At 45.3% G+C, this 115,343-nt stretch carries 89 protein-coding genes, 2 tRNA genes and 1 pseudogene (2 of these 92 only partly in view); 43 read left to right on the forward strand and 49 right to left on the reverse strand.

Going from position 1 to position 115,343, the window contains the following annotated elements; genetic code table 11:
• The 3 genes from ITJ87_RS18905 to ITJ87_RS13815 all read left to right on the forward strand — a co-directional run.
• On the forward strand, positions 1 to 40 hold the final stretch of the coding sequence (locus ITJ87_RS18905; RefSeq protein ID WP_255425192.1) for a hypothetical protein. It extends 83 nt beyond the left edge of the window; 40 of the gene's 123 nt are visible here — the last part of the coding sequence; the start codon falls outside the window, past its left edge; its stop codon occupies positions 38 to 40.
• A 345-nt stretch (positions 41 to 385) separates the two neighbouring features.
• The gene (locus ITJ87_RS13810) at positions 386 to 742 is read left to right on the forward strand and encodes a helix-turn-helix domain-containing protein (protein ID WP_230391780.1); all 357 of its coding nucleotides are present in this window, start codon (positions 386 to 388) and stop codon (positions 740 to 742) included.
• Entirely contained in the window at positions 742 to 1,041 is a 300-nt protein-coding gene (locus tag ITJ87_RS13815; protein WP_117599702.1) for a hypothetical protein, read from the forward strand. Before ITJ87_RS13810 ends, ITJ87_RS13815 begins: the two co-directional genes overlap by 1 nt.
• A gap of 156 nt (positions 1,042 to 1,197) precedes the next feature.
• On the opposite strand, the gene ITJ87_RS13820 is transcribed toward ITJ87_RS13815, so the two are convergent.
• Both ITJ87_RS13820 and ITJ87_RS13825 read right to left on the reverse strand, forming a co-directional pair.
• Positions 1,198 to 2,163 (reverse strand): PAS domain-containing sensor histidine kinase, encoded by a 966-nt coding sequence (locus ITJ87_RS13820; protein WP_117964577.1) that lies wholly within the window; start codon positions 2,161 to 2,163, stop codon positions 1,198 to 1,200.
• Complete coding sequence (locus ITJ87_RS13825; RefSeq protein WP_117964576.1) at positions 2,160 to 3,533, reverse strand: sigma-54 dependent transcriptional regulator; 1,374 nt, start codon at positions 3,531 to 3,533, stop codon at positions 2,160 to 2,162. The genes ITJ87_RS13820 and ITJ87_RS13825 overlap by 4 nt, the downstream gene beginning before the upstream one ends.
• 218 nt (positions 3,534 to 3,751) lie before the next feature.
• Here ITJ87_RS13825 and ITJ87_RS13830 point away from each other — a divergent pair, with 218 nt between their 5' ends.
• The 6 genes from ITJ87_RS13830 (at position 3,752) to ITJ87_RS13855 (ending at position 12,660) form a co-directional block, all read left to right on the forward strand.
• Complete coding sequence (locus ITJ87_RS13830; protein ID WP_009038402.1) at positions 3,752 to 5,239, forward strand: TolC family protein; 1,488 nt, start codon at positions 3,752 to 3,754, stop codon at positions 5,237 to 5,239.
• Between the two features lie 169 nt (positions 5,240 to 5,408).
• Positions 5,409 to 6,659, forward strand: a complete 1,251-nt coding sequence (locus ITJ87_RS13835) for an efflux RND transporter periplasmic adaptor subunit (protein ID WP_117964575.1) — start codon at positions 5,409 to 5,411, stop codon at positions 6,657 to 6,659.
• Between the two features lie 11 nt (positions 6,660 to 6,670).
• Entirely contained in the window at positions 6,671 to 7,036 is a 366-nt protein-coding gene (locus tag ITJ87_RS13840; RefSeq protein ID WP_117599707.1) for an ABC transporter permease, read from the forward strand.
• A 19-nt stretch (positions 7,037 to 7,055) separates the two neighbouring features.
• The gene (locus ITJ87_RS13845) at positions 7,056 to 9,455 is read left to right on the forward strand and encodes an ABC transporter permease (RefSeq protein WP_117964574.1); all 2,400 of its coding nucleotides are present in this window, start codon (positions 7,056 to 7,058) and stop codon (positions 9,453 to 9,455) included.
• A 37-nt stretch (positions 9,456 to 9,492) separates the two neighbouring features.
• Entirely contained in the window at positions 9,493 to 10,167 is a 675-nt protein-coding gene (locus ITJ87_RS13850; RefSeq protein WP_117974604.1) for an ABC transporter ATP-binding protein, read from the forward strand.
• Positions 10,168 to 10,347: 180 nt separating this feature from the next.
• The gene (locus tag ITJ87_RS13855; RefSeq protein WP_229135043.1) at positions 10,348 to 12,660 is read left to right on the forward strand and encodes an ABC transporter permease; all 2,313 of its coding nucleotides are present in this window, start codon (positions 10,348 to 10,350) and stop codon (positions 12,658 to 12,660) included.
• Here ITJ87_RS13855 and ITJ87_RS13860 read toward each other — a convergent pair.
• From ITJ87_RS13860 to ITJ87_RS13870, 3 genes are all read right to left on the reverse strand, one after another.
• Entirely contained in the window at positions 12,631 to 13,317 is a 687-nt protein-coding gene (locus ITJ87_RS13860) for a hypothetical protein (protein WP_117599711.1), read from the reverse strand. The two genes, ITJ87_RS13855 and ITJ87_RS13860, sit on opposite strands and share 30 nt — an antisense overlap.
• Before the next feature lie 345 nt (positions 13,318 to 13,662).
• A complete protein-coding gene (locus ITJ87_RS13865) occupies positions 13,663 to 14,469 on the reverse strand; it encodes a M48 family metallopeptidase (protein ID WP_022402411.1) in 807 nt (268 codons plus the stop codon).
• 99 nt (positions 14,470 to 14,568) lie between these two features.
• Positions 14,569 to 15,756 carry an aminotransferase class I/II-fold pyridoxal phosphate-dependent enzyme gene (locus tag ITJ87_RS13870; protein WP_022402410.1) on the reverse strand — a complete coding sequence of 396 codons (1,188 nt, stop codon included), beginning with the start codon at positions 15,754 to 15,756 and terminating at the stop codon, positions 14,569 to 14,571.
• A 207-nt stretch (positions 15,757 to 15,963) separates the two neighbouring features.
• On the opposite strand from ITJ87_RS13870, the gene ITJ87_RS13875 reads away from it, so the two are divergent.
• From ITJ87_RS13875 to ITJ87_RS13885, 3 genes are all read left to right on the forward strand, one after another.
• Positions 15,964 to 17,007, forward strand: coding sequence for a diacylglycerol kinase family protein (locus tag ITJ87_RS13875; protein ID WP_005827827.1), 1,044 nt, complete (start codon positions 15,964 to 15,966; stop codon positions 17,005 to 17,007).
• Between the two features lie 132 nt (positions 17,008 to 17,139).
• Positions 17,140 to 18,897 (forward strand): aspartate--tRNA ligase, encoded by a 1,758-nt coding sequence (gene aspS / locus ITJ87_RS13880; protein ID WP_117964571.1) that lies wholly within the window; start codon positions 17,140 to 17,142, stop codon positions 18,895 to 18,897.
• Between the two features lie 21 nt (positions 18,898 to 18,918).
• Entirely contained in the window at positions 18,919 to 19,299 is a 381-nt protein-coding gene (locus ITJ87_RS13885; protein ID WP_005827823.1) for a GtrA family protein, read from the forward strand.
• A gap of 26 nt (positions 19,300 to 19,325) precedes the next feature.
• On the opposite strand, the gene ITJ87_RS13890 is transcribed toward ITJ87_RS13885, so the two are convergent.
• The 3 genes from ITJ87_RS13890 to ITJ87_RS13900 form a co-directional block, all read right to left on the reverse strand.
• Positions 19,326 to 20,213 (reverse strand): carbon-nitrogen hydrolase, encoded by an 888-nt coding sequence (locus tag ITJ87_RS13890; RefSeq protein WP_005827821.1) that lies wholly within the window; start codon positions 20,211 to 20,213, stop codon positions 19,326 to 19,328.
• Positions 20,214 to 20,253: 40 nt separating this feature from the next.
• Positions 20,254 to 21,369 (reverse strand): agmatine deiminase family protein, encoded by a 1,116-nt coding sequence (locus ITJ87_RS13895; RefSeq protein WP_005837171.1) that lies wholly within the window; start codon positions 21,367 to 21,369, stop codon positions 20,254 to 20,256.
• Between the two features lie 138 nt (positions 21,370 to 21,507).
• The gene (locus tag ITJ87_RS13900) at positions 21,508 to 22,044 is read right to left on the reverse strand and encodes a ferredoxin domain-containing protein (RefSeq protein WP_005827817.1); all 537 of its coding nucleotides are present in this window, start codon (positions 22,042 to 22,044) and stop codon (positions 21,508 to 21,510) included.
• A gap of 92 nt (positions 22,045 to 22,136) precedes the next feature.
• On the opposite strand from ITJ87_RS13900, the gene ITJ87_RS13905 reads away from it, so the two are divergent.
• From ITJ87_RS13905 to ITJ87_RS13950, 10 genes and pseudogenes are all read left to right on the forward strand, one after another.
• Entirely contained in the window at positions 22,137 to 22,760 is a 624-nt protein-coding gene (locus ITJ87_RS13905; protein WP_117964570.1) for an ATP-binding cassette domain-containing protein, read from the forward strand.
• 11 nt (positions 22,761 to 22,771) lie between these two features.
• Positions 22,772 to 23,581, forward strand: coding sequence for an ABC transporter permease (locus ITJ87_RS13910; RefSeq protein WP_117599751.1), 810 nt, complete (start codon positions 22,772 to 22,774; stop codon positions 23,579 to 23,581).
• Positions 23,582 to 23,704: 123 nt separating this feature from the next.
• Positions 23,705 to 24,799 carry a Nif3-like dinuclear metal center hexameric protein gene (locus ITJ87_RS13915; protein WP_117964569.1) on the forward strand — a complete coding sequence of 365 codons (1,095 nt, stop codon included), beginning with the start codon at positions 23,705 to 23,707 and terminating at the stop codon, positions 24,797 to 24,799.
• Positions 24,800 to 24,804: 5 nt separating this feature from the next.
• Complete coding sequence (locus ITJ87_RS13920) at positions 24,805 to 25,644, forward strand: zinc ribbon domain-containing protein (RefSeq protein WP_025836049.1); 840 nt, start codon at positions 24,805 to 24,807, stop codon at positions 25,642 to 25,644.
• Positions 25,645 to 25,789: 145 nt separating this feature from the next.
• Positions 25,790 to 26,944, forward strand: a complete 1,155-nt coding sequence (locus ITJ87_RS13925; RefSeq protein ID WP_117964568.1) for a PCMD domain-containing protein — start codon at positions 25,790 to 25,792, stop codon at positions 26,942 to 26,944.
• Positions 26,945 to 26,969: 25 nt separating this feature from the next.
• A complete protein-coding gene (locus ITJ87_RS13930; RefSeq protein WP_117964620.1) occupies positions 26,970 to 27,752 on the forward strand; it encodes a porin family protein in 783 nt (260 codons plus the stop codon).
• 94 nt (positions 27,753 to 27,846) lie between these two features.
• Entirely contained in the window at positions 27,847 to 29,280 is a 1,434-nt protein-coding gene (locus ITJ87_RS13935) for an efflux transporter outer membrane subunit (RefSeq protein WP_117964567.1), read from the forward strand.
• 25 nt (positions 29,281 to 29,305) lie between these two features.
• Positions 29,306 to 30,409, forward strand: coding sequence for an efflux RND transporter periplasmic adaptor subunit (locus tag ITJ87_RS13940; protein WP_117964566.1), 1,104 nt, complete (start codon positions 29,306 to 29,308; stop codon positions 30,407 to 30,409).
• 25 nt (positions 30,410 to 30,434) lie between these two features.
• The gene (locus tag ITJ87_RS13945) at positions 30,435 to 33,548 is read left to right on the forward strand and encodes an efflux RND transporter permease subunit (protein WP_117974606.1); all 3,114 of its coding nucleotides are present in this window, start codon (positions 30,435 to 30,437) and stop codon (positions 33,546 to 33,548) included.
• Positions 33,549 to 33,685: 137 nt separating this feature from the next.
• Positions 33,686 to 34,572 (forward strand): annotated as a pseudogene (locus ITJ87_RS13950) (CblA family class A beta-lactamase).
• A 30-nt stretch (positions 34,573 to 34,602) separates the two neighbouring features.
• On the opposite strand, the gene ITJ87_RS13955 reads toward ITJ87_RS13950, so the two are convergent.
• Positions 34,603 to 35,052, reverse strand: coding sequence for a type I restriction enzyme HsdR N-terminal domain-containing protein (locus ITJ87_RS13955; RefSeq protein WP_117601662.1), 450 nt, complete (start codon positions 35,050 to 35,052; stop codon positions 34,603 to 34,605).
• A gap of 64 nt (positions 35,053 to 35,116) precedes the next feature.
• Between ITJ87_RS13955 and ITJ87_RS13960 the strand changes: the two genes are divergently transcribed.
• The 5 genes from ITJ87_RS13960 (at position 35,117) to ITJ87_RS13980 (ending at position 40,117) form a co-directional block, all read left to right on the forward strand.
• Positions 35,117 to 35,893, forward strand: coding sequence for an AMP nucleosidase (locus tag ITJ87_RS13960; RefSeq protein WP_117601663.1), 777 nt, complete (start codon positions 35,117 to 35,119; stop codon positions 35,891 to 35,893).
• Between the two features lie 39 nt (positions 35,894 to 35,932).
• Entirely contained in the window at positions 35,933 to 36,952 is a 1,020-nt protein-coding gene (gene holA / locus ITJ87_RS13965) for a DNA polymerase III subunit delta (protein ID WP_117601664.1), read from the forward strand.
• 910 nt (positions 36,953 to 37,862) lie between these two features.
• Positions 37,863 to 38,324 (forward strand): helix-turn-helix domain-containing protein, encoded by a 462-nt coding sequence (locus ITJ87_RS13970; RefSeq protein ID WP_117601665.1) that lies wholly within the window; start codon positions 37,863 to 37,865, stop codon positions 38,322 to 38,324.
• A gap of 117 nt (positions 38,325 to 38,441) precedes the next feature.
• The gene (locus tag ITJ87_RS13975) at positions 38,442 to 39,218 is read left to right on the forward strand and encodes a dihydroorotate dehydrogenase electron transfer subunit (protein WP_117601666.1); all 777 of its coding nucleotides are present in this window, start codon (positions 38,442 to 38,444) and stop codon (positions 39,216 to 39,218) included.
• Entirely contained in the window at positions 39,206 to 40,117 is a 912-nt protein-coding gene (locus tag ITJ87_RS13980) for a dihydroorotate dehydrogenase (RefSeq protein ID WP_117601667.1), read from the forward strand. Before ITJ87_RS13975 ends, ITJ87_RS13980 begins: the two co-directional genes overlap by 13 nt.
• A gap of 93 nt (positions 40,118 to 40,210) precedes the next feature.
• Here ITJ87_RS13980 and trmD read toward each other — a convergent pair whose 3' ends face one another.
• Entirely contained in the window at positions 40,211 to 40,888 is a 678-nt protein-coding gene (trmD, locus tag ITJ87_RS13985) for a tRNA (guanosine(37)-N1)-methyltransferase TrmD (protein WP_005837186.1), read from the reverse strand.
• Between the two features lie 89 nt (positions 40,889 to 40,977).
• Here trmD and ligA point away from each other — a divergent pair, with 89 nt between their 5' ends.
• Together ligA and dapA are read left to right on the forward strand one after the other, a co-directional pair.
• Positions 40,978 to 42,975: an NAD-dependent DNA ligase LigA gene (ligA, locus tag ITJ87_RS13990; RefSeq protein ID WP_117964563.1), complete on the forward strand. Its 1,998-nt coding sequence runs from the start codon at positions 40,978 to 40,980 to the stop codon at positions 42,973 to 42,975.
• A 103-nt stretch (positions 42,976 to 43,078) separates the two neighbouring features.
• Positions 43,079 to 43,972, forward strand: a complete 894-nt coding sequence (dapA, locus tag ITJ87_RS13995) for a 4-hydroxy-tetrahydrodipicolinate synthase (RefSeq protein WP_087332404.1) — start codon at positions 43,079 to 43,081, stop codon at positions 43,970 to 43,972.
• Positions 43,973 to 44,466: 494 nt separating this feature from the next.
• Here the strand turns inward: dapA and ITJ87_RS14000 are convergent.
• From ITJ87_RS14000 to ITJ87_RS14020, 5 genes are all read right to left on the reverse strand, one after another.
• Positions 44,467 to 44,540, reverse strand: a tRNA-Arg gene (locus tag ITJ87_RS14000).
• Positions 44,541 to 44,564: 24 nt separating this feature from the next.
• Positions 44,565 to 44,638: transfer RNA gene (locus tag ITJ87_RS14005), tRNA-Arg, on the reverse strand.
• A 75-nt stretch (positions 44,639 to 44,713) separates the two neighbouring features.
• Positions 44,714 to 47,011, reverse strand: coding sequence for a patatin-like phospholipase family protein (locus ITJ87_RS14010; RefSeq protein ID WP_117964619.1), 2,298 nt, complete (start codon positions 47,009 to 47,011; stop codon positions 44,714 to 44,716).
• Between the two features lie 180 nt (positions 47,012 to 47,191).
• Positions 47,192 to 49,240 carry a molecular chaperone HtpG gene (gene htpG, locus ITJ87_RS14015; protein WP_117964562.1) on the reverse strand — a complete coding sequence of 683 codons (2,049 nt, stop codon included), beginning with the start codon at positions 49,238 to 49,240 and terminating at the stop codon, positions 47,192 to 47,194.
• Between the two features lie 111 nt (positions 49,241 to 49,351).
• Positions 49,352 to 51,880, reverse strand: a complete 2,529-nt coding sequence (locus tag ITJ87_RS14020; protein WP_117964561.1) for an ATP-dependent Clp protease ATP-binding subunit — start codon at positions 51,878 to 51,880, stop codon at positions 49,352 to 49,354.
• A gap of 302 nt (positions 51,881 to 52,182) precedes the next feature.
• On the opposite strand from ITJ87_RS14020, the gene gyrA reads away from it, so the two are divergent.
• Both gyrA and ITJ87_RS14030 read left to right on the forward strand, forming a co-directional pair.
• Entirely contained in the window at positions 52,183 to 54,711 is a 2,529-nt protein-coding gene (gene gyrA / locus ITJ87_RS14025; protein WP_117964560.1) for a DNA gyrase subunit A, read from the forward strand.
• 30 nt (positions 54,712 to 54,741) lie between these two features.
• Positions 54,742 to 55,983, forward strand: coding sequence for a M48 family metallopeptidase (locus ITJ87_RS14030; protein ID WP_117964559.1), 1,242 nt, complete (start codon positions 54,742 to 54,744; stop codon positions 55,981 to 55,983).
• A 186-nt stretch (positions 55,984 to 56,169) separates the two neighbouring features.
• Here ITJ87_RS14030 and ITJ87_RS14035 read toward each other — a convergent pair whose 3' ends face one another.
• From ITJ87_RS14035 to tsaD, 19 genes are all read right to left on the reverse strand, one after another.
• On the reverse strand, positions 56,170 to 57,303 hold the full coding sequence (locus tag ITJ87_RS14035; protein WP_117601673.1) for a universal stress protein: 1,134 nt from the start codon (positions 57,301 to 57,303) through the stop codon (positions 56,170 to 56,172).
• 79 nt (positions 57,304 to 57,382) lie between these two features.
• Complete coding sequence (locus tag ITJ87_RS14040) at positions 57,383 to 57,658, reverse strand: DNA-binding protein (protein WP_085929906.1); 276 nt, start codon at positions 57,656 to 57,658, stop codon at positions 57,383 to 57,385.
• Between the two features lie 250 nt (positions 57,659 to 57,908).
• Positions 57,909 to 58,754 (reverse strand): tetratricopeptide repeat protein, encoded by an 846-nt coding sequence (locus ITJ87_RS14045; protein ID WP_087333149.1) that lies wholly within the window; start codon positions 58,752 to 58,754, stop codon positions 57,909 to 57,911.
• Between the two features lie 10 nt (positions 58,755 to 58,764).
• Positions 58,765 to 60,609, reverse strand: coding sequence for a BatD family protein (locus tag ITJ87_RS14050; protein WP_117964558.1), 1,845 nt, complete (start codon positions 60,607 to 60,609; stop codon positions 58,765 to 58,767).
• A gap of 21 nt (positions 60,610 to 60,630) precedes the next feature.
• Positions 60,631 to 61,344, reverse strand: coding sequence for a tetratricopeptide repeat protein (locus tag ITJ87_RS14055; RefSeq protein WP_117600864.1), 714 nt, complete (start codon positions 61,342 to 61,344; stop codon positions 60,631 to 60,633).
• Positions 61,341 to 62,369 carry a VWA domain-containing protein gene (locus ITJ87_RS14060; RefSeq protein WP_117600865.1) on the reverse strand — a complete coding sequence of 343 codons (1,029 nt, stop codon included), beginning with the start codon at positions 62,367 to 62,369 and terminating at the stop codon, positions 61,341 to 61,343. The genes ITJ87_RS14055 and ITJ87_RS14060 overlap by 4 nt, the downstream gene beginning before the upstream one ends.
• Positions 62,370 to 62,448: 79 nt before the next feature.
• Entirely contained in the window at positions 62,449 to 63,432 is a 984-nt protein-coding gene (locus tag ITJ87_RS14065; RefSeq protein WP_005827750.1) for a VWA domain-containing protein, read from the reverse strand.
• A gap of 95 nt (positions 63,433 to 63,527) precedes the next feature.
• On the reverse strand, positions 63,528 to 64,607 hold the full coding sequence (locus tag ITJ87_RS14070; protein ID WP_117600866.1) for a hypothetical protein: 1,080 nt from the start codon (positions 64,605 to 64,607) through the stop codon (positions 63,528 to 63,530).
• A 7-nt stretch (positions 64,608 to 64,614) separates the two neighbouring features.
• Positions 64,615 to 65,484: a DUF58 domain-containing protein gene (locus ITJ87_RS14075; protein WP_005827747.1), complete on the reverse strand. Its 870-nt coding sequence runs from the start codon at positions 65,482 to 65,484 to the stop codon at positions 64,615 to 64,617.
• A gap of 167 nt (positions 65,485 to 65,651) precedes the next feature.
• Entirely contained in the window at positions 65,652 to 66,647 is a 996-nt protein-coding gene (locus tag ITJ87_RS14080) for a MoxR family ATPase (RefSeq protein WP_057256497.1), read from the reverse strand.
• Between the two features lie 194 nt (positions 66,648 to 66,841).
• Entirely contained in the window at positions 66,842 to 68,023 is a 1,182-nt protein-coding gene (locus tag ITJ87_RS14085; RefSeq protein ID WP_117600867.1) for an HU family DNA-binding protein, read from the reverse strand.
• A gap of 27 nt (positions 68,024 to 68,050) precedes the next feature.
• Positions 68,051 to 68,323: an HU family DNA-binding protein gene (locus ITJ87_RS14090; RefSeq protein WP_117600868.1), complete on the reverse strand. Its 273-nt coding sequence runs from the start codon at positions 68,321 to 68,323 to the stop codon at positions 68,051 to 68,053.
• 78 nt (positions 68,324 to 68,401) lie between these two features.
• A complete protein-coding gene (rimO, locus tag ITJ87_RS14095; protein ID WP_117964557.1) occupies positions 68,402 to 69,700 on the reverse strand; it encodes a 30S ribosomal protein S12 methylthiotransferase RimO in 1,299 nt (432 codons plus the stop codon).
• Positions 69,697 to 70,656 (reverse strand): signal recognition particle-docking protein FtsY, encoded by a 960-nt coding sequence (gene ftsY / locus ITJ87_RS14100; protein WP_005827738.1) that lies wholly within the window; start codon positions 70,654 to 70,656, stop codon positions 69,697 to 69,699. The genes rimO and ftsY overlap by 4 nt, the downstream gene beginning before the upstream one ends.
• A 167-nt stretch (positions 70,657 to 70,823) precedes the next feature.
• Positions 70,824 to 70,982, reverse strand: coding sequence for a DUF4295 domain-containing protein (locus tag ITJ87_RS14105; RefSeq protein WP_005827735.1), 159 nt, complete (start codon positions 70,980 to 70,982; stop codon positions 70,824 to 70,826).
• Positions 70,983 to 70,996: 14 nt separating this feature from the next.
• Positions 70,997 to 71,185 carry a 50S ribosomal protein L33 gene (gene rpmG / locus ITJ87_RS14110; RefSeq protein WP_002560155.1) on the reverse strand — a complete coding sequence of 63 codons (189 nt, stop codon included), beginning with the start codon at positions 71,183 to 71,185 and terminating at the stop codon, positions 70,997 to 70,999.
• A gap of 20 nt (positions 71,186 to 71,205) precedes the next feature.
• Complete coding sequence (gene rpmB, locus ITJ87_RS14115; RefSeq protein ID WP_004291052.1) at positions 71,206 to 71,466, reverse strand: 50S ribosomal protein L28; 261 nt, start codon at positions 71,464 to 71,466, stop codon at positions 71,206 to 71,208.
• A 121-nt stretch (positions 71,467 to 71,587) separates the two neighbouring features.
• Positions 71,588 to 72,055 carry a CinA family protein gene (locus ITJ87_RS14120; protein WP_117964556.1) on the reverse strand — a complete coding sequence of 156 codons (468 nt, stop codon included), beginning with the start codon at positions 72,053 to 72,055 and terminating at the stop codon, positions 71,588 to 71,590.
• A gap of 15 nt (positions 72,056 to 72,070) precedes the next feature.
• Positions 72,071 to 73,093 (reverse strand): tRNA (adenosine(37)-N6)-threonylcarbamoyltransferase complex transferase subunit TsaD, encoded by a 1,023-nt coding sequence (gene tsaD / locus ITJ87_RS14125; RefSeq protein ID WP_117964555.1) that lies wholly within the window; start codon positions 73,091 to 73,093, stop codon positions 72,071 to 72,073.
• Between the two features lie 204 nt (positions 73,094 to 73,297).
• On the opposite strand from tsaD, the gene ITJ87_RS14130 reads away from it, so the two are divergent.
• A complete protein-coding gene (locus ITJ87_RS14130) occupies positions 73,298 to 77,770 on the forward strand; it encodes a translocation/assembly module TamB domain-containing protein (protein ID WP_117964618.1) in 4,473 nt (1,490 codons plus the stop codon).
• 157 nt (positions 77,771 to 77,927) lie between these two features.
• On the opposite strand, the gene dnaB is transcribed toward ITJ87_RS14130, so the two are convergent.
• Positions 77,928 to 79,499, reverse strand: a complete 1,572-nt coding sequence (gene dnaB / locus ITJ87_RS14135) for a replicative DNA helicase (RefSeq protein ID WP_008664493.1) — start codon at positions 79,497 to 79,499, stop codon at positions 77,928 to 77,930.
• Positions 79,500 to 79,795: 296 nt separating this feature from the next.
• Here dnaB and ispE point away from each other — a divergent pair, with 296 nt between their 5' ends.
• On the forward strand, positions 79,796 to 80,629 hold the full coding sequence (gene ispE, locus ITJ87_RS14140) for a 4-(cytidine 5'-diphospho)-2-C-methyl-D-erythritol kinase (RefSeq protein WP_117964554.1): 834 nt from the start codon (positions 79,796 to 79,798) through the stop codon (positions 80,627 to 80,629).
• An 83-nt stretch (positions 80,630 to 80,712) separates the two neighbouring features.
• Entirely contained in the window at positions 80,713 to 81,207 is a 495-nt protein-coding gene (locus ITJ87_RS14145; protein WP_117964553.1) for a PepSY-like domain-containing protein, read from the forward strand.
• Positions 81,208 to 81,276: 69 nt separating this feature from the next.
• Here the strand turns inward: ITJ87_RS14145 and purT are convergent, their stop codons facing one another.
• Complete coding sequence (gene purT, locus ITJ87_RS14150; RefSeq protein WP_117964552.1) at positions 81,277 to 82,443, reverse strand: formate-dependent phosphoribosylglycinamide formyltransferase; 1,167 nt, start codon at positions 82,441 to 82,443, stop codon at positions 81,277 to 81,279.
• A 139-nt stretch (positions 82,444 to 82,582) separates the two neighbouring features.
• Entirely contained in the window at positions 82,583 to 84,100 is a 1,518-nt protein-coding gene (locus tag ITJ87_RS14155; protein ID WP_117964551.1) for a DUF4301 family protein, read from the reverse strand.
• A gap of 105 nt (positions 84,101 to 84,205) precedes the next feature.
• On the opposite strand from ITJ87_RS14155, the gene ITJ87_RS14160 reads away from it, so the two are divergent.
• Both ITJ87_RS14160 and ITJ87_RS14165 read left to right on the forward strand, forming a co-directional pair.
• On the forward strand, positions 84,206 to 86,425 hold the full coding sequence (locus ITJ87_RS14160; protein WP_117964550.1) for a bifunctional (p)ppGpp synthetase/guanosine-3',5'-bis(diphosphate) 3'-pyrophosphohydrolase: 2,220 nt from the start codon (positions 84,206 to 84,208) through the stop codon (positions 86,423 to 86,425).
• Positions 86,426 to 86,441: 16 nt separating this feature from the next.
• Positions 86,442 to 86,813: a diacylglycerol kinase family protein gene (locus tag ITJ87_RS14165; protein ID WP_117600877.1), complete on the forward strand. Its 372-nt coding sequence runs from the start codon at positions 86,442 to 86,444 to the stop codon at positions 86,811 to 86,813.
• On the opposite strand, the gene ITJ87_RS14170 is transcribed toward ITJ87_RS14165, so the two are convergent.
• The 3 genes from ITJ87_RS14170 to ITJ87_RS14180 form a co-directional block, all read right to left on the reverse strand.
• A complete protein-coding gene (locus ITJ87_RS14170; protein WP_117964549.1) occupies positions 86,789 to 87,766 on the reverse strand; it encodes an MFS transporter in 978 nt (325 codons plus the stop codon). The genes ITJ87_RS14165 and ITJ87_RS14170 overlap by 25 nt on opposite strands.
• Positions 87,747 to 88,568: a 3-methyl-2-oxobutanoate hydroxymethyltransferase gene (panB, locus tag ITJ87_RS14175; protein WP_025832138.1), complete on the reverse strand. Its 822-nt coding sequence runs from the start codon at positions 88,566 to 88,568 to the stop codon at positions 87,747 to 87,749. Before panB ends, ITJ87_RS14170 begins: the two co-directional genes overlap by 20 nt.
• 69 nt (positions 88,569 to 88,637) lie before the next feature.
• The gene (locus ITJ87_RS14180; RefSeq protein WP_117964548.1) at positions 88,638 to 89,285 is read right to left on the reverse strand and encodes an HAD family phosphatase; all 648 of its coding nucleotides are present in this window, start codon (positions 89,283 to 89,285) and stop codon (positions 88,638 to 88,640) included.
• Positions 89,286 to 89,403: 118 nt separating this feature from the next.
• Here ITJ87_RS14180 and ITJ87_RS14185 point away from each other — a divergent pair, with 118 nt between their 5' ends.
• Positions 89,404 to 90,759: an MATE family efflux transporter gene (locus tag ITJ87_RS14185; protein ID WP_117600880.1), complete on the forward strand. Its 1,356-nt coding sequence runs from the start codon at positions 89,404 to 89,406 to the stop codon at positions 90,757 to 90,759.
• Between the two features lie 86 nt (positions 90,760 to 90,845).
• Here the strand turns inward: ITJ87_RS14185 and ITJ87_RS14190 are convergent, their stop codons facing one another.
• From ITJ87_RS14190 to ITJ87_RS14205, 4 genes are read right to left on the reverse strand one after another with little or no spacing between them, the layout of a single operon-like run.
• Complete coding sequence (locus tag ITJ87_RS14190) at positions 90,846 to 93,149, reverse strand: ABC transporter permease (protein ID WP_117964617.1); 2,304 nt, start codon at positions 93,147 to 93,149, stop codon at positions 90,846 to 90,848.
• A gap of 22 nt (positions 93,150 to 93,171) precedes the next feature.
• The gene (locus ITJ87_RS14195) at positions 93,172 to 95,475 is read right to left on the reverse strand and encodes an ABC transporter permease (RefSeq protein WP_117964547.1); all 2,304 of its coding nucleotides are present in this window, start codon (positions 95,473 to 95,475) and stop codon (positions 93,172 to 93,174) included.
• A gap of 21 nt (positions 95,476 to 95,496) precedes the next feature.
• Positions 95,497 to 96,180 (reverse strand): ABC transporter ATP-binding protein, encoded by a 684-nt coding sequence (locus tag ITJ87_RS14200; protein WP_005827694.1) that lies wholly within the window; start codon positions 96,178 to 96,180, stop codon positions 95,497 to 95,499.
• A gap of 24 nt (positions 96,181 to 96,204) precedes the next feature.
• Positions 96,205 to 98,520 (reverse strand): FtsX-like permease family protein, encoded by a 2,316-nt coding sequence (locus tag ITJ87_RS14205; protein ID WP_117974612.1) that lies wholly within the window; start codon positions 98,518 to 98,520, stop codon positions 96,205 to 96,207.
• 284 nt (positions 98,521 to 98,804) lie between these two features.
• Between ITJ87_RS14205 and ITJ87_RS14210 the strand changes: the two genes are divergently transcribed.
• The 6 genes from ITJ87_RS14210 to ITJ87_RS14235 all read left to right on the forward strand — a co-directional run bounded on the left by ITJ87_RS14210 (position 98,805) and on the right by ITJ87_RS14235 (position 106,608).
• Positions 98,805 to 99,611 carry a metallophosphoesterase gene (locus tag ITJ87_RS14210; RefSeq protein ID WP_117964616.1) on the forward strand — a complete coding sequence of 269 codons (807 nt, stop codon included), beginning with the start codon at positions 98,805 to 98,807 and terminating at the stop codon, positions 99,609 to 99,611.
• Positions 99,586 to 100,323 (forward strand): hypothetical protein, encoded by a 738-nt coding sequence (locus tag ITJ87_RS14215; protein ID WP_117964545.1) that lies wholly within the window; start codon positions 99,586 to 99,588, stop codon positions 100,321 to 100,323. The genes ITJ87_RS14210 and ITJ87_RS14215 overlap by 26 nt, the downstream gene beginning before the upstream one ends.
• Before the next feature lie 288 nt (positions 100,324 to 100,611).
• Positions 100,612 to 101,982, forward strand: coding sequence for a sigma-54 dependent transcriptional regulator (locus ITJ87_RS14220; protein ID WP_117964544.1), 1,371 nt, complete (start codon positions 100,612 to 100,614; stop codon positions 101,980 to 101,982).
• Positions 101,972 to 103,279, forward strand: coding sequence for a PAS domain-containing sensor histidine kinase (locus ITJ87_RS14225; RefSeq protein ID WP_117964543.1), 1,308 nt, complete (start codon positions 101,972 to 101,974; stop codon positions 103,277 to 103,279). The genes ITJ87_RS14220 and ITJ87_RS14225 overlap by 11 nt, the downstream gene beginning before the upstream one ends.
• A 94-nt stretch (positions 103,280 to 103,373) precedes the next feature.
• Entirely contained in the window at positions 103,374 to 104,825 is a 1,452-nt protein-coding gene (locus tag ITJ87_RS14230) for a potassium/proton antiporter (protein ID WP_117964542.1), read from the forward strand.
• A 115-nt stretch (positions 104,826 to 104,940) separates the two neighbouring features.
• Positions 104,941 to 106,608 carry a long-chain fatty acid--CoA ligase gene (locus ITJ87_RS14235; RefSeq protein ID WP_117964541.1) on the forward strand — a complete coding sequence of 556 codons (1,668 nt, stop codon included), beginning with the start codon at positions 104,941 to 104,943 and terminating at the stop codon, positions 106,606 to 106,608.
• A 343-nt stretch (positions 106,609 to 106,951) separates the two neighbouring features.
• Here the strand turns inward: ITJ87_RS14235 and ITJ87_RS14240 are convergent, their stop codons facing one another.
• The 5 genes in view from ITJ87_RS14240 to ITJ87_RS14260 are tightly spaced (at most 34 nt apart) and all read right to left on the reverse strand, a layout consistent with a single transcriptional unit that may run on beyond the window.
• Complete coding sequence (locus tag ITJ87_RS14240) at positions 106,952 to 109,105, reverse strand: glycoside hydrolase family 97 protein (protein WP_117964540.1); 2,154 nt, start codon at positions 109,103 to 109,105, stop codon at positions 106,952 to 106,954.
• Between the two features lie 21 nt (positions 109,106 to 109,126).
• Positions 109,127 to 111,625 carry a glycoside hydrolase family 31 protein gene (locus ITJ87_RS14245; RefSeq protein WP_117964539.1) on the reverse strand — a complete coding sequence of 833 codons (2,499 nt, stop codon included), beginning with the start codon at positions 111,623 to 111,625 and terminating at the stop codon, positions 109,127 to 109,129.
• A gap of 34 nt (positions 111,626 to 111,659) precedes the next feature.
• A complete protein-coding gene (locus ITJ87_RS14250; protein WP_117964538.1) occupies positions 111,660 to 113,465 on the reverse strand; it encodes a glycoside hydrolase family 66 protein in 1,806 nt (601 codons plus the stop codon).
• Positions 113,466 to 113,478: 13 nt separating this feature from the next.
• A complete protein-coding gene (locus ITJ87_RS14255) occupies positions 113,479 to 114,975 on the reverse strand; it encodes a SusF/SusE family outer membrane protein (RefSeq protein WP_117964537.1) in 1,497 nt (498 codons plus the stop codon).
• Between the two features lie 19 nt (positions 114,976 to 114,994).
• On the reverse strand, positions 114,995 to 115,343 hold the 3' end of the coding sequence (locus tag ITJ87_RS14260; RefSeq protein ID WP_158562823.1) for a RagB/SusD family nutrient uptake outer membrane protein. Its footprint extends 1,142 nt past the window's final position; only the last 349 of its 1,491 coding nucleotides appear in the window; the start codon falls outside the window, past its right edge; the stop codon is at positions 114,995 to 114,997.

A 115,343-nucleotide genomic window follows, 5' to 3' on the forward strand; every position in this document is an offset into this window, starting at 1 on the left:
CATCTTCTCATGTGCAGAAATCATTTGCTTGGATTTTTAATTTTGTTGAATTATGAAAATGTTCTCATATAGTTCTCTTTCCAAAGGTTTGAAGGAGTCTTTTCTTAATTTGTCATAGAATGTAATCAATGACATACCGCTTCTTTTTAGGAACTCGTTACGGAGCTTCAGTCTTGTGGCTTTTTCCATTTGGTCGTAATGGTTCTTAGGTACCATTTTTGATGTTTTTTCGTTCATAATCTTAAATATTACAATTCTTATTCTGAAATTTATAATGCAAATATAGAAATGAATTTTCAATATATGAAATTTATAATTGAATATTTTGAAATTTTGTTTCAAAATAAGTTATAACATATTGATAATCAATAGATATATTTGAGATATGAAAAAGAAAAGTGAATTTCCAATACACCCAGTCATAGATAAGATACGTAAAATCATATCAGATAGAGGTTTAACACAAGGTGCTGCTGCTGAATATGCAGGTACGTCTGCTTCTCAATTCAGTAAAATATTAAGCGGTGAGGTGCAGTTGAGTTTATGGCAACTTTCAAAATTTGCAAGTGCCTTGAATATGGATATAGTAGATGTTTTCACTTATCCACAGAAGTACACCTCTGACGGAAAGACATCCGAAGATGTAGAAGCTATTCTTCAGATAAAATTAAAAAAAGATCGGAAAGACCAAGTGCTTAAATTGGTTTTTGGTGATAACAACTTAGAAATACTAAATAAGTAATGAGAACAATAGAAATATTTTCTGTTTACAAAATTGATAGTTTCATAAAGAAATGGCGTAAGGCATTCCCAACTTTATCTATTCAGAAGGTGGATGAACCAACCTCTAATTGTTATGTACTATTTAAATATGATACTAATAAAACTATGAGATTTCCTTTTGAAGCTATACATGGAGCACATAAAGGGTTCATAGAAGGTTGGATAAAGGAATGCAATCCCCAGAAAATACTTCAGCCAGAAGAGCTTGAACATGAATTGCGAAAAATAGAAAAAGAAAATAATGATGATATACACTAATAGACAATAATAGAAGAATATACAGTTATACAGTTTTATACGCAACGGATTGTCAGCATCTTATTGTCAGTAGTGAAATTCCCGCTACCCCGACAGAAATTAAATAAGCTACTGATTTTTTCAGTAGCTTATTTTTGTATATACCCTCTTTTCCATTTATCCAAATAGCAACGTAAAGCAACTCCCTTTTCCCACAGCAGACTGCACCGTAATATTGCCGCCATGCCGATTCATCACTTGTTTACATAAACTGAGCCCGATGCCTGAGCCGGAAGGCTTGGTGGTGAAGAACGGTACAAAAATCTTATCCTGCACTTCCGGTAAGATACCTTCGCCATTGTCGCTGACAGTAATAAGGCATTGCCACGAGAGGGCGGGTAGCATCTTCACTTCTATCAGGGGATGTTCCTTCCTGCTACATGCTTCTTTGGCGTTTTTAATCAGATTAATCAGTACTTGTTCTATCTGTGTCCGGTCTATTTGGAGTATGCGGTCGGTCTCCGGAAGCTCTATCCGGATATACTCTTCCGAAAACAGCTTCTGCAAATCCTGCAGCAATTCGTGGACAGCAACCGGACGACGAACGGGGGCGGGAAGTCTTGTCAGCTTCCGGTAATTCTCCACAAACTCCAGCAAACCCTTGCTACGACGGTGGATAGTCTGCATTCCCTGCCGCATGACGGGGTAGTTCTTTTCCGACACTTCCCGTTCGCTCAAGGTCTCGGAGAGGGAGATGATAGGAGTAATCGAATTCATTATTTCGTGCGTCAGCACACGTATCAGCTTTTGCCACGCTTCCATCTCATTGCGTTCCAGCACGCGGGTACGGAAATTCCTCATCGCTTCTGAAAGCTCATCCACCATATCCTCCATAGACCGGTTCTTGTAGGGAGAACGGAACGACAGCATCATGTCGTCATAGCGCAGGCTCTCTGCCAGATGGCGCATCATACGCACTTGCATCATCTGCAGGCGGTACAGATGAACGGCAATCGCCAGCAATATCAAAAAAGCCATCAGCGTACTGAACCACAGTCCGGCATCCACCAGCAGATAAACGCCGACCGAAAGGAAGGCTATGCCGATGATGTGCAGTGCCACAATCAATGAATATCGTTTCATAAGCCCAGTTTTTCAAGTTTCCGGTACAAGGCGAAGCGGGTAATGCCCAAGTATTCGGCGGCACGGGTCACATTTCCTTCACTGAGCCGCATGGCACGTTCCACAGCCTGCCGTTCCAATTGCTCCAAGTTGAGGACTTCTTCTTCCTTCTTCTGACGGGAAACAGAAGCTTGGAACATGAAGTTTTCCGGACGAAGCAAAGAGCCGCCTCCCAGTATCACGGCACGTTCCATGGTATGCTGCAACTCACGTACATTACCCGGCCAGGCATATTTCAGCAACTTGTTTTTCGCCTCGCGGGTCAGCCCGCGCATCTCTTTCTGATATTTGCGGGCATACCGTTGCAGGAAATACTCTGCCAGCAAGAGGATGTCGTTTCCGCGTTCCCGCAGAGGGGGGATATGGAGTTCGATGGTGTTGATGCGATACAGCAGGTCTTGGCGGAAGTCTCCTTCGTCCACCAGTCGACGGATGTCTGCATTGGTGGCGCAGATGAGCCGCACATCAATGGGCGTAGCCTGCGTACTTCCCAAACGACTGATACAACGCTTTTCGATGGCAGTCAGCAGTTTGGCCTGCATGGGCAGGGAAAGGTTACCTATTTCATCCAGAAAAAGCGTACCGCCGGTTGCCACTTCCATACGTCCGGCTTTCGCCTTCCGTGCATCGGTGAATGCGCCTTTCTCGTAGCCGAACAACTCGCTTTCGAACAACTGTTCGGGAATACTGCCGAGGTCTATCGTAACAAACGGCTTTCCATAGCGGGGAGAATTGCGGTAAAGCAGGCGGGCAATCACATCCTTTCCGGTTCCATTCTCACCCAATATAAGTATGTTGGCATCCGTATCGCGCAACTTCTCCACAGTAGAGAAGACTTGCTGCATGACAGGAGAATCACCGATAATAATCTCTTCGGAGCCTCCTGCTGTGACATTGCTCAGAACTTCCACCTGCTCTTTCAGCAGATTTATCTCGGTCCGCGAACGACGCAGCTTCATGCCCGAAGAAAGGGTGGCCAGCAACTTCTCCTTCTCCCACGGCTTGGGAATGAAATCCGTAGCCCCCGCTTTGATGGCACGCACCGCCTTGTCCGTATCCGCGTAGGCAGTCATGAAGATGACCACTGCTTGCGGGTCGATACTCAGAATCTGCTTCAAGCTGTCGAAACCTTCCTGACCACTGATGGCATCACGGCTGAAATTCATATCCAGCAGAATAATGTCCGGACGGAAAGTGGTCATAAAATGCTCGATGCGGTCGGGAGTCACTGCCACTTTTATCTTCTCGGCGTAGGGTTCGAGAAGAAGGTTCAGTGCAAAAAGGACATCCTCGTTATCATCTACAATCAATATTTTACCAAACTGCTCCATATCTGTTTTCTTTTCGTGCAGGCAAGGCCTACACAATCCCACATCTCTTGTATGGGCAAAGATAAGTATAATATCCATGTGTTGTGCGTGCATTATCGCACTATTTTTGTGCGCAACTGCACACGTTTGGAAAGCTTCGAACCACAACAAACACTTATAATACAATAACTTATACTTATGGCATAGAATTTGAACTTTATAGAGTAAAGAAAACAACTATGCACCGGAATATATTTTTATTGCTTATTACATTCAGTCTGATGTCGAGTGCCGTTGCCCAAGAGCACACGCTGGAGCTGACTTTGGAAGAAACCATCGAGCAGGCCCGCCAGCAGTCGCCCGACGCCCAAAATGCCCGCCATAGCTTCCGTTCCGCTTATTGGAACTACAAATACTACTGTGCCAACTACCTGCCGACGCTCAAGCTTACTTCCAATCCCTATCTGGACCGTGCCATCAACAAAGTGACCCAAAGCGATGGCAACGTCAAGTTCATAGAGCAGAACCTGCTGAGCACTGACCTGACACTGAGTCTGACACAAAACGTGCCGTGGACCGGAGGAACCTTTTTCATTGAAACGGCTGCGCAGCGTCTCGACCTTTTCAGCAGTGACACCTATTCCTGGCAGACTTCACCCGTCAACATCGGATACAGCCAGTCCTTGTTTGGCTACAACAGCCTGAAGTGGGATCGGCGCATCGAACCTATCCGTTATCGCGAAGCCAAGAAAACCTACGTAGAAACCCTTGAACTTGTTGCCGCCAATGCCACAGAGAAGTTCTTCAACCTGGCCAAAGCACAAAGCAACTACGAAATAGCCAACGCCAACTACGCCAATGCAGACACCTTATATATATATGCGCAAGGACGATATAACATCGGCACCATCAGCGAAAACGAAATGTTGCAACTCGAACTCAACAAACTGACCGAAGAAACCAACTGCATGAATGCCCGCATCGAAGTGGAAAACTGCATGCAGGAACTCCGTTCCTACCTCGGCATCCAAGAAGACCTCCTTATAAAGGTGAGAATAGACAACCGCGTGCCCGACCTGCACATCGACCTGGATGCCGCACTGATGCTTGCCAACGAAAACAGTCCGGAGATACAGAACATGCTGCGCCGCAAGGTGGAAAGCGAGAGTGCCGTGTCTCGCGCCAAGGCCAATGCCGGACTGAAAGCAGACATCTACCTGCGCTTCGGCTTGACGCAAACTGCCGACAAGCTGAAAGATGCCTACCGGAATCCACTGGACCAGCAGTACGTCAGCCTGGGCATTACCCTCCCAATCCTGGACTGGGGGCGCGGAAGGGGACAAGTACGCGTGGCCCGTTCCAACCGAGACCTTGTCTACACGCAGGTAGAGCAAGACAAGACGGATTTCGACTTGAACGTACGGAAACTCGTGAAGCAATTCAACCTGCAGGCACAACGGGTAAACATAGCCGCCCGCACGGACCATACAGCCCAACGACGCGCCGAAGTAGCCCGAAAACTCTATCTGCTCGGAAAGTCCTCGGTACTCGACCTCAATGCATCCATCACGGAAAAAGATACGGCCCGGAGAAGCTATATAACGGCTTTGTACAACTATTGGAGTCTGTACTATACACTGAGAAGCATCACGCTATATGACTTTGAAAAAGAGAGGCCACTGGCAGAAGACTTGGAAAGGGTTACTAATGAAGAATCTATACAATAATAGAATCGTGGAATAGTTTTAGTAAAAGCTGGCCGGAGATTTACTAAAACTCCGGTGACGATTTACTAAATCTCCGGTGAAGTTTTAGTAAAACTCGGAACCCTTATTCAGAAGTACTTCTGAAGGGAGTATCTGAAAAGTAAAAAAAGAGTATATAAAATATTGCATTATGGATATAAAACTTGAAAAGAAACCCTGGTACATCCGTTACCGCTACTATCTGGCGGGAGGCGTTGCCTTCCTTACCTTCCTGATTTATGTAGTCACCCTTTCGCTGGGTCCCAGCAAACTGCGCATCGAGCAAGACAACATACAGATAGCCGAAGTCAAGAACGGCAAATTTATGGAATATGTAGATGTGGAGGGAGTGATTCAGCCCATCCTTACCATCAAGGTCAATGCACGTGAAGCCGGAAGCGTGGAACGCATCATAGGAGAGGAGGGGAGCCTGCTCCGGCAAGGAGACACCATCCTCGTCATGGAAAACCCCGACCTGCTGCGCAGTATCGAAGACCAGCGCGACGACTGGGAAAAGCAGCTTATCACCTACCGCGAAAAAGAGATTGAAATGGAGCAGAAAAGCCTGAACCTGCAACAACAAGCCCTGCAGACCGATTATGACCTCAACCGCCTGCGCAAGAGTTTTGCCCTTGACAAGGAGGAGTACCGCATGGGCATCAAGAGCAAGGCGCAGCTCGAAGTTTCCGAGGACGAATACAACTATAAAGTGAAAAATGCCCATCTTCAAAGGGAAAGCCTCCGTCATGACTCTGCCGTCACCGTCATCCGCAAAGACCTCATCAGGAACGACCGTGAACGGGAACGGAAGAAGTATGAACGCGCCTGCGAACGGCTCGGCAACCTGGTGGTGAAAGCTCCCGTCGCCGGCCAGCTCAGTTTTGTCAAGGTGACTCCGGGACAGCAGGTCGCTTCCGGTGAAAGCATTGCGGAAATCAAGGTGCTGGACCAATATAAAGTGCATACTTCCCTGAGCGAATACTACATCGACCGCATTATCACCGGATTGCCTGCCACCATCAATTATCAGGGAAGAAAATACCCGTTGCGCATCACGAAAGTGGTTCCCGAAGTCAAAGACCGCACGTTCGACGTAGACCTCGTCTTCACCGGTGACATGCCCGACAACGTACGTGTAGGCAAAAGCTTCCGGGTACAGATAGAACTCGGCCAGCCGGAGGAGGCGCTCGTCATTCCGCGCGGCAACTTCTACCAGAGTACCGGAGGACAATGGATTTACAAACTGAACGCCGCAAAGACAAAAGCCGTGCGCGTGCCGCTTGGCATCGGTCGCCAAAATCCGCAACAATACGAGATTACGGAAGGTTTGCAGCCCGGAGATTGGGTAATTACAACGGGATATGATACCTTTGGCGAGGCGGAAGAATTGATAATGAAATAAAACGACGCACTATGAGACAAATAATCTTAGCCGTCATTTCTTTGTTCGGCATCTTCTCCATATCTTCTTCCACCATCCGGCAAAGAAGGAAGGAGATAGCAGTACGCAAGATTATGGGAGCTAATGTCAATAAAATAATCGGCATGTTCTTCCGCGAATATTTATGGATGGCCTACATCGCAGCGATTGTGGCCTTTCCTTGCACATACGCGGTGATGCATCATTGGCTGGAACAATATGCCTACCACATATCTATTGGCATGGATTTATTCATTGTTTGGTTGGGAATTGTTATAATCATGGTGCTCTTCACGATATTGCAGCAAGTCGTTCAGGCAGCACGGCAGAATCCGGCGGAAGTAATCAAAAGCGAATAATACAATAATAAATACTATTATGATAAGACATTATATTAAAACAGCATTCAGAAACCTATTAAAGTACAAGGCACAGAATATCATCTCTATCATCGGACTGTCGGTAGGCATACTTTGTTTTAGTATCTGCCTATATTGCAGCCGCTATATAAATTCTACCAACAAGTGCTTTACCCACTGGGAACGCATTGCAGACATAAACCTATACACTCCAGCAGAAGAACCTTATTTCGGAACTCCCGCTACGTTGTTTGAGAGTCTGCGCCAATTGCAATTCCAAGAAGTAGAAGCATTTACTTTTGTTGCCTATCCCCACCCACGTAGCTACAATGTGGAAACTATCGACAAGGAAGAACTGCCTTACGAAGATTTATATGCTATGGAAGTAGATACAACCTACCATAGCGTGTTCACCCCGGAAGTATTACAAGGTTCATGGACTGTAGCATCGCAAACTCCCAATGCCGTGATACTGACCCGCTCTCTGGCACACAAAATATTTGGTCTCGGAGAGAATCCGATAGGAAAGCGAATGACCTTAGCACAACGGCTTTTCTCTTCACCTGATACCACACCACGAACAGGAGGTACCATCTATACCATACAAGCGATAATAGAAGATATTCCATTGAATACCAGCCTTAGCTTTCTCCAAAAGATTGATATGTTAATCTTGAACGACAGCGAAGGACTTATACAATTCGACGGACGAGACAGTATGACCGGTGGACTTACTTTTGCTCTTCTTCGTCCGGGCAAAACATCCGCGCAACTTGAAGCAAGTTTCCGTGCAATGGACTTGAAGCACACAATATTCAATGAGAAAAATACCGTATCAGCCTCGAATTTCGGAAAACTTTTTCGGGAGAAATCCGTTGCCCCTTACTTTGCCGGAATCACATTCATTGTCGGCCTTTTGATTCTACTGACTGGTCTACTCAACTTTTTTCATTTTTTGACGGGGAGTTATCTGAACCGTTCGCACGAGTTCGGCATTCGTAAAGTGAATGGAAGTAATGGCAACCAACTATTTTGGTTACTTTTTACCCAAGCCATTATCATTTCGTTCATAACCTTCTTATTGACTTTCTGTCTGATAGAAATATTTAACCCCTACCTTTCATTCTCTTTATTTGATTTCACATTAGTCATTGAACGGGACCTATTATTGATACAGACAACAGAATATATGGCAGGCATTATTTTACTATGCTTATTACTCTGCTTGTTTACCGTATGGAGGATGAAGCATGCCTCCATCCAGTCAAGTATTTACAAAAACAAATCCAAACGCCACAAACAGAAGATACGAAATTGTCTTTTGGGTATCCAGTTTTTCATCTGTTGGTTATTCATAGTCTTTACAGTCGCTTTATATTTGCAGGCTGACAAGACCGGTTCCACACTGTTCAACACACTGACAGAAAAAGAAAAGTCCGAAATCATCAGTATTCCTATGGATTACCGTTTTCTAAAAAATGACGAAAAGCTTGCTCTCATAGAGCGCATCAGTCAACATCCGGATATAAAAGATAAAATACTGACAGAAATTAATTATCTGAAAGGTATTTCGGGAACAAGCATGCAGACAGAAAAAGATAACCGGGAAAGTAGCCTTGAAGTCAATATAATGAATGTTCCTAATAACTTTTTCGAATTTATGAATATCCCTATTCTCTCCGGGCATGCCCTGAAGACAAATAGTGACATGGTAGCAGACCGTAAATTGGCAAAACGTATGAAGAAGGATTTACTGGGAACCACCTTGTACAATTATCAAGACAGCTACACGGTATGCGGCATTTGCTCCGATTTTGTAGCCGACACTTACAATCAGAGCCAGGGCTTCGTCTTTCTGCCTTGTGATTTCAAATATTATGTAGGTCATTGCTATTTGAAGTGTGTACCCGGAAAAGCAGAAGAAGTAAAGACTTACGTTAAGAAAATGCTGGAAGAGAATCTTCCACCGAGTATACAATTACACATTTCGACCTTACTGGAAGACATTCACCAAGCACAAGCCATCGAGAACAACATGAAAGGGATAATCTTATTCTTCTCATTTGTCAGCCTTATAATCACTTTATTAGGTGTTTATTCGGCAATCACACTGGATACGGAACGCAGACAAAAGGAAGTGGCAATCCGTAAAGTAAATGGTGCGGGATTGAAACAGATTATCATATTGTTTGCCCGTACGTATATTTATCAGCTTGTACTCTCAGCAGCGCTAGCATTTCCTTTATGTTATGCCATACTGCAGTTATGGAAAAACATGTATATCGTATTCTTTAATGACGGCCCGCTATTTTGGATTTCAATCTTCATAATCGTAGCTGTCATTACTACTCTGACTATTATTTTCCGCATTCTGAAAATAGCAAGGACAAATCCGGCAGAAGTCATTAAAAACGAATAAGAAATGAAATATTTATAAACCATAAAAACCAAGCATTATGATTAAGACAGTAAATCTACAAAAGATTTTCAAGACCGAGGAAGTACAGACTCTGGCTTTGAACGACGTAAACATGGAAGTGAAAGAAGGGGAGTTTGTCGCTATCATGGGACCTTCGGGCTGCGGAAAATCCACCTTACTAAATATCCTCGGTCTGTTGGACAATCCTACATCCGGAGAATATTATTTGAATGGGACGGAAGTATCCAAATATACAGAAGCCCAACGTACCAACTTGCGCAAAGGAGTCATCGGCTTTGTATTCCAAAGCTTCAACCTGATTGATGAGCTGAATGTATACGAGAACATCGAACTGCCGCTACTCTACATGGGCATTCCTGCCGCCGAACGCAAGCGCCGGGTAGAAACCGCCATGGAACGTATGGCAATCATGCACCGCAGTAAGCATTTTCCGCAACAGTTGTCCGGCGGACAACAACAGCGTGTCGCTATCGCACGTGCAGTTGTATCAAATCCTAAGCTGATACTTGCCGATGAGCCTACCGGTAACCTCGATTCAAAGAATGGAAAAGAAGTGATGGAACTGCTGAGTGAGCTGAATAAAGAAGGTACCACAATTGTTATGGTGACACACTCACAGCATGATGCCGGTTTTGCCGGACGCATCATCAATCTGTTTGACGGACAAGTGGTGACAGAAGCCAATTTGTGATAACCCCTGTTTCATTTATGAGTTGACAATGTACGATTGATGCCACTTTTGAATTTACTAAGTGCCTGTCAGCAAGCGGGCGTTTGGCAATACAAATTTCAGTCGTACATCGTCAACCTATAGATTTCCCGAACCTTTTATATACATGATATGAATTCTTACCTTTCCTTAAAATTAGTCATGAGAAGCTGGAAACGCAATAAACTGTTTGTTGCCATTTCCCTTGTCAGTCTGGTCGTCGGTATTGCCTGCACCACTTTGTTGATGGCATTTGTAATACACGAATATAACGTTGAGAACAATAATCCCAACAAAAATCGTATTCTGCGTTTAGTCCAGACTCTACCTTTTGCCCAACAGGCAGTGGAAGGTACATTCATATACGGTGGAACTGTTCCTCAAATAGTATCTCAGTTTCCGGAAATAGAGTCTTACTTACGTACGCAAACATTCAAGAATGTAAGGGTAAAGATTGAAGGACAAGAATTTCAAAGCTGGAGCTTGGTAGCAGCAGATTCAACATTAACGGCTTTTTTCCCTTTCCATAATATAGTAGGGGATGTTCAAGACGCATTACTGAAACCAGGAGACATAGCTGTAAGTGAACTGTTTGCCAAGAAATGTTTCGGTACAACAGATTGTATAGGAAAAAATGTAGATATACTATTGAGCGAAATAGGTATCAGACGCATCGTTGCCGTATTCAGCCAACCGGAGCAAAGCATGATGCAGACAGACATACTCCTACCATTGGAAGCTACCGAAAGCTCTGATTGTATGCTATTGCTGAAAGAAGGTACGGATATAAAGAAATTCCGCCAACGTTTCGGAGAAACAGAACTGCCCACTTTGTTGGGAAACGGACATCTTCGTACCCAAACATTGCAAGAATCTTATTTCGACGCTACGGTAAAAGACAGTAATCAAGTTATCAAACATCAGCAGAGCACCTTATTGGGTGTAGGGCTGTTGTCCGCATTACTGATTCTATTCATCGGTTGTTTCAACTTTATAAATCTGAATTTCTCCCGTTTGTTGCGTCAAGTGCACATGCTTCACATTGAATCCATAATGGGAGCCACAAGATCACAAATGCGCCAACAACTGTTCTTGGATACTTTTCTGATGGTTCTTGTCGCTTTCCTTTTATCTTTATTGTTGATGAATGACTTATTGCCTGCATTTAATCATATGGTTTCTGCCAAACTGACAATGGAATATTTGTTCTCATGGCAAGTGTTCCCTCTTATCTTGTTGTTTATCATAATATTGTCTGTCATACCGGCAAGTTATATGAGTCATAGGTTGCATTCCATATCCGAAACTAATTACCGTCATTTCTTTACCGGACGCAAAAAACGTTTCATTGTGGCCTTATTGGTAACCATACAATTCATCATCTCCATTGGCTTGATGAGTACATTCATGATTATCCGTTCACAGATGTATCTGATTAAGCAGGAAGAAAAGCACTATGAGAATATTATTAATGTATATACAGATGCCAATGCACAACCGACGCTAAAGACCCGGATAGATGAGGTGAAGAATATAGAAGGGGTAGAAGCGGTAATAACCTCCAATACCGGAATATATCCGATGAGTTTAGGAATCCCGGGCAAGGATGATTCCGGTGACAATCTGCTCATGTTGGAATTATACGAGGATTGTCCGGAATTCCTAACAATGCATCATATTGAACTGCAAGACTCCCTGCAAATATTCCATCTAATGTCCCGTACTCCACAACCTGCACTAATCAATGAAACATTCGTGGATTTATTGGTGCCCGAAGGAGAAAATCCTATCGGACAGCCCATTTCCAAGTATGTACACGAAAGAGAAGAACTTACAAAAGGTACAATTATCGGTATAGTAAAGGATTTCAAAAAGTACTCCATGACAGACCAAGTGGCTCCCTTACGAATACTCCTTTATGATACTCCACAAGATAATTTCTCAACTCTAGTTATAAAGGTAAAAGCCGGATATAAAGATAAAGTCATTAATTGCCTAAGAGAATCATACGAAAAGAAAAATCCAGGCATTCCTTTGAAATATGATGATATGTATCAGAAATTTATGTCCTACAATCAGGACATAACACACTTCTCGCATATCTTATTCATGTACGCCTGTGTCAGTATATTCCTTACTCTTTTCGGATTATTTGGCATCACACATTATGCCGTCTCACAGCGTAAACGTGAAATAAGCATCCGTAAAATTCACGGTGCATCCGCCCGTCAGATTCTATGGCTTATCAATTATCCGTTCCTTAGCTATGTAGGCATCGCATTCGTCGTAGCCGTCCCTGTCATTTATCTCTTTATGACATATTGGCTACAGCAATTTGCATACCATGCCACTCCAAACGCCTTTCACTTTCTGCTACCCTTGCTTTTTACTATAGGCATCACCTGCTTTACGATATGCCTGAATGGATATCGGGTAGCTGTCACCTCATTTCATCCGCGCCGCAATAGCCAGTAATACCCCAAGCACCACACCCAATATCGCAGCAAACAGCACCCGCATTTCTCCTGGCAGGAGGAATGTAATGGTGTGTGCCGGATACCAGAAAAAGGGAATTGTTTTCTTGAAGACAAAATTCCATTGTGCATCCCAATTCAGATGCGTAATGATGCGGGTCATCGGGATAGGGGTGAGGAGGCTGCGAAGAGAGCCGCCCCAATCCAGAATATGTGTATCCGTAATCTTATGGAATGTCATGAATACCGGAGCAAATATAGTGTTCATGGCAACTGAAATAGCAAAAGCTATCCATAATTTATCAAAGCAAAACTCCCCGTTTATGATAGCAGCGGCATTTGCCATTCCCATATATTCCATAAATTGCGGTACACCTTTGGAGAAGATAATCATGGCCGCGTTGATTCCCATTCCCAACAGTCCCCACACTACGGCACGCGGCAGTACACCAAATCCTTTTCGGTTATAGACTCCGGCACTGATACGAAGCCCCAGCATCTCACCCAGTGTAGCAAGAATTCCGAATTTAATGAAACTCATTACCATTCCATGTGCAGCGTTGAAAGACTTATACCAATCGTAAACGGGTTCACTCACAAAGAATGGCAGGAATATTATCACCAGAACAAAAATAAAGAGGAAGTCTTGCTTTTTCATACAAAAGTCATGTTTTTCATAAATAATGTGGCAAACATACTAAAATTATTCTGATTTAAAAGCAAATAAGCAAATAAAAGGTGTTTTGCCAAACAGAACAAAGTGTTTCCCTTAACCGAACAGTCTGTTTCATTAAAGGGAACACTTTGTTTCCCTTAAAAGAACATTTCGTTTCATCATATAAAAACACTTTGTTTTCTGTAGCTAAAACAAAGTGTTCAGCACTGTGAACTAACGAATTATCCCTATCAGCTTCCCCAGAAGCCTATATCATAGTCTCGGCACAAAAAAAGTGGGATTCAGAGAAACCTCTGATCCCACTTCATCATAGTAAGCAACGGATAGTTATTTCTTATCTTTCATATATTCATCCGCTTTCTCCTTGGCACGTGCCACGCGCTTGGCTGTATCCGGATGAGAAGAGAACATCTTCTGGAACTTAGATTCCTTCGGTGCTTCCGCTGAAAGTTCAAGCAATTTGTTCAAAGCATTGTACATGGCATACGGATCGAGATTATTCTTGATGCAGAATTCAAAGCCATAATCATCCGCTTCTGTCTCCTGCTTCTGGGAGTATTGAGCACCTGCCAATGCCTCGGCCATGGCACCCAGTTCAGAATCACTCAATTTGGATACTGTAGAACTTGCCGCACCGGCAGCATTCTTCACAGCCGAACGGAGGTAAGCATTCTTCATCGCATCTTTGGAATCCGTATGGATGACGTGACCTATCTCATGACCGACAACTGCCATCACTTCATCATCCGTCATGATGTCCATCAGTCCGGCGCAGATGCGTACACTGCCATCACCACACGCAAAGGCATTCACATCTATTACCTCGTAAACACCGAAGTTCACCTTCAAGCCGTCCACTTCCTTGATATTTCCAGTCAGCTTCTCCAGACGCTTGCCGTAATCCGTATCGGGCTTTGTCAGCGGATTGTGTGTATCCATCCATTCCATATATTCCTTGCTCATCGCTGCAATGTCAGCATCGGACAATGAAATGGCCTTGACGGCATCTGTACCGGCTTGGACAACTTTGGTCACATTGATTTTCTTTCCACCAATTTTGAACTGCGCATAGGCAGTGGTGGTACAACTCATTCCGCATACTACAGCAGCAATGATGAAGAAGTTCTTTTTCATATACTTTACGATTTAATCTTAGCCCTATTCCGTTTCGTATTAAACAAAAAGCCGCCTAATCATTATTAAACGGCTTTCCTAATATCTGTTTGAATCAGTTTACTTGATAATATCCAGTGCCTTGAAGCATTTGGTCAACTTCTCTACAGCGTAATCCACTTGTTCTACGGTGTGGGTAGCCATCAACGCTACGCGCACCAGCGTATCTTGTGGGGCACACGCGGGCGGAATAACCGGGTTGATGAAGATACCTTCGTCAAAAGCCAGCTTCGTTACTATAAATGTCTTCTCTGTATCACGCACATAGAGAGGAATGATAGGAGATTCTGTCTCACCGATTTCGAAGCCTGCATCGCGGAACTTCTTCAAGGCATAGTTAGTGATGTCCCACAGACGTTGGATGCGTTCAGGTTCGGACTTGATGATGTGAAGCGCCTCGCGGGCTGCAGCCGTAGCAGCAGGCGTACTACTTGCCTGGAATATATAGGAACGGGCATTGTGGCGCAGCCAATTGATTACCGCCTTGTCTCCGGCCACAAAACCACCGATGGAAGCCAACGACTTGCTGAATGTACCCATAATCAGGTCTACATCTTCGGTAACACCGAAATGGTCGCACACACCACGGCCTTGTTTTCCGAATACACCCAAGCCGTGAGCTTCGTCCACGTAAATGCTGGCATTGTATTTCTTCTTCAGGCGGACAATTTCGGGCAGATTGGCCAAGTCACCTTCCATGGAAAATACTCCATCCACAACAATCAGCTTTACAGCATCCGGTTCGCATTTCTGGAGTTCTTTTTCCAAAGCCTCCATATCGTTATGCTTGTACTTCAACTGAGTGGCAAATGCAAGACGGCGGCCATCTACAATGGAAGCGTGGTCACGGTCATCACAAATAATATAATCCCCACGGCCTACAACGGCAGGAATAATACCTTCGTTTACAGTAAATCCGGTAGAAAAACAGAGTGCTTCATCTTTTCCTACGAATTCAGCCAATTCCTTCTCCAGTTCAACATGTATATCGAGTGTTCCGTTCAGAAAGCGGGAACCTGCACAACCGGTGCCATATTTTTCTGTGGCAGCTATCGAGGCATCAATGATACGCTTGTCATATGTCAGTCCCATATATGCATTAGAGCCGAACATCAGAACCTTTTTACCATCCATCATTACCTCTGTATCCTGATGGCTGTTAATTGTGCGGAAATAAGGATATACGCCTTTTGCCATAAACTGCTGCGGCAGGTCGTATTTCGCAAATTTGTCTTGTAGTAAACCCATGAAATATCTTTTATATAATGAATATTTAATTCTATTAAATACAAGTCTTAAAAAACAGGGGGCAAAGATAGCAAAATATGTCGGTATATGTTCTATTTACATTAAAAAAACTACTTATACTTATTTTAAAAAGAATTATGTGGTTAATTTTTCAGATATTTATATTACTTTTGCCAGTTGGAAAACCTGCATAGCAACAACCCTTGCATGAACGAAAACAAGAAGAAAATAGCATTCATCATAAACCCCATATCCGGCACTCAGAGTAAGGAGCAGATACTGAAGTGGCTCGATGAAAAACTGGATAAGGAAAGGTATGCACAAGAAGTGATTTATACCGAACGGGCAGGCCATGCCGTAGAGATAGCGGCACAGAAGGCACAAGAAGATGCACATGCCGTCATCGCCATAGGAGGAGACGGCACCATCAATGAGATAGCCCGCTCACTGGTACATACAAAAACCGCTTTGGGCATCATTCCCTGCGGTTCCGGCAACGGACTTGCCCGCCATCTGCAGATTCCGATGGAGCCGAAAAAGGCCATCGACATCATCAATGACGGACTGATAGACATCATTGACTACGGAAAAATCAACGATGTGCCTTTCTTCTGCACCTGCGGCGTGGGATTCGACGCATTTGTAAGCCTGCAATTCTCCAAGGCGGGAAGGAGAGGACCACTCACTTATCTGGAAAAGACTCTGCTCGAAAGCCTGAAGTACCGTCCGGAAACCTATGAACTGGAAATGGACGGCAGCACCCTGCGATACAAGGCGTTCCTGATAGCCTGCGGAAACGCATCGCAATATGGAAACAATGCGTATATTGCCCCACAAGCCACCTTGAACGACGGACTGCTGGACGTCACCATACTCGAGCCGTTCACTGTGCTCGATGTACCGTCGCTCTCTTTCCAGCTCTTCAACAAGACCATTGACCAGAACAGCCGGATTAAGACGTTCCGTTGCCAGACACTCCGTATTCACCGTTCTAAACCGGGGGTAGTCCACTTTGACGGCGACCCGATGATGATGGGAGAGAATGTAGATGTAAAGATTATGAAGAAAGGACTGCAGGTCATTGTTCCCCGGGATGCGGAAAAAGACACTTCGAATGTCTTGCAGCGGGCACAAGACTATATCAACGGACTGAAACAGATTAATGATGCTTTTGTGGAAGACATCGCCCATAAAAACAAGATGATACTGGATAAAGGCAAAAGGCAATTCAAGAAACTGACGAAAATGTGATGTTGTAAAAAGGCACTTATAAGGAGTTTCTGAAAATAACTTTCCCCTTTTGATGCGCCATATAATATGTTTTATGTATTTTTGCATGTTCAAAATAGTAAATAAGTAAATCGTCAAACAGTAAATAAAAAGATGTATAGATCACACACCTGCGGAGAACTCCGTATCTCCGATGTTAACAAGCAAGTGACGCTGGCAGGTTGGGTACAGCGCAGCCGTAAGATGGGAGGCATGACTTTCATTGACCTCCGCGACCGTTACGGAATTACCCAATTAGTGTTCAACGAAGAGGTGAATGCCGAACTTTGCGAGCGTGCCAACCGCTTGGGCCGTGAATTCGTAATCCAGGTTAAAGGTACCGTAAACGAACGTTTCAGTAAAAACCAGCATATCCCGACGGGAGACATTGAAATCATCGTATCGGAACTGGATGTTCTGAACTCATCGCTGACCCCTCCCTTCACCATCGAGGAAAATACGGACGGTGGCGACGATATCCGCATGAAGTACCGTTATCTAGACCTGCGCCGTGTCAATGTACGCAGCAATCTGGAACTTCGCCATAAAATGACAATTGAAGTACGCAAATACCTGGACAGCCAGGGATTCATCGAAGTGGAAACTCCGATTCTGGTAGGCTCCACACCCGAAGGTGCACGCGATTTCGTCGTTCCTTCACGCATGAACCCGGGACAATTCTATGCCTTACCTCAAAGCCCGCAGACACTGAAACAGTTGTTGATGGTTTCCGGTTTCGACCGTTACTTCCAGATAGCCAAATGCTTCCGTGACGAAGACCTGCGTGCCGACCGCCAGCCGGAATTCACACAGATTGACTGCGAAATGTCTTTTGTGGAGCAGGATGACGTCATCAACCTCTTCGAAGGCATGGCCAAATATCTGTTCAAGGAAATCCGTGGCGTAGAGATGAACGAGCCGTTCATGCGCATGCCATGGGCAGACGCCATGAAATATTACGGCAGCGACAAGCCCGACCTCCGTTTCGGCATGAAGTTCGTGGAACTGATGGACATCATGAAGGGACACGGATTCCCGGTATTCGACAATGCCGCCTACATCGGCGGTATCTGCGCAGAAGGCGCCGCACACTATACCCGCAAACAGCTGGATGCACTGACCGAATTCGTGAAAAGACCGCAAATCGGTGCCAGAGGTATGGTATACGCGCGCGTAGAGGCAGACGGCAACGTAAAATCAAGTGTCGACAAGTTCTATGCGCAGGAAGTATTGCAGGAGATGAAGGCTGCCTTCAACGCCAAGCCGGGTGACCTGATTCTGATTCTGAGCGGTGACGACGCCATGAAGACCCGCAAGCAACTGAACGAGTTGCGCCTTGAAATGGGTAACCAACTGGGATTGCGCGACAAGAACAAGTTCGTCTGTCTTTGGGTGGTTGACTTCCCGATGTTTGAGTGGAGCGATGAAGAAGGCCGCCTGATGGCTATGCACCACCCGTTCACCCATCCGAAAGACGAAGATATTCCTTTGCTGGATACAGACCCGGCAGCTGTCCGTGCAGATGCATACGACATGGTGTGCAACGGTATTGAAGTGGGTGGAGGTTCCATCCGTATCCACGATGCACAGTTGCAGGCCAAAATGTTCGAGATTCTCGGATTCACTCCCGAGAAGGCTCAGGAGCAGTTCGGCTTCCTGATGAATGCCTTCAAATACGGTGCACCTCCTCACGGTGGTCTGGCATACGGTCTGGACCGTTGGGTCAGCATCTTCGCAGGTCTCGACAGTATCCGCGACTGCATTGCATTCCCCAAGAACAACAGTGGACGCGATGTAATGCTGGATGCACCTTCGGCTATTGACCAGAAGCAGCTGGATGAACTGAATCTGATTGTTGAAGTGAAAGAGTAAAAGCAGGTACGGAGTAGGAGAGTGAAAGAGTCTGCACGCATTTTTCGTTTTGCGGTAATCGGCACGCTGAATGCCTTGATTATGGCTGTTACCGTTTGGGTAATGATGGACGAACTGGACATCAACTATATGCTCTCCAATGTAACCGCATATATACTTGCACAGATACACAACTTCATCTGGTGCAAGTACTGGATATTCCCTACAGAAAAAAAGAGCAACACTTGGCGACAAGTGCTGCTCTTTTCTATAGCTTTCGGAATGGCTTACGGAGCGCAATTCCTTTTCCTCATAGGGCTGGTGGAGGGACTGGACTGCAACGAATACCTTGCCCAGTTCCTGGGATTATTCATCTACGGAAGTGTCAATTTCCTAATGAACAAACGGGTGACATTCCGTTAGTTCTCCCCCAGAGATCCCCGTCGTTATCAGTCAAGAAATCGTTTTGTCAATCCGGCATAGGCATCAATTCTGCGGTCGCGCAGGAAAGGCCACCAACGGCGTACATTTTCCGAACGTTCCAAGTCCACCTCTACAACGATATTTTCCGGCCGTTCGTTTCCTGCTTGGGCCAGGAACTCGCCTTGCGGTCCGGCCACAAAACTATTTCCCCAAAACAAGATACCATTGGTCTGCATGGAAGGATCCGGCTCATGTCCCACGCGATTCACTGAAACCACCGGCAAGCCGTTGGCCACAGCATGTCCACGCTGGGAGATAATCCAAGCATTGAGCTGACGCGCCTTTTCATCATCCGTATCACTGCTTTCCCAACCGATAGCCGTAGGATATATCAGTATTTCAGCTCCCTTCAGTGCCATCAGACGCGCTGCTTCCGGATACCACTGGTCCCAGCATACCAAAACTCCCAATTTGCCCAAAGATGTCTGAATAGGTTCGAAGCCTATATCACCGGGAGTAAAATAGAATTTCTCATAATAGGCGGGGTCATCAGGAATATGCATCTTCCGGTATTTCCCGGCAATGCTGCCGTCACGTTCAAAAACAACCGCTGTGTTATGATACAATCCGGGAGCGCGTTTCTCGAACAGAGAAGTGACCAGCACAATATCGTTGGCAGCAGCCAACTCTGAATAGAATCCCGTAGAAGGACCGGGAATCGGTTCTGCCAAGTCGAACAACTGCGTGTTTTCCGTCTGACAGAAATACAGAGAGTTATGCAGCTCCTGCAAAACAACTAATTGAGCCCCATGCGCCGCACATGCCTCTATACTTTTGGCCAAATTCATTAAATTAGTCCTGAGGTCCTTGGTATTGGCCTGCTGGATAATACCTACTTTTATTTTTCTTGTCATCTTATTCTATGGTTTATTGTTTTACTATGTATAATCGACATTACTTCAACACCCCTACGGGATATTGCATGGTAACACAATGCAAAGAGCCGTGTTGCTTAATCAAAGCACGGCAATCTATCCCGATAATTTCATAACCGGGAAAAGCCTCCCGCAACACTTCCCCCGCGCGGGCATCATTCTCCGGCTGGCGATAGGTGGGGTAAAGCACTGCATCATTCAGAATCAAGAAATTAGCGTAAGTGGCAGGAAGCCGTTCCCCTTCCTCTTCTATCTTATCGGCCATGGGCAAAGCCAGCAAACGGTAAGGTTCCCCCTTCAACGTACGGAAAGTCTTCAGTTGCTCCTCCATGCGATGCAGTTCTTCGTAATGCTCATCATCCGCATCCTTGCATTGTACATAGGCTATCGTGTCGGCAGGGCAGAAACGGGCCAGCGTGTCTATATGACTGTCCGTATCGTCACCTGCCAAATAACCGTGGTCCAGCCAAAGAACACGTTGCAGGTGAAAAACGGAACGAAGATATTCCTCAATTTCCACCCGGTTCATCTGTCCGTTCCGGTTAGGCGAAAGCAGGCATTCGGAGGTGGTGAGCAACGTACCCATGCCGTCACTTTCGATGGAACCGCCTTCAAGGACAAACCCCAAGCGATTTACATACTTTCCTTTCATCACTTCCGACTCCACCGCACGACGCGTAATCAAATTATCCTTATCGGATGCAAACTTCAATCCCCACCCGTTGAACTTAAAGTCGAGCAGAGATACACCGTCAGCATCCAGTAGGGTGATGGCTCCATGGTCGCGTGCCCAAGTATCATTCGTCTCACACTTCAGGAAACGGACATTTTCCATATTCACCCTGCCGAGAATCTGTTTCTTCACCTCATCCGGTTCTGGGGTTACAATCAGCAATGTCTCCCGGGCGGCTATTTCGTGGGCAATGGCTACAAAACATTCCTGCACTTCGTCCAACATATAGGTCCAGTCTGTACCCGCATGGGGCCATGTAAGCTGTATGCCGCTTTGCAAAGCCCATTCGGCAGGCAAGTGGGGAGCACGTGTCTCTACCTGAAAAGTCATATTCTTGCCAAAACGCACCTGACAGTCCTTCTCTGCGGCACCACCCAGCGGCAGTCCTACAAAATATCCCATATTATTTATCTTTTCTAATTCGTTACTTTTTAAGTTAGCAGAGAGAGGGAGAATAAACCTTAGGTTTAGAATTGCCAAACCTCTACTTCAGACTTCTAAACCTCTACTCTATGATTGTAAACCTCTACTCGTCAATTATCACTTATCTTCCTTCGGTTTCCGGTCGAAGAATGGATTCTTGGAGGATGCACTCACCGGAATGGCAAAGACAGTCTTGCATCCTTTCAGCCAATCCAAACGCTGAGCGGCAAGTCCGGCAGAAAACATGACACGGGTATCCACCCTCAAATCGGCAGCCATGGCACAAGCCGAACCTACAGCTATCCCTACATCCACCGTATTCAAAGCACAAGGTACTCCCTCCGGACGACCGGCACAAGTGGGAAAACCGCAGTGTCCGCAATTCAAACCTTGCGTCTGCTCGCGCGTACCTATTATAATTACACATTCAGCCTGCAAAATGTTGTCCGCATCACGGAGAAAGAACTTCATACCGTGCTCTTCAACCATAGCGACCATCTTTTCAGACAGCTTCTTAATGTCTTCACCCGTAACCAGCGCAGCTTCAATCACATCAATACCTTTTCCTTTCGGTGCCGTGCGCGCAGCAGTCAGCATTTGCCTTGCCACGTCAAGCACATGTTCGTGGCGGCAATCCCGTTCATTCTGTATCATAGTCTTTCTTTCCTGAATTAATTAGTGCGTCAAAGATAGCACAAATATTTTTTTGCACTATCTTTGCGATACAGAAAGATTAAAGGAACACCATGCTGCAAATAGAAAATGCCAGTATCGCCTACGGCAACGATATACTTTTCTCGGGTTTCAACCTGCAATTGGAAAGGGGAGAGATAGCCAGTATCTCCGGCCCTTCGGGATGCGGAAAGTCGTCACTGCTGAATGCCATACTTGGATTTACTCCGTTAAAAGAAGGACGCATCGTCTTGAACGGCATTCTGCTGGATAAAGGAAACGTCGACGTTGTCCGTAAGCAGACTGCATGGATTCCACAAGAACTGGCATTGCCGCTGGAATGGGTAAAGGACATGGTACAATTGCCCTTCGGTTTAAAGGCAAACCGGGGTACACCCTTTTCTGAAACCCGCTTATTTGCATGTTTCGAGGATTTGGGTCTGGAGCGGGAGTTATATTACAAACGGGTAAACGAAATATCCGGAGGCCAACGCCAACGGATGATGATAGCCGTAGCCTCAATGATTGGCAAGCCACTGACCATTGTCGATGAGCCGACTTCCGCTCTCGACTCCGGTTCCGCGGAAAAAGTACTTTCTTTCTTCCGCAGGCAGACAGAAAAGGGAAATACCATACTGACCGTATCCCATGACAAAAGATTTGCCGACGGATGCGACCGACATATAATCATGAAATAACATACACACTATTGGGAACCATAGATATATCATACCTCAGCCTGGGCATCGGATTATTGCTATTATTAATACCGTTGTTTTACATATGGAAGTTCAAGACCGGACTGTTGCGCGCTACTGTGATAGGTACGGCACGCATGATTGTCCAGTTGTTCTTCATCGGCATATACTTGAACTACCTCTTCTTATGGGATAACCCGTGGATAAACTTTCTATGGGTAATTGTCATGATATTCGTAGCATCGCAGACGGCATTGGCACGAACGCAATTGAAGAGGAAGATTCTGTTCCTGCCCATATCCGCAGGTTTCTTATGCAGTGTAGTATGTGTAGGCTTGTACTTTATCGGAATAGTACTGAGAGTGGAAAACGTATTCAGCGCCCGGTATTTCATCCCTATTTTCGGCATACTGATGGGCAACATGCTATCCAGTAACGTCATAGCCCTCAATACCTATTATAGCGGATTGAAACGAGAACAACAGCTTTACCGATATCTTCTCGGCAATGGTGCTACAAGAGCAGAAGCACAGGCACCTTTCATCCGCCAAGCCATCATCAAATCCTTCAGTCCGCTGATTGCCAATATATCCGTGATGGGGCTGGTTGCTTTTCCGGGAACCATGATTGGCCAGATATTGGGTGGCAGCAGCCCGAATGTAGCCATCAAATATCAGATGATGATTATGGTCATCACCTTTACCGCCTCCATGCTGTCACTGATGATTACAATCTCTCTGGCTTCCTGCAAGTCGTTCGACGCCTACGGCAAGCTACTGCCGGTGATGGTGGAGAAGAAGGGAAAAAAGGAGCAAAAATAACCACATCATACCCGCAAAGAGTTCAATTGCATATAAATATACAGTCTACAAGACTTTTTTAAACTGGAATTCTTTTTAATCCACTGCTTTTTACTATATTTGCAACCAAATTTTCTGTTCACAATGAAAATTAAGGAATTAGTAAGCGCCCTTGAACGGTTCGCGCCTCTGCCATTGCAAGACGGATTTGATAATGCCGGCCTGCAAATCGGATTGACAGATGCGGAAGCAACAGGGGCTTTGTTGTGTCTTGACGTTACTGAAGCCGTACTGGATGAAGCCATTGCATTGGGATATAATGTGGTTATATCACATCACCCTCTCATTTTCAAAGGGTATAAGTCCATCACGGGCAGGGATTATGTGGAACGTTGTATCTTGAAAGCCATCAAGAATGACATCGTTGTTTATGCTGCGCACACTAACCTTGATAATGCGCCGGGAGGAGTGAACTTCAAGATTGCCGAGAAAATCGGTTTGAAGAATGTCCGTATTCTGGAAGCCAAAGAAAATGCGCTGGTGAAGCTGACCGCATTTGTACCGACCGCCCAAGCGGAAGACGTGAGAAAAGCCTTGTTCAACGCCGGATGCGGCAATATCGGCAACTATGATTCGTGCAGTTATAATCTGGAAGGCGAGGGGACATTCCGAGCCCGAGAAGGCGCCAATCCATACTGTGGAGCGATAGGGGAGCTGCATACCGAGTGTGAAGTACGTATTGAGACAATCATACCCGCCTACAAAAAAGCGGAGGCTGTCAAGGCACTGCTTGCGGCACACCCGTATGAAGAACCGGCCTATGATATTTATCCCTTGCAAAACTCATGGGTACAAGCCGGAGCCGGTGTCATTGGTGAACTGGAAGTACCGGAGACAGAACTTGAATTCCTGAAACGGATAAAGAAAACCTTCGAAGTAGGGTGTCTCAGACATAACAAACTCCTCGGACGGGAAATACAGACTGTTGCATTATGTGGCGGCGCCGGCGCTTTCCTAATGCCGCTTGCCATCCGCAACCGTGCAGATGTCTTTATCACCGGCGAGATAAAATACCATGACTATTTCGGACATGATACCGATATATTATTGGCTGAAATAGGGCATTATGAAAGTGAGCAATATACGAAAGAAATATTTTATACAATAATCCGGGATTTGTTTCCTCATTTTGAGGTCCAGATGACCAAGGTGAATACAAACCCCATAAAATACATGTAAGTAAAATGGCTAAAGAAGCAAAAAAAGATCCTCAGGAATTAACCGTAGAACAGAAGTTGAAAGCTTTGTTCCAATTGCAGACAATGCTGTCCAAAATCGATGAAATCAAGACGTTGAGAGGTGAACTTCCACTGGAAGTGCAAGACTTGGAAGACGAAATAGCCGGTCTGAGTACCCGTATAGACAGAATCAAGGCAGAAGTATCCGAGTTGAAATCCTCCATCGCAGGAAAGAAAGTTGAAATTGAAACCGCAAAGGCTTCTGTAGCTAAATATAAAGACCAGCAGGACAACGTACGCAACAACCGCGAATATGACTTCTTGAGCAAGGAAATCGAATTCCAGACATTGGAAATCGAACTCTGCGAAAAGCGTATCAAGGAATTTGCCGCACAAGAGGAAGAAAAATCTCAGGAAGTAGCAGAAAGCACTGCTGCGCTGGAAGAAAGACAAAAAGACCTCGACGTAAAGAAGAGCGAACTGGACGAAATCATCTCCGAGACCAAACAAGAGGAAGAGAAGCTGAGAGACAAGGCCAAAGAACTGGAAACAAAGATTGAACCCCGTCTGCTTCAGTCCTTCAAACGTATCCGTAAGAATTCACGCAATGGACTGGGTATCGTATACGTACAGCGTGATGCTTGCGGTGGTTGCTTCAACAAGATTCCGCCTCAGAGACAATTGGACATCCGCTCACGCAAGAAAATCATCGTTTGCGAATATTGTGGCCGTATCATGATTGACCCGGAACTGGCAGGTATAACTCCCGAACAGAAAGTGGAAGTTGTAAAGGAAAAGCCAGTAAGAGCCAAAAGAAAAATCGTACATATCGGCTCAGATAATTAAAAATAGAACATTTTTATATATAAAACGGCAATAGTCAAGCACCTATTGCCGTTTTTTTGTTAAATAAGCTCATAAAAACCTGCTATTAGAGAAAAAAGAAGTAGTTTTGCTGCTTGAAAAAATTAATAGAATTAAATTAAAAAGCATGAGACTAAACAAATTATTCATACTCTATTCACTTTTCGGAATATTGATGGCATCGTGCATAAAAGATGAAGCACCCAATGCTGAAGCTGATATAACAGGCATCTCTTTTGAAGAAGATGTACTGGCAAATTCATACATTGATCTGAACCCGTCGTACGACGAAAGCCAGAACGCCTACCCAATACGAATCAGTGTGAAAGAAGGTACGGACATGACAAGTCTGGCCCCCATATTTGAATTGACTCCGAGGGCTACCATCAGTCCTGCCAGTGGGAGTGTTCAGGACTTCACGACTCCAGTACGATATACAGTCACTTCGGAAGACAAGGCCTGGCATCGTGTCTACGCCATTACTGCCAGAGAACAAAAGGCAAGTAACATTCCGACCACATACCACTTTGAAAAGGTAAGAATCATGCAAAATGTATGGCAGGAATTCTACGAAGAGCAAGATTCCGGTAACGAATTGACATGGGCAAGTGGTAATAAGGGATTCAAATGGGCTATGAGTGGAGCCGCAACAGAAGATTATCCTACTACCCAAATAGACAATGGCAAAACTGGAAAATGTGTGAAATTGGAAACACGCCTCACTGGCGACTTAGGTAACATGGTAGGTATGCCCATCGCCGCCGGTAATCTGTTTATCGGCAGTTTTGACATGCTGAATGCTATTACCAATCCGCTTAGTGCTACGCGCTTCGGTACTCCTTTCTACAATAAACCTCTACGACTGACTGGATACTATAAGTACAAGGCCGGAGAACAATTTTATGAAAATGGCGAATATACCTCCCGAAAAGATATATTCAATATCTATGCAATATTTTATGATGGAGTAAAATATGACAGTGCAGGAAAGGGGACAGATGTAACACTGGATGGAAATCTGCCGAATCAAAACTACGAACACCCCAGCATGGTGGCTCTTGCTTTAGTTTCCAATCCGCAAGAAACAGAAGGAGACGAATGGAAATTCTTTGATATACCTTTCGACTACCAACGCTACGGAAAGAAGATTGACGAAGCCAGACTGACTAAAGGAGAATATAAGATAAGCATCATATTTGCCTCAAGCAAGGACGGTGCCACTTTTGAGGGTGCTCCAGGAAGCACCTTACTTATAGACGAAGTGGAACTGATTTACGAATAAGAATCATATAGAATTGGAATACAACATGATAAAGAAAATATTAGCATTTATCGTACTGGTGGGATGCATGCAGACTGCCTTATACGCTCAAGAAAACCAGAACCGTACGCTTATAAACGCCGCTCTACACGGTTGGGAATATGAGATAAGGGCCGGTGTCAGTATCGGCGGCACTTCTCCGCTTCCATTACCCGTAGAAATACGAAGTATTGATGCCTATAATCCTACTTTAGCCTTTATGCTGGAAGGAAATGCCATTAAATGGTTGGGCACAACAAAAAAATGGGGTGTAATAACCGGTGTAAGACTGGAAACCAAAAATATGATTACCAAAGCGACAGTAAAGAACTATGGCATGGAAATCATAGGAAATGACGGTAACCGTTTAAAAGGCAACTGGACTGGGGGAGTAAAAACTAAAGTACGCAATGCCTACATCACCGTCCCCGTGCTGGGTGCATATAAAATCAACTCACGATTGCGGGCCAAAGCAGGTATATATGTCTCATATCTGATGGATGAGGAATTCTCCGGACATGTATATGAAGGCTATTTGCGTGAAGGAGACTCCACCGGAGAAAAGGTGAACTTCTCCGACGGTGCCATTGCCACTTACGACTTTTCGGATGACTTGCGCAAGTTTGCCTGGGGCGTGCAAGCTGGTGTAGACTGGCGTGCCTTCAAACATCTGAGTGTATTTGCCGACTTTACATGGGGATTGAATGATATTTTTAAGAAAGATTTCAATACCATTACCTTTGCCATGTATCCCATCTACTTGAATGTAGGATTCGGGTATGCTTTCTGATAATACTCAGTACACCTGATAAGATACTCATAAACAAATAAAGGTTTAGGTTGTTATCAATCCCATAAAAAGATAACCACCTAAACCTTTATTTATGAATATAAAAGCTTGGAGCACTGCGTTGCTCATATTATGCCTATGTCCTGCGGCTATGGCACAGAAAGCCAACCGCTATCTTGAGAAGCCACTCCCACAAGGCTGGGGAAGGGACGTCTCCCATGCCATTCCCGGAGATGACAATCTGTTCAGCGGACAGATACCACCCGTTGACGACAAGTGGTGGAAAGCATTCGATGACCCGATGCTGGATTCATTGATTACGGTAGCCTCCACTCAAAACTATTCCGTACTTTCTGCCATGGACCGTATGGATATGGCCAAAGCCAACCTGCGGATAGAACGCGGCGGCTTTTTTCCTTCCATCTCATTGGACGGAGGATGGGCACGGCAGCAAAGCAGCGGCAATGTCAACGCACTTCCGCAATCCATTACCGGTGCATACAGCGCCTCGCTCAACGCCAGTTGGGAGCTGGACGTATTCGGAAGTATCCGCCAACGGGTAAAGGCACAGCGGGAAACCTTCATGGCAAGCAAGGAGGAATATACCTCCGTCATGGTATCCCTCTGTGCCCAGATAGCTTCCGCCTACATCGGACTCCGCGAACTGCAGCAAGAACTAAGTGTAGTGACCCACAATTGCCATACCCAGGCAGCCGTACTTAACATCACCGAAGTACGCTACAAAACCGGACTGGTGTCCAAACTGGACGTTTCACAAGCCAAATCTGTATATTACAGTACCAAAGCCTCCATCCCGCAACTGGAGGCAGGCATCAACCAATACATCACGACACTCGCAATCTTACTCGGTACTTATCCTCAACATATCCGCCCCATACTGGAAAAACCGGGTAAACTGCCCGACTACATGGAACCTATAGGCATCGGCATTCCTGCCGACCTGCTGCTCCGCCGCCCCGATATACGGCAAGCCGAACGCCAAGTCAACGCACAAGCGGCAATGCTTGGCGCATCCCAAAGAGACTGGCTGCCGCAAGTGTTCCTGAAAGGTTCCATCGGCTATTCCTCCCATGACTTGAAGGACTTGACTAAACGGAACAGTATGACATTTGAAATTGCTCCAAGCATCAGCTGGACCTTATTCAGCGGTACCAAACTGGTGAACGCCACCCGTCTGGCACGTGCCCAGCTCGATGAATCCATTCACCAGTTCAACCAGACAGTGCTTACCGCCGTGCAGGAAACAGATAATGCCATGAACTCCTACCGCAACTCCATCCAACAGATTGTTGCCATGCGCGAAGTATGCAACCAGGGAGAAGAAACGCTAAAGCTCTCCCTCGATTTGTACAAACAAGGGCTTACTCCCTTCCAGAACGTACTGGACGCACTACGCTCACTCCTGACATACGAAAATCAACTGGTGCAGGCACAAGGCAGCTCCTTGCTGCATCTGATAGCCTTATACCAGGCATTGGGAGGCGGATATGAAATGAATCAGAAATAAGAATATAAACTAAACCGAACCGTATATGAAAAATCAAATGTACATCACCCTGCTCATCCTGCCATTGCTGGCAACGGGATGCGGGGGAAGGAAAGAAACGGCACAAACGATGCCCATTCCCGAGATAAGCGTGGCCCGTCCGACAGTGCAGAACATCACGCTGACAAAAGAATATCCGGGCTACCTGACTTCTGAAAAGACCGTAGACCTGGTAGGCAGAGTCAGCGGAACCTTACAGACCATCTCTTACGCTCCCGGCAGCCGGGTACGCCAGGGACAAGTGCTTTTTGTCATCGAACCGACAGTCTATCAAGACAATGTGCGGCAGGCAGAAGCAGAACTCAACACTGCCCGCGCCAACCTGGAATACGCCCAAAACAACTACACACGTATGCAGGAGGCCGTGAAAAGCGATGCCGTAAGCCGTATACAAGTGCTGCAAGCACAATCCAACGTGGCAACCTCGCAGGCTGCAGTGAGCAATGCGGAAGCAGCCCTGAACACGGCACGCACCAATCTGAGCTACTGCACCGTCCGTGCCCCCTTCGACGGCACTGTAAGCCGTAACCTGGTGGATGCCGGAAGCTATGTAGGCGGCAGCGTGCAGCCCGTCACACTGGCAACCATCTACAAGGACGACCATCTGTACACCTACTTCAACGTGGCAGACAACCAATGGCTCTCCATGCTGATGCAGCAAGGGGACAGCATTCCCCGGCAAGTAACCGTCAGCCTGGGCAAAGACGGGCTTCTCACTTATCCTGCACAACTGGATTATCTTTCGCCCAACGTAGACTTGAACACCGGAACTCTGAACATCCGCGCCCGTCTCGACAATCCTAAAGGACTTCTGAAAAGCGGCCTCTACGTCAGCATCACCTTGCCCTACGGAGAGCAACAGCAGGCCATCCTGCTGCCGGACGCCTCCATCGGTACCGACCAGTTGGGGAAATACATATACGTAGTCAACGATTCGAATATAGTGCGCTACCGCCATATAGAAACCGGACAACTGATAGGGGACAGCCTGCGCCAGATAAGGGCAGGCATCACTCCCCGGGAGCGCTACGTCACCAAAGCACTGATGAAGGTAAGGGATGGAATGAAAGTACATCCCATTGACAACTAATATGAATTGATTAATACCAAAGCCTATGTTTTCAAAATTCTTCATAGACCGTCCTATCTTTGCTACCGTATTGGCGCTGCTCATCGTCGTAGCAGGACTGGTCACACTGGGCATCCTGCCCATTGCCCAATATCCGGACATCACACCACCCACTGTGCAGGTCAGTGCCGTATATCCCGGAGCCAATGCGCAGACGGTGGCACAAACCGTCGGCATTCCCATCGAGCAGCAAGTCAACGGAGTGGACGGAATGCTTTATATGTCCTCCAACTCCAGCTCATCGGGCGCTTACTCGCTTACCATTACTTTTGCCGTAGGCACGGACATTGATATGGCTACCGTACAAGTTCAGAACCGGGTCAGCGTAGCCCAGTCGTCACTGCCTACTCCCGTTGTGGTACAAGGTGTCACGGTGCAGAAACAGTCATCGAACATCGTGATGTTCCTCACGATGACGTCGGACAGCAAAGACTACGACGGACTTTACCTCAGCAACTATGCCAAGCTGAATCTCGTAGACCAGTTAACACGCGTGCCCGGTGTAGGCGCCGTCAATGTGATGGGAGCAGGGGACTACTCCATGCGTATCTGGCTCGACCCTGCCGCCATGCGCATCCGCTATCTTTCTCCGGCCGATGTATACCAAGCTATCCAATCACAGAATGTGGAGGTCAGCGCAGGTAACGTAGGGCAACCCATCGGCACAGACAATAAAAATGCCTATCAATACAGCCTGACCGTAAAAGGGCGCCTTACCTCGCCCGAAGAGTTCGGCAACATCATCCTGCGTACCGAAGCCGGAGGGAAGATACTCCGTCTGCGCGACGTGGCGCACATCGACCTAGGCTCGGCCTCTTACAGCGTAGTATCCCAACTGGACGGGAAACCCACCGCTGCCATCGCTATCTATCAGCAACCTGGCAGCAACTCGCTGGACGTTTCCAAAGGAGTAAAGGCAAAAATGCAGGAACTCTCGCAAAATTTCCCTGCAGGCATACAATACAATGTAACCCTGGACACTACGGATGTCATTCATGCCTCCATAGACGAAGTGATGGTGACGTTCCTTGAAACGACCCTGCTGGTAGTCCTCGTCATCTTCCTGTTCCTGCAGAACTGGCGGGCGGTCGTCATTCCTTGTATCACTATTCCGGTATCACTCATCGGCACACTGGCCGTCATGTCCTTGTTCGGCTTCTCCATCAATACGCTGACGCTGTTCGGGCTGATACTTGCCGTGGCCATCGTGGTGGATGATGCCATCGTGGTGGTGGAGAACTCCACGCGTCTGCTGGACACGGGGCGCTACACCTCCCGCCAGGCTGTGACCGAAGCGATGGGAGAGATTACCGGACCTATTGTCGGGGTAGTGCTGGTGCTGCTTGCCGTATTTATCCCGACAACGCTCGTCAGTGGCATTTCGGGGCAACTGTACAAACAGTTCGCCCTGACCATTGCAGCCAGCACCGTACTAAGCGGATTCAACTCACTGACCCTTACTCCGGCGCTCTGTGCCTTGATGCTGCAACCTACCCGGCCTTCCAAGAATCCCTTGTATCGAGGATTCAATCGTCTGTACGACAAGACACAAGGAGTCTACGACCGGATAGTGGAGTATCTGCTCCGGCGTCCCGGCGCTTCCATCGTTTCGTATGCGGTGTTCACACTGATTGCCGTCCTGCTGTTTGTCAAATGGCCGTCCACGTTTGTTCCGGAAGAAGATGACGGCTATTTCCTCGCAGTCGTACAACTTCCCCCTGCATCGAGTCTGGAGCGTACCCAAGCCGTAGGGAAACAAATAAATAAGATTCTCGATTCTTACCCCGAAGTAAAGGACTACATCGGCATATCCGGCTTCTCCGTGATGGGAGGAGGGGAACAGAGCAATGCGGCCACCTACTTCATCGTACTGCAGAACTGGAATGAACGCAAGGGAAAGGAACATACGGCTGAAGCCGTAGTGCAACGCTTCAATATGGAAGTGTATGGCATCCAGGAAGCAGAGATATTTGCCATGGTTCCGCCTGCCATCCCCGGGCTGGGAGCCACCGGAGGCCTGCAACTCCAATTGGAAGACCGCCACAACCTCGGTGCCACCGAGATGCAACGTGCCGTAGAGACCTTGATGGAGCACTACCACAATTATCCGGCATTGGCATCGGTCAGCAGCCAGTACCAAGCCAATGTCCCGCAATATTTCCTGAATATCGACCGCGACAAGGTGCAACTGATGGGCATTCCGCTGAACAGCGTATTCACTGCCCTGGGCTACTATATGGGAGAGGCCTACGTCAATGATTATGTGCAGTTCGGCCACATCTACCAAGTGAAGCTGGGAGCAGGTGACCATGCCCAGCGTGTCATCGACGATGTCCTGAAACTGAGCGTTCCCAATGCATCGGGCGAAATGGTACCTTTCTCCTCCTTCACCCGAGTGGAAGAACAGCTTGGCATGGACCAGATAAACCGCTACAACATGTACTCCACAGCAGCCGTGACCTGCAATGTGGCTCCGGGCAGCAGTTCGGGAGAGGGCATCCGGCAAATGGAAAGTCTAATCAAGGAGCATCTCGGAGACGAGTTCGGATATGAATGGACTTCGGTGGCCTATCAGGAGACGCAGGCGGGAACCACTACAACCGTCGTATTCGTCATGGCACTGTTGGTTGCCTTCCTTGTGCTTGCCGCACAATACGAAAGCTGGACCAGTCCGGTAGCTGCCGTAATGGGACTTCCGGTGGCGCTGCTCGGTGCCATGCTGGGATGCTATGTCATGGGAACTCCGGTCAGCATCTACACACAAATCGGTATCATCCTACTGGTTGCCTTGTCTGCCAAAAACGGTATTCTGATTGTGGAGTTTGCACGTGACTTTCGTGCACAAGGCAATTCAATCCGCGATGCGGCATTTCAGGCAGGGCATATCCGTCTGCGGCCTATTCTGATGACATCACTTGCATTTGTATTCGGGGTTATGCCATTGCTTTTTGCAACCGGAGCAGGGGCGGGAAGCCGTGTTGCACTGGGAGCCGCTGTAGTGTTTGGTATGGCACTGAATACCTTGCTTGCCACGGTCTATATTCCTAATTTTTACGAATTGATGCAGAAGTTGCAGGAGAAGTTCAGTAAGAAACAATAGGGAGGATGAGCTACAAGTTATGGATTATGGGTTATAAGCTATCACACTTATAACCCATAATCCATAACTCATTTTAGCAACTTGCTGCTAAAAGTTGTATCTTTGCGTGCGAATTGCCTCTTAAAGAAATTGAAGTTATGAAAGCATATTTCATCGCCATACTTACCTTATTCACTTGTATAGCTACCGTCGTCCGGACGCAGCAAATGTCTGAACTTGAAAACCGGATTGACAGTCTTCTCAATGGCAAGAAAGCCACCGTTGGTATAGCCGTATGGACAGACAAAGGAGACATGCTCCGGTAGACCATGTACACTTCCCCTTGCTCAGTGTATTCAAATTCCATGTGGCACTGGCCGTACTGGACAAGATGGATAAGCAAAGCATCAGCCTGGACAGCATTGTTTCCATAAAGGCATCCCAAATGCTGCCCAATACCTACAGCCCCCTGCGGAAGAAGTTTCCCGACCAGGATTTCACGATTACGCTTAGGGAGCTGATGCAATACAGCATTTCCCAAAGCGACAACAATGCCTGCGACATCTTGATAGAATATGCAGGAGGTATCAAACATATCAATGACTATATCCGCCGGTTGGGTATAGACTCCTTCAACCTCTCGGAAACAGAAGACGACATGCACTCCAGCTTCGAGGCTGTATACCGCAACTGGAGTACTCCTTCCGCTATGGCCCAGCTACTGAGAACGGCCGATGAAAAAGAGTTGTTCTCCAACAAGGAACTGAAAGACTTCTTGTGGCAGACCATGATAGATACTGAAACCGGCGCCAACAAATTGAAAGGTATGTTGCCAGCCCAAACCGTGGTAGGACACAAGACCGGTTCTTCCGACCGCAATGCCGACGGTATGAAAACTGCAGATAATGATGCCGGGCTCGTTATTCTTCCCGACGGTCGGAAATACTACATTGCCACCTTCATCATGGACTCATACGAGACGGATGAGGACAATGCAGACATCATCGCCCGCATATCACGCATGGTATATGATGCGATGAGATGAGAAAGGCAAGAAGGCTATCGGTAGCTCCTCCTATAAATCTTGATACTCAGGTATATCCTGCAGAAAAGTATAGCTGTTATGCTCGTAATCTATGCGGCAACAATAATGCTGAAGCCCGTTGCTGACAATCAGATAATCCACTTTCAGCACCATGTTGTAGCGGGTAATCTGGTCGAAAACCTTTTGGGTGATTTCTATTTCGGGCGCCTTGTATTCCACAATCATCCGGGCGGTGAGGTCACGCCGATAAAGCACCGTATCACAGCGTTTCTTTGTACCATTCAGCTGTACCTGCACTTCATTTGCCATAAGCGCCTGAGGATACCCCTTGTGAGCAAGAAGAAAGTGGACGAAGTGCTGCCGCACCCATTCTTCGGGCGTCAAAGCAACATAACGACGACGGATTACATCGAAAATAACATTTTTTCCATTCCTTGCGGCAATTTTAGCATCGAATGCTGGTAGGTTTAACGATAACATTTACTACATTTGTAAGTTAAATAATGGTTCCCGTCTTTCGGGAACACAAATTTAATGAAATCTTATGAAAACAAAAGAAGAAATCGTAGCCAATTGGCTGCCCCGTTACACAAAGCGTAACCTGGAGGATTTTGGAGAGTACATTCTGTTGACCAACTTCAACAAGTATGTAGAGATTTTCGCAGAAAAGTTCAATGTTCCCATTCTCGGTAAAGATGCCAATATGACATCTGCCAGCGCAGAAGGAATGACCATCATTAATTTCGGTATGGGAAGCCCTAATGCCGCCATTATCATGGACTTGCTGAGCGCCATCAAGCCCAAGGCATGTCTGTTCCTAGGCAAGTGTGGCGGCATAGACAAGAAAAATAGAATAGGGGACCTCATCCTCCCCATAGCCGCCATCCGCGGCGAAGGTACTTCCAACGACTACTTCCCGCCCGAAGTCCCGTCACTCCCGGCATTTATGCTGCAACGCGCCGTTTCTTCCGCCATCCGCGACTATGCCCGCGACTACTGGACCGGTACCGTATACACCACCAACCGCCGCATTTGGGAACATGACGAGGGGTTCAAGGAATATCTGAAGAAAACCCGTGCCATGGCTGTCGATATGGAAACGGCAACCTTATTCAGTTGTGGTTTTGCCAATCATATTCCTACGGGAGCCCTTCTGCTGGTTTCGGACCAACCGATGATTCCGGAAGGTGTAAAAACCGACAAGAGCGACAACATGGTTACCCAGAACTATGTAAATGAGCATGTTGAAATCGGAATTGCATCCCTGCGCATGATTATTGATGAGAAGAAAACCGTAAAACACTTGAAGTTCGACTGGTAATCCTCTTTACGGGACATACCCTCGTAACACTTACTTTATATGGCAAAACAAGAAACGACCTGTGATGATATTCTAAAAGAGTTGAGAGCCAAACAATACCGCCCCGTCTACTATCTCATGGGCGAGGAATCGTATTACATAGACCTCATCTCCGACTATATTGTAGACAATGTTCTCACTGACACCGAAAAGGAATTTAACCTGACCGTAGTCTACGGTGCAGATGTGGATATAGCCACTGTCATCAATGCGGCCAAGCGCTATCCGATGATGTCCGAACGCCAGGTCGTAGTCGTAAAGGAAGCGCAGGCCATCCGCAACATGGAAGAGCTTTCATACTACCTGCAAAAGCCGTTGAACTCCACCATTCTTGTTCTATGCCACAAACATGGGGTGCTGGACAGAAGAAAAAAGCTGGTGGCCGAAATAGAGAAGGTGGGGGTTCTATTTGAATCCAAGAAGGTAAAGGATGCCCAGTTACCGGCATTCATCACCTCATACATGAAGCGCAAAGGTGTAGATTTGGATCCCAAAGCTACCTCCATGCTTGCCGATTTCGTAGGTACGGACCTCAGCCGCCTTACGGGAGAACTGGAAAAACTGATTATAACTCTTCCAAAAGGTCAGACACGCGTCACCCCCGAACAGATAGAACGCAACATCGGAATCAGCAAAGATTATAATAACTTTGAACTTCGCAGTGCCATCGTAGAAAAAGACATACTAAAGGCCAATAAAATAATAAAATATTTTGAAGAAAATCCGAAAACGAATCCTATCCAGATGACTTTATCTTTACTTTTCGGCTTCTTCTCCAACTTAATGTTGGCTTACTATGCGCCCGAAAAGACGGAGCAGGGTATTGCCAGTTTCATAGGATTAAAGACTCCCTGGCAGTCGCGCGAATACCTAAGTGCCATGCGTCGTTACAGCGGAGTAAAGACCATGCAGATAATCGGGGAGATTCGATATGCAGATGCCAAATCCAAAGGAGTAGGAAATTCCTCCCTAAGCGATGGAGATATCCTCCGGGAATTGGTCTTTAAGATTCTACATTAACTTCCATACAGTATACTTTTCCATAAAAGGGAAAAAGCATAAAACAGACTGATTTGATATCATTATGTCATTTTTAGGGGGATTTATCCCCCTTTTTTCTATTTTACTCCTTAGCATAGACTATAAAATAGAAGATAATACTCATATTTACAGCAAATTACGTCCATTTATAAGCTCTGAGAATCGCGTTTTTATAACGAATCGACCAATTATACAGAAATAAAGCAAGGATTTAAGTCTTGAAGACTAGAAAATAAATAAAGCATCTTATTCTCTTATTTATGTCACATTTTTTCTCCTTTAGTAAAAAAGAAGAGATGGAGCAATTCAGCTTTAAATCGTCATATAAGAAATCTGCTACACTTTTCAAGAGTACAATAGTTGTAATACACAACTAGGATAATTGACTATTGTGAATTCAACACATTACATATATATCTATATGACGAGTGTATTATAACACATGTAATATTACATCTAAAAAAACAAATGTAATAAGCGACATTCAACATCGTAAACTATTAGTTTACAAAAATGATAGAGTAGGGGTTAACCCATGTAGTTACAAGCAATAAATAGATGTATATAAATTATATACAATGATTAATCAAATTATTAGATTATATTTTATATAAAATAAACGACAAACAAATGTAATATAGTATTTATTATCAGAAATCACCAATATAATACACTAATAATTAGATAAATATACCATTTTATTAAACTTAAAATAAATACCTATTTTACCCATGATTTGTATTATAGCATTTGTAATGATGAATATTGTAATAATAACATTTCATTTGTAAATCATAAAATATCACATTTTTAATTTGCTTTTGTGATGTCATTTTTTTACTTTTGTAATCCAATAAATAGCATGTACAATTGTAATAACACATAAACCATGAGTATAAAAGATAGGTTCAAAATGGTTATGGACCGGGAGAAACTGACAGCAGGAGCTTTTGCCGAGAGTATTGGCGTGGCCCAAGCCACCATTTCCCACATCTTGGGTCCGCGTAACAAATATCCAAGTACGGAAGTTATTCTCCGATTACATCAACGCTACAATGATATAAACTTGGAGTGGCTGCTTACCGGAAAAGGTAATATGAGTAATAATCCGGATTCACCCGAAAACGATGGATTCGACTATCCTTTATTCGCTGAGAATCCGGAAAACCTGACCAAAGGGCCGGATGAAACTGAAAATCGCAAGGAAATTGCATTAGAAACATCTCTAAAAGCACCTAAAGAGATTGTAAGACAAGAGATTATCTACAAAGAAAGACCTCCCAGAAAAATCACTGAAATAAGAATTTTCTTTGATGACAATACCTACGAGACTTTCAAACCGGAAAATTAAGGAATGAGAATGGAAATAGACTAACGCCCCGGCATAAAAAAGAAACGGGTTCGTTTTATTCTGCACTCGGTTTACACTATCTTTGCACCCGAAAGAAAAACATCCCTCTTTATAGATATGAAAAAGTATATTTTAGATCTGACAGTGACAGAGAACCTCCGCTTGCATGCCAACTATGTGTTGTTGAAGCTGACTTCTCCGTCCCCACTTCCGGAAATGCTTCCGGGACAATTTGCAGAGATTCGTGTGGACGGTTCGCCTGCCACTTTTTTGCGCCGCCCCATCTCCATCAATTATGTAGATAGACAACGGAACGAAGTATGGTTCTTAATCCAACTCGTAGGTGACGGAACCAAGCGATTAGGCGAAGCAAAAGCAGGCGACATAATCAATGTAGTGCTTCCGCTGGGAAACTGCTTCACAATGCCTGAAAAGCCCTCAGACAAGCTCTTATTGGTAGGTGGAGGTGTAGGTACAGCTCCTATGTTATATTTAGGCGAACAGCTCGCCAAGAGAGGCTGCAAGCCAACCTTCCTGCTGGGTGCCAGAAGTGACAAAGATTTGCTTCAATTGGAACAGTTTGCCGCCTATGGCGAGGTGTATACCACCACCGAAGATGGCAGCCACGGAGAGAAGGGATACGTAACGCAACACTCCATATTAAATAAGGTGTGCTTTGAGCAGATATATACTTGCGGCCCCAAACCGATGATGATGGCAGTAGCAAAGTATGCCAAAAGTAAAGGCATCAGTTGCGAAGTATCTCTGGAGAATATGATGGCGTGTGGCATAGGCGCTTGTCTATGCTGTGTGGAAAATACCACGGAAGGCCATTTGTGTGTATGTAAAGAAGGTCCGGTTTTTAATATAAACAAACTATTATGGCAGATTTAAATGTAAATATCGGTGAATTACAAATGAATAATCCGGTGATGACTGCGTCCGGAACATTCGGATATGGTGAAGAATTCGCCGATTTCATCGAACTATCGCGAATAGGTGGTATAATTGTAAAGGGAACTACCCTTCACAAACGTGAAGGCAATCCATATCCGCGCATGGCAGAGACTCCTTCGGGAATGTTAAACGCTGTGGGACTGCAAAATAAGGGTGTACATTACTTTGTTGAGCACATCTATCCCCGCATCAAGGACATTCAGACCAACATGATTGTAAATGTTTCGGGTTCTGCCATCGAAGACTATGCCGAAACAGCCGCAATCATTAATGAACTTGACAAAATTCCTGCCATAGAGTTGAACATCTCTTGCCCCAATGTGAAGCAAGGAGGAATGGCATTCGGTGTTACCGCCAAAGGAGCAGAAGAAGTGGTGAAAGCCGTGCGCTCAGTTTACAAAAAGACACTTATCGTAAAGCTCTCACCGAACGTTACCGACATCACCGAAATAGCCCGCGCAGCCGAAAATGGCGGTGCAGACAGCGTTTCCCTTATCAATACCCTGCTAGGAATGGCTATAGACGCGGAACGCAGGCGTCCGATACTCTCCACTGTAACCGGTGGTATGTCTGGTGCAGCTGTGAAACCCATTGCCTTACGTATGGTATGGCAAGTGGCCAAGGCGGTAAAAATCCCCGTCATAGGCTTGGGAGGTATCATGAACTGGAAAGATGCTGTGGAATTCATGCTTGCAGGTGCCTCCGCCATCCAGATTGGTACGGCAAACTTCATTGATCCGGCGGTTACGGTGAAAGTGGTAGAAGGAATAAATGACTATCTCGACAGACACGGTTATCAGTCTGTAAAGGACATTATCGGTGCACTTGAGGTATAAAGAATAACAAGAGATTGCCATTCGCAATATATATTCACAAAAAAGGACATTCATTGACGAATGTCCTTTTTCTTTTTATTTACATCAGTAAACTTACTCTCCCAACAAATCTGGGCGCAGTCTACGGGTTCTTTCTAATGACTGTTGCAGCTCCCATTCCTTAATCTTGGCCTCGTGTCCAGAAAGTAAAATATCCGGAACCTTCCATCCATTGTAATCAGCGGGACGCGTATAGACCGGTGCAGCCAGCAGATTGTCCTGAAAGGAATCTGAAAGTGCAGACTGCTCATCGGAAATCACTCCCGGAATGATACGGACGATGGCATCTGCCATGACAGCAGCCGCCAGTTCTCCGCCAGTCAACACATAGTCACCGATACTGATTTCCTTGGTGATGAGATGCTCGCGAATCCGGTAATCTATCCCTTTGAAATGCCCGCAGAGAATGATGAGATTCTGGGCAAGGGAAAGAGTATTTGCCATCGGCTGATTGAACTGCTCACCATCGGGGGTGGTAAAGATAACCTCGTCGTAATCCCGCTCAGCCTTCAAAGCGTTGATACACCGCTCTATCGGCTCTATTTTCATGACCATTCCGGCAAAGCCACCAAACGGATAATCGTCTACACGACGGTACTTATCTTCCGTATAATCACGAAGATTATGGATATGTATCTCTGCAAGCCCTTTATTTTGAGCACGTTTCATGATGGAGCAGTTGAAGAATCCCTCAATCATCTCCGGCAAAACTGTGATAATGTCAATGCGCATATAACTTTATTTTAGCTATTTCAAGCTGCAAAAGTACAAATATTCGGGGAGAAACCCGTATTTTTGCGTTCAAACAATCCGAAAACCCTATGACTGTAAAAGAAAAAATAGACCAGCTCCGTGCGGAATTACACCAGCACAACTACAATTATTATGTGCTGAATGCTCCTGAAATATCCGACAAGGAGTTTGACGACCTGATGCGCGAGCTACAAGATTTAGAGAAAGAACATCCTGAATACCAAGATGATAATTCGCCCACGATGCGCGTAGGAAGTGATTTAAATAAGAACTTCACACAAGTGGCACACAAATATCCCATGCTTTCATTGGGAAACACCTATTCCGAAAACGAAGTGACCGACTTTTACGAACGGGTAAAAAAAGCGTTGAACGAGGAGTTTGAAATCTGCTGCGAGCTGAAGTATGACGGTACTTCCATCTCACTGACTTACGAGGATGGCAAACTGGTGCGTGCCGTCACCCGTGGCGACGGCGAAAAGGGCGATGATGTGACGGACAATGTAAAGACAATCCGGACGATTCCGCTGGTCCTCCATGGGAATTATCCTAAGTCATTCGAAATCAGAGGGGAAATCCTGATGCCCTGGGTGGTTTTCGAAGAACTGAACCGGGAAAAGGAAGCACGTGAGGAACCGCTTTTCGCCAATCCGCGCAACGCTGCTTCCGGTACCTTGAAATTGCAGAATTCCGCCATCGTAGCATCCAGAAAGCTGGATGCTTATCTCTACTATCTATTGGGAGAAGAATTGCCCTGCGACGGCCATTACGAAAACCTGCAAGCTGCCGCCAGCTGGGGATTTAAAACATCAGAGCACGCCAGAAAAGCCCACAGCCTGGAGGAAGTCTTCGAGTACATCAATTACTGGGACACGGAACGTAAGAACCTCCCGGTGGCTACTGATGGTATTGTACTAAAAGTCAACAGCTTGAGGCAGCAGAAGAATTTAGGATTCACAGCCAAGTCTCCCCGATGGGCCATCGCATATAAATTCCAGGCAGAACGGGCACTAACACGCTTGAACAAGGTTACCTACCAGGTAGGACGCACTGGTGCAGTGACTCCGGTTGCCAATCTGGACCCCGTACAACTGTCCGGCACCATTGTGAAACGTGCCTCCCTGCACAATGCAGATATTATCGAGGGGTTGGATCTGCATATAGGCGACATGGTGTATGTGGAAAAAGGCGGTGAAATCATCCCCAAAATAACCGGTGTCGATAAGGATGCCCGCAGTATGCTTATCGGTGAAAAAGTGAAATTCATCACCCATTGTCCCGAATGCGGCAGCAAACTGATACGTTTTGAAGGAGAAGCAGCCCACTATTGCCCCAATGAAACCGCTTGTCCTCCGCAGATTAAAGGGAAGATAGAGCATTTCATCAGCCGCAAAGCCATGAATATAGACGGACTGGGACCTGAAACTGTAGATATGTTCTACCGATTGGGACTGATAAAGGATACTGCAGATTTATACCGGCTCAAAACCGACGACATCAAGAACCTGGAACGGATGGGCGAAAAATCGGCAGAAAACATAGTCAACGGTATTGCGGCAAGTAAAGAAGTGCCATTCGAAAGAGTGCTCTTTGCACTGGGCATACGCTTCGTGGGAGAAACGGTTGCCAAGAAAATAGCCAAGTCCTTTACGGACATCGAAGAGCTGGAAAACGCAGACCTCGAAAAGCTGAAAAACATCGATGAAATCGGTGAAAAAATAGCGCAGAGCATTATAACTTACTTCTCCAATCCTACCAACAGAGAGCTGGTGGAACGGCTGAAATCGAACGGTCTGCAACTCCACCGGACAGAAGAAGACCTCAGCGGATACACCGACAAACTGGCGGGCCAGTCCATCGTCATCAGCGGCGTATTCACCCACCACTCACGGGACGAATACAAAGAGATGATTGAAAAGAACGGTGGAAAAAACGTCGGAAGTATCTCCTCCAAAACCAGCTTTATCCTGGCCGGAGAAAATATGGGACCTGCCAAACTGGAGAAAGCGCAGAAACTGGGAATAAAGATTATGAGCGAAGATGAGTTTTTGTCATTGATATCCTAACAAATTTCCACAAAAAACTTTTTTATGGCTTATATTTGTAGGGTAAATCGAAAAAATTCGTACTTTTGCGAGTCATTTAATTAGAGATTACTTTATAATACTCATGATACAGACAAGATTGAAAGGAATGGGGGTAGCGCTGATTACTCCATTTAAAGAGGATGAAAGCGTTGACTACGATGCGTTGATGCGTTTGGTAGACTATCAACTTCAAAACAATACCGACTTTTTATGTGTGCTCGGCACCACGGCAGAAACTCCGACTCTGACTGAAGAAGAGAAAAAGAAAATCAAGAAAATGGTCATAGAACGGGTGAACGGAAGAATTCCTATCCTGCTGGGCGTAGGTGGAAACAACACCCGGGCCATAGTGGAAACACTGAAAAATGACGATTTCACCGGAGTAGATGCCATTCTATCCGTCGTTCCATATTACAACAAGCCATCGCAAGAAGGTATATATCAGCATTATAAGGCCATTTCTGAAGCAACGGATTTACCGATTGTGCTTTATAATGTCCCCGGTCGTACCGGCGTGAACATGAAGGCGGAAACAACCCTGCGCATTGCACGTGATTTCAAGAATGTGATAGCCGTCAAAGAAGCTTCGGGCGACATCACGCAGATGGACGACATCATCAAAAACAAACCGGCCAATTTCGACGTTATTTCGGGCGATGACGGCATCACCTTCCCTCTGATTACTTTGGGGGCCGTCGGCATCATCTCGGTCATTGGAAACGCGTTCCCGCGTGAGTTCAGCCGTATGGTACGTCTGGCACTGCAAGGGGACTATGCCAATGCATTGACCATTCACCACAAATTTGCCGAATTATTCAAGCTTCTGTTTGTAGACGGCAACCCTGCCGGAGTAAAAGCCATGCTGAACGCAATGGGAATGATTGAGAACAAGCTCCGCCTGCCATTGGTACCGACCAGAATCACCACCTTCGAAGCCATGCGCAAGATTCTGGATGAATTGAACATCAAATGCTAAGGTCTTATACCACCCCTATAGGATATTAATTTCCAGTATACAACATATTAATATCAGCTATGCAAGGAGTTAATTTTGTGGAAACACGGAATTAACTCCTTCTTTTTTTCCTATGTGACTATATTTATCAGTACAATAATCCCAAAACAGTCTACTGATTACGTTATAAAGCAAAAAGACATCTGGTTAAATCGAGAAAAAGACGTCTCTAGCTCAATCAAGACAAGACTATTATTTCAGCTAATCTATTAGTTCACAATACTGAACACTTTGTTTCAGCAGAGAAAAACACTTTGTTTTTATATGATGGAACAAAGTGTTCTGTCAAGGGAAACAAAGTGTTCTCCATAATGAAACAAAGTGTTTAGTTAAGGGAAACAGTTTGTTTTACTTAGCAAAACACGCGCCAGTGCCATACAAGGGGAGAACATCAACTATATCCCATAGCTGTAAAAACAAAGGATCTCCGCAAGAAAACTTGCGGAGATCCTTTGTGATCGCGACAGGATTCAAACCTGTAACCGGCTGATCCGTAGTCAGCTACTCTATTCAGTTGAGCTACGCGACCCTTAAAAAAAATTATGAAAACTTGTGACCGCGACAGGATTCAAACCTGTAACCGGCTGATCCGTAGTCAGCTACTCTATTCAGTTGAGCTACGCGGCCTCTTTGTTTAACGGGTGCAAAGATACGTACTTTTTCCGAATTAGCAAACAATATACAAACTTTTTTTGAAGAAATTTATTCGACAAAGCGATAATTAAACAACTGCCAGCCGATTGTCATCCCCACATTCCACTCCCTTCTCGGTGAGCTATAATGATTTACATAAGCAGAGATGGCTCCGAAGGGCAAATGACAAATAACAGAAACTTCTCCCATATACTCAAAGCGGGAGAATGCTTTTCCATAATACGCTTTATTCAATGCATTCTTTTTTATCGGAAAAATCGGCGTAAAGCCATAAAATTCTGTCCGAAACTGGAACATATCATTCAAAACATATATCGGTTTGATGCCGGCAGCCACATATTGGTTGGCACGAAAAGCTTCATTGTACATCAGTTTACTATGTGGAGTCGGTGCAAATTCTCCTGCCTGCATCATAGTTGCCGTATAATTCTCAGAAAAATTTTTCGACGAATACAGTGCTTCTGCCATCCATCCCAAGGTGAACTTCGGTCCCATTGTGTGATATGCCTCCTTCATATAAGAAATTTGCAACCATGATTGCCGTTCTTGCGGGGAAGGACTGTACCCTTCTTGCGGATTCCCAGGTTCAAATCTTTCCCTCCCGGTAAAGACCTGGGCTATCAGCTTCTCCAAATAACCTTTTGTCGCGTATTGCCGCGTATTTAGGGTACTCCCATAGAAACCGATGGAACCTCCCAAAAGTTTGTATGTACTTCTGTCCGAACGGTCCTTATCGAAATCTATTACGCTGGATTGAAAATAGTTATCTTCCAGTTGGCCATACCCCAGACTGAACTCCGCACGCTTATTAGCCAGAAACGGCAAGGCAACCATCAACTTCACAAAGCACTCATCTTTTGAATTGAATGAAGGCTTGTCATTCTTGGAAAACAACTTATCCTTCTTGTAGTAATCGAAGGTACTGATTGAAGCAATAAAACGAAAGGATGTAGGTATGCGGGTAGGCAAATCAATCTTACCCATCAACTGTGCATTATTATAAATCTTACCCAACTGACCGTCAAAAGTTATTTCCTTGGAATAATAATTCAAGTTCTGATATCCTACCCCCAAATAGATTTGGTTTGAGCTCGTAGTAGAGACACTACCCCCCAGACGCACGGAAAAATTATCCTCCATCTTCACCTTCAAATGCAGCTGATATAAATCGGCTTCCGAATCATACACTGCGTGAGGAACTATTTCCGAAATCATATTATCTGCCAGCAAACGAAAATACCCGCGCTTCAAGTCTTCATAAGTAAAAACTTCATGCTCCTCATCATGGAATTCTTTTTTGATGTAGGCTTGCTGTTGGGCATTCGCCCCTTCAATAATAATATCCCGGAAACGGAATTGAGGTAGGTTACTCCGGAAAACAAGGCGCCTCAAACGCACATTATCAGCATTCACCCTACGGTGAACACGGCTTTTGATGGAATCCATCATATTAAGAGTACGGTTGTAGCCTATATCGTGCAATTCCTGCAGACGGTCAAAATCCAGCAGGTTGACATCATCGTACTTGAAGGTCATGACTATACCCAATGAGTCCGGAATGGAATAATCGGTCTTCTGCATAATCATATTCTCCAATTGGCTCATCAGGTCATTCTCCTTCGGCTTACCGGGATTTGCCGCCACCACACTGCCAATAATGACATCCGGATGAAAATCTTCCCGCATCACATCCGTAGGGAAATTATTATAAATACCGCCATCATAAGCAAGTGTACTGTCTATTTCTATCGGTTTAAAGACAAATGGAAAGCTCATGGAAGCACGTACCGCATCCCCCAAATCCCCTTTACCCAATACCAATGGCTTTTTATTGTACACATCGGATGCTATACAGCGAAAGGGGACAAACAGTTTGTTGAAATTACCGCCACATGCAGCCGTAGCGCGTGCAAACAATTCCACAAATACCAGATTCATCTGTATGGGGTTGACCATGCTTGTGGGAAGTATCTGAGGCTTTATATGCAGCGAGTCTCTAAAAGCGAAACGGATATTGAAAAATTCCGGTGAAGGACGATTCTTTTTAAAATAATACTCGTATTTGGGCTCCACTTTACCCGAATACCAACGCTTAAAGTCGGGAGAGCGCAAGAGCGCCTCCATATCGTCCGGAGAATACCCCATAGCATACAGCGAACCGATGATAGCTCCCATAGAGGTTCCGGTTATATAATCAATGGGGATATTATTCTCTTCCAAAGCCCGGATAATGCCAATATGAGTCATGCCTTTTGCTCCACCGCCACTCAATACAAGCCCCACTTTCTGAGCTTGTAAAACAAAGGTACATAGAAGAAACGACAAAAACAATAAAACTCTTTTCATAACTATGCGATTCCGAGTAAGATAAATGTTCATTGCCCCAAATATAAACAATAGTTTCTAAAAATGCCGTATTCAACGGAGAAAATCACTTTATAATTGGTGAAAATGAATAAAAAAGGGTATTGCGACTCTGAAGAATCACAATACCCTTGCATATATTAAATGCAAATTTAAAGGGACTTATTTTATCAGGTCAATGCTTCTCTTGACAAAGTTGTTCAAAGCTTCACCTTTCAACATACCATTCTGCAACAGTGCCAAATCTATCAGCTGACGGACAACCTTATTCTTGGCTGCATAATCGGCAAAGACACCTTCTTTCTGCGTTTTCAGTTCATTCCACTTCTTATCCAGCTCACTTACCTTATCTTTTTCGGCAGTCGGTATATCCTCATCTTTCTTTCCTTCCTGCTTCTTTTTCAACTCATTACGTTGCTTGTTCACTTCATCCATCTCTGCCTGAACTGGAGCAACGGCAGCAGCACATTCCTTGTCCTCATCTGCCAGCACTTCCTTCACCAGCTTATGGTCTGAATTCAATACTAGGTTAAACATATCCGGCATTTCGCCATAGAAGCTCATTCCAGCCTGAATATTGGCCATTTCCTTCATACGGCGCATGTACTCGCTCTGAGTTATCATGATAGGAGTGGCGTTTTCGCCCAAAGCCTGCGCCGTGATGTTGAACTCCGTCTTATCCATCTTGGGCAACTGGCTCTTGAAGATGGAAGAAAGAACTTCCTGCTTGCCGGCTTCCAACGCTTCATTCTTCTTGTCTTCCTTGACAATCAGATTATCAATAATATCGCTGTCTACACGAGTGAAGCGAACCTTTTCGAACTTCTGTTCCAACATGCTCACCACCGCAATGTCCAGCTGTCCATCCATCAACAGCACATTGTATCCTTTATTCGTAGCGGCCTCTATGTAGCTGTATTGTTCATCTTTATTGTTGGCATACAGATAAATCAGATTTCCATCCTTATCCGTCTGGTTATCTTTAATCAACGTCTTATACTCTTCGAAAGTATAATATTTGCTGTCTGTATCGGTGAAAAGGGCAAAATCCTTGGCTCTATCATAGAAATCTTCCTGCGTAAGCATTCCGTAGTTGATGAAGATTTTCAAGTCATTCCACTTTTCCTCAAACTGTTTACGGTCATTCTTGAAGATAGACTGCAAACGGTCTGACACCTTCTTCGTGATATATGTAGAAATCTTCTTCACGTTGGCATCGCTCTGCAGATAAGAACGGGAAACGTTCAATGGAATGTCCGGTGAATCGAGCACACCATGCAGCAGGGTCAAGAAATCAGGAACAATACCTTCCACCGAATCCGTTACATATACCTGGTTACAGTAGAGCTGAATCTTATTCTTGTTCAACTCAATGTTGCTTTTCACTTTAGGGAAGTACAGAATACCGGTAAGGTGGAACGGATAATCCACATTCAGATGAATCCAGAATAAAGGTTCGTCGGACATAGGATAAAGGTCACGGTAGAACTTCTTATAATCTTCATCTTTCAATTCGCTGGGTTTCAGCGTCCACAACGGGTTGGAATCATTGATGATATTATCCTCGGCAGTTTCAACCTGCTTGCCGTCTTTCCATTCTTTCTTCTTGCCGAATGCAACCGGAATAGGGAGGAAACTGCAATACTTCTTCAACAAAGAGGAGATGCGTGCTTCTTCAAGGAATTCCTTGCAGTCATCGTCTATGTAAAGAACGATATCCGTACCACGTTCTGCCTTATCAGTGTCTTCAATCGTAAACTCCGGACTGCCATCGCATGTCCACTTTACAGCCTGGGTGCCTTCCCGATAGGATTTAGTGATGATTTCGACTTTCTTGGCAACCATAAAAGCCGAATAGAAACCCAATCCGAAATGGCCGATGATGGCGTTGGCATCGTTTTTATATTTCTCAAGGAAGTCATTGGCGCCAGAGAAAGCTATCTGGTTAATATACTTGTCTATTTCTTCAGCCGTAAGACCTATACCATGGTCGGACACTGTAATGGTATCTTTTCCCAGCGAAACACGTACGGTTAAATCGCCAACTTCACCCTTGAACTCACCGATAGAGGAGAGTGTTTTCAGCTTCTGTGTAGCATCAACCGCGTTAGAAACCAACTCACGGAGAAAAATTTCATGATCACTATACAAGAATTTTTTAATGACGGGGAAGATATTCTCAGTAGTTACCCCAATATTACCTTTTTGCATACTACATTTATATTTTTTAGATTTATATTTTTAATTATTCCGGCAGATATAGCACAAAAAAAATGCCAGCCCATAAGGACTGACATTTTGACGGTTTTTATAAAGAACAGCTTATGCCTTCTTGATGCTCAACTCGTCTTTTTCTTTGTCTACTGATACGTTTACCGTATCACCCGGCTGTAACTCCGCCGCCACTATCAGCTCGGAAAGTCCATCCTCCAAGTGGTTCTGAATAGCACGCTTCAATGGACGCGCACCAAACTGTACATCGTACCCTTTCGAAGCAAGGAATGTCTTTGCATCATCCTCCACAACCAGCTTGTAACCAATTGCTTCAACCCGTTCGTACAAGCCTTTCAGCTCAATGTCCACAATCTTTGTGATGGCCTCCAAGGAGAGCTGGTCGAAAGTAATGATTTCATCCAAACGATTCAAAAATTCAGGAGCAAAGGTCTTGTTCAGAGCCTTTTGTATCACGCTGCGTGAATGTTCATTGTCATCCGTGCGGTTTTGCGCCGTAAAACCTACGCCACGGCCAAATTCCTTCAACTGTCGCGTACCGATATTGGAGGTCATAATGATAACCGTATTCTTGAAATCAATGGTTCTGCCATAATTGTCAGTCAAACGGCCTTCATCCAGTACCTGGAGCAAGATGTTGAACACGTCCGGATGGGCTTTCTCAATCTCATCCAGCAAGACAATGGAATACGGCTTGCGACGAACCTTTTCGGTCAACTGGCCGCCTTCCTCATAGCCCACATATCCCGGAGCGGCACCAATCATACGAGATACGGTGTATTTCTCCATATACTCGCTCATATCGATACGTATCAAGGCATCGGCAGAGCCAAACATATATTTTGCCAATTGCTTTGCCAAATGCGTCTTACCCACACCAGTAGGGCCAAGGAACATAAAGGTTCCGATGGGATGGTTCGGGTCTTTCAACCCTACACGGCTACGCAAGATTGCTTTGGTAAGTTTCTCTATCGCAGCATCTTGAGCTATCACCTTCGCCTGTAGTTCTTCCTTCATTCCGGCCAGTTTAAGTCCTTCTGCCTGCGCCATGCGCTGTACGGGTACACCGGACATCATCGAAATAACATTGGCTATTTCCTCTTCGCCTACCGTTTGGCGGTCATCCTTCAAACGGGCTTCCCACGCGACCTTCATCTCCTCCAAGCGGACAGAAAGTTCCTTCTCACGGTCACGGTAGCTAGCAGCCAGCTCAAAATTCTGTGATTTTACAGCTTCAGCCTTCAAGCCACGTGCCTCTTCAATCAGCTTTTCCTGCTCCTCAATTTCTTTCGGAACATTAATATTCGTCAAATGCACACGCGACCCCGCCTCGTCCAAAGCATCAATAGCTTTATCCGGGAAGTTGCGGTCGGTTATATAGCGTGCTGACAACTTGACACATGCTTCCAAGGCTTCATCCGTGTAGCTCACGTTATGATGGTCTTCATACTTCTCCTTGATATTCTTCAATATCTGAAGCGTTTCTTCAGCTGTGGTAGGCTCTACAATCACCTTTTGGAAACGACGTTCCAAAGCACCGTCTTTCTCAATATTCTTTCTGTATTCATCGAGAGTGGTAGCTCCAATACACTGGATTTCACCACGCGCTAAAGCCGGTTTCAGCATATTGGCAGCATCCATGGAACCGGCAGCAGCACCAGCACCTACAATCGTATGGATTTCATCGATGAAAAGGATGACATTCGGATTTTTCTGCAACTCATTGATAATAGAGCGGATACGTTCCTCAAACTGACCACGATATTTTGTTCCCGCCACCACAGAGGCCATATCAAGCATCACCACGCGCTTTTCAAACAAAATGCGCGAAACTTTCTTTTGCACAATACGCAATGCCAAACCCTCTACAATGGCAGATTTTCCGACTCCTGGTTCACCGATAAGCACCGGATTGTTCTTCTTGCGGCGGCTCAAGATTTGCGCCAGACGTTCAATCTCGCGTTCGCGACCCACAACCGGGTCCAGCTTGCCTTCTTCGGCAGCACGGGTCATGTCTACGCCGAAATTGTCCAGCACGGGGGTATCATTGGACGGCTTTCTGGATGCAGTCTGTGCAGCCGAAGCCGAACCAGCCCCTCCAGTACGGGAGGAGCGAGACATACTCATGTCTTCTTCATCCTCTTCATCATCCTCAGCGAATCCCATTCCCGCATTCGGATTGGTCGATTTCATCGAAAGCTGTTCAAATACAGCCTGATAATCCACCCGGTGTTCTTCCAAAACAGTTGCAGCAAGATTGTCTCCGTCTTTCAAGATAGCCAGCAATACATGTTCCGTATCGGCAGTTGCACTTTTCAGCAAACGCGCTTCAAGCATACACATCTTCAATATCTTAGCCGTCATCGGGGACAAAGGCACTTCAGCGTCCGGCAAGAGAGTATCGTCCTCGGCATCTTTCAGGAAACCCTCCAGGCGACTTTTTACTCGTTTTAAATCTATATCAAGTTTCAACAATATTTCAATAGCTTTTCCTCCGCCATCACGCAACATGCCGAGCAGAAGGTGTTCCGGACCAATATAACGATTTCTCAATCGATTGGCTTCTTCCTTGCTATAAGTAATTATGTCTGAAACTCTTTGTGAAAATTGATTGTTCATATTTTATAATTCTCCTCAATTAAATAAGGTTATCCACGACAAAGATACGCATTTATTAATTCAACGTATCATATTTAACTGATTTAATAGTATACAAATCCCGTGCCACAAATTTCAAATCTGCTTTTCCATCTTATACCTTATATATTAATAGTAATTTGGGGAGGAAAGGAGGGAGTACTTCTATATTTATGCCGCAGGCAACAAAGTTTATGGAGGAAAACTTTTGTATATCGTAAAAAAGCAGTACTTTAGCGTGGTTTTTCACGAACCCGAAAATGTATAATTAATAATCTTTTTAAATGCTTGAACAAGACAGAATTATAAAGATTAACATCGAGGAGGAAATGAAGTCATCGTACATTGACTACTCTATGTCGGTCATTGTCTCACGTGCCCTTCCGGATGTTAGAGATGGTTTTAAACCCGTTCACCGAAGAATTCTTTTCGGAATGATGGGATTGGGAAATACCTCCGACAAACCTTATAAAAAATCAGCCAGAGTTGTGGGTGAAGTATTAGGTAAATATCACCCTCATGGCGACTCGTCCGTTTACGGAGCTCTTGTACGTATGGCTCAGCCTTGGGCAATGCGTTACATGTTGGTAGACGGACAAGGTAACTACGGTTCAGTAGACGGTGACAGCGCTGCTGCCATGCGTTATACCGAGTGTCGTTTGCGAAAAATTGGTGAAGACATGATGACAGACCTTGAAAAAGAGACTGTTGACATGCAGAACAATTTCGATGACTCTTTGCAAGAGCCTACCGTCATGCCGGCCCGTATTCCAAATCTTTTGGTAAATGGTGCATCTGGTATTGCTGTAGGTATGGCTACCAATATGCCGACTCATAATCTATCTGAGGTTATTGACGCTTGTATTGCATACATCGAAAATAATGACATCGATATAGAAGAGTTGATGACGTATGTCAAAGCTCCCGACTTCCCGACCGGAGGCTATATATACGGTATGAACGGTGTTCGCGAAGCCTATCTCACGGGACGCGGACGTGTCATAATGCGTGCTAGAGCCGAAATTGAGACTGGTTCGACGCACGATAAAATCGTTGTGACAGAAATTCCCTATGGCGTCAACAAAGCTGAATTGATTAAGAATATAGCTGATTTGGCCAACGAAAAGAAAATTGAAGGTATTGCCAATGCTAATGACGAATCCGACCGTGAAGGTATGCGTATCGTTATTGATGTAAAACGTGATGCAAATGCCAGCGTTGTACTCAACAAGCTCTACAAGATGACAATGCTGCAGACATCTTTTGGTGTGAACAATGTTGCATTGGTACATGGCCGTCCACGTCTGTTGAATCTGAAAGATTTGATAAAATACTTCGTTGAGCACAGACACGACGTAGTCATCCGCCGTACTCAGTACGATTTGCGCAAGGCCAAAGAACGTGCACATATTCTGGAAGGATTAATCATTGCATCTGATAATATCGACGAAGTAATTAAGATTATCCGTGCTGCTAAAACACCGAATGATGCTATATCAGGTTTGATGGAGCGATTCCAACTCAGTGAAATTCAGTCACGTGCCATTGTTGAAATGCGTTTGCGCCAGCTCACAGGCCTGATGCAAGACCAGCTGCACGCCGAATATGAGGAAATTCAGAAGCAGATTGCTTATTTGGAAGAAATCCTTGTCAATGACGAACTCTGCCGCAAAGTCATTAAAGATGAACTGATTGAAGTAAAAGAGAAGTATGGTGACGAACGTCGCTCAGAAATCGTCTACTCATCAGAAGAATTCAATCCGGAAGACTTCTATGCAGATGATGAAATGATTATCACCATCTCACACATGGGATACATCAAGCGTACACCGCTGAGCGAATTCCGTGCGCAAAACCGTGGTGGGGTAGGCTCCAAAGGTACCGAAACCCGCGATGCAGACTTTGTAGAGCATATTTATCCTGCAACCATGCATAATACCATGATGTTCTTTACACAGAAAGGTAAGTGTTACTGGCTGAAGGTATACGAAATCCCCGAAGGTACTAAGAATTCGAAAGGTCGTGCTATCCAGAATCTGTTGAATATCGACTCTGACGATGCTGTAAACGCCTATTTGCGTGTGAAGAACTTGAATGACCAAGAGTTTATCAACAGCCATTATGTATTGTTCTGTACTAAGAATGGTGTCATTAAGAAAACATTGCTTGAGCAGTATTCACGTCCTCGCCAAAATGGTGTAAATGCTATTACTATCCGTGAAGACGACCGTGTAATCGAAGTGCGTATGACAAACGGCGACAATGAAATCATCATTGCCAACCGTAACGGACGTGCCATTCGTTTCCACGAAAGTGCTGTGCGCGTTATGGGACGTACTGCCACCGGTGTGCGTGGCATGACATTGGATGAGGACGGTCAAGACGAAGTAGTAGGTATGATATGCATCAAAGATCCTGAGGCGGAAACAATTATGGTTGTATCGGAACAAGGATATGGCAAACGTTCGGATATTGAAGATTATCGCAAAACCAATCGTGGAGGTAAAGGTGTGAAAACAATGAATATCACCGATAAAACGGGTAAATTAGTAACGATCAAGTCAGTTACAGATGAAAATGACTTGATGATTATTAATAAATCCGGTATTACCATCCGTCTGAAAGTTGCCGATGTTCGTATCATGGGACGTGCTACACAAGGTGTACGCCTAATCAACCTTGAGAAACGTAATGACGAAATTGGCTCTGTATGCAAAGTCACTTCAGAAAATGAAGAGGAACTTATAGAGGAGGGGGAAGAAAATACCCTTGAAAGCCCTCAGAACGAGGTAAACAGTGAAAATGAAGAATAGACATAATATTAATTTAAATTTTCTACAATCATGAAAAGAGTATTATTTTCAATGGTTTTACTACTTGCCGCAAGTTTTACTTTCGCCCAAGAAAAGAACGTAAAAGAGGCTAAAAGTATTGCTAACGGAGTAAATCCTGACTTTGCCAAAGCAGAGGAACTGATAAATCAAGCTTTAACTAATCCCGAAACAAAGGACAATGCCGAAACGTGGGATGTAGCAGGTCTTATCCAAAGAAAAAGAAGTGAGAAAGAAATGGAAAATGCCTATCTGAGAAAACCTTATGACACTCTTCAGGTATATAATAGTGCATTAAACATGTGTAAATTCTACTTCAAATGTGACGAATTAGCACAAATTCCCAATGAAAAGGGCAAAATCAAGAATAAATATAGAAAATCTAATTCTGCTACAATTTTAGCAGAACGCGGCAATCTGATCAATGGCGGCATCCAATTCTTTAATTTGGCCTCACAAAAAGAAGGCGATGCAGCCAAGGAAGGCAATAAAAAAGCGTTGGATTTCTTTGCAACCTACATTGATATTGCTATCAACCCGATGTTTGAAAAGGAAAATCTGTTACAAACAGATACTGTATTACCTCAAATAGCATATTATGCAAGTTTAGCAGCTGCTAAGATGGAAGATTATCCTAGTATTTTGAAGTATGCTCCTTATGCGCAAGACGATAAAGAAGTTGGGAAATACGCTATGGAATTTATCTCTACTGCATTGAAAGCCGAAGGTGATACTGTTAAATGGATTGCTTCTTTGAAAGAAGGTATCCAGAAATATCCTGAACATTCATTCTTCTTCGGTCATTTGATTGATTATTATAGCAATAACAACAAATATGACGAGGCTATGCAGTTTGCTGATGATATGTTGGCTAAAGATCCTAACAATACATTCTATTTGTATGTAAAAGGCTACCTTTATCACAATATGAAGGACTATGATAAAGCTATTGAATTCTATAAGAAAACTATAGAAGTAGATCCTAATTATGCAGAAGCATACTCTAATTTAGGTTTAATTTACTGCTTACAAGCACAAGATTTCTCAGAAAAAGCAACTACAGATATTAATGATCCTAAGTATAAAGAAGACCAAGCTACTCTGAAGACTTTCTATGAAAAGGCAAAACCTTATTATGAAAAGGCAAGAGAACTGAAACCTGATCAAAAAGATTTATGGTTAAATGGTCTATATAGAGTGTATTATAATTTGCAGATGGGCCCTGAATTCGAAGAAATTGAAAAGTTGATGTAATACTTTCTTTCAGAATAATAAAAGCCTAATTAATAATTTAATTAGGCTTTTATTATTCTGAAAGAAAGTAAAGAATATTATTTCTTAAGTGAGAGAGAAGAAGAACTAAAATTAGATTAAATTATCCCGGCATTATATTAAACATAATCCTGATATTGATCAAACCATATATATCCAATTCAACACCTACGTATTCGGTCTTCCGTAAATTACCAACAATGGTGTATCAGAATGGAAAATCATCTTTCTGGCAATACCAGGATTAAATAAGCGCGAAAATATATTTCTTTTATAAGAAGTTAATGTCATAATATCAATATGATTACTCTTGATATAACTGTCTAAACTACTAAGCAGATTATCATTCTTTACCACATCATAGTGTATTTCCAATTGTGGATATTGTTTTTGAAAATATTCCTTAATACCAGCCAGTTTTATTTCATTCCATGTATTCTGAACATCAGAAAGATGTATCAGAGACACTGAAAACTTAAATGATTTCAGATTATTTATTAGCGAATCAAAAGCTATTAAATCACGTTGATCAAAATTAGTAATAAATGCAATACGCTTAGCCTCAGAAAATTGCTTGAATGGAGTATTTTCAGGAATGGCCAATACCGGTACACGGCTACGTTCAATCACTTCAGCTGTTACACTGCCAATCAAATCAATATCCTTCTGATTTCTACCACGAGTTCCCATTATGATAATGCGTGGCCGATATTCCTTGGTATAGCGGAGTACCTCTTCTTCAGGAATACCTTCACGCAAAACACAAGTATATTTAATATCTGGAAACTCGCCGGAAGCTACCTTCTCTTTTACTTTATCAGATAATTCATTCAAATCAGCATGAACTTTTTGTAAGATACTCCTTACATTCTCCTCATCACTTAGCTGATAGTTAAATACATCTCCGTATGGCAAAGAAGTTGCATATATAGGAGTAAAATAAACATGTAGCAAAACAACTTCTGCACCTATATTCTGAGCGAAATTGAAACCGAACTCGCAAGCCTTCAAAGAATAATTGGAAAAATCCACTGGAATTAGCACTTTATTACTAATCTTCTCCAGTTTAGGTGACTTCCCCCCCACTACCTCTTCAGATAACCATGCAGAACTTTCAGTAATTTTCAGAGCATGGGGTAAGTCACTCTCCTTAATACGCACACGTACACCAGAAGAAACAACCGGTTGTATCTGGTTTACATTGTGGATATAAGTCTCAATACCTTCATTTTCAAGAACATTCTTCAATATTTGAGCTTTCGCGTACGTTAAGATTGCCAAAGTAACTAATTTATCTTCCATATATCATTGATTTTGAGATTAAAACAAATAAGAAATCCCAATTGTTGTCAGCAATTGGGATTCTTCTAACTTTCTCTTCTTAAGCTCGAACAGCTTCTTCAGTCTTACCTGCCATTTCATCTAAAATTTTTAAAGCTCGCTCTAAAACTGTAGTATCATCAATCATAACCAATCCACCATCTGGTCCAGGTTCCAAGTGAATCCCAACACTTTTCCCCTCCTTAAAATTGTGTCCACCGAAAAAATTTCTTACAGTGTCAACATTCAGTCCAAGTTCATCGGCTATTCTATGCATACTACCACTAGGCAATGAGTCTTTAATCTTACGTAATTCATTAAATGTTATTGTTCTCATATTCATAAATTTAATGGTTAATACTCTGTATTTTTTATTATCACGCTATAAACTTAAGGAAAAAAAAGGATAAAACAAACTATTTCTTTATCTTTTTTCAAAAAGAATATTGCCTCTCCAAAAAATAATCATTTCTTAAGTATACAGAATTATAAATACGAAGAAAAAGCTCCTAAAAACATACAGAAACAGCTCGTATAAAGCAGAATTATCGGGCTTATACGAGCTGTTTTTAGAATATAGGGAAAATTTAAATACCTTCTATGGCGGAAGCTGGAACCCACCCTACTTTACCGTCTTCCAAACGAATTTCTTTCCATTCACGCATAGAGTTGTCTTTTATTTCAACTTTACGTCCCTCATGAAGAATGAACAGACTTGTACCACTTTCACTGGGAGTACTACGCACTGTGACACTAGGTGCTAACACTATAGCTTCACTACGTTCCATCAGTTCGCCTTTCTGCTGAGCAGCAAACACATTACTCAATATAACAAGAGCCAGGAATACTATTCCTGCAATAAATCCCACTTTCTTCCCCATAATCTGTTTTGAAAAGAAAAAGAGATAGAATGAAACGAGTAATAGTACAAAGAACACAATCCCCAACTTAGCCCATGCATCTACGCTAAGACAATTAATCAACGATTTAGTCCAAGATACAAAGAAAACCTCAGGAACTGGGATTACCTTATCGATTGTCTTAGAACGTGCTATTTCCAAATTTGCACGAATATCAGCATTACCAGGTTCCAACAACAAGGCACGCTCATAATTCAATATAGCTTTTGCTATATCATCTGCCTTATAATAACTGTTGCCAAGATTATAATAGACCTCTGCAGCCTCTCCCTTCTTTAACAGATTCTCATATATTTGAATGGCAGAAACATAATCATTCCGTATATAGGCGCTGTCACCTTCAGCCTTTGTCACATTGCTTTCTTGTCTTGCAGCAGAGAATTCCGCATGTGAACCGACGGATGTAGAGTCACTACCAGTCTGTAATGTATCTACAGATGCAGAATTCTGCCCATAGGCAGTAATTGCCATCACTAGACTAAGAGTAAAAAACAATATTCTATTCATTACCATTTCCTCCTGATTAATGTTTTATCGAGTTTTCCATTTTGCTGATAACTTCCAAAGAAGCTGAATATACCTTATCCATAGCCTGGTTATCATCACCCGGAGCAAAGCGGGCAAACTCACAGTTGTTCAATGCATCGAGGAATTCCTTTATCAACGCATCATTCACACCATAATTACGAAGTTCCTCTTCGATATTATCCTTAGACAAACGGGATACCGGAATGTTCAGTTTATCACTGATATACCCCCAAAGAGCCTTCAAAACCTCATCATAAAATGCGTCTTTCTTATTCTCGGCCAATAATTTACCAGCTTGTTTCATACGTTTCACCGCCACTTTATTGGCTTTCTTAGTACGCATCTTTGCTACATTTGCATTGGCTGCTATTTGCTTACGATAGATGATAAAGAATGTAATGAATGCAATACCCGGTATCAAATAAAGCAACCAATACGTCAACGAACCGAAGAAGAAATCACCTTTGGGAGACAAAGTGACATTATTCTGCTTGATAAAACGAATATCCTCGTTCAATACTTTCAAGTCTTCCTTGCTTGTAAAGTTTGCAATGGTCTGAGCTGCATTACCTGCTCCCTTTTCCACATGCAATTCATACTCTTCCGTAGTCAGCATTTTATACGAACGGGAATTAATATCAAAATAACTGAACTTTACGGCAGGAATCTTATAAGTTCCCGCATTACGGGGAATTGCCAGATACTCAATGACCTTACTACCGGAGAGGCCCGAATTTGTCAGACGGAATTTATTGTCCACCTTCGGATCATATACCTCAAAATCCTCGGGGAATTTGACTTCCGGATTAGAGAGCAACTTCAGATTGCCGGTACCAGAGATGACAAGTTTGACAGTAACGGCATCATTGGTCTTGACATTTGTACTATTGATAGAAGAAGTTATATTGAACTCTCCCACTCCTCCCGAAAAATCGGCTGGCTTACCTGCTGGCAAGGGTTTTACGTCAATCGTCAATTGCGGAGTCAAAATTGTCTTCTTAACTTCTACGTAATTGCTTCCTCCATTGAAAAATGCCTCGAACGGATCAGCAACTTGTGTAGCCTTTGCAATGGAAGCGTCAAAGCGTGCAGCATCAATCGTCAGCTTACCGGCTTGTTGTGGGAACAACACAAACTGACGATAGATTGTAGACTGATAATTTCTACCTTTATAATGCTCCAATCCCCATCTTCTGTCATTAGGAAGTTCCACTTCCTGAGAATGGAATCCTTTGAAGTCGGGCAACTTCACATTGTCAAACATACGCAAGTCCACCAAGGTATATATCTTGTATGTCAATAGGAATGCTTCTTGTTCATACACCGTCGTCTTACTGGCAGTAGCTGTAATAAACAAATCACTATTCGATACAGATGTCCCGGAAGAAGCGCGGCTGGCAGTGCCCTCACTCTGTTTGCCACTATTTCCAGAAACTCCATTAGCAGCCTGATCTGCCGGAAGAACCCTTACTCGTACAGAATTAGAAACCATTTGGTTACCATCAGCAGTGATAGTGGCTCCTGGAATGGTAAAATCACCTTCTGCAGTCGCCATTAAAATATAAGTGAATGTAATACTGCTGGTTGAAGTCGTCTGCCCATTAATCATCTGCACGCTACTCTGTTGCGAGCGGCTGGGCCCCATCAACACATCAAATCCCTTCATAGAAGGAGCACGAAAATCCCTTACCTTTTGTGTAGTCACCGTATACGACAGTCTGAACTGGTCTCCTACCGCCACAGCGTCAGGAGCAGACGCAGTAAACGATACCTTGCCATCGGCAAAGGCATTCATACTGGCTGCAATCAGTGCTATCCATAAGAAAACTATTTTTCTCATATATTATTCCTATTATGTTTGTTACCAATCTTTTTCCAGACGACCTCCTTGAAGTACCTGCTGCTTTTTCACTTTATCCTGCACATCCTTCTCGTCTTGCATGACAGAGTTCAACAGCTGTTCGGCATTTTCCTTAGACATCTCATTATCTTTCTTTTCCGGCTGAGAAGGTTGTTGTTGTTGCTGGTCTTGATTCTGTTGCTGGTCTTTCTGCTGATCCTGCTGTTTATCCTGCTCCTTCTGTTGGTCCTGTTTATCCTGATCTTGATTCTGATCCTGGTTCTGCTGCTGGTCTTGCAACTGTTTCTGTGCCAAAGCAAGGTTATAGCGCGTTTCATCATCTTTCGGATTATTGCGTAACGACTCCTTATAGGCTTCTACCGCCTTTGCATAATCCTTCTGAGAATGAAAGATGACTCCCATATTATGATAAATCTGTGCCAAGTTCGATTTGTCCTTTTCTATCTTGGTAGCTCCCACATATTGCTCCATCGCTTCCTGCAGCTTGTTCTGCTGGGTCAATGTATTTCCCAAGTTGAACATGGAAACCGTTGACTTCGGGTTTACCTCCAAAGCCTTCCGATAGTTCACTTCTGCATCCACATATACGCTATCCTTAAAAAAACGGTTTCCCTTACGGATATAATCGCGTTCCGCCTTCTGTGCAGAAGCTGAAGCTGCCACTAACAGCAGCAAAACTATTCCAATATATTTTTTCTGTAACATACGCATCATTTCTTATTAGAGAATAAATGAATGTTGCGGAACAGAGGATTCTTGCGCTCCAATATCAACATCTCAGCCAGTAACAACAGCAGAATAATCCATGCCACTGCCTGAAACTGTTCATTGAATTCCGTGTACACCTGTGTTTCCACATCTGCCTTTGCCATCTTATTGATTTCCTGACTAATCGCTTTCTGTGCACCATTGGTATTGTCTACGCGCACATAAATACCATTTCCCGCCTGAGCAATTTCCTGACACATCTGCTCATTCAAGCGAGTAACGATTACATTACCTTCACGGTCACGACGATAATCATTAGTACCCTCTATTGGAATGGGGGCACCCTCGGGCATACCTACCCCTAATACATTGACCTGGATACCTTTCTCTGCAGCAACCTTAGCAGCTTCTACGGCACCACCTTCATGGTTTTCACCGTCGGTGATGACAATAACAGTACGTCCCACCCCTTCTTGAGGTGTAAAACTCCGGGCAGCCAGATTTATTGCAGCTCCAATTGCCGTACCCTGCTTGGAAATCAGCGAAGGGTCGATGGACTCCAAAAACATCTTGGCGGAAATATAATCACTCGTAATAGGCAACTGGGTAAATGCGTCACCCGCAAAAACAATCATACCGACCTTGTCATTCTGCATCTTATCTACCAACTGTGCCACCAGCCGTTTTGCCTTCTGCAAGCGGCTTGGCTGTACGTCTTGTGCCAGCATGGAATTGGATATATCCAACGCAATCATCACTTCCACTCCCTGACGTTTTACCGTCTCCAGTTTGGAACCAAACTGCGGACGTGCCAACAGTACCGTGAACAACCCGATAGCCGCAAAAACCAACCAAAACTTCACATCCGGACGGTATTTGGAAACATCCGGCATTAGCTGTGCCATCAGTATAGGGTCACCAAACTTACGAATGGCTTTCCTCCTCCGATAATTGGAGTACAAGTAGAAGGCCGCCAATAAAGGCAGCAACAGCAACAAGTACAAATATGCAGGTTCTTCAAATCGAAACATCTTTTTATTTACAATTTAGCAATTTACAATTTACAATTTGGCTACGCAATGACTGATACACTAAAAGACATTCTCCTTTTTACGGTATCTTCTTCAATATAGAGTTGCGTAACAGTACCTCCAGTAATACGCACAAGAAAGCAGCCAACGCAAACCAGCGGTACTCTTCCTGGCGCTTGCTGTATTCTTTTACATTCAATTTTGTTTTCTCCAGCTTGTCTATCTCCTCATACACTTCCTTCAACTTCGAGTTGCTGGTGGCACGGAAATAGTTACCTTCCGTTGTTCCAGCAATCTGTGTCAAAGTCTTTTCATCAATTTCGACGGGCATATTGACATATTGCACTGTTCCACCTACCGGATAAGGATAAGGAGCCATACCATTGGTTCCTACCCCAATAGTATAAACGCGAATGCCAAAGCTCTTGGCTATTTCAGCAGCTGTCAAAGGAGAAATATCACCTTTATTATTGACACCGTCCGTCAGCAGAATAATGACTTTCGACTTTGCCTTGCTATCCTTCAAACGGGTAACGGCATTGGCAATCCCCATACCGATTGCCGTTCCGTCTTCAATCAGCCCGCACTTCATATCTTTAAGCAAGTTCAACAATACGGCATGGTCTACTGTCAATGGACATTGCGTAAAGCTTTCTCCAGCAAACAAAGTTATACCTATATTATCATTCGGACGTCCGTTAATAAACTCTGCCGCTACATCCTTCGCCGCTTCCAACCGGTTAGGTTTCAGGTCTTCGGCCAGCATACTGGTAGAAACGTCCATGGCAAGCATGATATCAATACCCTCAATCTCACTGTTCTGCCAGCTATCGGTGGTTTGCGGACGTGCCAAAACAAGAATAATCAGTATCAAGGCAATTATCCGCAATACAAACGGTACATGCAGCAAGTAGTTCTTATAGCTTTTAGGGGTATGGGCATACACACGGGCATCCGAAATCTGAAGCGTAGCTTCACTATTCTTCCGCTTCATAATATACCATACTATATAAGGTATAAGCAACAGCAGCAAAAATAAATATTCAATATTGGCAAAAACCATATTTATGTACGATTTAACGATTTACAATTCAGCTTCGCTCCAAACATCCCTCATTTTTCACTCATGTATATCCGATTGAAGTCACTTTTTCAGTATTAAGCAAAATAATTATACAACTCCAATCCAATATATATCAAGGAACTGACAAGGGCTACAGCCAACACTACAATACCCGCTCCCAGCAAAATCTTGGTACGCAAAGAACGTTTCTCGATAATGGTAATCTCCGTAGGCTGCGGTTTAGCATTCTCCTCTTCTTTCTCCTTGGTTTCATTAATAAAGTCAATGGCATTAATCAGGTTAGCGTCATTTTCGTTCACCAATGGATTATGCTTGGCAAATTTCACCAAATCAGCAGTCTGGAACAATTCACGCAAATCTGATAGAGCTTCCTTATCTTTCATTTCCAGCAACTTATCTATGATTTCCGTAGAAGTCATTTCCAAAGCATTGAAACCAAAACGGTCTTTTATATATGTACGAAGAGCATCAGTCAATTCCGTATAATATTCCTTCGGCTCCCCTTTCTGCCATACCTTCTCATTCTTGATACGTTCTATCTCCTGCATAGCCAACTGATGGGGAGGCAACTTAGGTTCTACCTTCACCTTACGGATAATAGGCTTATTGTCGAAGAAACGCATTATCAGATAGACAAGCAATATCCCTATCGGGATAATCAGCGCACCACAAGCCATAAGACCATACCAGTCTTCCCAAGCAAAAGGCGCTTGCATCACTGTTTTGGGACCGAAAAACTGTTCCGGATTCTCCGGATCTAACGGGACATTCACCGAATATACTTTCAATGCCAACGCTTTGGAGCGATACTTCTCATTATCCACCGTCACTTCCATAGGCGGCAGATAATAAAGAGCCGAATCAAAAGAGGTAACTGTATACTCTTGAGTTATCAATGCACGCCGGCCATCATTCAGCAATTGCGTATCCGGTTTGGCCACATCAATAATTTCAACCCCATTCACCAGCGTATCGGTATATACCGGGAATATGGCACGCTTATCGGCATCTAGAGATACTTGAAGTTTTATCTTTGCCTGCTCTCCAATAAGAATCTGCAAAGAGTCAATCGTAGCATCTACCGTTACCGACTGGGCTACTACCCTTCCCGACCATGCTATTAATAACGCTATCAGAAATAAATATCTTTTCATTTTCCGATTAATTTCGTTTCGCAAACAAATTCATCAATGCCTTGACATAATCCTGGTCGGTACGTACCGACACATTGTCGACATTACTCTTGGTAAACGTTTCATTCAATTCCGCCTGCTTGTTCACCCACCAATCATGATGGGCACGGCGCACGGCACGCGAGGAGGTGTCAATCCACTGCTCATGTCCCGTCTCGGCATCCCTAATCTTCATCAGTCCCACGGGAGGCAATTCTTCCACACGACGGTCGTACACCTGAACGGCAACCAGGTCATGCTTACGATTGGCAATGGTCATGGCGTTCTTGAAACTTTCCTGGTCGATGAAGTCGGACAAGACAAATGCCGTGCAACGGCGTTTCATTACGTTTGTCAGATACTCCAAGCCCAGACGAATGTTCGTCCTCCGGCTTTCCGCATGAAAATCTATCAGTTCGCGGATGATGTAAAGTATATGCTTACGTCCCTTCTTGGGCGGAATAAACTTCTCAATCCGGTCCGAAAAGAAGATGACACCAATCTTGTCATTATTCTGAATGGCAGAGAATGCCAGTGTGGCGGCAATTTCCGTCACCATATCCTTCTTCATCTGCTTTACCGTACCGAATTCCAAACTACCGGAAACATCTACCAACAACATCACTGTCAATTCGCGCTCCTCCTCAAACACCTTGACGTAAGGCTTGTTGAAGCGGGCGGTCACATTCCAGTCAATGTCGCGTATGTCGTCGCCAAACTGATACTCGCGCACTTCGGAGAATGCCATACCTCTACCCTTGAAGGCAGAGTGATACTGCCCGGCAAAGATATTGTTGGACAGTCCGCGCGTCTTTATCTCAATCTGACGGACTTTCTTCAAAAGTTCTGTTGTTTCCATTGATTTATTTTAATAATCTCATTTAAGCACACAAGCGCAATTTAGTTTATAACAGAAACTTCCCTATGAAAAGGGGTGAAGTTTTCGGTACTCAACCCTAAGGTTTACGACGCTAACCTCAGGTATTGGATTGTAAACCTCAAGTTTACGAAAACCTCTATTATGCGTTAGGGCACTTCAACCTTGTTCAGTATCTTGCTGACGATTTCATCAGATGTCATATTGCTGGCTTCCGCCTCGTAAGTCAAGCCGATACGGTGGCGAAGTACGTCGTGTGCCACAGCGCGCACATCCTCCGGAATGACATAACCGCGACGCTTGATGAACGCGTAGCTACGGGCAGCCAGGGCCAAGTTGATGGAGGCACGGGGCGAACCGCCGAAACCAATCATGTCTTTCAGCTCTTTCAAATCGTATTTTTCCGGATAACGAGTAGCAAATACAATATCGACAATATATTTTTCGATTTTCTCATCCAGATATACCTGGCGAACCACCTTGCGGGCTTCGATAATCTCGTCAGCCTTCAAGATTGGCTTCACGTTGAACTTCTCTCCATTGATATTCTGGCGAATAATCAGTTTCTCCTCTTCCTGCTTCGGATAGTCAATTACAACTTTCAGCATGAAACGGTCCACTTGCGCTTCGGGCAGCGGATAAGTACCTTCCTGCTCAATAGGATTCTGCGTGGCAAGCACCAAAAATGGTTTGGGCAACCCGAAAGTTTCATTGCCGATAGTAACTTGACGTTCCTGCATGGCTTCCAGCAAAGCACTCTGTACTTTGGCGGGAGCACGGTTGATTTCATCAGCCAAAACAAAATTTGCGAAGACCGGACCTTTTTTTACTTGGAACGTTTCATCCTTCTGGCTGTAAACCATTGTACCTATTACGTCGGCAGGCAACAAGTCTGGCGTAAACTGAATGCGGCTGTATTGCGCATCAATCAACGAAGCAAGCGTCTTGATAGCTAAAGTCTTTGCCAAACCGGGCACACCTTCCAACAACACGTGTCCATCGGACAACAAACCAATTAACAACGACTCTACCAGATGCTTTTGTCCTACAATGACCTGGTCCATACCTGTGGTAAGATTGGTAACGAAAGCACTTTGTCTTTCAATCCGCTCATTCAGTTCGCGGATGTCAATTGTTTCAGCCATAAATCATTCTATTTTTTTAATGTTTAATTTCCTCATTTATCCGGTTTTGAACCGGTAATTATTTTTTTCGCTCCCAAAAGTACGGGAATAAATTAACCATACCAACTAATTTTTATTAAAAAACTATGCGAAACCTTTAGATTAAACTACTTTCATAGAGTTTAGTATTTAACAAAAAAAGAAGCAGTAATTTTTTACTGCTTCTTGGCCAATTTTGGTATCTTGATAGTAGTACCATAAGGCACATTATCCGGATTCTTGATTACACCGGGATTATGCTTCACGATATAAGGCCAAAGAGCTTTTGTTCCATAAAAACGAAGCGCTACCCTAGTCAGCGTTTCCCCTTCCTTGATGGTATAAGTGGTTTCTGTTCCCACAATCGTATACCCCACAGAATCCGGTTCAAACGGTACAACTGTCTTTTTTTGCTCTTTTTTAGGAGTGGGAGACTGTACTTGTACATTTTCCTTTGGAGTTTTTTTAAGCGTAGGAGTTGTTGCAGCAACAGTTTCTGCCACAGTATCTATCCGAGCAGGAGCTACAACATCTTTTGAAACAATACTGTCTGTCAAGGCAATATTGTCTTGACCGGCAGGAACCTCCACCTTTTCAGTAACAGATTCCCTCACATCCGAGTCTGCAACTTCTTCTACAAGAGGCTTTGCAGTAAGTGCGTCAAGCAAGTCCGGATAATACATGAAAGCTACGGCACCACCACACAGCAACACTACAAAAACAACGATGCCTATAAAATATTTCATAGTCGAAGAATCTGCCATATCTTTTATCACTGGCTCAGACGGTTCCGGCTCAACAGCAACTATATTTTCAGGCATTGCTTCAGGTTCCGTTTTTTCCGGTTTCTCCTCTTCAACTGCCGGTTCGGGCTCAATTAACGGCTCTTCTATTACAGTTTCCACCAAAGGTTCTTCTATCGTAGCTTCTTCCACTAAGGTAACCTTCTCCTCCACCTCTTGTTCCAGAGTTTTGATTTCAGTATCTTCATCATCTTCACTGTCATTTTCCTGCAGGGTATCCTCAAGTACCGTAGCGTCATTCAAAACTACAGTTTCAAAATGCGAAAATGGTCTATTGATAATATCTTTCAAGGCCGGTTCCGGTGTAAACGACACTTTTGTATGCCCTTGTATCTCAAACCTTTCCCCCGTATTCACATTAACGCTTTCACGACTCCCGACATCTATCAGTTTGAAAGTCCCCAAACCTCGTATCTTCACATACTTATCCTTCTCCAATGACTCCTCAATCAGCTGAAAGAATTCTTTCACAAAACTATCCGCATTCTTCTTGCTCATGCCATGCCTTTCAGCCAGCGTGTCAATCAAGTCTTGTATGTTCAGTTTCTCATTCATAATACGGGAGATTTTTTTAAAAGCCGGTTACTTAAACTTATCCTTTAATAATGTACTCGGCTTATAAGTCAACACCAATTTAGGAGGTACCAGCATACGCTGCTTTGTAGTCGGATTCACAGATATACGTTCTGCCTTCTTTTTCACTTCGAATGTACCGAACCCTTGTATAGAGATAATATTCCCCTCCTCCAACTGCCGTGCCATATCCGACAGCAATGAAGCAACCAGCTCAGAAGTATCTTTCAATGTGTATCCTAACCTCCGCGATAATTCAGAAGTAAACTCTTTGTTATTCAAAATGTAAGCCTTTAAATTGAACTACGGTGCTATATTAGCAAATCTTCTTCACATAAGCAAGAAGATAAGGAAAAATCTTTAAATTATTCGCCCAAAAAGGTCGAAATCATCGGAATTTACTATCTCTACGTGGTAAAAGTTACCTATATGCAACGCTTTGTCTCCACGCTCAATCAAAACCTCCGGATCCACTTCGGGAGAATCAAATTCTGTACGTCCAATATAATATTCGCCTTCCAGCCGGTCAATGATTACTTTCATCTGCCTGCCTACTTTCTCCGCACTCAACTCCCCTGAAATGCCTTGCTGAATAGACATTAACTCATCCAGGCGGGCTTGTTTCACTTCCTGGGGAATAGAATCCTCATATTCAGCAGCGGCATACGTTCCTTCTTCTTCCGAATACGCAAAAGCCCCCATTCTATCGAAACGCACTTTACGGACAAACTCTTTCAGCTCCTCAAAATCGGCTTCAGTTTCTCCCGGATGCCCCACCATCAGTGTAGTACGGAGATGGATACCGGGAACCTCTTCACGGAATTGCTCTATCAACTTATATGTCTCACCCTTCGTCACATGACGGCGCATCTTTTGCAGCATATTGTCGCTGATATGCTGCAAGGCAATATCCATATATTTGCATACATTGTCACGCTCACGCATCACACGGAATAAATCAGTCGGAAAATGTGCCGGATAAGCATAATGCAAGCGTATCCACTCCACTCCGGGAATATCCGAAATCCGCTCAACAAGCTCGGGCAACATTTGCTTCTTATATAAATCTACTCCGTAATAGGTCAACTCCTGGGCTATAACCTGGAATTCCTTTACACCCCGTGCAACCAGATACTTCACCTCGTCAAGTATCTCCTCCATCGGGCGCGACACATGCCGCCCCGTAATGATAGGGATAGCGCAATAAGAACATTTACGGTCACATCCTTCGGATATCTTCAAATAGGCATAATGCTTTGGAGTGGTCAATGTACGCTCTATGTGCAACTCGTCATGATAGGCCTTTCCCAAATCCTGCAATAACTCTCTCCAATTGAATTTACCATAGAATTTATCCACCTGGGGAATTTCAACGGCCAATTCCTTCAGATAACGTTCCGAAAGGCAGCCCATTACATAAAGCTTCTCCAAGCTTCCTTCCTCCTTGGCCTGCGCAAATTCCAGAATCATATTAATGGATTCCTCCTTGGCGTCACCAATGAAACCGCAAGTATTGATCACGGCAATCTGCCCTTTCGGCCTTTCCGCATCATGTGTCACATGGAATCCCACTTCCTCCAACTGGCGCATCAAATGTTCCGAATCCACCAGGTTTTTAGAACATCCTAAAGTAATGATATCTATAGTCTTCCGTTTCATGCATTCTCCCCGAACAGTGAATCAACAAATTCCTTTTTACGGAACACCTGCAAATCTTCCATGCCTTCACCCAATCCAATATATTTAACCGGAATTTTAAACTGGTCTGAAATGCCGATGACTACGCCACCCTTGGCTGTTCCGTCCAACTTTGTAACAGCCATTGCCGTAACCTCCGTTGCCAGAGTGAACTGCTTGGCTTGCTCGAATGCATTCTGCCCGGTTGAGCCATCCAACACAAGCAACACCTCATTCGGAGCATCAGGGACAACCTTCTTCATCACATTCTTGATTTTCGTCAGTTCATTCATCAAACCGACTTTATTATGAAGGCGTCCTGCCGTATCTATAATTACCACATCGGCATTATTAGCAGTTGCGGAACTCAGTGTGTCAAAAGCGACAGAAGCCGGGTCAGCACCCATTTTCTGCTTCACAACAGGCACACCTACCCGTTCACCCCATATCACCAACTGCTCCACAGCAGCAGCACGGAAAGTATCGGCAGCACCCAGATAAACAGACTTTCCGGCTTTCTTGAACTGATAAGCCAGTTTGCCAATCGTAGTAGTCTTCCCTACACCATTGACGCCCACTACCATAATGACGTATGGTTTCTTCGCAATCGGTGCTTCAAAGTCATCCACATCCTCCGAATTATTCTCTGTAAGCAACGCTGCGATTTCATCACGTAAAATATGATTCAACTCAGTGGCATTCATATATTTGTCGGCTGCTGCACGCTTTTCGATACGTTCAATAATTTTCAGTGTCGTTTCCACGCCCACATCCGAAGTTATCAACACCTCTTCCAGATTATCCAATACTTCATCATCAACTTTTGACTTTCCTGCCACGGCACGCGCAATCTTGCCAAATACACTTTCTTTGGTCTTAGATAATCCTTTATCTAATGTTTCCTTTTTTTCCTTGGAGAAAAAACTAAAAAATCCCATACACTAATTATTTTTATGCAACCTGTTTTCGCATTCCCTGCAAAGATATAACAAAACTGACGAATATTAAAAACTTCGTCCTCTTTTTAAAAAGAAATCCCCTTACCGGAAATACCGACAAGGGGATCTTTATAAGTCATCAGCGCTTTACAGCCACTGTATTCATCTTATTTCTTAAAGAAGTTCTGAACATCTTCATTACGGACCATCTGTTCATCAAAGATGTAAGCACCAGTCTTAGGAGACTTCACCATTTTGATAACCTTTGTATAAGAACGTCCTTCTTTGCTTCCTTCGTGCAAGGTTGCTACCGCTTTCTTTGCCATAAGTTATAGATTTATTATTTAATTTCTTTATGTACTGTCACTCTCTTCAGAATCGGGTTGTATTTCTTCAACTCCAATCTCTCTGTGGTATTCTTTCTGTTCTTCGTCGTAATATAACGAGAAGTACCCGGCATACCGCTATCCTTGTGTTCTGTGCATTCCAGAATCACCTGTACTCTGTTACCTTTTGCTTTCTTTGCCATAATCAGTATTCTCCTCTACTTTAGCCAATAACTTTAATGCTTTTCCAATCACAATAACCTTTAGCTACCGCATCTTTCAAAGCAGCGTCCAGTCCTTTCTTATTAATAATGCGCAAACCATTAGCGCAAATGCTAAGGCTGATCCAGCAATCTTGCTCTACATAGTAGAACTTCTTGTTAAACAAGTTCAAATCAAAGGTTCTCTTCGTTCTTCTCTTTGAGTGTGAAACATTGTTGCCAATCATGGCCTTCTTTCCGGTAATTTGACAAATCTTTGACATTTCTATCTTAATTTTATAGTTTTCTTTTTTGCCTATTTCAAACAGAGCGCAAAGTAAGCACTTTTATCGTTACCAAACAAGTTTTTCTTAAAATAATTCACTGTACGATAGCATTTTTTCCTCATTTCAGCTTCTCATAAAGCAACAAAAGGGCATTTTGAATTGTTTTTTCCACATTTTCCTTTCTTCCCTCGTCTCCCTCCTGCTTCATGGTAACGATTTCATTTTTATAGGCAACAGCTATCCACACCGTACCCACCGGTTTTTCCGAAGTCCCACCTCCAGGACCTGCAATACCGGAAGTAGCCACTGCACAATCTGTTTTCAGCGTTTTCATCGCACCTTTCACCATTTCTGTAACAGTTTCACGACTTACTGCTCCATATTTTTCCAATGTTTCGGCAGATACATGCAACAAAGACATCTTTATTTCATTGGAATACGCCACTATACTACCATTAAAGTATTCCGAACTGCCAGGAACGGAAGTTATCAGAGCGGCAATTCCTCCACCCGTACAACTTTCTGCGGTGGAAAGGGACAATTTCTTTGCTTTCAGCAGCTCTCCTACCTTTTCTTCCAGCTTCATACCTTATTATATATATTATCTTAAAGTTACCCGTGAATAAGCAGGTGCTTCCATCGGACAAAAATCTTTATCCATATACTTGAAATATCCGGTAATGGCAATCATGGCAGCGTTATCCGTTGTGTAGCTGAACTTCGGAATAAATATTTTCCAACCATACTTCCCGGCATGCTCACGGAAAGCATTACGCAATCCATTATTGGCAGAAACACCTCCGGCAACAGCCACTTCCTTTATTTTATATTGCTTGGCGGCTTTGCGCAACTTATCCATCAAGATATCTACGACGGTAGCTTCCAGCGATGCCGCCAAATCCGTCTTGTGATGTTCGATGAAATCAGGGTCGTCCTTCATCCAGTCGCGCAGAGAGTAAAGGAACGAGGTCTTAAGTCCGCTAAAACTATAATCCAACCCTGGAATATGCGGTTTGCTGAACGAGAAGGCTTTAGGATTACCTTGCCGAGCCAGCTTGTCAATAATTGGACCACCCGGATATCCTAATCCCATCACCTTTGAGCATTTGTCAATGGCTTCACCGGCGGCATCATCAATAGTCTGCCCCAAAATTTCCATATCGTTATAGGCTTTCACCAAGATAATCTGTGAGTTTCCACCGGAAACCAGCAAGCAGAGGAAAGGAAATCCCGGCTGCACATTATCTTCACCTTCTGCTTTAATAAAATGAGCTAACACATGACCGGTCAAATGATTAACATCAATCATTGGAATGCCTAATGAACGGGCGAACCCTTTGGCGAAAGATACCCCCACCAACAATGATCCCATCAATCCCGGTCCACGCGTAAAGGCCACAGCACTCAATTCCTCTTTGGTTACTCCGGCGCGTTTCAATGCCTCATGCACTACCGGAACTATATTTTGTTGGTGCGCGCGGGAAGCCAGTTCAGGCACTACCCCACCGTATGCTTCATGCACAGCTTGGCTGGCCACCACATTCGAAAGCAGATAACCATCTTTGATGACAGCTGCAGAAGTGTCATCACAAGAAGATTCTATTCCCAAGATTATTGTACTCATAATGTTTATTTACGTTTAAACGCTGCAAAAGTAGTGATAAAAGTACGATTCATAACGTATTATTTCATATTTTTGTTGGCTGATTATAAAAATTAACCGCCTATCAGAAAGCTAAAAAAAACAGTACGCTGGGTACTCGGTATTGTATTGGGATTGTACATTGGTACCATATTGTTGCTGAACATTCCATCTGTTCAGCGACAAATGTCTGTATTTGTTGCCAATGAACTGGCTTCCATACTGGACAGCAAGATTTCCATCGGGCGAATAAACATAGGATTGTTGAACCGCATCATCATCGACGACCTGCTCCTGGACGACCAATCCGGCAAGGAAATGCTGAAAGTGACCCGTCTTTCTGCCAAATTCGATATTCTCCCCCTATTCAGCGGCAAAATATCCATTAGTAACATACAATTGTTCGGCTTTAACATCAATCTAAGCAAGCAGACTCCCAAGGATAAACCTAATTTTCAGTTTGTACTCGACGCATTCGCATCCAAAGATACAGTTCAAAAGAAAAACAACCTGGATCTCCGTATCAATTCCTTACTGATACGCCGCGGAAAGGTTTCGTATGATGTGCTGTCCGAGAAAGAGACTCCGGGAAAATTCAATCCACAGCATCTCCGTTTACGTAACATTATTGCAAACATCTCCCTAAAAGCATTACAAAATGATTCTATCAATGCCGCCATCAAGCGTCTGAGCATCGAAGAAGAACATTCCGGATTTGAATTGAAGAAACTAAGTCTAAAGGTTATCGGCAATGACCAACGGATGAAAATCGAAAATTTCGCTATCGACCTCCCCAACACCTCTTTGGCAATGGATACTATACACATGGATTATGACAGTCTGGGGGCGTTTGACAATCTTGCCCAAGATGTCCGTTTCTCATTCCATTTGCTGCCCTCTCAAATCGCCTTGCAGGATTTATCGGCTTTTGTTCCGGCTTTTGGTTCTTTCAAGGAAAAATTGCAAGTAGAGGTACAGACGGACGGCACCATCAATCAACTGAATTGCCCGCACCTTTCCGTCTCTGTCGGAAATCATTTTTATCTGAGGGGAGACGTATCTCTACAAGACCTTTCCCATCCGGAAAATGCTTATGTATTCGGTAATTTGTCCAATTTGTACGCAGACCCGGAAGGAATTGCCTTCTTTGTCCGGAATTTCAGCAAGAACTACAATGGAGTACCTCCCGTCCTGCAACACTTAGGAACGGTTTCCTTCCGTGGAGAAGTCTCGGGCTACTTCACAGACCTCGTAACTTACGGACAAGTACGCACTGACATCGGAACCATCCAAACTGACGTAAAACTAAGTTCTAACAAAGATAAAGGTTATTTTGCCTATTCCGGTGCAGTGAAAACCAAAGAGTTTGAGCTGGGCAAGATGCTGGGCAACAAGAAACTGGGTAAAGTAACTTTCAATCTAGATGTCAACAGCAACCATTACGAAAACCAATACCCGTCCGTACTGCTGAAAGGGCTGGTTGCCTCCATTGATTACAGCGACTACAATTACGAAAATATCACCCTAGATGGAGAATACAAGCAGGGAGGCTTCACGGGAAAAGTCGCCTTGGATGACACCAATGGTTCTGTTATTTTGAACGGTACCATCAATACCGCCAGTCGGGTACCGACTTTCAACTTTCAGGCAAGCATCGACAAATTTCGTCCTCATGCCCTACATCTTACACCCAACTATGAAGATACGGAAATATCAGTCAAAGTCAAGGCAGACTTCACCGGCGGTTCCATTGACGAGATGAACGGTGAAATCAACGTTGACAGCTTACTATTCGCAGCTCCGGAAACACAATACTTCCTGGACAATCTGAAGATATCTGCCATAAGAGAAAGCGAAGGCCAGAAACGGCTGACCATCCAATCCAACTTTCTCCAAGGTAGCATAGAAGGTGACTACTCTTATCGTACCCTGCCTGCCAGTGTACTGAATATCATGCGACGTTATATCCCCGCCTTGATTCTGCCAGACAAGAAACCCATAGAGACAGAGAACAATTTCCATTTTGACATGCACATTTACAATACGGAACTGTTCTCCACCGTCTTTCAGATTCCGGTAAAAGTATATACCCATTCCACCATTAAGGGATACTTCAATGACAAGGCACAGCGGCTCCGCGTAGAAGGCTATTTTCCCCGTCTCCGTTATGGAAACAAATTCATCGAATCCGGAATGTTCCTTTGCGAGAATCCCGGTGACCAGTTCCATACACGCCTACGCTTCAGCAACCGCAAATCAAACGGCGCTGTCAATATAGCTTTAGAAGCGCAAGCCCGGAACAATAACATACAGACCACGCTGAATTGGGGTAACAGTAGCACTGTAACCTACAGCGGGAAACTCGCCGCCGTCGCCCACTTCATCCGTGAACAGAACGAAGCGAATGAAAGCAAGAGGAAACTTCCCCCCTTAAAAACCGTCATTGATGTCCAGCCCACCAACGTGATACTGAACGATACGCTGTGGGATATACATCCTTCCCAAGTAGTACTCGACTCCGGCAAAGTGTATGTCAATGATTTCTACTTCAGCCATAAAGACCGGCACTTGCGTATCAATGGTATCGTTTCACCACAACCCGAAGATACAGTACGTCTGGATTTGAAGGAAATCAACATCGGTTATGTGTTCGACATTGCAGACCTCGGAGTCAATTTCAAAGGAGAAGCCACCGGTCCGGCTTTCGCCAGCGGAGTATTGGAAAACCCTGTCATGAGCACCGACTTGTTTATCCGCAACCTCGGATTGAACGAAGGCTTGCTGGGTGATGCCAACATACACGGAGAATGGCACCACGACGTGAAGGGCATCTATCTAGATGCCCATATCCGGGAGAAAGATATTGCCAAAAGCCATGTGTATGGCTATATCTATCCTTTGAAGCCCACTAGTTCATTGGATCTCCAAATTGAAGCGGACGGTACCAACTTGAAGTTTATACATCATTATATGAGTAGCATCACGCCCGAATTCAACGGACGTGCTACCGGCCATGTACATTTCTATGGCAAATTCAAGGCTCTCACCATGGAAGGGCGTGTATTCGGCGATGCTTCTATGAAGGTAGACGTGCTCAACACCACTTTCTCCGTCAAAGACAGCATCTACATCGAGCCCGGCGGGTTGACCTTCCGCAACAACCGCATTTTCGACACGCAAGGGCATCAAGGAAGTATGAGCGGCTATCTGCACTATCAGCATTTTAAGAACCTGGAGTACCGTTTCAATTTCAATGTCAACGACATGCTGGTGATGAATACCAAAGAATCACCGGACTATCCCTTCTACGGCACCGTCTACGGTACGGGAAATGCCACTATTGCCGGTAATGCCCAAGATGGCGTTAACATTGATGTTGCAATGACTACCAATCGCAACACTACCTTTACCTATATAAAAGATAACGTATCTACAGCAGTCAGCAACCAGTTCATCAAGTTTGTGGACAAGACACCACGCCGTGCCGTACAAGACTCTATCCGCCTTTCCGACTACGAAATTGCCCAAAAGGAAATCGAGGAAGAAAGAGAGAGCGACACTGATATCCGGCTGAATCTCTTGATAGACGCCACTCCCGACGCTACCATGAAGATTATCATGGACCCTATCGCTGGCGACTATATCAGTGGACGGGGAACTGGAAATATCCGTACTGAGTTCTTCAATAAAGGAGATGTAAAGATGTTTGGCAGTTACCGGATAAGCCAGGGAGTCTATAAATTCAGTCTGCAAGAGGTTATCCGAAAGGACTTTATTATCAGGGATGGAAGTTCCATTACATTCAACGGCTCGCCACTGGATGCCACTCTGGACATAAAAGCAGGTTATACGGTCAACTCAGCATCCTTAAATGACCTAATGCCCAACGAGGCAACCTCCGGCTACATCAGCCAGACAAATGTAAAAGTGAACTGTATGATGGACCTTACCGGACAATTGACCTCACCTGATGTAAAATTCGACATCGAACTGCCCAACGAACGCGATGAAGTGCAGGCCATTGTCCGTAACTATATTCCTACCGACGAGCAAATGAACATGCAGATACTCTATCTGTTGGCTATCGGCAAGTTCTATACCCCGGAAAACTTAGGAGCCACCCAGAATTCGAATATGATGTCCAGTGTTGTTTCATCCACCCTTTCCGGACAGTTGAATAACGCTTTATCGAACATTCTCGATGTCAATAACTGGAACTTCGGCACCAATTTCAGTACCGGTGAAAGAGGCTGGACAGACATGGAGTTCGAGACTATGCTTTCAGGACAATTATTGAATAACCGACTACTTATCAATGGTAATTTTGGTTATCGTGATAATCCGATGGCAAATACCAATTTTGTGGGAGACTTTGAAGCGGAATGGCTCGTCAACCGTTCCGGAGACATCCGCCTGAAAGCGTACAACGAAACGAACGACCGCTACTACACCCGGACAAATCTGACAACACAAGGTATTGGTATTATCTTCAAAAAGGATTTCAACAAATGGAGTGAGCTCCTTTTCTGGAACAGATGGAAACTCAAGCGGCTGAGAAAGGAACAAGAAATAAAGCAAGATACCCTATCCACTGATAAAATAAACACAGAACAGCAGATGCCCGAGGCACAATCAAAACGGAAAAGGGAGCAAAAGTAAGATTGACGTTCTTACTGTCCACATTGAAGGTTTTAGAATAAGCAAATAGGCTCGAATACAGCATTTTAAATGGCTACACCCTTTGTACCTAAAGGTGTAGCCATCACTCTACGATAGTATAGGCATTCAAGGCAAAGGGTGTAGCCATAAAAATACATCAGAAAGGCAATGGCCCGTCCGACCCCACACCTCCAAACGGGTTGTCCGTCTGTGGCGGAAAATCAGCAGCCGATGGAGGTGGCGGTGTTGCCGTACTTCCGATAGGCGCATTCATACGTGAACCAAATGTAGCTCCTCCACCCTCCGTCGGAGGTGGAATAACCATATCATCCTCGGGATTCTGGAAACGGGTGTACTGTCCGATAAACCTCAGACGCACATCCCCCACGGCACCGTTACGGTGCTTTGCTATGATGATTTCCGCCATACCGCGCAAGTCACTGCCATCGGCAGAAGTATAAATCTTGTAATATTCAGGACGGTGGATGAAGCAAACCATATCGGCATCCTGCTCGATGGCACCGGATTCACGAAGGTCACTCAACTGGGGACGCTTGCCTTCCTCGCCTTCACGGTTCTCCACACCACGGTTCAACTGCGACAGAGCGATGATAGGAATGTTCAGCTCCTTGGCCAAACCTTTCAATGAGCGCGAAATGGTACTAACTTCTTCCTGACGGCTACCGAAAGACATTCCGCTTGCATTCATCAGCTGAAGGTAGTCGATGATGATAATCTTTACTCCGTGCTCACGTACCAAACGCCGTGCCTTCGTACGGAGTTCGAATACCGACAAAGAAGGCGTATCGTCCACATAAAGCGGAGCATCCAGCAAGTCACGCAGTTTGTAATCCAACTGCTGCCATTCATAGTCCGCCAACTGACCACTCTTGATTTTCTCACTCGGAATCTCGCACACGTTGGATATCAAACGGTTCACCAGCTGCACGTTACTCATTTCAAGCGAGAACAGCGCTACGGGATTGCGGAAATTCACGGCAATGTTTTTCGCCATGGAAAGTACGAACGCCGTTTTACCCATGGCAGGACGGGCTGCAATAATGATGAGGTCGGACTTCTGCCATCCGGAAGTCATCTTGTCCAGCTTGGTATACCCACTTTCCAAGCCACTCAAACCATCGGTACGGGCAGCAGCTTTCTGAATCAAATCATAGGCTTCGGCAATGACAGGATTAATTTGTGTATAATCCTTCTTCATGTTCTGCTGGGAAATCTCGAACAGTTTTCCTTCGGCCTCCTGCATCAAATCGTCCACGTCCAGCGTCTCGTCGAAAGCCTTGCTCTGGATATTACTGGTAAAAGTAATCAATTCACGTGCCAAAGCTTTCTGCGCAATGATACGTGCATGATATTCGATGTGTGCAGAAGATGCCACCTTACTGCTAAGTTGGGTAATATAGAACGGGCCGCCCACTTCCTCCAATTCTCCCCGCTTTGAAAGCTGCTCCTTCACGGTGAGGATATCGACCGGCTTCTGATTCACGGCCAAATCGGTAATAGCGGAATATATCAGCTGATGTCTATGCTCATAGAATGACTCCGGACGAAGAATTTCACTTACCAGCGAATAAGCGTCCTTCTCAATCATCAAGGCTCCCAAGACTGCTTCTTCCAGCTCCGGCGCTTGCGGCTGGATACGTCCGTAGTCTGTTACGGGCTGTGGTGCCTTTCCTTTCGGAGTACGGGATGTTCTTCTTTGTTCTGCCACTTTAAGAATTAATAATTGAAAATTAAAAATTAAATGAACTTCCCTTTTAGAAAGGGGAAGCAAAGATAATGCAAACCGAATACATAACTTTCATGCTTGCATGAAAAAGTTATGTTGAGGTGCAGCCTATCTTCGCTCGTATGGCAAAGATAAGCGAATTTATTTATAAGCGGTAAATAAATCATTGCTAAGTTTTCAATCTACTATGAACAGAAATCACTAACTTTGTCTTCGGAAGCTGCACTTCATAGCTTCCCCTTTTAATTTTAAATTATTAATTCTTAATTTTCAACGCCATGCTGACTTTTCCAAATGCCAAAATAAACCTGGGACTGAATATCACAGAGAAGCGTCCGGACGGATACCATAATCTGGAAACCATTTTCTATCCGGTTCCCATAGAAGATGCTTTGGAAATAAATATCTTGAACGAAGGAAACCGAAAGTTCCGTCTGCATCAGGCAGGTCTGGAAATTGAGGGAGAAGCAGAGAGCAACCTGGTAGTGAAAGCCTACAAGTTGCTGGACGACCGGTTCAACCTTCCTCCGGTAGACATCCATCTCTTCAAGCATATTCCCTCGGGAGCCGGACTGGGTGGCGGTTCGGCCGATGCAGCCTTCATGTTGAAGCTTCTGAATAATAAGTTTGAACTCGGACTGCCGGATGACACTCTGGAAGAGTATGCCGCCAAGCTGGGTGCCGATTGTGCCTTCTTCATCAAAAACCGTCCGACTTACGCAGAAGGTATCGGAAACATTTTTTCTCCCCTTCCCCTCTCACTGAAAGGATATCGGATATGGTTGGTGAAGCCGGACATTTTCGTCTCTACACGGGATGCCTTTGCAAAAATAAAACCGCATCATCCGGAAATGTCTCTGAAAGAAATTGCCCAACTTCCCGTTGAAGAATGGAACGGACGAATGGTCAATGACTTTGAAGAAAGCGTATTCCCCCAATTTCCCACTATCGGAGAAATCAAGGAAGAGATGTATCGGCAAGGAGCTGTATATGCCTCCATGAGTGGTTCGGGGTCATCTGTTTACGGATTATTCAAGGAAGATGCCGTATTGCCGGAAGTGGATTTCGGAGAAAAAGCTTTTGTATACAAAGGCCGGTTCACTGATGTTTAAAAATGCATCAACCAATATACTGATTTCCGGAAACAAAAACACAACAAGGTTGTTCTTACAGAAAACTCAAAACAACCTTGATTATGAAAAAGTTCAAATTCGGTATTCTGGCAGGACTACTTGTCTTGCTGTCAGTGTCCGCTTTTGCGGAAGGACGTCTTCCTGTAAATATACAAACAGCTTTTCAAAAGCTCTACCCTCAAGCAACGGATGTGGAATGGGAGCAAATGGCCGGTTGCTACGTGGCAGAATTTATTGCAGATGGTCAGGAAGTTGATGTCTGGTTCAATAAACAAGCGGAGTGGGTCATGACTGAAACGGATGTAGAGTCACTGGAAAAAGTGCCGGCTCCCGTGGCAGAAGCATTCATGAGCAGTACAATGGCCGGCATGAAGTTAAGGGACGTAAGAATCATCACCTTTCCCAAACATCCCACAGTGATTATAATTGAGGTGGAACAATACAATTCCGATGAAGAATTCCAACTGTTCTATGCTCCGGATGGAAAACTATTACAAAGCCTCGATGTAACAGAACTTGGAGGAGAGATCTATCCCGGACTCTTTTTCAATGATTAATACTGACGATTGGTGATTTGTCGATGGTATCCATTCATCAACAAATCACCAATCATTCATCACCAATCATTAATATACCTCTACCCTATCAGCAATACGCTTCGCTTTGTCGCGCAACGTGTCAAGGTCACTGTCAAGAGGTGCATAACACAGCACTACACCCATACGGCGGTTTACGCGGGTAGTAGGCTTGCCAAAAATACGCAGATAAGTATCCTCTTCTTTTGTAACCTCTTCCATGCCACGATAATTGGGACGTTCCTGACTGGCTATCGGAGAGAGGATGACAGCACTGGCTCCTATACGATCCTGCTTGATGCCAGGGATAGGCAGACCAAGCACCGCACGACAGTGCAATTCAAACTCATTCAGATTCTGGGTTCCGGCCAGGGTTACCATACCCGTATCGTGCGGACGTGGAGAAAGTTCGGAGAAATAGACACCGTTCTCATGGCTGAGAAAGAATTCCACTCCCCACAATCCGGCACCGGTCAAGGCACGGGTCACTTTCTCTGCCATATCCTGCGCCTCCCTTAGATGGGCAGGGTCAATATGGGCAGGCTGGAAGCTTTCACGATAGTCCCCACCCTTCTGCACATGGCCGATAGGCGGGCAGAACAAGGTCGGGCCATTCTTCTGCGTTACGGTGAGCAATGTTATCTCACTGTCGAACTTGATGAATTCCTCAATGATAAGTTCTTTTATGTCTCCACGGCTACCATTACAGCCATATTCCCAAGCATGCTCCAATTCGTCGGCACTCTTTACGAGAGACTGGCCTTTGCCGGAAGAGGACATCAGCGGTTTCACCACGCATGGAAAACCTATCTTTTCAGCTGCAATTTTCAGTTCATCCAGAGATTTGGCATAAAAATATTTAGCTGTTTTCAGTCCCAACTCTTTAGCTGCAAGGTCGCGTATAGCCTTACGGTTCATAGTAAAGTTCACAGCGCGTGCACTGGGCACCACTTGAATGCCTTCTTTCTCGAAATCGTACAGACGTTCCGTACGGATAGCCTCGATTTCCGGAACAATGATATCCGGCTGGTGTTTGCGTACCACGCGTTCCAAAGCATCTCCATCAAGCATGCTGAATACTTCACATTCATCTGCCACTTGCATGGCAGGCGCTCCGGCATACGAATCGCAGGCGATAATATACTGACCTTTGCGTTGGGCGGAAATTACAAACTCCTTGCCCAGTTCACCAGAACCCAACAATAAAATCTTTTTCATCCTATCTATTTATTTACTATTTGACAATTTTCAATTTACTATTCAACACTATACAATCAGACGATTTACTATTCACCATCCGCTACCCGATTACAGCACAGCCAATAGTAAATAGTAAATCGTCTAATAGTAAATTCCTTTATTGGTGCTGTTCTCTCAACAAATCATTCACCGTCTTTACCGGATTGAATGTAGTCAGAGGCACTTCTACAAATACAGTATTCCAATCACTCATGGCGCCGTTCCACAAACCGGGAAGTTCAAGCGCCTTCAGGTCCTTGCCGTTCTTGGACTTATAGGAGATGAACCCCGTGGCTTTATCCACATACTTCACAAGATTGAACTTATGTCCTTTATAGTCACGTACAGCGCAAACCAAATCCACCGGATTGAAATGGGTACCCTTTTCAAACATTTCCTTCTTTTCCGGATCGTCCATATCAATCTGCGAACTTTCCAGAATCTGCAGAGAGATAGTGCCGTCACTGTTGTATGCCAAGAACGGACCTCCACCTGGTTCGCCTACGTTCTTCACCATACCGCAGACGCGCATCGGACGGTTCAGTTTTTCTTTCAGGTATATCACCAGTTCGGCATCTTCCAGATTCTTCGTCTCCGGGTTCTTGCAATAGAGTTGCTTCTGCAGGAATTGCAGGATTTCAAGAATTTGTTCGTGTGTATATTTCCCGCTTTCAAGCAACTGCAAATAGGCAAATACCTTCTGCTGCAAAGCTACCAGTACACCGGCAATCAGCTTTTTATATAATACGGTGTCACCCTTCAGTTTGTCGGGTACCACATTGTCGATATTCTTTATGAAGATAATATCCGCATCAAGGTCGTTCAAGTTTTCAATTAATGCACCATGACCGCCCGGACGGAACAAAAGTTTGCCATTGTCACGGAACGGTTTGTTTTCCATATCGGCAGCAATGGTATCAGTACTCGGTTTCTGTTCCGAAAAGGTGATGTTATAATCCACCCCGTACTTCTTAGCATAAGCGGCAGCCTTTTCGTCCACCAAAGCCTTGAATAAGGCACGGTGTTCGGGCGAAACCGTGAAATGTACATTCACTTTACCATTTTTATTGACAGCATACAAGGCCCCTTCTACCAAATGTTCTTCCAACGGCGTACGGCTACCGTCTTCATACTTATGGAACTTCAGCAGTCCTTTGGGCAGCGCACCATAATTCAGTCCGGCCCCTTCGAGCAAGGCTGCAACAACCGCCTTGTAGTTTCCGGCAGCAAGCAGAGCCGATATATCCTTTCCGGCAGTTCTCCGGCAAGCGGTATTCAGGTCGTCATAGAAGGCAAACTTCTCTATATTCTCAAAGAAAGTCTTTTCAAAGCCTGTCTGGGGGGCATCATAATCTGCTCCAAGAAACTCAAACAAGTTTTTGAACATACGGCTAGCAGCACCCGAAGCCGGTACAAACTTCACTACCACCTTATCGGTCTGTGTATATGCCTCCCAAGCGTCCAGGTATTTCTTCTGTTCATCCGTATCCGGAGCCAATATCCCCTTCTCTACAGAAGCAGCGGCAGACAGTTTCAAGTATGGAAAACCCTTTTCAAAACAAGCCAACTGTTCGGCTATTTGTTCTTCGGAGATGCCTTTATTTTCGAGCAACTCTTTGTCTTGCGGTGTTATCATAATATCTTGTTTTATTAATTCATGCCCAAAAATACAAAAAAAGCAGAACTGCCGTCAAGAAAATGAAGAAAAAACTTACCTTTGAAGCATAAAATACGGACGATTATGGAAACTGATGAATTTTTCACTACTAAAGAGAAAGATTTACTCTTCTCGCTCTACCGCAAACTGTTGCAACTTTCCGGAGAAACCCTCCAGAAGGGGGACTGCAAAAAGCTGAAAACACATCTTGTCAACACTATACAGAACAACCGTATCCAGCGTGATATATTCGGTTTGAATCCCGTCATCAAAGATATGCAAACGGCTGTCATCGTAGCAGAAGAAATTGGCATGAAGCGCGCCTCCATTCTGGGACTCATGCTGCACGACTCCGTGCGCTGCGGTACTTGCACCGCCCAAGAAGTAGAGCAAATTTATGGCGAGGACGTGGCAGGCATCATCCGGGGATTGATACGTGTAAACGAACTTTATTCCAAAAGCCCTACCATCGAGTCCGAGAATTTCCGCAACTTGTTGCTGACTTTCGCCGAGGACATGCGTGTCATTCTCATTATGATTGCCGACCGCGTAAACATCATGCGGCAGATAAAAGATTGCAAGAACGATGAAGCCCGCCGGCAGGTAGCCAACGAAGCGGCCTATCTCTATGCGCCCCTTGCCCATAAGCTGGGTCTGTATAAATTGAAGTCGGAACTGGAAGACCTCTCGCTGAAATATACTGAGAAGGAGGTCTACTATCATATCAAAGAAAAACTAAACGAGACAAAGGCATCACGCGACAAGTACATCGCCTCTTTTATTGCACCGGTACAAAAGAAACTGGAAGACGCCGGACTAAAGTTCCACATTAAAGGACGCACCAAGTCTATCCACTCCATCTACCAAAAAATGAAGAAGCAGAAATGCCCCTTCGAAGGCGTGTATGACTTGTTTGCCATCCGCATTATTCTGGACTCTTGCCTGGACAAGGAGAAACTGGAATGTTGGCAGGCCTACTCCATCGTAACAGATATGTACCAGCCTAACCCGAAACGGCTACGCGACTGGCTGTCCGTACCTAAAAGCAACGGATATGAGTCACTGCACATCACCGTGATGGGTCCCGAAGGCAAATGGGTGGAAGTACAAATACGTACCGAACGCATGGATGATATTGCCGAACGAGGCCTGGCCGCCCATTGGCGATACAAAGGAGTGAAAGGTGAATCTGGTCTTGACGAATGGCTGACTTCCGTACGCGAAGCCTTAGAGAGCTCGGACAGCAACGGACTGGAAACGATGGACCAGTTCAAACTGGATTTGTACGAAGACGAGGTATTTGTGTTTACCCCGAAAGGCGATTTGTTCAAACTTGCTAAAGGCTCCACCGTGCTCGATTTTGCTTTTCATATTCACAGCAAACTAGGTTGCAAATGCATCGGTGCCAAAGTGAACGGCAAAAATGTACAGTTGAAGCAAATGCTGCATAGCGGTGACCAAGTAGAGATAATGACATCGAATACGCAGACACCCAAGCAGGACTGGCTGAACATCGTAACCACCTCTAAGGCGCGTACCAAAATACGCCAGGCGTTGAAGGAAATGGCTGCACGCCAGCACGCCTTCGCCAAGGAAACCCTGGAACGCAAGTTCAAGAACCGGAAAATAGAGTATGATGAAGGAACCATGATGCGCCTCATCAAGCGCCTCGGCTTCAAGGTAGTGACAGACTTCTACCAGGCCATTGCCGATGAAGTGCTGGATGTCAACGAGATTATAGACAAATATCTTGAACAGCAAAAACGGGAAAACGACACACGTGACGATATTGTCTACCGCAGTGCTGAAGGCTATAACCTTCAACAAGGCATACCGGAAGAGATAGGTACTAAAGAAGATGTACTGGTCATTGACCAAAATCTGAAAGGATTAGATTTCAAGTTGGCACGCTGCTGCAATCCCATCTATGGAGATGATGTATTCGGCTTTGTCAGTGTAACGGGAGGTATCAAGATACACCGTTGCGATTGTCCCAATGCCAGTGATTTGCACTCACGTTTCGGCTACCGTATCGTGAAAGCACGCTGGGCCGGAAAGTCACAAGGTACACAGTACCCCATCACCCTGCGCGTAGTGGGACACGATGACATCGGCATCGTGACCAACATCACTTCCATCATTTCCAAAGAAACGGGTATTACCTTGAGAAGCATCGGTATTGACTCGCATGACGGGCTGTTTTCCGGAACGCTGACCATCATGGTAAGCGACACGGGACATTTGGAAGCACTTGTCAAAAAACTAAGGACGGTAAAGGGAGTGAAACAAGTTTCAAGGAATTAAATGACAACTATAATCCATGAAGTACGACTTTAAAAAGCAGTTGCGCAGTTTCGGATATGCCTGGAAAGGTATCCGGTGCTGCATAGGAAAAGAACAGAACCTGAGCTTCCATCTGATTGCCACGGTGGTTACGGTGATTGCCGGATTCTTATTGGAGATTACCCGAATCGATTGGATGATTGTTATTCTTTGCATCGGAGTGGTGATAGCAGCTGAACTGTTCAATAGCGCCATTGAAAAGCTGGTAGACCTGGTTTCTCCGGAACGACATCCCATTGCAGGGCAAGTAAAAGACATAGCCGCCGGAGCAGTATTGGTATGTGCTGCAACGGCGGCCATTATAGGATTGATTGTATTTATCCCTTACCTCACCCGCTTCTTCTTATAATAAGGATAGGTCAGCAGCACAAAGAAAAATACGGCAAGCATAGCAGCAACAGATGCCACATGGTATATCTGTACTCTGTCCATCAGGTGGCAAGCCACAGCCATGCCCACCAGCAGCCCTGCTTCCATAAACAAATGGCAAGTGGTGTTTGCCGTTCCACGCTGGCAGTGGTGCGACAATTTGACAAACATCTTCATGAACGGGACTGTAATGAACACCAGTACAGCCAATGCCGCCAATGACCAATAATCGCCCACAAACATCAGCGGTAGCAATGCTCCCGGTACAAAAGCAATCAGCAGCATATTGATGGCAGGTACCCATGCACGCGGCAATAAGAAACGGTCCATATTGCACAGCGACACGCCTATCGGAGCACGGAAAGCCACATATACCCTCGATGCGAAAAATATGCTGGCCAGTCCGGCCGCTACGGACAGATAGGTCACCATACGGAAACCATACATCTTATACATTCCAATGCCCAACATAACACCCACCAGCATGCCCAAGCATGCAGCCCATGCATATACCATGTTTCCTGCACTGCGGCGTGTGGAAGTCGTTATGTCGATGGCCACCGTAATGCCCGCTGTGGTTGCCAGCCCGAAACATACTCCCTGCACAGCGGCAAGCAGCAGAAATTTCGTATAACCATCCACAAAGGCATATCCCAGAACAGCCGCCAGCATAATGAGTGTGGAGTAAAGGAGCACGTGCTTCCTTTTATATTCATCGACCAGATAGGCATGAAAAGGACCGACAGCAAACATGGCCACCGCAAAAACCAGAAACATGCTGCCCGCCTGTCCGACGGAAACACCCAACTGCTCTCCCATCACAAAAGGGAGCAAAGGAAAAAGCATATAGACGGATATGTACAGCAACAGATTTGCCGTACACATCCGCCAAAAATTGAGTGTCATAAGTTTGTTAGTACTGTTCTTTCTCATTCGGGAAATCTAAGTTCTTCACATCAGATACATAACGGCTGATGGCATCCGTCATCACTGTATGCAGGTCAGCATAGCGACGCAAGAAACGAGGACGGAAACCGTTATTCATACCCAGCATATCCTGAACCACCAACACCTGGCCGTCCACATCGCCACCGGCACCGATGCCGATAACGGGTATAGTCAACTCACTGGCCACTCGGGCAGCCAATGCGGCGGGAATCTTCTCCAATACCAGTCCGAAGCATCCGGCTTCTTCCAACAAATGCGCATCGCGTACCAGTTTCTCAGCTTCAGCATCATCCTTGGCACGGACAGTATATGTTCCATACTTATTGATGGATTGGGGCATCAGTCCGAGATGTCCCATGATAGGAATACCGGCGCTAAGGATACGTTTCACCGTACCGATGATTTCCTCGCCTCCCTCCAGTTTGAGGGCGTCGGCATGGCTTTCTTTCATAATACGGATAGCGGAAGCCAATCCCTCCAGTTCGTTGCCCTGATAAGAGCCGAAAGGCATGTCGACGATGACCATAGCACGCTTCACACCGCGAACCACGGATTTGCCATGATAAATCATCTGGTCGAGTGTGATGGGAAGCGTGGTGACATTGCCTGCCATTACATTGGAAGCGGAATCTCCCACCAGAATCACGTCTACACCGGCACCGTCTACAATCTGCGCCATAGTATAGTCATAAGATGTCAACATTGATATCTTTTCGCCTCTTTGCTTCATTTCAACAAGGCGATGTGTAGTCACTTTACGAGTGTCGTCTGAAATATAACCCATGATAGTATTTACAATTTGGCAATTTACAATTACTCAATTTAATTTTCGGCGCAAAGGTAATCCTTTTTCTGATTACTTGTACAATTGAGTTAATTTATCGTAAGTGAAACCCTGAAAGTCATCCAATACATAATGACACAACGAGGCTATGTCTTCACGGGAATTGGTGGTTGCCAACCCTATAACGGTAGCTCCTGAAGCCATGCCGGCTTTCAGCCCGTTGAAGGAATCCTCGAATACATATGTGGTGTCGGGAGTTGTGCCGAAAACCTCCATACCCAACAGAAAACAATCCGGTGCAGGCTTGGAAGCCGTAAACATCTCGGCCGTAAGGATACGGTCGAAAAGAGTCTTTATTTCGGGATGAACCCGATAGACAGCTGCCATCTTCGCTTCGTTGGAGCTGGTCACTACGGCAGTCTTCACCTCATTCCGGTGTAGGTCGGCAATGAAATCAAGCACTCCGGGAATAAAGTCGAATGACATTTCCTGTTCAAAGCGGTTCAACCGTTCTGTAATTTCAGTCTGCTCCTTCACCATGCCCGGAAAAAAGGTGTCATAAATATAGACCAGCGTCTGGCCCTTCACTTTACCTTCAATATCATCCATACCCAAATACAGCTTTCCCATTTCATGCCAGAAGTGACTGTACTGTGTCTCCGTGTCTACCACCACGCCGTCGAAATCAAAAAGTACGGCGGTTGCTTTTGTTGTGTCCATAAACTTTCTTTTACCTAAATCTGTTAATACCAAAACACTATAGTGCACAAAGGTGAGAATAATCTGCGAACCAAACAAATATTTCTTATCTTTGCACTCCTTAATTGACTCATATCAAATGAACAACCCGCATATATTAGGAACCGAGCGCATTGGCAAACTGCTTGTGCAGTATTCCATTCCGGCCATTATAGGCATGACGATTACTTCGTTGTACAACATCATCGACAGCATTTTCATTGGCCATGGCGTAGGTCCCATGGGCATTGCCGGACTTGCCATCACCTTCCCTCTGATGAATCTGGTCGTAGCTTTCTGTACGATGGTATCGGCAGGCGGCTCTACCATTTCATCCATCCGGCTGGGACAGAAAGACCTGGACGGAGCTACCGAAGTCCTGGGAAACACACTGATGTTCTGCCTGGTCAATGCATTCATATTCGGCGGCATCTCATTCATATTCCTGGATGATATTCTGCGCTTCTTCGGTGCCAGCAATGATACGTTGCCATATGCCCGCGACTTCATGCAGGTGATATTACTGGGTACCCCCGTCACTTATACCATGATTGGCCTGAACAATATCATGCGTGCCACGGGATATCCCAAGAAAGCGATGCTTACGTCTATGGTAACGGTAGTCTGTAACATAATCCTCGCTCCCATTTTCATCTTCCAATTTGACTGGGGAATACGGGGAGCTGCAACGGCAACGGTCATCTCGCAGTTCATCGGCATGGTGTGGGTAGTAAGCCATTTCCTGCAAAAGACAAGTGTGGTACGTCTGCAACGGGGGTTCTGGAAGATGAAAAAACGCATCATCAGCAGTATATTATCCATCGGTATGTCACCGTTCCTAATGAATGTTACGGCATGTGTCATTGTGATTATCGTAAACAACAGCCTCCAACAGTACGGAGGCGATATGGCCATCGGGGCATATGGCATTATCAACCGGCTGCTGGTACTCTATGTAATGATTGTATTGGGGTTGACGATGGGAATGCAACCGATTGTAGGCTATAACTTCGGTGCGCAAAAACACGACCGTGTGAAGGCTACCCTGCGTCTGACCATCATTGCCGGAGTATGTATCACCAGTACAGGTTTCCTTATCTGCGAATTGTTCCCCCATGCCATATCTGCCATCTTTACCAGTGATGAAGAGTTGATAGATATTGCTTCCAGAGGCGTACGCATTGCCGTAGCCATATTCCCGCTGGTAGGCGCACAGATTGTCATCGGCAATTTCTTCCAAAGCATCGGGAAAGCGAAAATCAGTATCTTCTTATCGCTGACACGCCAATTACTGTATCTGTTGCCGGGACTACTGATATTCCCGCATTACTTTGGGCTGGACGGCATCTGGATATGTATGCCGGTATCGGACTTCTTTGCTTTTGTAACGGCTGTTATAGCTTTATGGATATATAATACCCGATTATCTGTCAAGAGTAGATTTACGAAAGATTAACGGTGGATCCCGGAAAACACATCATCCATACACCCCAAACGCATGATGTGTTTACCTTGAGCAAGCCATCCAAGTGGGAAAGTATCTTATTCACTCTTGATGCTCTTTACCGGATTTTCGTTGGCAACATGCCATGATTTCATCACTACACATCCCACGATAAATGCAAGCAACAAAAAGCCGATACTGATATATCCGACGATAGGCAGTAGTACCACATCACTAAACTGACTGATCCAGATTTGCCCTACCTCATAAGCTCCAAGTGTTCCAAGCACTACAGACGGTATGGCAATCCAAAGCACATCACGCGACAGCAATCGCAATATACCGGATGTTTCCGCTCCATTCACCTTACGAATGGCAATCTCTTTGGAACGTAAACGTATTTCATCATCCACATATCCCACCAGCCCCATTAAAATGATAAAAAGAATGGTGACAGATGCCCATAAAGTGACATCGCGGAAGACACGTACAGATTCGGCATAATTGCCCAACATTTGCTCCATAGAACGGAACACAAGGTCATCTTGTGGATATAGACGGCTCATTTCCTCATTCAGTTGGCGCAGGTTGTCATCAAACGGTTCTTTAAGACGGGCTTCCAGACAAAATGCGGTACCTTCAAACCATTCTATCATAACGGCTTCACTGTCGTTGGTACAGCCGACAAATGCAAAACTATCCAACAAACCTACCACCGTACCATAATCATTCACCTGCTTGCCAATGGGGCTGTCCGTCCAATGCATTTTCTCACAGAACGTGCTGTTGACCAGCAGTTGGTGTTTCCCAGTGAGGTTATGTCCCTCTTTCAATTTCAAACCGATAAAAGGCAAGTAGTCACTATCGAACCACGAATTACGCGGATAGAACATCTCGTTGCCTTGAGCGTCAAGTATCGGGCGATTGGCTCCAAAGCCCGTTATAGAGCGTTCGGCCGAGGCAACCGCCTCTACATAGGGCAAGTTACGAAGTTGTGTACGTAACAGATCAGCATTCACTTTTCTCTGGAAGATAGACACTACACGTTCCGGTCGCCAACCACGGTCGCGCCCTACCATATAGCGGTATTGCAAGAACACCATCAGCATCATACCTATAATGAATGCTGCACCCATAAACTGTACGAAGAGCAATACCCGCTTCCATCCCCTGCGGCCGGAAGTGTAACGCCTGAATACTTGCGTCACGGGAATACGGGCAAAGAGCATGGCAGGTAAGCATCCTCCAAAAACAAACAAGACCGCCACTACCGCCAAAGGCGCATATAAATGCTGCCAATCGAACAATACGGCAAGAGGGACTGCCGCCAACTCCTCCATCCGCTCATGGAAGACATAAACCAATATTCCGACTACCAACAATGCCGCACTTATTACTATCGCCGTTTCCACCAGAAACATACAGAAGATACTGCCACCTGATGCACCACTACATTTATGTACGCCTATCGCTTTGGCACGTTGTGTCAACGAAGAAATGGAAATCAATACATAATTCAACGTCGTGGTGAAAAGTAACACAGCACCCAAGAAAAACATAATCCAAACCATTTTGCGGACTTGCGCTTCACCCAGATGCACACTGCAGATAGGTACAATATGGACCGACAGTTCCAGCCCGCTATCCGATGGCAAGTGCCGTGCGACAGCCGCTGATATCCGTTCGTTCAACCAATCGGCATCTTGCGGACTGCGTAACCGAACGAAACCGTCATAATTCCCACCACTCTGCCATCCCATTCCCCACTGCGTGTACTTCTCTATATTCGAGAAAGACACAACTGCTTCGGGACGCTTATACAAAGAAGTATTCAAAGGAACATCCCGAAAAATACCTTTAACAAGCAAAGTAGCTTCATGCCCCCAGAAATCGTATGACACAGTCTTACCTATGGGATTTTCATCACCAAATACCTGCCGTACTGCCGTTTCTGAAAGGAAAACTACATCTGGATTCGCTAAATCCTGCGGATTTCCTTTCACTACATCCAAACCGAGAACAGAAAAATAGAGCGTATCAGCAATCACTGTCTTCAATTCCAACGGACGGTTACCCAACTTATAATCGTCATCGAATAGTGAACAACTGACCGTAGCCCCTTGCACCTTATCTGAAAATTCTTCAGCTATAATGCCAGGAATCGGAATAATGGTGTAGAAACTCTCTCCTCCTTCCAATACACCATTCTTCATCCAACCCGTCTTCACAATATAAAGGTTATCCGGATCATGATAAAAGCTATCAAAATTCAACTCGAATGCAATCCGCGCAAATAGGAATACGGACATCAACAGTCCCAATGCTAACGATACGATTTTAATGGCATTGGTCCCCTGTCTATGCAATAAACTTTGCAATGTATAATAAATGTGACTACTCATCATAATTTCCTGAAGTTATTCTTTATTCACTCTTGATACTGTCTACCGGATTCTCATTGGCAATCTGCCATGCCTTGAATACTACACAACCGATGATGAGCAATAGTACAATGCATGCAATAAGCAAGAATCCGCAGATACCAAAATCCACTCCCTCCACAAACTGCTCTATCCAGACACCGCCTATATACCAGGCTCCCAGCCCTCCAAGAAAAACGGCCGGCAAGGATATCCAGAATATATCCTTCGAGAAAAGCCGGAGAATGGATGACGCTTCCGCACCATTCACTTTACGGATGGCAATTTCCTTGCTGCGGCGTTGTATCTCGTCATTGATGTAGCCAATCAACCCCATTAACGTAACAAAAAGGATGGTTATGGCAGCCAGTAAAGCTGCATTACGGAAATCCGTGACGGTACTGTTCTGGTCGTCAATGACCTTTTGGAACGAGGAAAATACAATGTCACGGGTGGGAAACAGCTTTTCCATGTCTTCATTCAAACGCTTGAGGTTATCGTCAAAAGGCTCTTTCAGACGTAATTGGATGTTTCCGGAAAATCGGTCAAGATAAGTTGCATACATAGGTTGCACCGCCACATAAGCGGCATTGGATGTGGCAAAGTCTTTCAGTACACCTACAATATTGCCCGCTATGCGATCGCCGTTGCGCACTTGCCTGCCTATCGGTTTATCTTCCCAATGCATCATTTTCAAAAATGTTTCATTGACCAATATCTGCCCAGGAGCATCCATATTCTTGCCTTCCGCAAATTCCAACTTCATAAACGGGGCATAGTCCTTGCCAAATTCCACCCAACGCATGCTCATCCACTGCCCGTTATCAGTCGTAACCCCTTCTCCGCTCAATCCGTCTGTAAGAAGATTACTGCTACAAGCTCCATCTTCCACATAAGGCAAAGAAAGCATCACACTACGATTGGCATCGCTTTCCGCATCCGAGTCAAAGGATACGCCCGAAGCATAAGCCACCCGGTGGTAATCGAATCCACGTTCTTTATTGGTGATGTAATGGCTCTGCATAAGCACCAACCCCAACAAGCCGAAAATAAAGGAGGTACCGGCAAACTGCACAAACAAGAGCGGACGTTTCCAGCCTTTCTTGCCTTCGGTGTACCGGCGGAAAACCTGCGTCACCGGAATGCGGGCAAAAAGCTGCCCGGGCAACATGCCGCCTATCATAAACAAAATGACTATCACTGAAAGCGGTGCCCAAATGTTTTCCCAAGAGAAAAGACCGGCAAGACTAACGTCGAGCATGTCCTCCAACGGCTCACGGAAATTAAATAGAAGCAGCGCTACAAGCAGCAAGGAAAAAAGCATGATGACTCCGGTCTCCCATAAGAACATACCGAAAATAGTTCCCGTATTTGCCCCACTACATTTATGTACGCCTATAGCTTTGGCACGACGGTTCATGGCTGAGATGGAAATAAGCACATAATTCATCGCCACAATAAAAAGTATGGCGGTTCCCAGCGTCAACAGAATCCATACCATACGCATGGTACTGATACCAAATTCCATACGGTAGTCCTTTATCGGAACCAGACTGATAAACACATCATCGCTCTTGCGCACCTGCTCGGCAAGTTTCTCTATTCGGGTGTTCACATCGTCCAGTTGCACCCCCGGGCGCAGACGGACAAAGGACATATAGCTGTCTCCACCTCCCCATCCCCAGTATCCCCAATGATGCTTGAAGGAGGTAGCCAAAGACATCACGACACCGCTTCCATAAAAACTGGAGTTTTCGGGAAAATCCTCAAAAATGCCCTTCACGGTCATTGGCATCTGTTTGTTATAGACCACCGTCTGCCCGATGGGATTCTTATCGGCAAACATGCTGCCGGCCAGCTCCCTGCTGATGAAGACTACCTCCGGATTATTCAGCTCGCGAGGGTCTCCACTGACAACATCAATGCCCATAGTGGCAAAGAAACAAGAATCGGCCGTCATGGCATTGGTCTGGAAACGGCGTTCATTGGCAAACCAAGCCGAATTGCTCCACCATTGCTGGGTGACGGTAACACTCTCCACCTCGTCAGGCAGGTTTTCTGCAATAGTACCAGCCACCGGTCCAAGAGTTATGTGCGAAGGATGATACTCGTTGTTGTAATGCCATACTGTTTTGACAAGACACAAACGCTCATAGTCCTTGTAGCAGGTATCATAATTGAGCTCGAATGCCTGACGGGAAAAAATGAGGATACTGACTGCCAACCCCAGTCCCAGAGAAACAATCTTGATGAGGTTGGAGCCTTTTCCTCGTATCAATGTCTGGAGAGTGTAATATAGTTGTCTCATGGAAGTTGTTTTAAAAGTCCGTTACAAATCCTGCGCTGCCACACTTGCCACCACACTACCGTCGAAAAGATGTATCGTGCGGTGTGCAAACGAGGCGTCGTGCTGGCTGTGGGTCACCATAATAATCGTAGTACCCTCTTTATTCAGCTCTGTCAACAGATTCATCACCTCAGCTCCGTTCTTGGAGTCCAAGTTACCGGTAGGCTCATCGGCGAGTATCAGCTTGGGATTGGTTACGACCGCACGGGCTATCGCCACACGTTGCTGCTGACCGCCGGAAAGCTGTTGCGGGAAGTGTTTGGCACGGTGGCTGATGTTCATTCTTTTCAGTATATCCTCTACCATACGCTTACGTTCACCCGCCTTTACGCCAAGATACGTAAGGGGAAGTTCCACATTCTCGTAGACGTTCAGTTCGTCTATCAGGTTGAAGCTCTGGAACACGAATCCCAGTTTCCCCTTACGTACGCGTGTACGTTCCTTTTCTTTCAAGTCCGCCACTTCCTGGCCGAGTAGCTTGTAACTGCCCTCAGTAGGATTGTCCAGCAGTCCCAGAATATTCAGCAAGGTGGATTTGCCGCAACCGGACGGCCCCATAATGGCTACAAACTCTCCCTCCTTTACATCGAGGTTTACGTGATTCAATGCTACCGTCTCTACTTCCGAAGTACGGAATACTTTGCTGATGTTGTTAATCTCAATCATGATATTTAATGTTTTAATATTGTTTTATTCGCTCTTAATACTATTCACCGGATTCTCGTTCGCTATCCGCCAGGACTTCCAAAGTACGCAGGCTACGATAATCACCAAATTGACCATCACTACCAGTACGTATACTGCCCAACTGATGGGAATACGCTCCGCAAACTGTTCCATCCACATTCCGTTGACATACCATGCCAATACCGTACCGATGACAACTGCCGGAGCCGCCACCACAAGTATATCCCTCGACAGCATTTCCAAGATACCGGAAGCCTCTGCCCCGTTCACTTTACGGATGGCAATCTCCTTACTGCGGCGGCGCACCTCGTCGGTAGTATACCCAATCAGCCCCATCAGCATGATGAAGAACATGGTCACTGCCGCCATCAAAGTGGCATTGCGGAATACACGGACAGAATTATAGCTGTTCTCTATCCTTTTCTCATAACCGGTAAAGTCAATGGTCTGGTCATGGAAAGCCTCGGCTACATCGTGGTTCAACTTCTGCAGATTTTCGGTAAAGGGTTCTTTCAAACGAACATGTACCGTTCCATAAAAATTCTTGTTCCCACGGGCTATGAAAGGCATCTTCTCGGTTCTGAAACTCTCTATCTGGAAATCCTTCAACTGCCCTACGACCTTGAATGTATTCCCTTCGGTATATACCGTACGGCCCACGACGTCGTCTCCCCAACGCATCATCTCGGCAAAGGTCTCGTTCACCACGACTTCCTCTTTATCGCGCGCCATACGTCCCGTCTTCATAGTCATGCCCATCAAAGCAGGAAAGTCCTCGCGCATGAAATAAGAAGAACGGCAAGAGAAAAGTGCCTGCCCGCTCTCACTATGAATCATCGAACCGCTATATCCGCTAATGGGCGTACTGTTGGCGCTGGACACCGCTTCCACGTAGGGCAATCCCTTGAAGAACTGATAAGCCGCGTCACGCGTCGCTTCATTATACCAGTAGGCATTGCCTATGGCTATCTGCTTGGGATTATACCCCATATCCTTTTTCAGTACATACTGATATTGCGACATCACCACACACATCAATCCACTAATGAATGCCACGCCTGCAAACTGGACAAACAGCAACGGACGCTTCCACCCCTTTTTCCCCTCGGTATAGCGGCGGAACACCTGCGACACGGGAATACGCGCAAAGAGCCGGCCCGGCAACACGCCTCCCACTATAAACAGCAGAAGCACTACCGACAACGGTACCCAGATACGCTCCGGAGCCAACAAGGTGGAGAGCTTTACAACGACCGTGTCTTCCACAAAATCGCGGAAGTTGAGCATTATCAACGCCATCAGCAGCAATGCCGCCACAATGATGATACCCGTTTCCAGCAAAAACATGCTGAAAACCGTGCCACCGCTCGCACCGCTGCATTTATGTACGCCTACCGACTTGGCGCGGTAGCTCAAAGAAGAAATGGAAATCAACACATAGTTCAACGCCGCAATGAAAAGAATGGCAAAACCAAGAATGCTCATGATGACACGCATCCGCTGCACATCATCATAATTGCGGTATGTATCACGGATGGGCTGCACAAAAGCCGTGTAGCCGTACTCTTTCTTATCTTCTGCCGGGCGATATTTGTCTATCATGGCATCAATACGCGCATTGACAACAGATTTGTCGGCACCGGGACGAAAACGGATAAACTCTACCCAACTGTCTCCCCCGCTCCACGAGTAGTTATTCCAGTTGCGGCTCCACAAGGTAGGCATCGAGATAACCGCTTCCGGATTGATTGTGGCGTTCTCAGGCAAATTGGCATAGATTCCCTTCACCGTCAGGTCAAACTGATGGTCATAATTAAGCGTTTTCCCTATGGGATTCTCCTCACCGAACACTTTCCTTGCAAAGCGTTCACTCAAGAAAATAATATCCTTCTGCACCAAGTCCTTTTCGGGATTGCCGTTCTGGACGTCGATGCCCATAGTACGGAAGAACAGCGAATCGGCTGCAATCTTCCTGTCATCAAGACGCACGCTTCCATTGTAAAGAGGAGCAGATACCATAGACGTGCTCAAACTTACTGCCGACTCCACCTCTTTGGGGAAGTTCTCCAAAATGGCCCCTGCCACGGGACCGCAATTCCACTCCTGAGGCTCAAACTTCTCTCCTTTCACCGAGAATATCGACCATACCTGATACAAGTTATCATAATCCTTGAAGCAAGTGTCAAAACTCTGTTCATATGCCACGCGGGAGAAAAGCAGAATACTCATCGTCAATCCCAATCCCAAAGAAATGACCTTGATGATATTCGAACCACGTCCCCGCAGCAAAGTCTGAATTACATAATAGATTTGTTTCATTCCGTTTATCGTTTATTAGATATATTTTCTTGCTTTCTATATTGCAGAAAGCGTGCCAAAGAATGCACAAACCTGATTATCAGCATACATCTCATAATTAAAGAAGAAAAAAGTGTCTAATTTTTAGACACTCCCGTCTAAAAATTAGACAGAGGCCGAATCTCTGTTCAGCCTCATAGAACAAAAAAAAAGGAAATTAGAAAAGAATCCATAAGAATGAAAACTTTACCTTTGTACACCGTTTTCTATAGATAGAGTATAAACGTAATATGAAGCACCTGCACATGAAATTCCCCAAACTCTTATATCCTTCATTCCTATGCCTGCTCATGGCCGGCTGCGACATGATAGATTATCACCCTTACGATGTACACATCAGCGGTGAAACCGATGTCAATGCCCACAACATTGCCCAAATAGAGCAGAACTGCCAAAACAAGACAACAATCCGGTTCGTAACAATGGGTGACTCCCAGCGCTGGTATGACGAGACCGACGACTTTGTAAGCCACCTCAACAAGCGGGACGACATAGATTTCGTCATTCATGGCGGAGACGTCAGTGACTTCGGTGTAACAAACGAGTTCCTTTGGCAACGGGACATTATGAACAAACTCAAGATACCCTATGTGGTACTTCTCGGCAACCACGACTGCCTGGGCACGGGCGAAGAGACTTATCGCGTAATATTCGGAGACCCCAATTTCTCCTTCATTGCAGGACGGGTAAAGTTTGTCTGCCTGAATACCAACGCCATCGAATTTGACTACTCCCGCCCCATTCCCGACTTTGAATTTCTTGCCGCACAGATAAGCGACTGTGAAGAGGAATTCGATAAAACCGTTGTGTCCATGCACATACGCCCGTTCTGCAACGAGTTCAACAATAATGTGGCACACGTATTCCAGCGTTACATCAAGGAATTTCCCGGACTGCAGTTCTGTACATCCGCACACGAACACCATCGCTTTGAGAAAGACCTCTTTGAAGACGGGATAATGTATTACATGAGCGACTGCATGAAGAACCGCAATTACTATATATTCACCATAACCCCCGACGGATATGAACGCGAAGTGGCATATTATTAATCACCTGGCATGTGCCGTCGCCTTCTTGTCGGTATGCTCTTTTTCTGCTTTTTCACAAGAGAGAGATACCATCTTCATCATAGAACACGATACTGTATGGATGGACCCGCAACCGAATGCCGTCATTGAAAGCCGAACCAGGGAGAACCGTTATGACCGCCGCGTACACCGCTACCACAGGCATTGGGAGGCCTTGATTCCGACGCACACCAAAATTCAGTTTGCCGGCAATATGGGGTTGCTGTCATTCGGTACCGGATGGGATTACGGCAGAAGAAACCAATGGGAAACAGACGTATTCTTCGGAGTATTGCCCAAATATGACTCCAAACGTACCAAGCTGACATTCACCGTCAAGCAGAACTACCTTCCCTGGAGCCTGCAAATCAAGCAAAGCCGTTTTTCTGTAGAACCGCTGGCTTGCGGCATGTATCTGAACACGGTATTCGGCGATGAGTTCTGGGTCAATGAGCCGGAACGCTACCCTAAAGGATATTATGGTTTCTCCTCCAAGGTACGCATCCATGTATTCTTAGGACAGCGCATCACTTACGACATCGACCCGCAACGACGGTTCACGGCCAAGGAAATCACTTTCTTCTATGAAATAAGTACATGTGACCTATATGTAGTCAGCACTTTCACCAACAAATATCTGAAACCCAAGGATTATCTGAGCTTGTCGTTTGGCATCAAACTGCAACTGCTATAAGTTCTTTTTTCAGTACCGCCATGAACTCTTACTGAAGTTGCTGCCAACTAATTTCTGTTTTACTTAAATCTATTCGTCCCACAATCGTTATATTATCGTCCGACAGTTGTTGAATTATCGTCCGACAGCTGTCGGACGATTAATTCTTAGTAAGCAAAAATATAAAATAAAGCGGCATAAGGATTTGCTAAATGAGAAGGAGAATCTTAATACTTTGAAAACTGAGAGATTTACCGAATATAATGCAGATAAATCATTAACTTTGCCTGCAGAAAACAGAAATAGTTTATGGCAAAAAAAAATGGAAACATCCTGATTGTCGATGATAACCGAGGCGTACTTACCGCCTTGCAGCTTTTGTTGAAGCCATATTTTGAAGGGATAATCACACTTCCCTCTCCCGTAACCCTGCCCAGCGTATTGCGGGAAAAGTCATGGCAAGTGGTTCTTCTCGACATGAACTTCACCTCGGGCATCAATACCGGCAACGAGGGACTATACTGGCTCCATGAAATAAAGAAGCAATGTCCCACCCTGCCCGTAGTGCTGTTCACCGCTTATGCCGACATTGACCTTGCCGTACGGGGAATCAAGGAAGGAGCCACAGACTTCGTCGTGAAACCCTGGAACAACCAGAAACTGGTGGAAACCTTGCTGAATGCCGTATCGGCTTCTGAAACAAAATCTCCGGCCAACGGCCCAAATGCCAGGCGTACGGCAGAAAGCAGCCACCCGTTTGCGGATATCCGCAACATGTATTGGGGAAACAGCTCCGCCATGCAGCAACTTCGCCTCTTGGTGGAAAAAGTGGCCTCTACCGATGCCAATATTCTTATTACGGGCGAGAACGGCACCGGTAAAGAGATGCTGGCACGCGAAATCCACTCCCTTTCACCGCGCAACCGGCAGGACATGGTAAGTGTGGATATGGGTGCAGTCACCGAAAGCCTTTTCGAAAGCGAACTGTTCGGCCACGTGAAAGGCTCTTTCACCGATGCCAATGCCGACCGTGCCGGCAAGTTCGAAGCAGCCAGCCGCAGCACCCTCTTTCTCGATGAAATAGGCAATCTCCCCTACCATCTGCAAGCCAAACTGCTGACCGCCATCCAACGCCGCAGCATTGTCCGTGTAGGCAGCAACACTCCCATTCCCGTAGACATACGGCTGATTTGCGCTACAAACCGCAATCTGCCCGAGATGGTGGCAAAAGGCGAATTCCGCGAGGACCTACTATACCGCATCAACACGATACACCTCGAGATACCCTCGTTGCGCGAGCGGCCCGAAGACATCATCCCCCTTGCAGAACTTTTCATCGCCCGCTTCTGCAAGCAATATGACAAGCCCCCCGTCAAGCTGACGGACGGCGCCTGCGAGAAGCTTACGCTCCACCCCTGGTACGGCAATATCCGCGAACTGGAACATGCCATCGAAAAAGCCATTATCATCTGTGACAACGAAACCCTTCCTGCAGAACTGTTCCAGCTGGCACGGCGAACCGGCACTCCCGAAGCAACCGCATCCACGCTCGAAGAAATGGAAATGCAGATGATACGAAAGACGCTCGACAAATGTAGCGGAAATCTCTCTGCCGTCGCCGCACAGCTGGGTATCACCCGCCAGACGTTGTACAACAAAATGAAGAAGTATGGCCTTTAATTATTCATTCCGCGTTGCCGTCAGTCTGGCAGTAGCACTCCTTGCAGGGGTGATGTGGACTGTAGACGTATTTTGGGGCGCGTTCTGCACTGCGCTGCTTCCCATAGCCCTGTACTGGCAGCAAAGGCTATACCGCCATCATGTGCGGAAGGTGCTTTTCATGCTCGACGCCATCGAAAACAACGACAATGCCATCCACTTCTCCGAAACGGAAAACACTGCCGACGCACGACTCGTAAACCGTGCATTGAACCGGGTTGCCCATATACTTTATAATGTGAAAAGTGAAACAGCCCAGCAAGAAAAGTACTACGAACTCATTCTGGACTGCGTGAATACCGGTATCCTTGTCCTGAACGACAATGGTGCCGTATATCAGAAAAACAGCGAAGCCCTCCGTTTGCTGGGCCTCAATGTCTTTACCCACGTCAGCCAGCTGAACCGCGTAGACCCGCGTCTTTCGTCCCTTCTTGCCAATTGCCGCCCGGGAGACAAATTGCAAATGCCTTTCAACAACGAACGAGGCACTGTAAACATGTCTGTCCGCGTCAGCGACATTACAGTCCGTAAAGAGCATCTGCGTATCCTCGCCCTGAACGACATCAACAACGAGCTGGATGAAAAGGAAATAGATTCCTGGATTAGGCTTACCCGCGTACTGACGCACGAAATAATGAACGCTGTCACTCCCATAACCTCCCTGAGCGATACACTGCTGGGACTGACCGAAGCGCAAGTTTCCAAAGAAGAAATCAGAAACGGCCTGCAGACTATCAGCAGTACGGGCAAGGGCCTGCTCTCTTTTGTGGAATCATACCGGAAATTCACCCGTATTCCCACCCCCGAACCATCCTTGTTCTACGTAAAAAGTTTTATCGGACGGATGGTCGAACTCGCCCGTCACCAGCACCCCGATGTTCGGGTCACCTTTCATATGGACATCGCGCCAAGCGACCTTATTCTATATGCCGATGAGAACCTGGTATCACAAGTAGTCATCAACTTACTGAAAAATGCCATACAAGCCATCGAATCGGATAAAAATACAGATAAAGAAGGACATATCAACATACGTGCCTACTGCAATGAGGCGGAAGCCATACTGATAGAAATTTCCAACAACGGACCTGCCATTCCCAATGACATTGCCGAACACATATTTATCCCCTTCTTTACGACCAAAGAGGGTGGAAGCGGTATTGGATTGAGTATTTCCCGGCAAATAATGAGGCTTTCCGGTGGAAATTTATCCTTATTGCCCAGTAAAGAAACCACCTTTATTTTAAAGTTCAATTGAACTATTTTAGATTTGTATTTGTTAAACACAATGCATATCTTTGTACTATTAGACATAAGAAACATCACATTTCAAACTATATAGCATAGAATTTATGATATTTACAGCAGGAAACATACTACTTATAGGTTCTGTATTACTTTTTGTCAGCATCATTGTCGGCAAGACCGGCTACCGTTTCGGAGTGCCTGCGTTATTGCTTTTTCTTGTCGTCGGCATGCTGTTCGGCAGTGACGGATTGGGATTGCAGTTCCACAACGCCAAGGAAGCACAGTTCATCGGCATGGTTGCACTCAGCATCATTCTGTTCTCCGGTGGCATGGACACCAAGTTTACGGAGATAAAGCCCATATTGACTCACGGCATTGTTTTGTCAACTGCAGGAGTGCTGCTCACGGCCCTCTTTACCGGATTATTTATCTGGTGGCTGTCCGGCATGAGCTGGACCAACATCCACCTGCCGTTGATAACCTCCCTTTTGCTTGCATCCACTATGTCATCTACCGACTCAGCCTCTGTATTCGCCATTCTGCGTTCACAAAAAATGAACCTGAAGCATAATCTGCGCCCCATGCTGGAACTGGAAAGCGGTAGTAACGACCCGATGGCATATATGCTGACAATCGTGCTGATTCAATTCATCCAGTCCTCCGGAATGGGAGTTCCCCAGATATTAGGCTCTTTTGCCATACAGTTCATTGTCGGTGCCGCAACCGGTTATTTCCTCGGAAAGCTGGCTATCCTTATGCTGAACCGGCTGAATATAGACAACCAGGCACTCTATCCTATCCTGTTGCTGTCCTTTGTATTCTTCACCTTCTCCATCACCGACCTGCTGAAAGGTAACGGTTACCTGGCCGTGTATATCGCCGGAATGATGGTAGGTAATAACAAAATCATGCACCGGAAAGAGATTTATACTTTTATGGATGGACTGACCTGGCTTTTCCAAATCATCATGTTCCTCTGCCTCGGTCTGCTCGTCAACCCCCATGAGATGCTGGAAGTGGCAGTCGTGGCATTGCTCATCGGCGTCTTCATGATTGTTGTGGGACGTCCTCTCAGCGTTTTTCTCTGCCTGCTGCCTTTTGGCAAGAGAATCACCCTCAAGTCACGGCTATTCGTATCGTGGGTAGGATTACGTGGCGCAGTACCCATTATCTTTGCCACCTATCCCGTGGTGGCTAATGTGCCCGGTGCCCATGTCATCTTCAACATCGTATTTTTCATAACCATCGTCTCACTGATCATCCAGGGTACCACAGTCTCCTGGGTAGCCCGGCTGCTGGGCCTCTCCACCCCGCTGGAAAAGACCGGAAATGATTTCGGAGTTGAGCTGCCCGAAGAGATTGACTCCAACCTGCACGATATGACCATTACACAAGAAATGCTGGACCAGGCAGATACCCTGAAAGACATGAACCTGCCCAAAGGCACACTGGTGATGATTGTAAAACGTGGCGATGAGTACCTCATCCCGAACGGAACATTAAAACTGCATGTAGGCGACAAGCTGCTTCTTATTTCGGAAAATAGCAAGGAATAAGAATTACAGATAAGTTTCTATCCGTTTCAGGGCAAGAAAAAAACGGAAACTATTTGCTTTGCATCACTATAAGACCTATCTTTGCGCAGTTTTAACTAAAGTGTGCAGCAGCTGAATGGAACAAGAACAAGGGTTCATCGATTATATAGAACAAAGCATTATTAAAAACTGGGATCGCAACGCCCTGACAGACTACAAAGGAATTACACTACAATACAAAGATGTAGCACGGAAAATAGCCAAATTCCATATCGTATTGGAAAGCGCCGGCATCAGGCCCGGTGACAAGATTGCCGTTTGCGGACGTAACAGTGCACACTGGGCAGTCGCTTTTCTGGCGACGGTTACCTATGGAGCTGTCATCGTTCCCATTCTGCATGAGTTCAAAGCCGACAATATCCACAACATCGTCAACCATTCCGAAGCCAAGCTGCTGTTTGTCGGCGACCGGGCATGGGAAAACCTCAATGAAGAGGCAATGCCCCTGCTGATGGGTATCGTACTGCTGACGGACTTCACTCCGGTGGTTTGCCGCAACGAGCAGCTGATGGAGGCTTTCGAACATCGCAACGTCCTCTATGGCACACGTTTCCCCAAGAATTTCCGCCCCGAGCATATCAGTTACCGCAAGGAGGAATCCCCCGAAGAACTGGCTGTTATCAACTATACTTCGGGCACGACGGGATATTCCAAAGGGGTCATGCTTCCCTATCGCAGCCTTTGGTCCAATGTTGCATATTGCCATGAGATGCTTCCTGTACGTCCGGGCGACCATATTGTATCCATGTTGCCTCTGGGACATGTATTTGGTATGGTGTACGATTTTCTATACGGTTTTTCCGCAGGCGCCCATCTGTATTTCCTTACCCGTATGCCGTCTCCCAAGATTATTGCACAGTCATTCTCCGAAATCAGGCCACGGGTCATTTCGTGTGTACCGCTTATCGTAGAAAAGATTATCAAGAAGGATATCCTGCCCCGGATAGACAATAAAATAGGCAAGCTGTTATTGCGAATGCCCATTGTCAACGATAAAATCAAGGCTGACATGCGCAAAAAGGCAATGGAAGTATTCGGCAGTAATTTCGATGAAATAATCATCGGAGGAGCACCGTTCAATGCCGAAGTGGAACGCTTCTTGAAGCAGATAGGTTTCCCCTATACCATTGCATACGGAATGACGGAATGTGGCCCCATCATTTGTTCCAGCCGCTGGGAAACATTGAAACTGGCCTCTTGTGGCAAGGCAACTAGCCGCATGGAAGTAAAGATAGACTCTCCCGACCCTCAGAACGTGGCAGGAGAAATAATCTGTAAAGGTGCCAATCTGATGCTGGGCTATTACAAAAATGCCGAAGCGACTTCCCAAATCATCGATGTAAACGGCTGGCTGCACACCGGAGACCTTGCAACGATGGATGCCGAAGGATATGTCACTGTCCGCGGACGTAGCAAGAACATGTTGCTCACAGCCAGCGGCCAGAACATCTATCCCGAAGAGATTGAAAGCAAACTGAACAACATGCCCTATGTGTCCGAATCACTGATCGTATTGCAGAACGACAAGCTCGTGGCTCTTATCTATCCGGACTTTGACGATGCATTCGCCCACGGTATGAAACAATCGGACATCGAAAAGGTTATGGAGGACAATCGGAATGAATTGAATCTGCAATTACCGGCCTACAGCCAGATTACAAAAGTCAAAATACACTTCGAGGAGTTCGAGAAAACAGCAAAGAAGAGCATTAAAAGATTTATGTATCAGGAAGCAAAAGGGTAAGGGGAATGTATCAAAACCTTCTTTAACGCTTTATTTTAGGTGCGGATAACGCAGATTTTACGGATTCAGTTTATTGAATCTGCGTTATTCCGCGTAATCCGCGCCTAATATTATAACATTATAAAAGTCTTCATGTGCTTTTGACACATTCGCATCCTTTTTGTTAACAAAAATAGAAGCAAAGGGATAAACAGCTAATAAGTGTTATAAAACATACTTTTTTAGTTGGATAATTTGCAGATTTATCAGAAGTCCGTATCTTTGCAATGTGTTTTTCATAGTATTAGATTTAAGGTTAACAAAGGTTGGAGTACAGCGGTACTCCTTTTTTTATGCCCGTAAATCAGATATTCCCGGAAAGCCTCTTCAGTCCCTTCAATACAGATTTATCTTTCACCTCCATGATGCTGATGGCATAGCCACCACCGGAGGCAGCTTTCAGTTTCAAGACCGTTTTGGGAGAAACGATACCTTTACGGATAACATAAGCTTGCGGATTTGTTTTATAATCGGCATCTTTTGCATCGGCATAGACGGTTGCAATATACTGCTTGTCTGCATCCAGGAAGTCCAGTTTCAGAGTTGAAGCATGTCCGTGCTCACTGCTGGTGCAACCGATAAACCAGTCATTCGTACCTTTTGCCTTACGGGCAACAGTGATGTAACGTCCCGGCTCAGCTTCCAGATAGCGGCTGTCGTCCCAATCCACAGCCACATCTTTGATGAACTGGAAAGCGTCCATGAAACGCTCATAATTCTCAGGAAGGTCGGCAGCCATTTGTAGAGGGCTGTACATAGTGACATAAAGTGCCAGCTGACGCGTCAAGGTAGTATTGGCATGCGTATGGCTGTTCGGATTCAACTTATTGATGTCCATTTCAAAGATACCGGGCGTATAGTCCATCGGACCACCCTGCAAACGGGTAAACGGAAGTACCGTTGTGTGGAAGGGCTTGTTACCAGCAAAAGCCTCGTACTCCGTGCCTCGGGCAGATTCATTGCCTATCAGATTGGGATAGGTACGGCATAAACCGGTCGGACGTACCGCTTCATGGGCATTGACCATTATCTTGTGTTTGGCAGCTTCGGTCACGGCGTATAGGTAATGGTTGTTCATCCATTGTCCATAGTGATGCTCGCCACGGGGAATCATATTGCCTACGTAGCCACTCTTTACCGAATTATATCCATATTTATTCATCAGACGGTAGGCAGCTTCCATGTGCCGCTCATAGTTACGGACGGAAGCCGATGTTTCATGGTGCATCATCAGACGGACGCCCTTGGAATGGGCATATTCATTCAGATACTTGATGTCAAAATCGGGATAAGGAGTCACGAAATCGAAAACATAATCCTTGGAATTACCGAACCAGTCTTCCCAACCCGTATTCCAACCCTCCACCAATACCTGGTCAAAACCGTGTTCGGCAGCAAAGTCTATGTACTTCTTCACATTAGCCGTGTTGGCCGGATGAATGCCGTTCGGTTTCACCTTGGAATAGTCCGTATCATCCAGTTTCACAGAAGGGAGGTCAAAAGTATATGCCCAGGGCTTTCCCCCTGCAATCATTTCCCACCATACGCCGACATATTTCACCGGCTTAATCCAGGAGGTATCATCATACTTGCAAGGCTCATTCAGATTGAGAATCAAATTGGAGGCCAGTATCTCACGGGCATCATCACTGACCATGACCGTACGCCAGGGAGTATGGCAGGGAGACTGCATATACCCTTTATTTCCTTGGGCATCCGGGGTCAGCCAGGATTCAAAAACGAGGTTCTTGTCATCCAGGTTGAGATGCATGCAAGAGTAGTCTACCAAGGCTGCCTCGTGCAGGTTAAGGTATACTCCATCAGCTGTTTTAAGCTGTATGGAAGTCTGGACACCCGTCGGCGAAAAGACAGTTTGTGACGCATTGTCACTCACAGCTCCCTGCAGCAGTCCACGGATTTCAGAGAGTTTGGACTCCGTGTAATCATATTCCTGGGTATCATAATCTCCCGGAATCCACCAGGCAGTATGGTCGCCGGTCATGGCAAACCGGGAATGCTCTTCCTTTATCACAAAATAAACCAGATTCTTCTGTTGCGGAAACTCATAACGGAATCCCACGCCGTCATCATATACCCGAAAACGGATATTCATAAAACGAGTGGTAGACGGTTGTTCAAGTTCTACCAGCAATTCGTTGTAGTGGTTGCGGATATCTTTTGTCTCCCCCCACACCGGTTGCCAGGTTTCATCGAAAGTGGAAGTAGAAGTCCTTACTACTTTGAAACCATCCATCAGGCTGGTAGTTCCTTTCAGTTCCAATCCCAACGTACTGGGATTGATGACAGGAGCCCCTTTATAATCCACCTGATAGGCTGGTCTCCCGTCTTTTGTCAGTTCAAAATCCAGCTTCACCATGCCCGAAGGGGATGAAATGCCTTCAGCATTCCCCGCCAGGGCAGAAAAAAACAAAGCCGCGCTAAGTACAAATTTCTTCATAATAATGATATGTTTTTTGTGTTAATAGATAAACTCAATGATATGTTCCTTTCCATCATCCGGCAACCTCAGCAGGCAGGTCCCCTGCTTCTTGTCGGGACACCAGGCAGTTATCGTAAACTCTGTCTCCCGATTTTCTTCCAGCTTTCCGACATTCGTTTTCTTGATTTTCTGACCGTCCAGCAAAGCTGTTTTCGGCATCTGTTCCGTATAGATGCAGAACATCAGGTTTCGTTGGCCGGGTAAGCTATATTTCTCACCAGTCCGTGTACCTACTTTCAGCGTATAGCCTTTGTCGGTAGTCTGGCAAGTAATAGGAGTGCGCATGAACTCTCCACGCAAATATCCTAAATCAGTTCCTGCATCTTCATAAAGCGAGAAGGTAGTTTCACTGCCCGCTGCAGCAGGAAATATCTCAAACGTAACCGGATAGACCGGTTTCTCATCCGTATAGTTCATGACCGGCATTTGAGGTATGATACTTCCCTGCTTTACAAACATAGGAATAGTATTGAGGGGAGCATCCACCGTCATCCATTGCTCACCGCTATATGCTGTGTGTTTGTTGTTGTAGTCAATCCAAGTTCCTTCAGGAAGATACACATTCTTGTTTCGCGCTCCTTTCTTTACCACCGGAGCAACCAGCAGTTCGCTGCCAAACATGAACTGGGCATCCGTAGAGAACGTTTCCATATCTGCCGGATATTCCAGAAACATCGGTCGCATGAGAGGCAACCCCGTTTCGTGTGCTTCGCGGGCATACGTATAGATATAAGGCAAAAGACGATACTTCAATTCGATGGCTGCCTTGGCATTCTTCTCGGCCTCTTCGCCGAACAGCCACGGCTCCACAGCCACGTTGCCCTCATGATGAATGCGGCTCAGGGGATTGAAAGCGCCCATCTGTATCCACCGCGTATAAAGTTCAGCCATCGCAGGATAATCCTCTATATCTCCGCAATAACCGGTAATGTCACAAGTAGTAAAAGGAATAATTCCCAAACCGGCAGACAACAGTACCGGAATCTGATTGGCCATCTGTCCCCAACCCTGCGTCACGTCATCACCGTTTCCACAGTCACCGGTCCAGCCGAAAGTATAGCGTTGCAAGCCCGCAAAAGCGGCACGTGTCATCTGAAATACGCGACGGTTAGGATTCCGTTTTTCAAACTGCTCCTTCACCACCTTATCCCACGTAAGACCATAAACATTGTGAATCTCATCATGCATGCCCAAATGGTGTTTCATCACCAGGCGTTCCGTCTGCTCCTCATTGCTCCAGGCAGGTTCACCCATATCAGTCCAGAAACCGGCAATGCCATCATCAATGGGCTTCTGCTGATAAGCTCCCCACCAGTCTGCCACAGCAGGAAGGGTGAAGTCCACTACGCCACAATTACCGCCCCAGGGCCAGGGCATGTCATAACTCCTGCCGTTGGTGGAGTCCTTTACCAGATACCCTAACCTATCAGCTTCCTCCCATTGCCGCTTATTGGCTTGTGAAATGACCGGATCTTGCGAAACCACCACCTTGAAGCCCATATCCTTGAGGTCTGCAAGCATCTTTTTCGGATTCTCGTAGTTCCCTTTCCGCCACTCAAAATCCTGCAAATACTGTGTCCAGCCTATGTCCTGGTAAATAACATCACAAGGAATTCCACGCTTACGATAGCCTTCAGCTATTTCATAAGACAATTTCTCGCTCGTCAGCAGTCCCCGGCATTGTGCAAAGCCCAATGCCCATTTAGGAGGCATTATGGGTTTTCCCGTCAGGTCGACATATTGCTTCATGATTTCCTTATAATCCTTCCCGAAGATGAAATAATAAATCATCTCTCCCCCAGGAGCCTCGAAACTGTAGTAATCGCGGCTTTCCGTACCAAACTTAAATTCGGTTTTATACGTATTGTCCAGGAAAATACCATAACGATAACTGCTCATAAAGAACGGAATACTCTTGTAGAGCGGGTCCTCAACGGCACTATAACAAGGCTTGTCACTGTTCCACATCTTGTAGGCTTCGCCGCGACGGTCCAGCTTGCCGGTCTTTTCTCCCAAACCGAAGAAGTGTTCGTCACGACGGAGGGTCTTGTATTCCAGTTTGCGCTGTCCGTCACTGATATGCCCCTTATCGGCATAGTCACTGAACAGCAGTTTCTGATACTTGTCGAATATCTGTAAGTTAAACGGAGACTTGTTTACCCGGATACGGAGTTTAGGGGTAAAAATCTCGTAGCAGGCATTCTGCTCGTCCACATGGACGGTACCGACATCCTCCAAGTCCTCATTGACGACGGCAAAGGAAGGATTACTCCGCTGGAAACTACCGTCGGGAGAAAACCATATACGTACCGTAGACTGGCTACACAGACGTAATTGTATGGCAGAACTGTCATTTAAATAGAAGGTCACACTGCGGTCGTCACTGGTATAGGAAGTGCAGTCTCCGGTGCGGTTCTGTGCATTCGCATATACTGAAAATGCACAGACGGCAAAAAATAAAAATATATATTTCTTCATTACTATAATCTGTTTGTTCCTTTATTGGATATTCTTATTCCATCACAAGCATGCTCCAGTACTTCAGCAAGGGCAAGGTAAAGGTAACCGTGCCGTCTTTCTGTTCGAATGCCAGTTCCTGCGAAGCACCGGCATGGAAATCGGGCGATGCAACCCATATCTTGTTCACTTTACCGGAAACATTCATCTTCAACGGCACGTCGGACACCAGACGCGGTTCGGGCATTGTTCCGTTCAGATCCCTCCAGCTTAAGTTATCCGCATTGAGGAAGTTGAGCAGATGAATGACTTGCCTGCCATTTACATTCTTGGCATATACAGTGATGGCAGACTTCTGCGGCGGCCATGCATTCAGAGAAAGATTCCGCGCAGCATCCGTACAGTTCAGAGAAACGGAAATCTCCGCCTCCGTATCTTTATCACGAAGCAGGTTCTGATAAGCCGTCATAAAGTCATAATAACGAATCATGGCTATTTTCAGTACATCGTTCATCTGCAAAGCCGTGCTTGGAAAGTACTCGCGGCATAGCATGTGGTCACCCAATTCCAAATGAGAGCCTCCCAAAGCAAATATCACAGCATCCGTCAGCAGCACACCCGGTGTATTGAACTCACCGGTACTGCTACCTGCCTTGTCATAGTTCATATATGCGGCAAACACCGTTTTCAAGGCATGGTTGCCATACTGATCGTTCGCTTTGATAATGGTGTGCAGATCCTTGAAGCCTGCCTCATCGCCCCATACTTCATTATAAAGGAAATCCACTTTACCCGTAGCAGCTATCTGGGAAGCTCCATAGCTGGAGACGGCATTCATCACCAAACGCTTGTCCGGATGCTTCTGTTTCATGGCTTCGATGAACGAGGCATATCCCTTAGGCAGATTTACCTTATTGCCATCATAGTCATAGCGGTCACCCCGGTTTCCCAGTTGGTCTATCTGATAACCGTCAAAGTCCAGATTGGCATAAACATCATCGTTTCTCTGGGCAATATATGCCTGCCATTCCGTATTGGCGGGATTGAGTAGGAAGATATTACTTTTCCAACTGGAGGGCAAGTCATGCGAATCCTTATCCATGCGTCCCGTGTTCTTGAATATGTACCATTCTTCCTTTACTCCGTCGGAAACGGCATCGTCCAAAGCTCCGAAACATAGATTGTAGAACATGGACTTCATGCCCAGGCTGTGTTGTGTAGAGATATACTTCTTCACTACCTCGGTATAGACCTCCCGGTTGGCAATGTCCTTATAGACCTCGTCCAGATGCTCACGCGTACCGCCCAACGGCCAATGATGCTTGTTGTGCCAATCCTGAAACTGTACCCCGTTAATGTGGCAACGGTTCAGGAAAGCCATCTCCTTCTCTATCACTCCATCCACCTTTTTCGAAGCATCAAAAGTGGCAACGAAACCATAACGTGGAAAACGTGTCCAGTCACTGGATACATCTACGGCAATAGTACCAAGAATAACCTCTGTTCCATTCTCTTTTGTACGGTATACATCCACCAGATAACCGGTATAATCGGTTGCCGGAGCAGTCCAAGTCCAAGTAGTACCGACAGCAGCCTGCTCCGATACAACCTTGTCCATTGTCCGGTAGCGGATTTTAGCTCCGGCAGGAAGGGCGTCAGCTGTAAAAGAAACACTCTCGCCCGGCCGGTAACATGCCTTGTCGGTAGTGAGATTGACCGTCAAGTCCGAGGTGACTGGGGTTACTTCCGTAACCCCTCCACTCTCTCCGCCTCCACCGGTACCGCTACCGGTATCATCACTCTCCTTGCTGCATGCAACCAGCAGCAAGGCTACCATTGTTGCATAAACTATCTTCTTCATCTATTGTAGATACCTATTGTTTCACGATTGAAATTGTCTCTTCCAGCTGATTCAAAGTAATCAGATAGGAACCTGCTGTCGTAATCTTCCACTTCTGGTCGATGCCGCCTACCATCACGTCCAGATATTGCGCTTTGAACGCTTCGTCTGATTTATCAAGGAAAAGCATCGGTTCTGTTTCTCCTGCAGGCTGTTTGTCTGCTACAGCCGGCATGAACCAGGCTCCATTCCAATCTTCCTGCTTATCACAAGTAAATTTCAACTCACCGGCATTCAGCGTACCTTTCCAAGTAAACACATACGGATTATCCGTTGTCTGCATCGGCGTAGCATCACCAATCGTCCAACCGGCCGGAGTAGCATCACCTACCATATAAATCATCTCATACGGAGTAAATTCGCTCATCATCATGCGTTCCTTACCACTACGGATATCCATGCAAATCTTGTAGGCCTTGCCGCATTCCCCATCTTTCAGCACCCATTTATTGTCCGGGTCGAACCCTTTCACAAACACCACTTCTGTATCGGTATAAGCAGCATCGGCATTCTTGGCCTTATACATGTTCTCCCAACTTCCATCGGAGGTTCCGAACTTGAATTCCCCTCCTTTGCCCACTTCAAAGAACTTGCCGAAGCGGAACAAGTATGGATCGAGCACATCTTGTTTCATCTTCACGAATCCCCAATCCGTAGCGTTACCCACAAAATAAAGCTGGTCGTAGGCAGGTGCCAACGTCTCTGTCTGGGTCAATGTAAGAACACCGGTAAACAGATTGGCTTCGACGATGTAATTATGGTCTTCTTCGACAACAAAAGGTTCATCCGGCTGGTCATCACTGCTACGAAGAACCAGCAATCCATCTGTTCCTTTGTTGTAAGAGGGCAGGAATGAGCCTAAGGTCGTGATGAACTTAAATTCACCGGCCACAAGCCGGCCCGTCCATGTAAAGATACCATTGTCCTTGCGGGTCATCTCTGTCGCATCATCGGCACTCCAGCCGCCCGGAGTGGCACTACCTATCAGATAAAGGGTGGATGTGAGCGGTTTATAGGCTGTAACACTGAAAGCAGTGGTAGACACCTGTTTTTCGTCCCGTTCCGTTACAGTAGCTGTCAAGCGCGCTTCCAACGAAATGTTCTCCCCGGCAGTTGCCCCAAAATGGTTGCGCAGGATGTCATTCAATTCCTCTACGCTCTTTTTCCATGAGTATTCTTGTACGGCATTCTCCACAGCTACATAAGAATCTGCAAAATCACTGCCGGTCTTGGCCAATTCCAGCGTATAGGAAATTTTATTACCCGTCCCATAATTGATTCCCGTAGTCCAGGAAAGCTCCAGGGCATCATCGGCATGTGCCTGCTCATTCAAAACAACTTCCGTCTTGCTGGCCGTCAGTACAAGTTCATTCTGTCCTTTATCCAATTCCATGTAATCATCATCTACACAAGCAGATAAGGCTGCACAGCCCAGTAAGGCAAATACAAGGTGTGAAATATATTTCTTCATATTCTTCTGATTAAATTAATTAATAACCCGGGTTCTGCACCATTAAGGTATTAGCATCCATCTCCGTCTGCGGAATAGGGAACAGCAAGCGGTTCTTGTTCACGTTGCTCTTTCCAATGGACTGCAGGAATTTAATGGCATACTCTCCATTGTTGACACGAATCATGTCGAACCAGCGATGCCCTTCGAAAGCTAGTTCCATGCGGCGCTCATGGATAATCTTTTCACGCATGGTTTCCTGTGACAAGCCCGAAACCTCCGGCAGTCCGGCACGCTTACGTACAATATTCAAAGGCACGGCAGCCTGGTCAGAGCGTCCCATTTCATTCAAAGCTTCGGCCTTCTTCAGCAGGACGTCCGCATAACGA

This window comes from Bacteroides sp. HF-162 (assembly GCF_015679285.1).
GTDB classification, from domain to species: domain Bacteria; phylum Bacteroidota; class Bacteroidia; order Bacteroidales; family Bacteroidaceae; genus Bacteroides; species Bacteroides uniformis.

Bases quoted from the DNA above. Each gene is read 5' to 3' on its own strand.
- ITJ87_RS13975 (WP_117601666.1), top strand. From the start codon at position 38,442: ATGAAAAAGTATATTTTAGATCTGACAGTGACAGAGAACCTCCGCTTG.
- ITJ87_RS14210 (WP_117964616.1), top strand. From the start codon at position 98,805: ATGAAATTCCCCAAACTCTTATATCCTTCATTCCTATGCCTGCTCATG.
- ITJ87_RS14105 (WP_005827735.1), bottom strand. From the start codon at position 70,982: ATGGCAAAGAAAGCGGTAGCAACCTTGCACGAAGGAAGCAAAGAAGGA.
- ITJ87_RS13865 (WP_022402411.1), bottom strand. From the start codon at position 14,469: ATGAAAAAGAACTTCTTCATCATTGCTGCTGTAGTATGCGGAATGAGT.
- htpG (WP_117964562.1), bottom strand. From the start codon at position 49,240: ATGCAAAAAGGTAATATTGGGGTAACTACTGAGAATATCTTCCCCGTC.
- ITJ87_RS14165 (WP_117600877.1), top strand. From the start codon at position 86,442: ATGAAGTACGACTTTAAAAAGCAGTTGCGCAGTTTCGGATATGCCTGG.
- ITJ87_RS14255 (WP_117964537.1), bottom strand. From the start codon at position 114,975: ATGAAGAAATATATTTCACACCTTGTATTTGCCTTACTGGGCTGTGCA.
- ITJ87_RS14130 (WP_117964618.1), top strand. From the start codon at position 73,298: ATGTCTGTATTTGTTGCCAATGAACTGGCTTCCATACTGGACAGCAAG.
- ITJ87_RS13830 (WP_009038402.1), top strand. From the start codon at position 3,752: ATGCACCGGAATATATTTTTATTGCTTATTACATTCAGTCTGATGTCG.
- ITJ87_RS13810 (WP_230391780.1), top strand. From the start codon at position 386: ATGAAAAAGAAAAGTGAATTTCCAATACACCCAGTCATAGATAAGATA.
- rimO (WP_117964557.1), bottom strand. From the start codon at position 69,700: ATGAAACGGAAGACTATAGATATCATTACTTTAGGATGTTCTAAAAAC.
- ITJ87_RS13970 (WP_117601665.1), top strand. From the start codon at position 37,863: ATGAGTATAAAAGATAGGTTCAAAATGGTTATGGACCGGGAGAAACTG.
- ITJ87_RS14010 (WP_117964619.1), bottom strand. From the start codon at position 47,011: ATGAAAAGAGTTTTATTGTTTTTGTCGTTTCTTCTATGTACCTTTGTT.
- ITJ87_RS14240 (WP_117964540.1), bottom strand. From the start codon at position 109,105: ATGAAGAAATTTGTACTTAGCGCGGCTTTGTTTTTTTCTGCCCTGGCG.
- ITJ87_RS13825 (WP_117964576.1), bottom strand. From the start codon at position 3,533: ATGGAGCAGTTTGGTAAAATATTGATTGTAGATGATAACGAGGATGTC.
- ITJ87_RS14070 (WP_117600866.1), bottom strand. From the start codon at position 64,607: ATGAAAAGATATTTATTTCTGATAGCGTTATTAATAGCATGGTCGGGA.
- ITJ87_RS14205 (WP_117974612.1), bottom strand. From the start codon at position 98,520: ATGAAACAAATCTATTATGTAATTCAGACTTTGCTGCGGGGACGTGGT.
- ITJ87_RS14225 (WP_117964543.1), top strand. From the start codon at position 101,972: ATGGCCTTTAATTATTCATTCCGCGTTGCCGTCAGTCTGGCAGTAGCA.
- ITJ87_RS13930 (WP_117964620.1), top strand. From the start codon at position 26,970: ATGATAAAGAAAATATTAGCATTTATCGTACTGGTGGGATGCATGCAG.
- ITJ87_RS14020 (WP_117964561.1), bottom strand. From the start codon at position 51,880: ATGAACAATCAATTTTCACAAAGAGTTTCAGACATAATTACTTATAGC.
- ftsY (WP_005827738.1), bottom strand. From the start codon at position 70,656: ATGGGATTTTTTAGTTTTTTCTCCAAGGAAAAAAAGGAAACATTAGAT.
- ITJ87_RS14170 (WP_117964549.1), bottom strand. From the start codon at position 87,766: ATGAGAAAGAACAGTACTAACAAACTTATGACACTCAATTTTTGGCGG.
- purT (WP_117964552.1), bottom strand. From the start codon at position 82,443: ATGAAAAAGATTTTATTGTTGGGTTCTGGTGAACTGGGCAAGGAGTTT.
- ITJ87_RS13890 (WP_005827821.1), bottom strand. From the start codon at position 20,213: ATGACAAGAAAAATAAAAGTAGGTATTATCCAGCAGGCCAATACCAAG.
- ITJ87_RS13820 (WP_117964577.1), bottom strand. From the start codon at position 2,163: ATGAAACGATATTCATTGATTGTGGCACTGCACATCATCGGCATAGCC.
- ITJ87_RS14230 (WP_117964542.1), top strand. From the start codon at position 103,374: ATGATATTTACAGCAGGAAACATACTACTTATAGGTTCTGTATTACTT.
- rpmG (WP_002560155.1), bottom strand. From the start codon at position 71,185: ATGGCAAAGAAAGCAAAAGGTAACAGAGTACAGGTGATTCTGGAATGC.
- trmD (WP_005837186.1), bottom strand. From the start codon at position 40,888: ATGCGCATTGACATTATCACAGTTTTGCCGGAGATGATTGAGGGATTC.
- ITJ87_RS14200 (WP_005827694.1), bottom strand. From the start codon at position 96,180: ATGATTGAGATTAACAACATCAGCAAAGTATTCCGTACTTCGGAAGTA.
- ITJ87_RS13945 (WP_117974606.1), top strand. From the start codon at position 30,435: ATGTTTTCAAAATTCTTCATAGACCGTCCTATCTTTGCTACCGTATTG.
- ITJ87_RS14160 (WP_117964550.1), top strand. From the start codon at position 84,206: ATGGAAACTGATGAATTTTTCACTACTAAAGAGAAAGATTTACTCTTC.
- ITJ87_RS14050 (WP_117964558.1), bottom strand. From the start codon at position 60,609: ATGAGAAAAATAGTTTTCTTATGGATAGCACTGATTGCAGCCAGTATG.
- ITJ87_RS14180 (WP_117964548.1), bottom strand. From the start codon at position 89,285: ATGGACACAACAAAAGCAACCGCCGTACTTTTTGATTTCGACGGCGTG.
- ligA (WP_117964563.1), top strand. From the start codon at position 40,978: ATGACTGTAAAAGAAAAAATAGACCAGCTCCGTGCGGAATTACACCAG.
- ITJ87_RS13920 (WP_025836049.1), top strand. From the start codon at position 24,805: ATGGCTAAAGAAGCAAAAAAAGATCCTCAGGAATTAACCGTAGAACAG.
- rpmB (WP_004291052.1), bottom strand. From the start codon at position 71,466: ATGTCAAAGATTTGTCAAATTACCGGAAAGAAGGCCATGATTGGCAAC.
- ITJ87_RS13980 (WP_117601667.1), top strand. From the start codon at position 39,206: ATGGCAGATTTAAATGTAAATATCGGTGAATTACAAATGAATAATCCG.
- ITJ87_RS14080 (WP_057256497.1), bottom strand. From the start codon at position 66,647: ATGGCTGAAACAATTGACATCCGCGAACTGAATGAGCGGATTGAAAGA.
- ITJ87_RS14120 (WP_117964556.1), bottom strand. From the start codon at position 72,055: ATGAAGCTGGAAGAAAAGGTAGGAGAGCTGCTGAAAGCAAAGAAATTG.
- ITJ87_RS13915 (WP_117964569.1), top strand. From the start codon at position 23,705: ATGAAAATTAAGGAATTAGTAAGCGCCCTTGAACGGTTCGCGCCTCTG.
- ITJ87_RS13900 (WP_005827817.1), bottom strand. From the start codon at position 22,044: ATGATACAGAATGAACGGGATTGCCGCCACGAACATGTGCTTGACGTG.
- ITJ87_RS13815 (WP_117599702.1), top strand. From the start codon at position 742: ATGAGAACAATAGAAATATTTTCTGTTTACAAAATTGATAGTTTCATA.
- ITJ87_RS13845 (WP_117964574.1), top strand. From the start codon at position 7,056: ATGATAAGACATTATATTAAAACAGCATTCAGAAACCTATTAAAGTAC.
- ITJ87_RS13925 (WP_117964568.1), top strand. From the start codon at position 25,790: ATGAGACTAAACAAATTATTCATACTCTATTCACTTTTCGGAATATTG.
- ITJ87_RS14065 (WP_005827750.1), bottom strand. From the start codon at position 63,432: ATGGTTTTTGCCAATATTGAATATTTATTTTTGCTGCTGTTGCTTATA.
- ITJ87_RS13940 (WP_117964566.1), top strand. From the start codon at position 29,306: ATGAAAAATCAAATGTACATCACCCTGCTCATCCTGCCATTGCTGGCA.
- ITJ87_RS13955 (WP_117601662.1), bottom strand. From the start codon at position 35,052: ATGTTATCGTTAAACCTACCAGCATTCGATGCTAAAATTGCCGCAAGG.
- tsaD (WP_117964555.1), bottom strand. From the start codon at position 73,093: ATGAGTACAATAATCTTGGGAATAGAATCTTCTTGTGATGACACTTCT.
- ITJ87_RS14235 (WP_117964541.1), top strand. From the start codon at position 104,941: ATGGAACAAGAACAAGGGTTCATCGATTATATAGAACAAAGCATTATT.
- ITJ87_RS14155 (WP_117964551.1), bottom strand. From the start codon at position 84,100: ATGATAACACCGCAAGACAAAGAGTTGCTCGAAAATAAAGGCATCTCC.
- ITJ87_RS14190 (WP_117964617.1), bottom strand. From the start codon at position 93,149: ATGAGTAGTCACATTTATTATACATTGCAAAGTTTATTGCATAGACAG.
- ITJ87_RS14035 (WP_117601673.1), bottom strand. From the start codon at position 57,303: ATGGAAGATAAATTAGTTACTTTGGCAATCTTAACGTACGCGAAAGCT.
- ITJ87_RS13935 (WP_117964567.1), top strand. From the start codon at position 27,847: ATGAATATAAAAGCTTGGAGCACTGCGTTGCTCATATTATGCCTATGT.
- ITJ87_RS13860 (WP_117599711.1), bottom strand. From the start codon at position 13,317: ATGAAAAAGCAAGACTTCCTCTTTATTTTTGTTCTGGTGATAATATTC.
- aspS (WP_117964571.1), top strand. From the start codon at position 17,140: ATGTATAGATCACACACCTGCGGAGAACTCCGTATCTCCGATGTTAAC.
- ITJ87_RS14045 (WP_087333149.1), bottom strand. From the start codon at position 58,754: ATGGTAATGAATAGAATATTGTTTTTTACTCTTAGTCTAGTGATGGCA.
- ITJ87_RS14245 (WP_117964539.1), bottom strand. From the start codon at position 111,625: ATGAAGAAATATATATTTTTATTTTTTGCCGTCTGTGCATTTTCAGTA.
- ITJ87_RS13855 (WP_229135043.1), top strand. From the start codon at position 10,348: ATGAGAAGCTGGAAACGCAATAAACTGTTTGTTGCCATTTCCCTTGTC.
- ITJ87_RS14215 (WP_117964545.1), top strand. From the start codon at position 99,586: ATGAACGCGAAGTGGCATATTATTAATCACCTGGCATGTGCCGTCGCC.
- ITJ87_RS13850 (WP_117974604.1), top strand. From the start codon at position 9,493: ATGATTAAGACAGTAAATCTACAAAAGATTTTCAAGACCGAGGAAGTA.
- ITJ87_RS13875 (WP_005827827.1), top strand. From the start codon at position 15,964: ATGAACGAAAACAAGAAGAAAATAGCATTCATCATAAACCCCATATCC.
- ITJ87_RS13960 (WP_117601663.1), top strand. From the start codon at position 35,117: ATGAAAACAAAAGAAGAAATCGTAGCCAATTGGCTGCCCCGTTACACA.
- ITJ87_RS14145 (WP_117964553.1), top strand. From the start codon at position 80,713: ATGAAAAAGTTCAAATTCGGTATTCTGGCAGGACTACTTGTCTTGCTG.
- ITJ87_RS13905 (WP_117964570.1), top strand. From the start codon at position 22,137: ATGCTGCAAATAGAAAATGCCAGTATCGCCTACGGCAACGATATACTT.
- ITJ87_RS14085 (WP_117600867.1), bottom strand. From the start codon at position 68,023: ATGAATGAGAAACTGAACATACAAGACTTGATTGACACGCTGGCTGAA.
- ITJ87_RS13840 (WP_117599707.1), top strand. From the start codon at position 6,671: ATGAGACAAATAATCTTAGCCGTCATTTCTTTGTTCGGCATCTTCTCC.
- holA (WP_117601664.1), top strand. From the start codon at position 35,933: ATGGCAAAACAAGAAACGACCTGTGATGATATTCTAAAAGAGTTGAGA.
- ITJ87_RS14195 (WP_117964547.1), bottom strand. From the start codon at position 95,475: ATGAGACAACTATATTACACTCTCCAGACATTGATACGAGGAAAAGGC.
- ITJ87_RS14250 (WP_117964538.1), bottom strand. From the start codon at position 113,465: ATGAAGAAGATAGTTTATGCAACAATGGTAGCCTTGCTGCTGGTTGCA.
- ITJ87_RS14040 (WP_085929906.1), bottom strand. From the start codon at position 57,658: ATGAGAACAATAACATTTAATGAATTACGTAAGATTAAAGACTCATTG.
- dapA (WP_087332404.1), top strand. From the start codon at position 43,079: ATGATACAGACAAGATTGAAAGGAATGGGGGTAGCGCTGATTACTCCA.
- ITJ87_RS14075 (WP_005827747.1), bottom strand. From the start codon at position 65,484: ATGGAAACAACAGAACTTTTGAAGAAAGTCCGTCAGATTGAGATAAAG.
- ITJ87_RS13870 (WP_022402410.1), bottom strand. From the start codon at position 15,756: ATGGGTTTACTACAAGACAAATTTGCGAAATACGACCTGCCGCAGCAG.
- ITJ87_RS13895 (WP_005837171.1), bottom strand. From the start codon at position 21,369: ATGGGATATTTTGTAGGACTGCCGCTGGGTGGTGCCGCAGAGAAGGAC.
- ITJ87_RS14220 (WP_117964544.1), top strand. From the start codon at position 100,612: ATGGCAAAAAAAAATGGAAACATCCTGATTGTCGATGATAACCGAGGC.
- ispE (WP_117964554.1), top strand. From the start codon at position 79,796: ATGCTGACTTTTCCAAATGCCAAAATAAACCTGGGACTGAATATCACA.
- ITJ87_RS14185 (WP_117600880.1), top strand. From the start codon at position 89,404: ATGAACAACCCGCATATATTAGGAACCGAGCGCATTGGCAAACTGCTT.
- ITJ87_RS14060 (WP_117600865.1), bottom strand. From the start codon at position 62,369: ATGTTTCGATTTGAAGAACCTGCATATTTGTACTTGTTGCTGTTGCTG.
- gyrA (WP_117964560.1), top strand. From the start codon at position 52,183: ATGCTTGAACAAGACAGAATTATAAAGATTAACATCGAGGAGGAAATG.
- ITJ87_RS13835 (WP_117964575.1), top strand. From the start codon at position 5,409: ATGGATATAAAACTTGAAAAGAAACCCTGGTACATCCGTTACCGCTAC.
- ITJ87_RS14055 (WP_117600864.1), bottom strand. From the start codon at position 61,344: ATGATGCGTATGTTACAGAAAAAATATATTGGAATAGTTTTGCTGCTG.
- ITJ87_RS14030 (WP_117964559.1), top strand. From the start codon at position 54,742: ATGAAAAGAGTATTATTTTCAATGGTTTTACTACTTGCCGCAAGTTTT.